This is a genomic window from Acidovorax sp. BL-A-41-H1, assembly GCF_051942715.1.
Genome location: NZ_JBPVJQ010000006.1, coordinates 1686618 through 1801107, shown reverse-complemented (window position 1 = coordinate 1801107; position 114490 = coordinate 1686618). Strand labels below are relative to the sequence as shown.

Here is a 114490-nt window from a genome sequence, read left to right as displayed (position 1 = left end):
ATCCTGGCGACCAAAGCTATCAGCCTGGCACGCGGCCACTCGGGCATCCGCCCCGAGATCGTGGATGCGCTGCTGGCCATGGCCAACGCCAGCGTGCTGCCCGTGATCCCGGCCAAGGGATCGGTGGGTGCATCGGGCGACCTGGCGCCGCTGGCGCACCTGGCCTGCGTGCTGATCGGGGAGGGCTACGCCAAGGTGAACGGCGCCGTGGTGTCGGGCGCAGAAGCCATGCGGTCCATCGGCCTGCAACCCTTCGTGCTGGGCCCCAAGGAAGGGCTGGCGCTGCTCAATGGCACGCAGGTGTCCACCTCGCTGGCGCTGGCGGGGCTGTTTGGGGCCGAAAACGTGTTCGCCGCCGCACTGGTGGCGGGCTGCCTGTCGCTCGAAGCGATCAAGGGCTCGGTCAAGCCGTTTGACGCGCGCATCCACGAGGCGCGTGGCCAAGCCGGGCAGATTGCTGTGGCGGCTGCCGTGCGCGCGCTGCTCGATGGCAGCGCCATCGACACCTCGCACCCGAACTGCGGCCGCGTGCAGGACCCGTATTCGATCCGCTGCGTGCCGCAAGTGATGGGCGCGTGCCTCGACAACCTGCACCACGCCGCGCGCGTGCTCACCATTGAGGCGAACGCTGCGTCGGACAACCCTTTGGTTTTTGACAATGGCGACGTGATCTCCGGCGGCAACTTCCACGCCGAGCCCGTGGCCTTTGTGGCTGACATCATTGCGCTGGCTGTCGCAGAGATCGGGGCGATCTCCGAGCGGCGTCTGTCGCTGCTGCTCGACCCCGGCCTCTCGGGCCTGCCGGCTTTCCTGATCCGCGACAGCGGCGTGAACTCGGGTTTCATGATTGCGCAGGTGACCGCCGCCGCGCTCGCGGCCGAGAACCAGTGTCTGGCCAATCCCAGCAGCGTGACCAGCCTGCCCACATCGGCCAACCAGGAAGACCATGTGTCGATGGCCACCTACGGCGCGCGCCGCCTTGGCGACATGGTGCGCAACGCGGCCGTGATGGTCGGCATCGAGGCCATGGCCGCCGCCCAGGGCATGGACTTCGACCGAAGGCCTGTCGCCCCCACGCTCGGCACTGGCGTGTCCTCGCTGCCCCCCGAGGGGGCGCAGCCAGCCTTGGGGCGGCCCGGCGGCTGGCTGGAATCGTCCCCCCTCATCGAAGAGCAGTTCGCTGCCATCCGCCAGCGCGTGGCCTACCTGGAGCAAGACCGCTACCTCGCCCCCGACATTGAAGCTATGCGCGAATGGGCGCAGCAGGCTGCCTGGCCTGCAGCACTCACGCAGTGCCTGCCCAGCTACGCCTGATCTTTTCCACGCACACCCACTGATTCACAGGAGCCCACCATGAACGCCAACGACGCCATCATTGCCGCCGCCACAGCTTCCGCACGCACCGACCCCCGCCACGACCCCACGCGCGTCATCCGCGCACCCCGCGGCAACCAGCTCACCTGCAAGAGCTGGCTCACCGAAGCGGCCTACCGCATGATCCAGAACAACCTCGACCCCGAGGTGGCCGAGCGTCCGCAGGACCTGGTGGTGTACGGTGGCATCGGCCGCGCCGCGCGCAACTGGGAATGCTTTGACCAGATCCTTGCATCGCTCAAGGACCTGAACGACGACGAAACCCTGCTCATCCAGTCGGGCAAGCCCGTGGGCGTGTTCAAGACCCACACCAACGCGCCGCGCGTGCTGCTGGCCAACAGCAACCTGGTGCCCAAGTGGGCCAACTGGGAACACTTCAGCGAGCTGGACCAAAAGGGCCTGTTCATGTACGGCCAGATGACAGCAGGAAGCTGGATCTACATCGGCACGCAAGGCATCGTGCAAGGCACCTACGAGACCTTTGCCGAGGCCGGTCGCAAGCACTTTGGCGGCTCGCTCGAAGGGCGCTGGATTTTGACTGCAGGCCTGGGCGGCATGGGCGGCGCGCAGCCACTCGCGGCCACGTTTGCCGGTGCGGTGTCGCTCAATATCGAATGCCAGCAAGCCAGCATCGACTTCCGCCTGCGCACGCGCTACGTGGACAAGCAGGCGCGCGACATCGACCACGCGTTTGAACTCATCCAGCAGCACACGGCAGCCAAAGAGGCCGTATCCATCGCGCTGCTGGGCAATGCTGCCGAAGTGCTGCCCGAGCTGGTGCGCCGTGCGAAAGCAGGGGGCCTGAAGCCCGACCTGGTCACCGACCAGACCTCGGCCCACGACTTGGTCAACGGCTACCTGCCCGCAGGCTGGACGGTGGCGCAGTGGCGCGCCGCGCAGCAGGATGTGACGCAGCACGAGGTGCTGAAAAAGGCCGCCGCCAGATCGTGCGCCGCGCATGTGCAGGCCATGCTCGACTTCCAGCACATGGGTATCCCGGTGGTGGACTACGGCAACAACATCCGCCAGGTGGCGTTTGACGAAGGCGTGAAGGACGCGTTTGACTTCCCGGGCTTTGTGCCCGCGTACATCCGCCCGCTGTTCTGCGAAGGCAAGGGCCCGTTCCGCTGGGTGGCCCTGTCGGGTGACCCCGAAGACATCCGCAAGACCGACGCCAAGATCAAGGAGCTGTTCCCCGAGAACAAGCACGTGCACCGCTGGCTCGACATGGCGGGCGAGCGCATTGCCTTCCAGGGCCTGCCCGCGCGCATCTGCTGGCTGGGCCTGGGCGAGCGGCACATTGCCGGCCTGGCCTTCAACGAGATGGTGAAAAACGGCGAACTCAAGGCCCCCATCGTCATCGGCCGCGACCACCTGGATACCGGCAGCGTGGCCAGCCCCAACCGCGAAACCGAAGCCATGAAGGACGGCACCGATGCCGTGAGCGACTGGCCGCTGCTCAATGCGCTGCTCAACACCGCCGGTGGCGCTACCTGGGTCAGCCTGCACCACGGCGGTGGCGTGGGCATGGGCTACTCGCAGCACTCGGGCATGGTGATCGTGGCCGATGGCACCGATGCCGCAGCGGCGCGGCTGGCGAACGTGCTGGTGAACGACTGCGGCAGCGGCGTGATGCGCCATGCCGACGCTGGCTACGAGCTTGCGCAGGAGACGGCCCGCAAGCAGGGCCTGAAACTGCCCATGCTGGCCGGCAAGTAGCAGGTCGCACGCACGCGCAGGCACCCATTGCACCCACCAGGCGACCTTGGTCATGGCAACAACCAACACGTTTCGCGGCGCGCCCGACCAGGCAAGGCAACGCCGTCAAGCCGCAGGCTGGCCTGCACTGCGCGGCACGCCCGCTCCCGACGATGACGTGCAGTGGTTTGACCTGCGCAACGTGCCTGCCATGCCGTGGAAGAACGGCGGCGGCAGTACGCGCGAGCTGGTCTGCTGGCCGCCTGGCGCAGACACCAGTGGGTTTGACTGGCGCGTGAGCGTGGCCAGCATCGCGGCAGCGGGGCCGTTTTCGGTGTTTGCGGGCGTGGACCGGCACATCATGCTGCTCGATGGCGACGGAGTGCACCTGGCCCAGCCGGTGGACGACAGCGACGCCCAGGTGCCTGGCGACATGCCAGGCAGCATTGCGCATTCGCTGCACCAGCGGTGGCAGCCGTTTGCGTTTGCAGGCGATGTACCCATCGACTGCACGATGCTGGGTGGCCCCTCGACCGACTTCAATCTGATGCTGCGGCGTGGACGCTGCGATGGCGGTGTGCAGGTGCTGCGCGAGGCCTGCGCGGCAGGCCCCGATGGCGCCGGGTTGTGCATGGTGCTGCAAGGCCAGTGGGCGGTGCTGGGTGGCGAGCGGTCGTATGTGCTGGGGGCAGGGCAGGGCCTGTGGTGGCCCGGCCCGGTGGCTGCGCGGTCGCTGGAACCGCTGGTGGCCATGGGTCATGCCCATCCGGCTGCCAGCCCCTTCACGCCCGATGCGCGCCCGGCGCTGGTCCGGGTGTCGGTCAGGGAGGCCGTTTTTGGCTAAAAATGGCCGGTAGTCCATGATTTGATTGCACCTGTTGCTATAAAAAACATAGTTGTTCCCATGACCCACACCCCCACGAATTCGCCGCATGGCCAGGCGGAAGCCGCCCACATGCCAACCCTCGTCCAGGCCAGCGCCGACGGGGTCTGGCAAGGCGTCGTGCCTGCAGCGGGCCTGTGCATGCCCGACGTCCCGTTGCCGGATGGCGCAAGCGCCAGCATCGTGGTGCAGCAGGGGCAGGTGCTGTGGGTCGGGCCGTGCGAAGCGGTGCCAGCCCGGTGGCAGGCGCTGCCGCGCTGGCAGGCGGCGGGCGCGCTGGCCACGCCCGGGCTGGTGGACTGCCACACGCATCTGGTCTACGGCGGGCAGCGCGCCAACGAGTTTGCGATGCGCCTGGCAGGTGCCACGTATGAAGAGGTGGCCAAGGCGGGTGGGGGCATCGTCTCATCGGTGCGCGCCACGCGCGACGCAACGGAAGAGGAACTTTTTGCGCTGGCTGCGCCGCGCCTCCAGGCGCTGCTGGACGAAGGTGTGTGTGCCATCGAGATCAAGTCCGGCTACGGCCTGGCGCTGGAGCACGAACGCAAGCAGCTGCGCGTGGCGCGCCGCCTGGGCGAGGCGTTTGGCGTGACGGTGCGCACCACATTTCTGGGCGCACACGCGCTGCCGCCCGAATATGCGGGCCGCAGCGGCGACTACACCGATCTGGTCTGCAATACCATGCTGCCCGCACTGGCCGCGGAGGGGCTGGTGGATGCGGTGGACGTGTTCTGCGAACGCATTGCTTTCACGCTGGCCGAAACCGAGCAGGTGTTCCAGGCGGCGCAACGCCTGGGCATCCCCGTCAAGCTGCATGCCGAGCAGCTGTCGGACATGGGCGGCGCCGCGCTGGCCGCACGCTATGGCGCGCTGTCGTGCGATCACATCGAGCACCTGTCGGCCGACGGCATCGCTGCCATGCAGGCCGCTGGCACCGTGGCCGTGTTGCTGCCCGGTGCCTACTACACGCTGCGCGACACACAGCTGCCGCCGATAGCCGCACTGCGCGCTGCGGGCGTGCCCATGGCCGTGTCTACCGATCACAACCCGGGCACGTCGCCCGCGCTCAGCCTGCTGCTCATGGCCAACATGGCCTGCACGCTCTTCCGCCTGACGGTACCCGAGGCGCTGGCGGGCATCACCATCCACGCTGCCCGCGCGCTGGGCCTGCAGGAATCGCACGGCTTGATCGCTGCGGGCCGGCCTGCCAACTTCGTGCTGTGGCCGATGGCTGAAGCGGCCGAGCTGGCGTACTGGCTGGGCCAAAAGCCTGCCTGCACCATCGTGCGGCAGGGGCGGTTGGTGGCGAACGGGCTGGGTGTAGCCGTTACCGGAGCAACCCATGGCGCATGACGCAATGACCGCTGCCGACAGCACCCGCGGCCTCTTCGCAGCCGATGCGCTGCTGCCCACCGGCTGGGCGCGCAATGTGCTGGTGCAGTGGGATGGGGCAGGGCGCATCACCCGCGTCGTGCCCGGTGCCGCGGCACCGGCTGGCGTGGCGCACGCCGCAGGGCCGTTGCTGCCGGGCATGCCCAACCTGCACTCGCATGCCTTCCAGCGCGCGTTTGCGGGCCTCACCGAATACCGGGGCGAGGCGCAGGACAGCTTCTGGAGCTGGCGCAACCTGATGTACCGATTTGCCCAGCGCATCACCCCCGAGGCGCTGGAGGCCATCGCGACCTGGCTCTACCTCGAGATGCTGGAGGCGGGCTACACCTCGGTGTGCGAGTTCCACTACGTGCACCACGACACCGATGGCCGCCCCTACGCAGACGACGCCACGCTGTCGCTGGCCTTGCTGCGTGCCGCGCACACGGCGGGCATCCACATCACGCTGCTGCCGGTGCTTTACCAGACCAGCGGCTTTGGTGCGAAGCCGCCGCGTGCCGATCAGGCCCGCTTCATCCGCAGCACGGACGGGATGCTATCGTTATTGGAGCGGCTTACGCCGGTCTGTCAAGCGCAGCAGGCCATTCTGGGCATGGCCCCGCACTCGCTGCGCGCCGTACCGCCCGACAGCTTGGCTGCTGCCCTGCAGGGCCTGTCTGCCCTGAACTCGCGGGCCCCCATCCACATCCATATTGCCGAGCAGACGCAGGAGGTTCAGGATTGCATCGCCTGGAGCGGCCACCGCCCCGTGCAATGGCTGCTGGAGCACGCGCCGGTAGATGCGCGCTGGTGCCTGGTGCACGCCACCCACATGACGCCTGCCGAATACACTGCCGCAGCCGCCACTGGCGCGGTGGCAGGCATCTGCCCCACCACCGAGGCCAACCTGGGCGACGGCATTTTCGACATGCCGCTGTGGCTGCAGCACGGCGGGCGCTGGGGCGTGGGCTCGGACAGCCATGCCTGCGTCAACGCGGCCGAAGAGCTGCTGATGCTGGAATACGGCCAGCGCCTGTCGCGCCGCCAGCGCAATGTGCTGGCCACGCACGCGCAGCCCGAAGTGGCCACCGCCATGACGCTGCAGGCCGCGCAGGGTGGGGCGCAAGCATCGGGGCGGCTCGAGGATGGCGGGGCGGCGGGCATTGCCGTGGGCCAGTCCGCTGACTGGGTAGTGCTGGATGCGCAGCACGTGGCCCTGCGCGGCCTGCCCGCGCCCGGCATGCTCTCGGCCCATGTGTTTGCCAGCCACCGCACGTCGGCCATCGGCAGCGTGTGGGTGGGCGGAATACGCCGTGTGGCCCAGGGCCGCCATGTGCTGCACGATGGTGCGGCGAATGCCTTTGTTGCGGCGCGCGCCGCCACCATTGCAGAAGATTGATTGCCCCCTCTCCGGATAGCACCCAGCAGATGACCCACACTCCGCCGCCTCCCTTTCTGTTCCACCAGGGCACCGAGCCCTTGCTCATCTCCATGCCCCACGCTGGCACCTACGTGCCCCCGGCACTGGCTGCGCGGTTCACGCCCGAGGCCCGCCAGGTGCCGGATACCGACTGGCACATGGAAAGGCTGTACGCCTTTGCCAGGGACATGGGCGCATCCATGCTGGTGGCCACGCATTCACGCTACGTGGTGGACCTGAACCGCCCGCCCGATGGCGCCAGCCTCTACCCCGGCCAGAGCGTCACCGGCCTGTGCCCCGTCGATACGTTTGACGACACCCCCATCTACACAGCAGGCGATGTGCCGGATGAAGCCGAGATCGCTACCCGGCGCGACGCCGTGTGGGCGCCGTACCACGCGCAACTGCGCGCTGAGCTCGACCGCATCCGCTCCAAACACGGTGTGGCCGTGCTGTGGGATGCGCACTCGATCCGCTCGGTGCTGCCGCGGTTCTTTGAAGGCAAGCTGCCCGACCTGAACCTCGGCACGGCCAACGGAGAGAGCTGCGATCCGGCCCTGGCGCAGGAGCTGCTGGCTATTGCCGGGTCTGCACGGGGGTATACGGCCGTGCTCAACGGCAGGTTCAAGGGCGGCCATATCACCCGCCACTACGGCCAGCCAGGGCAGGGCGTGCACGCCGTGCAGCTGGAGATGACGCAGTGCAGCTATATGCAGGAGGCCCTGCCTTTTGACTACCTGCCCGATGTTGCCAGCCGGGTGCAGCCGCATCTGCAGAAAATGCTGGCCGCGGCGCTGGCGTTCGCCCGGCTGCGCGGCGGCCAGTACTGGCAACAGACTGCACGGGACGTGTAAAAGGCATCGTCATACCGGTAATGCGCAACGTGCGGGTGCTAACATCCATCCTGTGGCCGCAATGGCCGGCGGTGAAGCACTCACCAGTGACAGTCAGCGGAAGGAGCCGCTCATCCCCATGGAAACAGCGGCCACCCACTACTACATGCCCCATTACAAGGCGGGAGCCTCAGTGCGCTGGGGTCAGCGCGATGAAACCATCAGTCATGTTGTGGTGCGGCGCTACGCGCTGACGGTCTATCTGGTAGGCCACGACGCACCGGTCATGCCTGAATCGCTGCAGCTCGCACCCACGGCCTTCCGGCTCACGCGCGCTCCCGAGGCGGGCTGAAAGCGGGTACAGCCGGGCCCTCCCGCCCGTGCGTTTTTTCTCTGACGGCGCTGTGCTGCGGCGCGTCACCAGTCCTCAACGCATGGCCATGGCTTCGCCCAGCCGGATCGGCCGGGCAGGTGCCCAATGCGGATTGAAGCGCAGCGGCCCTTGTGGGAACAGCATCACCACCGTGGAGCCCAGCAGAAAGCGCCCCATTTCATCACCCTGCTGCAGGCTGACCTGGCCGGGCGCGTAGTCCCATTGCCGCTGCCGGCCGGTGCGCGGCGGGTTTACCAGGCCGTGCCACACCGTGGCCATGCTACCCACGATGGTGGCGCCTACCAGCACCAGCACAAACGGGCCATGGGCGCTGTCAAACGCACACACCACGCGCTCGTTGCGGGCAAACAGCCCGGGCACGCCGCGCGCGGTAAGCGGATTCACGGAAAACAGGTCGCCCGGCACATGCACCATGCGCGTGAGCGTGCCGGCGCAGGGCATGTGAATGCGGTGGTAGTCGCGCGGGCTGAGGTAGAGCGTGGCAAAGTGCCCGTTCTCGAACTGCGCGGCCAGCGCGGCGTCGCCACCGACCAGCGCGGTGGTCGAGTAGGTATGTCCCTTGGCCTGGAAGATCTGGTCGTGCGCAATGGGGCCGAACTGGCTGATGGCGCCGTCCACCGGGCAGATCAGGTCGGCTGCTTCCAGCGGGCGTGCGCCGGGTTTCAGGGCGCGGGTGAAGAAATCGTTGAACGAGGTGTACGCGCCAATGTCGGGGTTGGCCGCTTCGTCCATGTTGACGTTGTAGCGCGCCACAAAACGGCGGATGGCGGCGGTGGTCAGGCCTCCCAGCCGGGCCGATGCCAGCTTGCCTGCCAGCACGGTCATCGCCTGCTTGGGCATCAGGTATTGCGGCAAAACTGCCAGACGATCAGACAAGGGCAACCTCTCGGGGACGAAAGCGGTGGATTCTATCGGTGGGTGGCGCAGGCGCGGTGCGGGTGCACCCCGCATTCCGCTGTCAGACGCCGAGGTGCTGTTCGAGCAGGCCCGGCTCGTCCTGCAGCGCCTGGGATGTGCCTTCAAACACCACCTGGCCCTTGACGAGGATGACGTTGCGGTCGGTGATCTGGGTGACGTGCTTCCAGTTCTTGTCCACGATCACGCTGCTGATACCGCTTTCCTTGATGAGGCTGCAGATGCGCCAGATCTCGCGGGCGATCAGCGGTGCCAGGCCTTCGGTGGCTTCGTCGAGGATGAGCACGTCGGGGTTGGTCATCAGCGCGCGGCCAATGGTCAGCATTTGCTGCTCGCCGCCGCTGAGCTGCTGGCCGCCATGCCCCAGGCGCTCTTTCAGCCGCGGAAAGGTCTCCATCACACGGTCAAAGGTCCAGTCTTCGCCGCGGGCTGTGGCGCCAGCGGCATCGCGCGCCCGGCGGGGCCGTGCGGCCATCACCAGGTTCTCGCGCACGCTCAGGTTGCCGAAGATGCCGCGGCCCTCGGGCACGTAGGCAATGCCCAGACGGGCCACCTCGTAGGGCGGGCGCCCTGTCATGTCGCGGCCGGCGACGCGCACCGTGCCGCTGGCCGGTTTCACCAGGCCCACCAGGGTTTTGAGCAGCGTGCTCTTGCCCATGCCGTTGCGGCCCATCAGGCCAATGGTTTCACCGTGGCCGATGCGGAAGTCCACCCCGTGCAGGATGTGGCTGGGGCCGTAGTAGGTGTGGAGCCCGCGGGCGTCGATCCACGGTTCACTCATCGCCATGCCTCGCTGCGGCCCGGGCCGGCCGGGACGCTGATGGTGTTGGTTTCGCCTTGGGCCATGTCAGTGGTCCTCGCCCAGGTAGGCCGCCTGGACGGCGGCGTTGGCACGCACGTCGGGCGGCGCACCGTGGGCAATGACTTCCCCGTTGACCATCACCGTGAGCTGGTCGGCCAAGGCAAATACGGCGTCCATGTCGTGTTCGACCAGCATGATGGCGTGGGCTGGCTTGATGCGCAGGAGCAGGTCGACCATGCGCTCGGCCTCCGCCACGCCCATGCCTGCCAGGGGTTCGTCCAGCAGCACCACAGAGGGCTCGGTGGCCAGCGTCATGGCAATCTCCAGCTGGCGCTGCTCGCCGTGGCTCATGGCCCCGGCAATCGATCTATAACGGTTTTTCAGGCCGGAAAGCTCGATAGCCCTCTCCAATCTTGCCCTTGTTGCTATGTTATGAATAGCATCCATGCGTGTGCTCGACAGCCATCGCAGCGGGTTCCAGGGCTGCTGTGGTTCCCGCGACTGGGCCGCCAGGCGCACGTTCTCGTGCACCGTCAGGGGCATGAAGATATTGGTCTTCTGGTAGCTGCGTCCCAGCCCCTGCCGGGAGATGCGCTCGGGCGTCCAGCCGGTCACGTCGGTCGTACCCAGCGTGATGTTGCCTGCCGTAGGGGGCAGGTCGCCAGACAGCAGATTGGTCAGCGTGGATTTGCCCGCGCCGTTGGGGCCGATGACCGCGTGAATCCTGCCGCGGTGCAGGTCCACAGAGACTCCATTGACGGCGGCCAGCCCGCCAAAGCGCTTGGTCAGGCCGCGTGCAGACAGAAGCAGGTCATGCATGGGGGTGATCCTCGCGCTCGGGCATGGGGCGCTTGCCGCCGCGCAGCTGCGCCACAATGCCCAGCAGCCCCCTCGGCGCGGCAAGTACCACCAGCACGATGAAGCCGCCCATCAGCAGCTGCCAGTGCTTGGTGATGTCCTTGAAGACGTGCAGCAGGTATTCGAATGCAAACGCGCCCACGATGGCTCCGGCAAAGTTGCCCATGCCGCCGAGGATGATCATCATGATGGCGTGGGCGCTCATGTGAAAACCCATCAGCTCGGGGTTGACGTAGCCGGTCTGCGCACCCCACAGATAGCCCGCCAGACCGGCCAGCGCGCCTGCCAGCGTGAAGGCCGTAAGCTTGTATCCCCGGGTGCCGAACCCCATGGCGCGCATGCGGTGCTCGTTGATGCGAATACCGGACAGCGCCCGGCCCAGCGGGCTCCAGAGCATGCGCCGCAGCAGCGCATACACCCCCAGCATGAGCACCAGGGTGAAGTAATAAAACGTCTTGCGGCCTTCCAGGTCGAACGGGAGCCAGCCGAACACGCTGGCATCGGGCCTGAAGTTGATGTAGATGCCGTCGGAGCCGCCCAGCGCCTTGTTGTCGAAGAACAGGTAGAACACCATCTGCGCGAACGCCAGTGTCACCATGATGAAGTAGATGCCATGCGTGCGCACCACGAAGAATCCGATGATGAAGGCCACCAGCCCCGATCCGAGCACGGCCAGAGGCAGCGTCCACCACAGGCTGACCGGTGCGTCGGCTGGCGTCATGAAGGCCAGCGCGTAGCCCGCCACGCCAAAGTAGGCGGCATGCCCCAGCGAGACCAGCCCGGTCACGCCCTGCAGCAGATCCAGGCTCATCGCGAAGATGCCCATGATCATCATCCGCGTGACCATCTGAACGTAAAAGTCGCTGCCGACCAGCGGAAACAGCACCAGCGCTGTAGCGCCCAGCGCCAGCACAAACTGCACGCTGCGGGGCAGCACTTCGAGGTGGGCGCGGGGCGTGCTCATTGCTTGAAAAGACCTTCAGGTTTCCAGAGCAGCACGGCTGCCATCAGCATGTACACCAGCATCCCGGAGACAGAAGGCAGCAGCACCTTGCCGAAGGTGTCGACCAGCCCGACGAGCAGTGCCGCGATCAGCGCGCCCCTCACCGAGCCGATGCCGCCGATCACCACCACCACGAAGCACATGATGAGCACCGAAGAGCCCATGTTGGGGTACACGCTGGACACGGGTGCGGCCACCATGCCCGCTACCGCGGCCAAGCCCACGCCCAGGGCAAACACCACGGCATGCAGCAGCTTGATGTTGACGCCCAGTGATTCGGCCATGCTCCGGTTGAACGCCCCGGCGCGGATCTTCATGCCCAGCCGCGTCTTGGAAATGAGCAGGTACAGCCCCACCGCCAGCGCGATGCAAACGCCGGAGATGAACAGGCGGTACACGGGGTAGGAGAGCGTGTCTGTCAGTGCAATGGACCAGTCCAGCGCCTGCGGGATCGGAACGCCATGCACATCGTCCCCCCACAGCATGGAGCGCAGCTCTTCAAAGATGTAGATCAGCCCGAAGGTCAGCAGCACCTGGTCCAGATGATCGCGGTGGTAGAAGTGGCGGAACAGCAGCCATTCAAGCGCCAGGCCGAACACCACGGCCAGCACTGTGCCCACAACGATCGCCGCCGCCAGGCTGCCCAGCTGGGCCGACAGCGAATACGCCAGGTAGGCGCCCAGCATGTAGAAGCTGCCATGGGCGAGGTTGACCACCCCCATGATGCCGAAGATCAGCGTGAGCCCGGCCGCCAGCATGAACAGCAGCAACCCGTACTGCACGCTGTTGAGCAGCTGGATGAGGAAGGTGGCAAAGTCCATGGGGGCAGGGTGTAGCGGGGCGCGGGCGCTGCTGCCGGCGTCAGGCCGCGCGGCGCGTGGCCAGCAGCAGAGAGCCCATCAAGGCGAAGAGCCCGCCCGATACGCGGTTGAACCAGCGCATGCGGTTGCCGTGGCGCAGTGCGGGTGCCAGGCGCGCCACGCCTGCGGCGCACAGACCGAGCACGGTGAATTCAAAGGTCACGAAGGTACTGGCCAGCACGGCAAATTGCGGCGCCCACGCAGCCGAAGGGTCGAGGAACTGCGGGAAGAAGGCGGTGAAAAAGAGAATGGCCTTGGGGTTGCTGCCACCTACCACCAGCCCCTGGGCAAAGAGCTTGCGTGCGCTGGTGGACACTGGCGCGTTGATGCCACCGGCGGGCAGCTGGTCGAACACCGAGCCCGTGCTGCGGAACGTCTTCACGCCCAGCCAGATCAGGTAGGCCGCTCCCGCTGCCTTCAGCACCCAGAAAGCCGTTTCAGACGCAGCCAGCAGTGCGCCCAGGCCCAGCGCAGACAGCAGCATGGTACCCAGCACCGCAGTGACGCTGCCAGCCGCTGCGGCGAGGGCCTTGCGCGGACCGTGCTGCAGCGAGCAGGTCATGCACATCAGCATGGTGGGCCCGGGGGAGAGCACCAGCAGCGCGACGGCGCCGAGGTAGAGCAGGTAGGTACTGAGTGTCATGAAGCACGAAAAATGAGACAAGGGCCGTCAAGCGGGAACGCAAACGGGCAGCAGGCGCATCCATCTGCAGGCCGCTGGTCAACACCAGCAATCCGTGGCAGATTGTGAATGCCCCGGCGGCCCTTCGGCCCAACCGTTGGGTGGTGAACGTTCCTCGGAGGCCCGTGTCAGGCCATGCGGCAACCGGCACCGCTGTCGGCCAGCGCCTTGGCGGCCACGCCGATCACCTTGTTTTCCTTGTTCTCGACCCTGCGCAGATAGATGTCCTGCACCGGGTTGTGGGCCTTGCTCATCGTCCACTTGCCGCGGGGGCTGTCGATGGTGGCGCCTTCCATAGCCTTGTACAGGGCCGCTTTCGACGAAAGATCGCCCTTGACGGCATTGGCGCCCTGTACGAGCAGCAGACCGGTATCGTAACCCTGCACGGCATACACGTCGGGCTGGCTGCGGAAGGTCTTGGCGTATTCCAGGCGGAACTGCTTGTTGCGGGGCGTGTCCAGCGAGTCGCTGTAGTGCATGGTGGTGATGATGCCGTCGGCAGCGGGGCCGGCGGCGTCCAGCACGCCCTCAGTCAAAAAGCCGGAGCCGTACAGCGGAATCTTGTCCTTGAGGCCCGCCGCAGCGTAGTCGCGGATGAACTTGGCAGCGCCGCCACCGGCAAAGAAGCAGGCCACGGCATCGGGCTTGATGGCGGCGATCTCGGTGAGCAGCGCCTGAAACTCCACGTTGGGAAACGGCAGACCCAGTTCCTTGACGATGGTGCCGCCCGCGGCCGTGTAGCTCTGCTTGAAGCCTTCAAAGGCCTCGTCGCCCGCCGCGTACTTCCACGTGATCCAGACGGCCTTTTTGTGGCCTTTCTCGACCATGGCCTTGCCCAGCGCGAGTGTGGGCTGGGAATTGCTGAACGACGTACGGAACACGTTGGGGGCGCACAGCGCGCGGGTGGCGGCGTGCACACCGGCGTTGGGGATCAGGTTCAGGACTCCGGTGTCCCGGGCGACCTTCTGGATGCCCATCTGAACGCCTGAATGTACGGTGCCGATCAGCACGTCCACCTTGTCGCGCTGCACGAGCTTGCTGGCGTTCTCGACGCCCTTGCTGGGTTCGGATTCATCGTCGACCTTGAACCACTCGATCTCGCGCCCGCCCAGCTTGCCGCCCTGCTGATCGATGGCCAGCCGTACGCCGTTTTCAATGGCAACGCCCAGTTGGGCAAACGTGCCGGTGTAAGGCAGCATGAAGCCCACGCGCACCTTGTTGCTCTGGGCCCGCACGATGGAGGGCAGCAGCAGCCCGGTGGATGCAGCGCCCACAAGGGCTGCGCTTCGGCTGATGACAAGGCGGCGTGAGGTCATGGAGAGGCTCCTTTGTTTAGGCTTAAAGTAATTTACTCCATGGTCCCTAGCCTGCAAACCTATGGCTTACCCGGATCGGCTGCTTGCAGGGGGCGTCTCGCACGCTGTTACGTACTGGCCGCGCCGTGTGCAGCATGGGGCGATGTTGCGCGCCACAATTGCGGTGAGCGTCTTTTTTTGCATGGCTGCAGCCCACCCGATGCGGGCGCGCCTGACGGCTCTGTGACTCCACACTGTGCAGCGGCCCGTTTGCTTGCTGGATCGCTCTCACATTGCGGCTGCTTTGCCAGGCCTGCTTCTCCCGTTTTTTGCCGATGTCGTCTCCGTCTGACCGTCCGCCATCTTCTGCACCGCCTGCGTCCCATCCGGGAGTGATGCCTGCTTCGCGCACCGCCGCACTGTTGCAGTGGCTGAAAAACTTTTGGCCATCTCCGCTCGGTATTGACCGGGCCGAGCGCGTGCGATTTGTGGCGGGTGCAGTCTTCGGGGTGCTGGTTACCGCGGGCCTGGGGCGCTGGTGGGCGGGGCATGGGGTGGGTGGGCCCTGGCTGGTGGCGTCACTCGGTGCCAGCGCGGTACTGGTGTTCGGCATGCCTTCGAGTCCCTTGGCTCAGCCGTGGCCTGTGCTTGGGGGAAGTGCGCTGTCGGCGCTGGTGGGTGCTGCCTGCGCTGCACTGATCCCCGACCCGGCGCTTGCTGGCGCTGTGGCTGTGGGGCTGGCCGTGGCGTTGATGGTGCCGTTAAGGTGCCTTCATCCCCCGGGCGGCGCCATGGCGCTGTACATGGTGTTGACGGCGTCGGACGGGTTGCACCTGCCGGGGCTATCGGTGCTTCTGAATCTGCTGGTGCTGCTGGCTGTGGCGGTGGTCTACAACGGGCTGACGGGGCGGCGCTACCCGCATCCGCAGCGCAGGGAAAAACGTGCAGGCGCGCAGGCCGGGGCCTTTGCCGCCTCGGATGTGGATGCTGCCCTCGCGCACTACAACCAGGTGCTCGACATCAGCCGCGCAGATCTGGAGGGACTGCTGCACCTGGCCGGACGTGCTGCATTCCAGCGCACACTGGGCGACATCCGCTGTGCACAGATCATGTCCACCCCGCCGCTGGCCGTGGCCGCTGACGCCTCGCTCAAGGACGCCTGGGCTTTGATGCGTGCGCAGCAGATCAAGGCGCTGCCGGTGGTGGATGCCAGCATGGTGGTGCTTGGCATCGTCACGGTTGCCGACTTCATGCGCCTTGCCAATCTGGATGTCCATGAGGGCCTGGGCCAACGGCTCAAGACACTGGTACTGGGGCGCAGTGGACAGCCCAGTACGGTCGGCGCCATCATGTCCAGTCCGGTGCAGGTGGCGCAGGTCGGCCAGCATGCCATGGACCTGGTGCCGCTTTTCTCACAGGGTGGGCACCACCATGTGCCTATCGTGGATGGCGATCACCGGTTACTGGGCGTGATCACCCAGAGCGACCTGATGCGCACTTTGGCCCGTGCCCTCCAGGTACCGGGCGAGGTCGGTTCACGGCCGGCTGCGGCGGGGACTGCCGCCCCGCCTGGGGCTCTGCCAGCCGCGGATAGGCAAAAAGGGTAGGGCGCGGTACAATCGACAGGCTTTGCACAGCGCTTGCCTGTCCATTGACGCCGGCTTTCCCGGCCACCTGCCTGATCTGCGCCACGGGTGCAGCGAACCCCACCGCCCGCAACGCCCCGTGTGTCGAGCAAGCATCGACCACGCGGAGACCTTCATGGCGGCGTTCCCCGGCGGTCAGCCGCAGATCACCGAATATTTGTATTGAAGAGATAAACATGGCCAAAGAAGAACTTATCGAAATGCAGGGCTCCGTCACGGAAGTGCTGCCCGACTCGCGCTTTCGCGTCACCCTGGACAACGGTCACCAGCTGATCGCCTACACGGGCGGCAAGATGCGCAAGCACCACATCCGCATCTTGGCGGGCGACAAGGTGTCTCTGGAAATGTCGCCTTACGATTTGAGCAAGGGCCGGATCACTTTCCGCCACCTCGCCGGTCGTGGCCCAGGCCCATCGTCCAATCGTTGATCCTTTTTTGCCGGCCCGATGTGGCCGGTTGACACGGCAGGTGGCTCGGCCTGCGGTGTCCCGTCAGCATGGTTGCCTGCCCGATCCGCTAAAAAATTCAAAAAAGCGTGCATCGAGCCAGAAACCACCGATTTGCCGGGTTAGAATACGAGCTGTCGGAGCGTAGCGCAGCCTGGTAGCGCATCTGCTTTGGGAGCAGAGGGTCGCGAGTTCGAATCCCGCCGCTCCGACCATTGTTTGAAAGCCCTGCAGCATCATGCTGCAGGGCTTTTTTCATGGCCGTTGTGGTGGTGAGGCTCGGCATCTGCTGTGCGCGCGGCGGCTCGGAGTGTTCGATACCATGGCGCCTGTCCAAGGTCTGTCCGTCAATCTCCCCAATCGCTGCCGATGGCCAACACTCCCGCGTTCCTGGCGCGCTCACCGCGCTTTGTCACGGCGCCTTCGTCAACCAACCAGCGTTACCCTGCTGTGGATGCGCTGCGGGGGCTGGCCATGGTGTGGATGACGGTCTTCCACTTCTGCTTTGACCTTAGCCACTTCGGGCTGTGGCCCCAGAATTTCCGGGTCGATCCGTTGTGGACAACGCAGCGCACGCTCATCGTGAGTCTGTTCCTTTTTTGTGCGGGGCTGGGTCAGGCGATTGCGCTTCACCAAGGCCAGGGCTGGTCGCGGTTTGGACGCCGGTGGCTCCAGATTGCAGGCTGCGCGTTGCTGGTCACGGCAGGCTCGCTCGTCATGTTCCCCGGCAGCTATATCTACTTCGGGGTGCTGCATGGGATGGCCATCATGCTTCTGGTGGCCCGCGTTACCGCAGGCTGGGGACGCTGGCTGTGGCTGGCCGGGCTCGTGGCGCTGTCGCTTCCTGTGCTGTTCCAGCAGGCGCTACCCATGGTTTGGCCTGAAGCGGCGAGTGCATTCAACAGCCGGGCACTGAACTGGCTGGGGCTGGTCACGCGCAAGCCGTTCACCGAGGATTACGTGCCTGTGTTCCCCTGGCTCGGCGTGCTGTGGTGGGGGCTGGCCTGCGGGCAGTGGTTGCTGTCCGCGCACCCGCATGTCCTCCAGTCCCGGTTACCGACCAGCCTGGCTCCGCTTGCCGCGCTGGGCCGTTGGAGCCTGACCTATTACATGCTTCACCAGCCCGTCATGATTGGCCTTCTGACGGCTGCGATGTGGGTGGGTAGTCGCTGAGGGGTGCTTGGTCGCGTTGATCCTTCGCGTCAGGGCACGAGAGCCCAGGAGCTTCGCGCGCCATCGGCTGCGTTCTCCTCAGCCCCCCCGTCAGCAGACTGCAGCGCTTGCGTGGGTACGCACCAAGCAAAACGCGGCCAAAAGGCCGCGTTGTTGCGAGAGGTTGCACGCGCCCTGTGGCACGTGCACCCACCCGTGATTACTCGACCTTGGCCTTGGCGCGCAGGTCTTCCTGGAACTTGGCCAGCTTTTGCTGCTGCAGCTGCTGTGCCACCTGAGGCTTGACTTCGTCAAGCTTAGGCAGCTCGGCCTGGCGCACGTCGTCCAGGCGGATCACGTGCCAGCCAAACTGGCTCTTCACGGGAGCGTCGGTCATCTTGCCCTTTTCGAGCTTGACGAGCGCCTCGGTGAATTCGGTCACGTAGCTCGATGGGCTGGCCCAGTCCAGGTCACCACCCTTGGCGCCAGAGCCTGGGTCCTTCGATTGCTTCTTGGCGATGTCTTCAAACTTGCCGCCCTTCTTGATCGACGCAATGATCGCCTTGGCGTCGGCTTCCTTCTCGACCAGGATGTGGCTGGCCTTGTATTCCTTGCCGCTGTTGGCCGCCACGAACTTGTCGTATTCAGCCTGGATTTCGGCGTCGGTCACGGGGTTCTTCTTCTGGAAGTCCATGAACAGTTCGCGGATCAGGATGGTCTGGCGGGCCAGGTCCATTTGCGTCTTGTAGTCAGGCGACGCTTCGAGGCCGCGCTTTTGCGCTTCCTGCATGAATACTTCGCGCGCGATGACTTCTTCCTTGATCTGGCCTTCGATATCGGGCGTGACCGGACGGCCCGAGCGCTCGACCTGCTGCTTGAGGGCTTCGACACGTTCCTTGGGCACGGCCTTGCCGTTCACGATGGCGACGTTCTGGGCGGACACGGGCAGGGCCAACGTGCCCAGCACGGCAGCGGCCACGAGGCCGGACAGGAGCTGTTTCTTCATGCGGAATCCAAAAAATGAGGAGTGTGTTTTGCCAGCTGAACGCCGGCAAGCGGGGAGATGCAGGCCGGGTCAGAGAACTTCAATGGCCAGGGCGTGTACGCCCCCGTCAATAAATTCTTGCAGGGCATCATACACAAGGCGATGCTGGGCTACCCGGCGCTGTCCTGTAAACAAAGGTGACGCTATGCGCACTCTGAAATGGGTGCCAAAGCCGGTGCCGTTGGCGCCGACATGGCCTGCGTGGTCTGCGCTTTCGTCGAGCACCTCCAGGGTGGAAGGCGTCAGGCGCTGGGCCAGCGCATCGTGCATCTGCTGCGCAAGGGATGGGGTGGTTGTCATGGCGTGTGGATGCTGTCAGGCCGCGGGCTCGTCGCCCTTGAGGTGGGGCGCAATATAAAAACCCTGGCCTACCAGGAAGACCAGCGGGAAAACATAGCCCCAGAGCTTGAAGTCCACCCAGGCTTCGGTAGAGAAGTTCATCACCACGTACGCGTTCACTGCCGACATGAACGCGCAGTAAAGAATCCAGGCAATGTTCAGCCGCAGCCACACGGCGTCTGGCAGCACCAGCTGGCTGCCCAGCAGCATCTTGAGGAAGTTCTTGCGAAACGCCCACAACGCAATTGCCAGGGCCAGCGACATCGCACCGTAGAGCACCGTGGGCTTCCACTTGATGAAGCGGTCGTCCTGCAGCACAAGGGTGAGCGTGCCAAACAGCAGAATGAGTACCAGCGTGGCCTTGTGCATGGTCTGCAGGCGGCGGTCGATCGCATAGATCAGCCCCATCTGCACCACGGTGGCGGCCATCAGCACGGCCGTGCCCACGTAAATGCCGTAGAACTTGTAGGCCCCGAAAAAGAGCAGGATGGGGAAGAAGTCGATCAGGATTTTCATGAAGTCGTCGAAAAGGCTCAGCGTGCGCCTGCGTCGAAGTCCAGCGACGCCGAGTTCATGCAGTACCGCAGGCCGGTTGGGGCGGGGCCGTCCTCAAAGACATGCCCCAGATGCGCCCCGCATTGTGCACACACTGTTTCGGTGCGGACCATGCCATGGCTGCGGTCCACGATCTCGGCGATAGCGCCGGGCACCGCCTGCGAGAAGCTCGGCCAGCCGCACCCCGCGTCAAACTTGGTGCCGGAATCAAAAAGCTTGGCGTTGCAGCAGATGCAGTGGTAGCTGCCGTCGGCCCAATGGGCTTCGTACTTGCCTGTGAATGGCCGTTCTGTGGCAGCGTGGCGCGTGACCTGCAGGGCGGCTGGCTCGGCGCCTTTTTCGCGCAGGATGGCTTGCCACTCGGACTCGGTTTTCTGGATCGGGAAGGTCATGATGAACAGCTGATTTCGATGGACGAAGCCCAGTCGGGCGGGAAGTCGGCGTAGGCCTCGTGGCCGGGGTGCTCGTCAAACGGGCGCTCCAGCAGGCGCTGCAAGGTATGGACTTCAGAGAAGTCGCCAAGTTTCGCAGCGCGGATGGCCTGTTCGCCCAAATGGTTGCGCAAAACGTACTTGGGATTGCTTTTTAGCATCAAATCGGCCGCTAGTGCTTGATTTGATTGCCCTGATTGCTCTGAATAAGATAGCAACCAGGCATCGAAGGCCACACGGTCGGCAAACAGGTCACGCACTGGCTCGAACTGGCCTGCCTGCACGGCGTGGGCCAGGCGCCGCCAGAAGATGGTGTAGTCCACGCCGTTGCGTGCCAGCAGCAGCAAGATGGCGTCGATCAGTTCCGAATCTCCGTCGTGCGGCTGGAGCAGGCCCAGCTTGTTGCGCATGCGGGCCACGAAAGCCTCGGGAAACACGGTTTTGAACGACTCCAGCGCCTCCTTGGCCAGTTCCTGGTCGCCGATGAGCGGCAGCAGCGCCTGCGCCAGGCAGAACATGTTCCAGTACGCCACGTTGGGCTGGCGGTTGAAGGCATAACGACCCTGCGAATCGCTGTGGTTGCACACGTGGCCGGGCACGAAGGCATCCAGGAACTGGAACGGGCCGTAGTCGATCGTGAGCCCCAGGATGCTCATGTTGTCGGTATTCATCACACCGTGGCAAAAACCCACGGACTGCCAGGCCGCCATGAGTGTGGCGGTGCGCTCGCTCACCGCGTGCAGCAACGCCGCGTATGGGTTACCGCCGAACGACTGCGAGGCCCGGCATTCCGGGTAATAGCGGTCGATCACGTAATCGGCGAGTTGCCGGAGCTGCACGTCATGTCCGTTGGCGGCAAAGTGCTCGAAGTGGCCAAAGCGCACAAAACTCGGGGCCACGCGCGTCACGACGGCGGCGGTCTCGGTCTCTTCACGCCGCACCGGAGCGGGCGATGCCGTGATGCACAGGGCGCGCGACGTGGGGATGCCCAGCCCGTGCATGGCCTCGCTGCACAGAAACTCGCGGATGCTCGAGCGCAGCACGGCCCGCCCGTCCCCCATGCGGGAGTAGGGCGTCATGCCCGCGCCCTTGAGCTGCACCTCCAGCCCGCTGGCAGTCTCGCCCAGCAAGATGGCACGGCCATCGCCCAGCTGCCCGGCCCACACGCCAAACTGGTGGCCGCTGTACACACTGGCCAGCGGGCGCGAGCCCGACAGGAGCGCGTTGCCGGTAAAGGCCTGCAAAGCTGCGTCGCCGTGCATCGCTGGCGCGCTCAAACCCAGCAGGCTCGCCACCTGGGAACTGGTGCTCACCCAGCGGGGGGAGGGCAGGGGCGTGGGCCGCAGCTCGGTGTAGAAGTCGGGGCCGAGGGCGGCGAAGCCGTGGTTCCACGCCAGGCCCAGGTCTGCGGTCGCCGTGTTGTCTGAGGGCAGAGTCATCTGCTGGATTGTCTCGCAGGGGTGATGTCCCGGCATACCGGGGGGCATGCTTCCAGGAGTAGCAAGCATGCCCGGGTGCAACGATTCATCCGGTTGACGAGGTGGCAGCCGCTACCAGTGCCGCCCCTTTACTGCGCGGCGGTGGCAGCCAGGTAGGCATCCAGTGCCACATCGTCCACGATGGCCACGCGGCCGAAGTCGAGCGAGACGATGCCCAGGCCCTCCAGCGCGCGCAGCACGCGGTTGACCGTCTGGCGCGACAGGCCAACCAGCTGGCCCAGCTCTTCCTGCGTCAGGTTCAGCCTGCGCGTGCTGCGCCAAAACAGGCGGCTCAGGTACAGCGCCACGCGGTGCTCGGGCGACTGCGTGCGACCCGCTTCGATGATGGTCATGGCCTGGCCCAAGCGCATGTTCATGTGCAGCACCAGGTACTGATTGAACGCCAGGCTGGTCTGGCGCAGTGTTTCAAACAGGGGCAACGGCAGGCACATCAGCGTGGTGGGCCGCAGCGCCACCACGCGGTAGCGCCGCGGCTCGGGCTTCATGGCCGAGCCCTCGCCAAACCATTCGCCGTCGGGCACCCCGATGAAAGCCGACGAACGCCCCTTGCCAGACGGGCTCTGCAGCATCACCAGCCCTGACAGCACCGCATGCCAGCCCTGCACGGCGCTGCCCGCGTCCATCATCACGTCGCCTTTGCCGGCCTGCGTGGAAGACACCTCGGCACGCAGGCGCTCCTGCAGCACAGCGGGCAGTCCTGCAAACCAGGGTTGCGCGGCAATGAAGCGTGGTGCGGTGAGGTGCGAGTCAAGCATCTGCGGATTGTCACCCGGCCGTGCCGTACGTTGCGGGTTATCCCTTGGCCTTTGTCAAGGCGACGACACATGTTGGCCTGCGTGCCACGCGCCTGCACACTGACGTCAACACGGCGACGGTACGGCGGGGGCAACACAGTCGCGTACAGGTCATCCCCCAGCCCTGTTGCCCGACCGCCGCGCTACGATGACCGTTCCCTTCATTACAACAACCAAGGAGCACACATGCTGGGCCTGATGCAGAGCCAACCGCTGCTGATTTCTTCGCTGATCGAATTCGCCGAGCGCCACCATGGCGACGCCGAAATCGTCTCGCGCAGGGTGGAGGGCGACATCCACCGCTACACCTACCGCGATCTGGCTGGGCGCTCCCGCCAGCTGGCCAATGCGCTGGATGCGATGCAGCTGCAATTCAGCGATCGCGTGGCCACGCTGGCCTGGAACGGCTACCGCCACATGGAGATGTACTTCGGCGTGAGCGGCTCGGGCCGTGTGCTGCACACCGTCAACCCCCGCCTGCACCCTGACCAGATCGCGTGGATCGTCAACCATGCCGAAGACCAGGTGCTGTGCTTTGACCTGACGTTCCTGCCGCTGGTGCAGGCCGTGCACGCGCGCTGCCCCACCGTGAAGAAATGGGTGGCCTTGTGCGATGCCGACCGGCTGCCCGCAGACTCGGGCGTGCCGGGCCTGGCCAGCTACGAAGAATGGATCGGCGCCTACCCGGCCGACTACGCCTGGCCCGAGTTTGATGAAAACTCCGCCTCGAGCATGTGCTACACGAGCGGCACCACGGGCAACCCCAAGGCAGCGCTGTACAGCCACCGATCGACCACGCTGCATGCCTACGCGGCTGCGCTGCCGGATGTGATGTGCCTGTCGGCGCGCGACTCGGTGCTGCCTGTTGTGCCCATGTTCCACGTCAATGCCTGGGGCATTCCGTATTCGGCGGCACTCACCGGCTGCAAGCTGGTGTTTCCCGGCCCGGCCATGGACGGCAAGTCGATCTACGAACTCATCGAATCCGAAAAGGTGAGCTACGCGGCAGGCGTACCTACCGTGTGGCAGATGATGCTGGGCCACATGAAGCCCGCAGGCCTCAAGTTCTCGACCCTGCGCCGCACCGTGATTGGTGGCTCTGCCTGCCCGCCCGCCATGATCCACGCCTTCAAGGAAGACTACGGTGTGGAGGTGCTGCACGCCTGGGGCATGACCGAGATGAGCCCGCTGGGTACGTTGTGCACGCTCAAGAACAAGCACCTTGCGCTGTCCAAAGATGACCAGATGAAGATCCTGCAAAAGCAGGGTCGCGCCATCTACGGCGTGGACATGAAGATTGTGGGTGGTGACGGGCAGGAGTTGCCCTGGGACGGCAAGACCTATGGCGACCTGCTCGTCAAGGGGCCGTGGATCGTGGGCAGCTACTTCAAGGGCGAGGGCGGCAATCCGCTGGTCAAGGACGCGCAGGGCCGCGGCTGGTTCCCCACCGGGGACGTGGCCACCATCGACGCCGACGGCTTCATGCAGATCACCGACCGCAGCAAGGACGTGATCAAGTCCGGCGGGGAGTGGATCAGCTCCATCGACATCGAGAACATCGCCATGGCGCATCCGTCAATTGCCATGGCCGCCTGTGTGGGCATGCCGCACCCCAAGTGGGATGAACGCCCCATCGTGGCGGTGGTCAAGAAACCCGGCACCGAGGTCACGCGCGAAGAGCTGCTGGCCTTCTACGAGGGCAAGACCGCCAAGTGGCAGATCCCGGATGACGTGGTGTTCGTCGATGCCATTCCGCTCGGCGCCACCGGCAAGATGCTCAAGACAAAGCTGCGCGAGCAGCTCAAGGATTACAGGCTTCCGGGCCTGTGAAATCGCTGTGGTGTTGCAGCCTCTGAAACTGGCGCAAACCGGGGCGGGCGCACCCGTGGAAGTGGCTTTGCCACGCTACCGGGTGCGTACCCTTGCGCGCAGCGAGAGAGGGGTGAAGGCGCGCAACGCCACAGGGGGTGACACGGTGCCCAGTCACGTGTGCGACGCCGCTAGGGGCAATCCCTGAGCATCGCTTTGTTGCAACGCGGTACGCTGCGTTCTACCGATTTACAAGGAGACAAAACCATGAAATTCGCTATTAAGGCTGTAGCAGCTTCGGTAATCCTGGCAAGCGCTGGCGGCGCGTTCGCTCAAAAGGGCGAAACCGTGAAGATCGCCTGGCTTGACCCCCTTTCCGGCCTGATGGCCGCAGTGGGTACGAACCAGCTCAAGAGCTTCCAGTTCATCGCCGAAGAGTTCAACAAGAAGAACGCCGCAGGCGTCAAATTCGAGATCATCGGTATCGACAACAAGCTGAGCCCCCAGGAAACCACCAGCGCCCTGCGCTCGGCCATGGACCAGGGCGCGCGCTACATCGTGCAGGGCAACGGCTCGGGCCCTGCGCTGGCCATCATGGATGCGCTGGAAAAGCACAACGCCCGCAATCCCGGCAAGGAAGTCGTGTTCCTGAACTACGCCGCGGTGGACCCTGACCTGACCAACAGCAAGTGCAGCTACTGGCACTTCCGCCTGGACGCCGACACCTCCATGAAGATGGAAGCGCTGACGACCTACATGAAGGACCTGCCTGAAGTCAAAAAGGTCTACCTGATCAACCAGAACTACTCGCACGGCCACCAGGTCTCGAAGTTCGCCAAGGAAATGATGCAGCGCAAGCGCCCGGACGTGCAGTTCGTCGGCGACGACCTGCACCCCCTGGCACAAGTGCGCGACTTCTCGCCCTACATCGCCAAGATCAAGCAGTCGGGTGCCGACAGCGTGATCACCGGCAACTGGGGTTCCGACCTGGCGCTGCTGATCAAAGCCGCCAACGATGCCGGTCTGAACAACGTCAACTTCTACACCTACTACGGCTCCGTCACGGGCAGCCCCACTGCCATGGGTGCCTCGGCCGCAGGCCGCGTGTACCAGGTGGCCTACGCGCACATGAACCTGCCCGGCCCGCTGAACCAGATCGTGGTGGACTACAAAAAGAAGTTCAACGACGACATGTACACCGGTGCCGTGTACCACGCCTTCACGCTGCTGAGCGAAGCCTTCGCCAAGGCCAAGACGACCGACCCCGTGAAGGTGGCGGCCACCATGTCCGGCATGAAGTTCAAGAGCTTCAACGGTGAAGTCGAGATGCGCAAAACCGACCACCAGCTGCAGCAGGGCCTGTTCATCTCCAAGTGGGAAAAGGCGGGTGGCAAGTTCCCGATCGACTCGGAGAGCACCGGCTACACGTTCGTACCCGTGAAGTACTACGAGCCCTTTGTGGCCAGCACGCCGACGTCGTGCCAGATGAAGCGTCCCTGAGCGCTGGTCTGAGTAGCTTCGAGGCCCGAGCCACTCGGGCCTTTTTTTTCCCCTGAAATGAAAAATTCCGATGAATCTTGAGTTTTTCGTGATCTCTTTGCTGAACGGCGTGAGCTACGGACTCCTGCTGTTCATGCTGAGTTCTGGCCTCACGCTGATCTTCAGCATGATGGGCGTGCTCAACTTTGCACACACCAGCTTCTACATGCTGGGTGCCTATTTCGCATTCACCATCTCGGGTGTCGTCGGCTTCTGGCCCGCGCTGGTGCTGGCCCCGCTGGCCGTGTTCGTGCTGGGTGCAGCATTCGAACGTTACTGCCTGCGCCGGGTCCACAAGTTCGGCCATGTGCCCGAGCTGCTGGTCACCTTCGGTCTGTCGTACCTGATCCTGGAAGTGGTGCAGCTGGTCTGGGGCCGCTCCACAGTGCCGTACGGCCTGCCCGAGCAGCTGCAGGGCCCCCTGTTCACGCTGTACGGCACCCAGTTCCCCAAGTCGCGGTCGTTCGTGATGCTGGTGGCGCTGCTGATGCTCGTATCGGTCTGGCTGCTGCTCACACGCACACGCATCGGCCTGGTGATCCAGGCGGCGCTCAAGTACCCCGAGATGGTCGAGGCGCTGGGCCACAACGTGCCCCGCGTGTTCATGATGGTGTTTGGCGGCGGCGCTGCGCTGGCCGGCCTGGCCGGTGTGATCGGCGGCAACACCTACGTCACCGAGCCCGCGATGGCGGCGTCGGTGGGTTCCATCATCTTCGTGGTGGTGGTGGTGGGGGGCATGGGTTCGCTGGCGGGTGCCTTTCTGGCATCGCTGCTCATCGGCCTGGTGCAGACCTTTGCCGTAGCGCTGGACTACTCGCTGATCCACGTCTTCAAGGCGGTGGGCGTGGCCGTCACAGACCAGACATTTGGCTACCCGCTGCTCAAGCTCACGATCTCGCAGGTCGCGCCGATCCTGCCGTACCTGTTCCTCGTGCTGATCCTGATCTTCCGCCCCAAGGGCCTGCTGGGCACCCGGGAGGACTGATGCCATGAATTCCAACTCGACCACAACATCTGCGAGCGCCAGCGCGGGCTCGCACTACCGGTTCAAGCCCTTCAACGTGGGGCGCTTCGTGATCTGGACGCTGTTCGCCGTGATGCTGATCGTGGCGCCCATGCTGTTTCGCAGCAGCCTGGCGCTCACCATGCTCTCGCAGATCGGCTACCTGATCATCATCTGCCTGTCCTACAACATCCTGCTGGGGCAGGGCGGCATGCTGAGCTTCGGCCATGCCGTGTACACCGGCCTGGGCTCGTTCATCGCCATCCATGCCATGAACATGGCGACCAAGGGCTCGGTCACGATCCCGCTGGTGCTGATCCCCATCATTGGCGGGCTGGCAGGGGCCTTCTTTGCCATCGTGCTGGGCTTTGTGACCACCAAGAAGTCGGGTACGACGTTTGCCATGATCACGCTGGGCATTGGCGAGCTGGTGGCCTCGATGGCGCTCATGTTCCCCGAGTTCTTCGGGGGTGAGGGCGGCATTACCACCGACCGGGTGTATGGCAAGCCGTTCTTCGGCATCACCTTCGGGCCAGCCATCCAGGTGTACTACCTGATTGCTGCGTATTGCTTCGTCTGTACGGCAGCGATGTTTGCCTTTACCGGCACGCCGCTGGGCCGCATCTTGAATGCGGTGCGCGACAACCCCGAGCGTGTGGAGTTCATCGGCTACAACACCCAGCGCGTGCGCTACTTTGCCTTCATCATCGCGGGCTTTTTCGCGGGGATCGGGGGCGGTCTGGCCACCATCAACTTCGAGATCATCACGGGGGCAGACAGCCTCAACGTGATCCGCTCGGGTGGCTACCTGCTGTTTACCTTCCTGGGCGGGGCCACGTTCTTCTTCGGCCCCATCATCGGCGCGGTGCTTCTGGTGCTGGCCTCGGTGTTGCTGTCCGAGCTGTCCAAGGCCTGGCTGCTGTACCTGGGACTGGTGTTCCTGTTCATGGTGATGTATGCACCGGGCGGCATTGCCAGCCTGATCATGATGAACCTGCGCGTGGCCAAGTACGGCAAGCTGCGCCAGCTGTGGGTGTCCTACCTGGCGCTGGCCGGCACGGCGCTGGTGGGCGTGATGGGCGCCGCCTGCATGATCGAGATGACGTATCACCTGCAGCTCAATGCGGCGCTCGGCTCCAAGCTGAGCTTCCTGGGCGCCACGCTGGATGCCAAGAGCTTCACCAGCTGGTTTGGCTCCATCTTCGTCATGGTGACGGGCTTCGGGCTTTTCGAGATGTGTCGCCGGCAGTTCATCCGCCAGTGGAGCACCATCCAGGAACAAATCGAACATGAGATCAAGCGTGGGGAGGCGCTGTAAAAATGGCGGCTGACAACGCAACCAATAACACCTACGCACTTGAGCTGCGTGACCTGCGCAAGAGCTTTGGCAAGACGGAGATCATCCGCGGCGCCAACCTGTGCGTGGCACCCGGTGAGCGCGTGGCCATCATCGGCCCCAACGGCGCCGGCAAATCGACGCTGTTCAACCTGATCAGCGGCCGTTTTGCGCCCACCAGCGGGGACGTGATCCTCAACGGCCAGCGCATCAACGGCATGGCGCCGTACGAGATCAACCGCCAGGGCCTGTCGCGCAGCTTCCAGATCACCAACATCTTTCCCAAGCTGTCGGTGTTCGAAAACCTGCGCTGCGGCGTGCTGTGGAGCATGGGCTACAAGTACACGTTCCTGCGGTTTTTGTCGAACCTGCACGACGCCAACCGGCGTGCCACCGAGCTGATGGAGATGATCAAGCTCGACAAGAAGCGCGACACGCTGGCCATGAACCTCACGTATGCCGAGCAGCGCGCACTGGAGATCGGCATCACCATCGCCGGCGGGGCCAACGTGATCCTGCTGGACGAACCTACGGCCGGCATGAGCAAGAGCGAGACCACACGTTTCATCGGCCTCATCAAGGAAGTGACCGAAGGCCGCACCCTGCTCACGGTGGAGCACGACATGGGTGTGGTGTTCGGCCTGGCCGACAAGATCGCGGTGGTGGTGTACGGCGAGGTCATCGCCTTTGACACCCCCGAAAAGGTGCGCGCCAACCCGCGCGTGCAGGAGGCCTACCTCGGATCGGCTGTGGCCGATCAGCAGGCAGGAGGACACTGAACATGTTAAAGATCGAAAACCTGCACGCCTACTACGGCAAGAGCCATGTTTTGCACGGCGTAAGCTTTGAGGTGCAACCCGGTGAAATCGTCGCCTTGCTGGGCCGCAACGGGTCGGGCCGCTCCACCACTGCCAAGGCCATCATGGGCCTGGTGGACTGGGAGGGTACCGTCAGCTGGAAGGGCCAGGCGCTCAACGGCAAGAAGGCCTATGAAATTGCCCACCTGGGCCTGGGTTATGTGCCCGAGAGCCGCGATGTGTTCCCCAACCTGACCGTGCACCAGAACCTGCTGCTGGGCCAGAAGGGCGCTGGCAAGAGCAGCCGCTGGTCGTTTGACGACATGTATGAGATGTTTCCGCGGCTCAAGGAGCGCCAGCACACCGAGGCAGGCGTGATGTCGGGCGGTGAGCAGCAGATGCTGACCCTGTGCCGCACGCTGATGGGCGATCCGGACCTGATCATCATCGACGAGCCCACCGAGGGCCTGGCGCCCAAGATCGTCGAGCTGGTGGGCCAGTACCTGCAGACGCTGAAGGCGCGTGGCGTTTCGGTGTTGCTGATCGAGCAGAAGCTGACCATTGCGATGAAGATCTCCGACCGCGCACTCGTCATGGGGCATGGCGCCATCGTGTTCCAGGGCACGCCAGACAGTTTGCGGGCAGACAACTACATCCGCAAGGAGTGGCTGGAGGTTTAGCAGAGCGATCCCCCTGAGGCGCTTCGCGCCTTCCCCCTTCTCTCGAGTCGCTGCGCGATTCGGGAAGGGGGACACCCCCAGCGCGGCGGGGCGGCCCTTGCGCGGGGGTACTGGCCTGGGCTGCGACAGTTTCGAGGCGTACGTGCCTAGGGTAGGCACTCAGCCCCACCGCCGGATTGGTTTGGGTTGGGTTACGAATTTGGCCCCTGAGCGTCCTTGCCAACCGCGCACCACGGTAAGTTGACCAAACCCCCTTGTCCCGCCCGGGACAAATTGAAACGCCAAACGGGTTTGAAGTCTCTACAATAAAAACGCACGACCGTTCTTTTTCCACTTTCCAAGGAAACAACAGCATGACCGCTGAATACAAAGTCCACGGCTCCGTTGCCGTGATCACCATGGCAAACCCTCCCGTCAACGGACTCGGTCTGGCAACGCGCCAGGGCATCGTCGAAGGCCTGGGCCGCGCCAATGCCGATGCAGCGGTCACGTCCGTCGTGATCACCGGCGCGGGCGGTGCGTTCTCTGGCGGCGCGGACATCAAGGAATTTGGCACCGACAAGTCGTTGCAAGAGCCGAACCTGCTGTCGGTGATTACCGCCATCGAAAACTCTCCCAAGCCGGTCGTGGCTGCCATGCACAGCGTGGCCATGGGCGGTGGTCTGGAACTGGCACTGGGCTGCCACTATCGCATTGCGGCGCCGGGCTGTTCGATTGCACTGCCTGAAGTCAAGCTGGGCCTGATTCCGGGCGCGGGCGGCACGCAGCGCCTGCCGCGCGTGATCGGTGTCGAGGCCGCACTCAACCTCATCGTGAGCGGCGAGCCCGTCAAGAGCGAAATGATCGGCGCCGTGCCCGGCCAGAAGCTGTTTGACAAGATGGCCGCATCGGCCGAATCGCTGGCCGCCGAGGCCCTGGCCTTTGCCCAGAGCGTGGCGGATGCCCGCCCGCTGCCGCTGGTGCGCAACTTCCCTTGCAAGCATCCTGAAGGCGACGCGTATTTCCAGTTCGCGCGCAACATGGTCAAGGGCATGGCCAAGAACTTCCCCGCGCCCGCCAAGTGCGTGGACGCCGTGGAGGCCGCCACCAAGAAGAAATTTGCCGACGGCATGGCCGTGGAACGCGAGATCTTCATCAACCTGATGTGGACGGCCGAATCGCGCGCCCTGCGCCACCTGTTCATGGCCGAGCGTGCGGCAAGCAAGATCCCTGATGTGGCGTCGGACACCCCCAAGCGCGATGTCAAGCTGGTCGGCGTTATTGGCGCCGGCACGATGGGCGGCGGCATCTCCATGAACTTCCTGAACGCAGGCATCCCCGTCAAGATCCTGGAAATGAAGCAGGAAGCGCTGGACCGTGGCGTGGCCACGATCAAGAAGAATTACGAAGCCCAGGTCAAGAAGGGCAAGCTCAAGCAGGACAAGTACGAGCAGCGCATGGCCCTGCTGACCACCACGCTCTCCTACGACGATTTCAAGGACTGCGACCTCATCATCGAAGCCGTGTTTGAGGAAATGGGCGTCAAGGAAGCCGTGTTCAAGCAACTCGACGCCGTGGCCAAGCCCGGCGCCATCCTGGCCTCCAACACCTCCACGCTGGATGTGGACAAGATCGCAGCGTTTACCAAGCGCCCGCAGGACGTGGTGGGCATGCACTTCTTCAGCCCTGCCAACGTGATGAAGCTGCTGGAAGTAGTGCGCGGCAAGGAAACTGCCAAGGACGTGCTGGCTACCGTGATGGCCATCGGCAAGAAGATCAAGAAGACCTCGGTGGTGTCGGGCGTGTGTGATGGCTTCATCGGCAACCGCATGATCGAGCAGTACAGCCGCCAGGCTGGCTTCCTGCTGGACGAAGGCTGCACACCCCAGCAGGTGGACAAGGCCGTCGAGAAGTTCGGCTTCGCCATGGGCCCGTTCCGCATGGGCGACCTGGCCGGCAACGACATCGGCTGGGCGATCCGCAAGCGCCGCGCTGTGGAGCGCGCCGACATGAAGTACAGCCGCACCGCCGACAAGCTGTGCGAACTGGGCCGCTTTGGCCAGAAGACTGGCGCAGGCTGGTACGACTACCAGGCCGGCAAGCGCGATGCCATCCCTTCGGACCTGGTCAACAAGATGATCGAGGACCACCGCAAGGAGCTCGGCATCACCCCGCGCAAGATTTCGGACGACGAAATCGTGCAGCGCCTGGTGTTCGCACTGGTCAACGAAGGCGCGCACATCCTGGAAGACGGCATTGCCAGCAAGTCCGGTGACATCGACATGGTGTACCTGACGGGCTATGGCTTCCCCATCCATCGCGGTGGCCCCATGCACTACGCCAGCGAAGTCGGCCTGTTCAACGTCGTGCAGGCGATGGACCGCTTTGCCAAGAACCCGCTGGACGATGCCGAGTTCTGGAAGCCCGCTCCGCTGCTGGCCAAGCTGGCCGCCGAAGGCAAGGCATTTGCCTGATTGCCCGGACCGACACCACCGATTGATGCAGTGAAGCCGCACCGAAGGCGCGCCCCATGGCGGCCTTCCGTGCGTTCCACCCCTGAAAGGATTTCCCCATGACCTCCGCAGTGATTGTTTCCACCGCCCGCACCCCGCTCGCCAAGAGCTGGAAGGGTTCCTTCAACATGACGCACGGCGCCACCCTGGGCGGCCATGCCGTGCAGCACGCCGTGCAGCGCGCCGGCATCGACGGTGCCGACGTGGACGACGTCATCATGGGTTGCGCCACGCCCGAAGGCGCCACGGGCAGCAACATCGCACGCCAGATCGCGCTCAAGGCCGGCCTGCCCATTACCGCCTCCGGTGTCACGGTCAACCGCTTTTGCTCGTCTGGCCTGCAGACCATTGCGATGGCTGCGCAGCGCGTCATCGCGGGTGAGGCCGATGTTTTCGTGGCCGGTGGTGTCGAGAGCATTTCGTGCGTGCAGCAGGAGATGAACCTGCACATGATCCAGGACCTGGCCCTGGCCAAGCAAAAGCCCGAAATCTACTGGAGCATGCTGCAGACCGCCGAGCAAGTGGCCAAGCGCTACAACATCGGCCGCGAAGCCATGGACGAGTACGGTGCGGGCAGCCAGCAAAAGGCCTGCGCGGCCCAGGCTGCCGGCCTGTTCGATGCCGAAATCGCCCCCATCACGGTGACGGCCGGTGTGGCCGACAAGACCCTCGGCCTGATCACCAAGCAGGTCACCGTGAGCAAAGACGAAGGCACGCGTGAAGGCACCACGGTAGAGGCTATCAGCGGCCTGCGCTCGGCACTGCCGGGCGGTCTGATCTCTGCAGGCAATGCCAGCCAGTTCAGCGATGGCGCCGGTGCCTGCGTGATTGCCAGCGAAGAGTACGCCAGCAAGAAGGGCCTCAAGCCCCTGGGCCGGTTCCTCGGCTTTGCAGTGGCCGGCTGCGAGCCTGACGAAATGGGCATTGGCCCAGTGTTCGCCGTGCCCAAGGTGCTCAAGAAGCTCGGCCTCACGGTGCAGGACATCGACCTGTGGGAGCTGAACGAGGCTTTTGCCGTGCAGGTGCTGTACTGCCGCGACAAGCTGGGCATCCCGGCTGACCGCCTGAACGTGAACGGCGGCGCCATCGCCCTGGGCCACCCCTACGGTGTGTCGGGCCAGCGCCTTACGGGCCATGCGCTGATCGAAGGCAAGCGCCGCGGCGCCAAGAAGGTGTGCGTGACGATGTGCATTGGCGGCGGCATGGGCGCAGCCGGCATCTTCGAAGTGTTCTGAGCCATGGCCGGAGAGCCTTTGAACCTGGCGCCCGGCAGCCCTTCGGCGGCCGATTCGCCCGAGGCTTTCCTGGCACGTGGCCGCGCGGTGCTGGCTAGCCAGTCGTTCAGCACCCTGATTGGTGCGCACCTGCACGCGCTGGCCCCCGGCCAGTGCGAGCTGCATGTGCCGATCACGCCCAGCCTGCTGCAGCAGCATGGTTTTGCGCACGGTGGCGTGGTCAGCTATGCGGCCGACAACGCGCTGACCTACGCTGGCGGGACGGCCATGCGGGTGCCGGTGATCACGTCCGAGTTCAAGATCAACTATGTGCGCCCCGCCGTGGGCGAGCTGCTGATTGCACGCGCCCACGCCGTGCACCACGGCCGCACGCAGGCGGTGTGCCGCTGCGATGTGTTTGCGGTGGATGGCGGCGTTGAAAAGCTGTGCGCCGTGGCGCAGGGCACCATCGTCGCGCTGCCGCCGCGTGAAGGCAGTAAGCCCCCTGGTACGGCCAGTGACGTCAGCGCCCAGGCGGCCGGCCGCCCTGACTGACTGCTGGCGTAAGCGACTTGAGCATGCCCCATGTTCCACCGGGATGCTTTCACTCCTTTTTTCATAGCTGAAGGTGCTTATTCCGTAAGCGCCTCAGCCCACTTTTGCCCTGAAATACCATGAGCCTTCGCCCCACCGTCGACTTTCTGCTGTACCAGTGGCTTCAGGCTGCGCAACTGCCCGAGCGTGAGCGTTTCAGCGACCACTCGCGCGACACTTTCGATGCCGTGCTTGACACCTGCGAGCGCATCGCCCGCGAGAAGTACGCGCCCTTCAACCGCACGGTCGATACGCAAGAGCCACACTTTGACGGCGAGAAGGTGACGCTGCCCCAGTGCACGCACGATGCGCAAAAGGCGTATGCCGCGTCCGGCATGCTCAGCGCGGCGCAGGATTACGACATTGGCGGCATGCAGCTGCCCTACACCGTGGAGGCGGCGGCCAACAGCTTTTTTGCAGCAGCTTCGGTCAGCATCGGATCGGGCCTGCTCACGGTGGGCAATGCCAACCTGCTGATGGTGCACGGCACCGAGCTGCAAAAGAAGGTGTTTGCGCTCAATGAATTTTCAGGCCGCTTCTCGGGCACCATGTGCCTGTCGGAGCCGCAGGCGGGCTCGTCGCTGAGCGACGTGGCCACGCGCGCCGTGCCTGATGGCGAGGGGTTCGAGGCGGACCCCCTGGGACCACGCTACCGCCTCAAGGGCAACAAGATGTGGATCTCGGCTGGTGAGCATGAGCTGACCGACAACATCATCCATCTGGTGCTGGCCAAGATTCCCGGGCCTGATGGCAAGCTGGTGCCCGGCACCAGGGGCATCTCGCTCTTCATCGTGCCCAAAAAGCTGGTGGATACCGAAGGCAACCTCACCGGCGTGCGCAACGATGTGGCGCTGGCGGGCCTGAACCACAAGCTGGGCTGGCGCGGCACCACCAACACGCTGCTCAACTTTGGCGAAGGTAAGTACCCGGTGGACGGGCAGGCCGGTGCTGTGGGCTACCTGGTGGGCGAGGCCGGCAAGGGCCTGCAATGCATGTTCCACATGATGAACGAGGCCCGCATCGGTGTCGGCATGGCCGCCACCATGCTCGGCCTGGCCGGCTACTACGCCAGCCTGGACTACGCACGCAACCGCCCGCAGGGCCGCCCGGTGCAGGGCCCCAAGGCGGCTGCCGGTGCCGCCCCGGCAGTGGTCAAGGATGCCGCGCAGCCACAGGTGCGCATCATCGAACACGCCGACGTCAAGCGCATGCTCTTGGCGCAAAAGGCCTACGGTGAAGGCGCGCTGGCGCTCAACCTGTACTGCGCGCGGCTGGTGGATGAAATGCACACCGGCGAGGCCGCGGTGGCCGACGACGCCCGCATGCTGCTGGAAGTGCTCACGCCCATCGCCAAGAGCTGGCCCAGCGAGTGGTGCCTGGAGGCCAACAGCCTGGCCATCCAGATCCACGGCGGCTACGGCTACACGCGCGACTTCCCGGTGGAACAGTACTGGCGCGACAACCGCCTGAACATGATCCACGAAGGCACCCACGGCATCCAGGCGATGGACCTGCTGGGCCGCAAGGTCCTGATGGAAGGCGGCCGTGGCCTGACGCTGCTGGCCGGTCGCATCAATACCACCATCGAGCGCGCCATCCAGGTGCCCGCGCTGGCCGCGCACGCGAATGCGCTGGGTGCAGCGCTGCAGCAGGTGGGCGCAGCCACCAAGGCGGCCTGGGCCACCGGCCAGCCGGCCGATGCGCTGGCCAATGCCGTGCCGTACATGCAGGCGTTTGGGCATACGGTGCTGGCCTGGATCTGGCTCGACGTCGCGTTGGCCGCACTGGCCGCCGATGCAGACCAGGCGCAGACCTCCACCGCCGGGCGCATCGGTGCCATGCGCTATTTCTTCCATTACGAGCTGCCCAAGATTGGCGCCTGGCTGCAGGTGGTGAGCACCCGCGACGACACCTGCGCAGCCTTCCCCGAAGATGCGTTCTGACATGGCTGCACCGCAAACCCTGCAGCGCCTGCAGACGCTCATCTGGGTGCTGATCTATGGCGGCCTGCTCACGCTGGTGCTGGGCATTGCTACGGCCCGATCCGATCGCGCACTGGGCTGGACGCTGGCCGTGGCCGGTGGCCTGGCAGCTGCGGTAGGCGTGGTGCTGATTGCAGTGCGCGCGCGCCTCAAGCCAGACGCGGGGGGCTGAGGCTGCCGCTGCGCCGCTCGGGTCCGCAGGTTGCAATATGTGCCTGAAGGCGGGGCAGGGCGGTAACGCTGCGGTGGAGCCGCCCAAGCGACACTGCACGCGGCACAGCCACCGCACAATGCCGCAAGCGTATGCAGCGCGCAATCGAGGGCTTACCGATGTAGGTCCAACCGCGCTGGCCCAGTAACCACCGACAACAAAACATTCAACGCAAGGAGACACCATGACCACACGCACCATCCAGCAACTGTTTGACCTGACCGGCAAGACGGCCCTCGTGACCGGCGGCTCGCGCGGCCTGGGCCTGCAACTGGCGCATGCGCTGGGTGAGGCCGGCGCGCGCATCATGCTCAGTTCGCGCAAGGCATCCGACCTGGAAGAGGCCGCCGCCGATCTGCAGGCCGCAGGCATCGACGCCCGCTGGATCGCGGCCGACTGCGCCAACGAGGCCGACATCCGCCGCCTGGCGGACGAGACGCTCGAGCGCATGGGCGGCGTGGACATCCTGGTCAACAACGCCGGTGCTGCCTGGGGCTCGCCCGCCGAGGACCACCCGGTGGCCGCGTGGGACAAGGTGATGAACCTCAACGTGCGCGGCTACTTCATCCTGAGTCAGCACATCGCCAAGCACAGCATGATCGCGCGCAAGAGCGGCAGCATCATCAACGTGGCGTCCATCGCCGGCCTGGGCGGCAACCCCAAGGGCATGAACACCATTGCTTACAACACCTCCAAGGGGGCGGTGATCAACTTCACCCGTGCACTCGCGGCCGAATGGGGCAAGTACAACATCCGCGTCAACGCCATCTGCCCGGGCTTTTTCCCCAGCAAGATGACGGTGGGCACGCTGAAGGCCATGGGCGAAGAGGCGCTGGCCGCCCACGCCCCGCTGGGCCGCCTGGGCGACGATGAGGATCTGAAGGGCCTGTGCGCGCTGTACGCGTCGGACGCGGGCAAGCACATTACCGGCCAGTGGCTGGCGGTGGATGGTGGGGTGAGTATCGTGACAGGTGGGTGAGCATCCCCCTGAGCGGCTGCGCCGCTTCCCCCTTCTCTCGGCTTCGCCGGGAAGGTGGACGCAGCCCTCGCTGCGGGGCGGCCCTTGCTCGGCTGCCCTCGCCAGGGCCGCGCCAGTTTTTGCGTTCCGTGTTTTGAGGAAAACGTCTTGATCAGTTTTGGTGTCGAAATCCCGTTTGTCAGCCACCTGGGCTTCACGCTGCATCGCATGGAGGGCGGCGAGTCCGAGCTGCGCTACGAGGCCAAGCCCGAGCATCTGAATTCGTTCGAGGTGACGCACGGCGGGGCGTCGATGACGCTGCTGGATGTGACCATGGCCACGGCGGCGCGCAGCGTGACGCCCGAGATGGGCGTGGTCACCATCGAGATGAAGACGAGCTTCATGCAGCCCGCCCGCGGCCCGCTGGTGGCCAAGGGGCGGCTCATTCACCGCACGGCGACCATGGCGTTCACCGAAGGCACGGTGTACGACGCCCAGGGCAAGGTATGCAGCCATGCCACCGGAACCTTCAAGTACGTGCGCCGCCTGCCGGTGGACAGCCGCAGCGCCAACGGGCTCAAGGTGATTTCGACCGATTGAGCCGGTTCTATGGTCAAAACAGCCGCTAGCGCATTATTCATATGGGTTGGCAGCTATCATTTTTATAGTATTCATTCCTGAAGGAGCTTTTTCATGCCACGCAACCAGCAAATCGTTCTCGACAACCGCCCGCAGGGCGAGGCCGTGGCCAGCAACTTCAAGCTGGTCGCCACCGACACGCCGGCGCTGAAGGATGGCGAGGTGCTGGTGCGCCACCACTACCTGAGCCTGGACCCGTACATGCGCGGCCGCATGAACGAGAGCAAGAGCTACGCCGCGTCGCAAGGCCTGGGCGAAGTGATGATTGGCGGTACCGTGGGCGAGGTGGCCGAGAGCAAGCACACCAAATACGCCGTTGGCGACAAGGTGGTGGGCATGGGCGGCTGGCAGGAATACAGCGTGGTCGACGGCAACGCCGTGGGTGCGCTGCGCAAGGTCGACACCACCCATGTGCCGCTGTCGCACTACCTGGGCGCAGTCGGCATGCCCGGTGTGACGGCCTGGTATGGCCTGGTCAAGATCATTGCGCCCAAGGCGGGCGAAACCGTGGTGGTGAGCGCCGCCACGGGCGCCGTGGGCAGCGCGTTTGCCGCCCTGGCCAAGGCCCGCGGCTGCCGCGTGGTGGGCATTGCGGGCGGCCCCGACAAGTGCAAGTACGCCACCGAGGAACTCGGCTTTGACGTGTGCATCGACCACCGCGAGCACGGCGATCTCAAGTCCATGTCCAAGGCCCTGAAGGAAGCGTGCCCGAACGGCATCGACGGCTATTTTGAAAACGTGGGCGGCTACATCCTGGATGCGGTCCTGTTGCGTTCCAACGCCTTCGCGCGCGTCGCGGTGTGCGGAATGATCGCCGGCTACGATGGCCAGCCACTGCCGATGCAGAACCCCGCGCTCATCCTCATCAACCGCATGAAGGTCGAGGGCTTCATCGTGAGCGAGCACATGGAAGTGTGGCCCGAGGCGCTGAAGGAACTGGGCATGCTGGTGGGCACCGGCAAGCTGCGCCCGCGCGAGACCGTGGCCGAGGGCATTGCCGCGGCACCCGAAGCCTTCCTGGGCTTGCTCAAGGGCAAGAACTTCGGCAAGCAGCTCGTCAAACTGATCTGAACATGGGCAGCGCGGCGCCGAATCTTCGCTGGGTCTGGGCCCGCTTTGATGACCTGGGCGTGCACGCCCTGCACGATGCGCTCGCGCTGCGCTGCAAGGTCTTCATTCTGGAGCAGGGCCCTTACCAGGACCCGGACGCGGCGGACAAGCAGTCGTACCACCTGCTGGGCTACAACGCGGCAGGCGCATTGCAAGCCTGTCTGCGTGTGGCGGACCCGGGGGTGAACTACCCCGAGCCTTCCATCGGCCGCGTGGTCACCGCCAGGGAGGCGCGGGGCAATGGCACGGGCCGGGCGCTGATGCAGGAGGGCATTGCGCGCTGCCACCAGACATGGCCGGGGCAGGGCATTCGCATCAGCGCGCAGGCCCACCTGCAGCTCTTCTACGGCAGCCTGGGCTTTGTGGCGGTGTCCGGCGAATACCTCGAAGACGACATTCCCCACGTCGAGATGCTGAAAAGCGCGTGAAGCCGCACGCCCCAAGGAGCCGCCATGACGCCAATGCCCGTTGCCTCCCTCGCCCGCACCCATGACGTGTTCAACCAGAGCACGACCTGGGCCGATGTGAACCTGTTCACCACCAACGCGCCGCTGCAATCTGCATTGCGCCTGCATGCTCCGGGCCTGCCTCTGGATGGCCTCACGGCGCTGGGGGCCGAGATGGGTTCGGCCGACATGCAGACGCATGCGCGCCTGGCCAACACGCACAAGCCGCAGCTGCGCACGCATGACCGCTTCGGTCACCGCACCGATGTGGTGGAGTTCCACCCCAGCTACCACGCGCTGATGGGCGCGGCCCTGCGCCACGGCCTGCACGCCACGCCCTGGACGCGGCAGAACACCGCCCATGCCCACCTGGAGCGCGCGGCGGGCTTCATGCTGTTTACGGAAGCAGAGCCTTCGGTGCTGTGCCCGGTGTCGATGAGCTATGCCGTGACGCCAGCGCTGCGTGGCAACGCCGCCGTGTGGGCCGACTGGAGCCAGGGGCTTACAGGCACCCAATACGACCCCCGTCTGGCCCTGTACTCGCAAAAATCTGCGCTCACCATGGGCATGGGCATGACCGAGAAGCAGGGCGGATCGGACGTGCGGGCCAACACCACGCAGGCCGTGCCCGATGGCGAGGACGCGTGGGGTGCGCGCTACCGGCTGACGGGGCACAAATGGTTTTTCTCGGCACCCATGTGCGACGCCTTTCTGGTGCTGGCGCAGGCGCCGGGCGGGCTCACCTGCTTTTTCCTGCCCCGCGTGCTGCCGGACGACACGGTGAACTCCGTCCGCATCCAGCGCCTCAAAGACAAGCTGGGCAATCACGCCAACGCCAGCTCCGAGGTCGAGTTCATCGACGCCATGGCCTGGCGCGTGGGCGAGGAGGGCCGGGGCGTGGCGCAGATCCTGGAGATGGGCACCATGACGCGGCTCGACTGCGCTCTTGGCACCAGCGGCCTCATGCGCCAGGCACTGAGCATTGCGCTGCACCACACGCGCCAGCGCTCGGCCTTTGGCAAGAAGCTCATCGAGCAGCCGCTGATGCGCAACGTGCTGGCCGACCTGGCGCTGGAAAGCGAAGCGGCTACCGCTCTTTCGATGAGGCTCGCCAGCGCGTTTGACAGAAAGGATCAGAGCGAGCACGAAGCCATCATGGCCCGCCTGCTCACGCCGGTGGCCAAGTTCTGGGTCTGCAAGCGCGGCAGCGTGTTTGCGCAAGAGGCCATGGAATGCCTGGGCGGCAACGGCTACGTGGAAGAGGGCGGCGAAGGCGTGATGGCCCGCATCTACCGCGAGATGCCGCTCAACTCCATCTGGGAAGGCGCAGGCAACATCATGGCGCTTGATCTGATGCGCGCCGTGCGCCGCGCCGACACCGCCGCCGCGCTGGCCGCAGAGCTGGCGCCAGCACGCGGCTCCCACCCAGCGCTGGATCGCCTGGCAGGCGCACTGCCGCTGCGCGTGGACGCCATGACCACCGAGGCCGAGGCCCGTCGCCTGGCGCAGGACGTGGCCCTGGCCATGCAGGCTGCGCTGCTGCTGCGCAGTGCGCCTGGTGCTGTGTTCCGCGCCTTCTGCGACTCGCGTTTGTCCGGCGACTGGGGCTACAGCTTTGGCACGCTGGGCGCGGGCGTCAATCTGGACGCCATCCTGTCGCGCGCACTCCCGGCCTGATCGGGCCTGACATTTTTTTTGGAGACCTCCATGTCCCACCTCATCCTGCACCACTACCCCTCGTCGCCGTTCTCCGAAAAGATCCGCCTGGCGCTGGGCTACAAGCAACTGGCCTGGAAGTCGGTCATCATCCCCAGCGTCATGCCCAAGCCCGACGTGGTGGCGCTCACGGGCGGCTACCGCAAGACGCCATTCCTGCAGATCGGTGCCGACATCTACTGCGACTCGGCCCTGATCTGCGATGTGCTGGAGCACGAGCAGCCAGAGCCGGTGTTGTACCCGCCTCACCTCAAGGGCGTGGTCCGTGTGTTTGCCCAGTGGGCCGACACCACGCTGTTCTGGGCTGCCATGGCCTACAACCTGCAGCCCAAAGGCGCCGCCGTGCTGTTTGCGCAGCTGCCCGCCGAAGCGGCCCAGGTGTTTGCTGCCGACCGCCGCGCCATGAGCGGCGGCATGCAGCGCCACCGGCCCGAAGACGCCACCGCCGCCTACCGCTCGTACCTGCGCCGCATCGCCCACATGGTCGAAGAGCACGATTTCCTGTTTGGCACCGAACCCTGCGTGGCCGACTTTGCCGCCTACCACCCGCTGTGGTTCACGCGCCAGTGCGTGCCGCTGATGTCGGAGATCTTTGCCGCCACCCCCGCCGTGCTGGAGTGGATGGACCGCATGGCCGCCGTGGGCCATGGCCGCATGGAGAAGTTCAGTGCGCAGGACGCGATCACCGTGGCGGCCGGCACCGAGCCCTTGCCGCTGGTGGGCGACGTGTTTCAGGACGAGCACGGCATCCCGCTGGGCAGTCAGGTCACGATTGCGGCCGAGAGCTTTGGCACCGAGCCGACCGAAGGCGAACTGATCGCCGCCACCCGCACCCGCTACACGCTGCGTCGCACCGACCCGCGCGCGGGCACGGTGCATGTGCACTTTCCGCGCATCGGTTATGCGCTGCGAGCTGTGGCGGCCTGAGGGACTTTTGCTCTTCAGTACTGCCCTGCAAAACCACACCACACAAGACCCACCGCGTTTACCCCACCGGTTCGGGCTGAACCTGTCGAAGCCAGGGCACAGCGTAAAGAGCCCTGCTACACGCTCAGGGCCAACGCTGCAAAAGGCCAGCGCCTCCACTGATTCACGGATCGACCCCAACCACATACCTCCAGGAGACAAAAACCATGATCGACAACTTTTCCGGCAAAACCGCCGTTCTTACCGGCGCTGGCTCGGGCTTTGGCCTGGAATGCGCGCGCATTGGCGCCAGGCTGGGTATGAACCTTGTCCTCATCGACGTGCAGCAGGACGCCCTGGACGCAGCCGCCGCCGAGGCGCAGGCCGCAGGCAGCCAGGTGCTGGCCCGCAAGGTCGATGTATCGAACGCCGCGCAGATGGAGCAGCTGGCCGCCGATGTGCAGCAGCGCTTTGGTGCGCCGCACCTGGTTTTCAACAACGCCGGCGTGGGCGCGGGCGGCCTGGTCTGGGAAAACTCGGTGAAGGACTGGGAATGGGTGCTGGGCGTGAACCTGATGGGCGTGGTGCACGGCGTGCGCCTGTTCACGCCCATGATGCTGGCTGCCGCCAAGGCCGACCCCGCCTGGCGTGGCCACATCGTCAACACGGCCAGCATGGCGGGGCTGCTCAATGCACCCAACATGGGCATCTATAACGTCAGCAAGCATGCCGTGGTCAGCCTGTCGGAAACGCTCTACCAGGACTTGTCGCTGGTCACCGACCAGATCAGCGCCAGCGTGCTGTGCCCCTATTTCGTGCCCACGGGTATCAGCCAGAGCCACCGCAACCGGCCGCAGGACCTGGCGGTCGAAAAGCCCACCAAGAGCCAGCTGATTGGCCAGGCGATGAGCGACAAGGCGGTGTCCAGCGGCAAGGTCACGGCGGCCGAGGTGGCGCAGAAGGTGTTTGACGCAGCGGCCCAGCGCCAGTTCTACATCTACAGCCACCCCAAGGCCCTGGCCTCGGTCCAGACACGGATGGAAGACGTCGTGATGATGCGTAACCCCACCGACCCGTTTGCAGGCAAGCCAGAGTTGGGTGCCCAGTTGCGCACTGCGCTGCGCGCCGACTGATGACACAGGCGTTGTGAAGCCAGCCAGCACGGCGCCGGGCCCTGCCGTAACCGCCGCCCTAGTGTGCGGCGGTTACGGCCATCGGTTGTTCGATACCGCTTTTGGCCGCTGCGGCATCGCCTGGGCGCCGGGCGGCATCCAGGCCGTGCAGCTGCCCGAGGCCAGCGATGACGACACGCTGACACGGCTTTTTCGCAACGCACCCGCGCAATGTGCTGACGGCGGTCAGCCAGCGCCCGCCGCAGTGCTGGCCGCGATCGACGGTGTGCAGGCACTGCTGGCCGGCGAGCCGCGTGATCTGCGCGACGTGGCGCTTGACCACTCGCGCCTGTCGCCGTTCCAGCAGCGCGTGTATGACATCACGCGCCGCATACCGCCTGGCACCACCGTGGAGTACGCCGATGTGGCCCGCGCGCTGGGCGAGCCCGGTGCTGCACGCGCTGTGGGGCGGGCCCTGGGCATGAACCCGTTCGCGCCCGTGGTGCCCTGCCACCGGGTGCTGGCCAGGGGCGGGCAGCCCGGCGGCTTTTCCGCCGAGGGCGGCGCGGCCACCAAGCTGCGCATGCTCGCCATCGAGGGCGCACTGGGCCACGCGGGGCTGCCGCTGTTTGGTGTCCCGGACCATTCGTGACGAGGCGCGCCGCAGCGCCCCACCATTGCACGGGCTGCTCCGGATGTGAGGACATGTAGCCTGGTGTTACATTGTTTCGCACACCTGCTGCCGCCCCATACCACCGTCTGCAAACATCCGCCCGCACATGCCCACTGAGCGCCACCGGCTCATCCGTATGCTCTTCGACGAATACATCGCGATGTACGCCCACCGTGACGCACGGCTGCTCTCGCGTTTCGGCGACGGCTTCAGCGGTTTTACCGGCAGTGGCGACGAGATCGTGAAAGAGCGCAGCCGTTGGGTGGATCTCACGCTGGAGGATTTCGCGGTGGTGCCCGGGCACATCCGCATCGAGATGCTGGATTTCCACCCGCAGGACCTGGCGCCTGATCTGGTGGCCGCCACCGGTTTTTTTCACATCCACCTGCCTGAGCCCGACGTGAGCTTTGCCAGCCAGACCGCGCGGCTGGTGCTGGTGTTCCGCCTTGAAGCGGCCGACGACTGGAAGATTGTGCACAGCAGCATCTCGATTCCGCACGGCACCGCGGCCCCGGGCAATGATGCGACGCTGGACGAGCTGTACTGGCGCAACCGCGACCTGCAGGTGCAGCTGGACGAGCGCACCAAAGCCCTGGCCGAAGTCAAGGCGCGAAGCGAGCAGGTGGCGCACACCGATGCGCTGACGGGGCTTCCCAACCGGCGCCACTTCGATGCGATGCTGGCAGCAGGTTGGGCCCACGCCCAACGCGCTGCGGCGCCCCTGGCGCTGGTGATGATGGATGCCGACGCCTTCAAGTCCTTCAACACGCACTACGGCCGCCTGGCGGGCGACAGCTGCCTGCAGGCGCTGGCCACCGCGCTGTCGCAAGCCGCGGCGCAAGACCCGCGTGGCGCGGTGGCCGCGCGGTGGGAAGGCGATGTTTTCATGGTGCTGATGCCGGGCTCCGATGGCCCTGCATCGCTGTCCTTTGCGCAGACGGTGCACGCTGCCATCGACGCACTGGCGCTGCCGCACGAGGGCAGCGCACAGGGGCGGGTCACCGCAAGCCTGGGCGTTGCCAGCATGGTCGCGCTGCGCGAGCAGCCACCGCAGGATCTGCTGCGTGCCGCGGACCGAGCGCTGCGGCAGGCCAAACAACGCGGCGGGCATTGCATTGAAGTGGCGCCGGGCAGCTCGCCCGCGGACTGACGACAGCGCGCTCAGGAACCTGCCCGGCAATTGACCCACGGTTGTGGCCCGGTGGGCCCGCTGCGACAGCCTAGGCCGCAGCAGTCCTGAACTTTCCCGCTGGCCTTGTTGAGGCCTCACCGAGGCATAGCAGGTGGCTTGCCGCGGGCCGTGCCGCGGGGCCCCAGCGCGTGGATGAGGGCAGGCACCTGGCCCGGGATCTCCCTTGCAAGGTACCCCAGGGTGCCGTGCGCCTCGGCCAGTGCAGCCCCGGCCCGGGCGTGCAGCAGCACACCCCAGGCGCAGGCATGCAGCGGCCCGGCCCCGCGGGCCGCCAGCCCGCCTATCAACCCAGCCAGCGTGTCGCCCGAGCCTGAGGTGGCCAGCCCGGGTGTGCCGCCGTCAAAACGCAGCGTGGCGCCATCCGGTTGTGCCACAAACGTGGTTGCGCCTTTGAGCGCCACGCAGGCGCCCCAGCGGGCCGCCCATGCACGGGCTGTGGCCAGCGCATCGGCCTGCACGGCCTCCTTGGTCAGTCCGGTCAGGTGGGCCATCTCGCCCGCGTGAGGCGTCATCACCACCGGCTGCTCAAAGGTCTGCAGGCCCGCGATGGACATCGCAAAAGCATCCAGTACGACCGTGCTCTGGCGGAAAAGGGGCAGCAGCGCGCCCACAAAGGCCACACTGTGGGCTTCGTCCTGCATGCCAGGGCCCAGCACCACCGCGCTCACGCGCTCGCCCAGCGGAGCCAGCCGGTCACAGTCGCGGGTAGAAAAACCGCCCGTTCGTGTGGTGGCCAGCCCAATCACGCGGGCTTCGGGGATCGCCAGAGCCAGCCCCTGCGCCACCTGCTCCGGTGCGGCGATGATGAGCTTGCCTGCACCCGCGCGCAATGCAGCCGTGGCGGCCAGCAGGGCGGCGCCAGGCATCTCCTGGCTGCCGGCCACTACCAGCACTTGGCCCCGGTCCTCCTTGTCTGCATCGCGTGCGGTTTCGGGCAGCGGCCAGCGGGCCAGCAGTTCTTCAGTCAGCGCGCGCGGGCGCCCTGGGCGGTGAGGCTTTTCGCCGTTGGCAGGCGAGGGCGGCTTCATGGCTTGGGTGCGCTGGGCGCATCTGGGGACCGGGTCACGGGGGTGGCCGCCTCACGCAGCGGTGCGAGGAAATTGGCCTGCACCAGCTGCATGCCGCCCGCGCCGGGGGCGTCGCCATCCTGCGCACGGTAGATGGTCACGGCGCAGTTGGGCACATCGCCCTGGCGGTCAATCTCCAGGATGCGCTGCTCGTCCATCTGCTCGATCAGGTAGCGCATGCAGTTGACGATGACCTGGTGTGCCACCACCAGCACGCGCTGGCCCCCGTATTCGCGGGTGATCATCTCCTGCAGGCTGCGCAGCCGCAGGATTACGTCACACCAACTCTCACCCCCAGGTGGCCGAAAGTAAAACTTGCCCACATGGGTCCGCTGCGCATGCAATTGCGCGTGTTGCTGCTGGATGCCAAAGCGGGTAAGCCGGTCAAGAATGCCGAATTCCTTCTCGCGCAACCGCTCGTCCAGCCGTAGCGTCACATGCTCCAGCCGGCTGTGCCGGGCAACGAGCTTGGCGGTTTCGAGCGCCCGCACATATGGCGAGCACAAAATGACTTCTGGCTGGGTGTGCGCTGGCTGGCGCCCGAACCATTCGCCCAGTGCCACTGACTGGTCGTGCCCCAGCTCTGACAGCGGCACGTCGATATCGCGCCAGGCAATGTCGATGGTCGCCAGCCCCGCCGCCTCAGCCGCATCGCGCGCCACGTTGCCCGCACTTTGCCCATGGCGCACCACCCACAACCAGTCGGGCCAGCGGACCTGCATGGGCACGGTCAGCCGTTCTGGGCCGAGCGGGTGGCAGTGGAATAGGGGCCTGTGGCCTGCGTCGGCGTGGCGTGGCCGGACACAGCAGCTGGAGCGCTTGCACCTGGGTTGCCGGCCCTTGAAGCGGTGCTGGCCTGAACGGACTGGGCGCGGTCATGGCCCTCGGTGCGATTTTTGTTCCACCGGTTGCCGCTCTGTGGCGCCAGCAACGAACCCAGCTTCCCGAGCACGCCGTCTTGGCCAGACGCGGCACGCGCTACCAGTGCTGCGCCGGCAGCGCGCCCCAGCGTGCGGCTGATCCAGCTGCGACTGCGGCCCGAGCGCTGCATCAGCAATACGCCTGCGCCAAACACCAGCCAGTGTTCCCCCGGAAAACCGGGCCGGGTCTTGTCCCGCTGCTGTGCGTCACGAAGAGGATTTTGGTTGGTCATATCGATGCTGCCTGCGTTGCATTAAGAGGCTTTCATCGTGTGACATGACCGGGGCAGCGGCTGTCAGTGTGCAGTTTCTGCGCAGGTGATCTGCGTCCTACAAGGCAAGAGGCCTTGCCCAGCGAGATGCCGCAACACCGCGCTTGGTGCTTCGCCGGGCATACCCGCCGCCTGTGCGCCAACGGCGCCCTACGCCGCTGTGGCGTCCGGTGTGCCCCGCTCCCCCAGGGCCAGCACCACCGCCTCTGCCAGCGCCCGCGCCGACAACGGCGCGCAGCCCTCGGCATGGTTGCTGATGGCGACATAGGCCGGCTGCCCCGCGCTGGTAGCGCCTGCAATGACGCGTGCCAAGGCGTCGCGCGTGGCCACATCGGGGTGCACCATGCGGTCGTAGGGCGCATAGGCCTGCTCTGCAGTTTCGTAGCCGTAAGGCCCGTGCACCGGATTCAGGTTCCACCGGCACACCAGCGGGCGTGGCCAAAGGGCACGCACTACCGGCAGCTGCTCGGCTAGGGGCGGCATCTTGGCGTGCAGGCCCAGGCAGTAGGTGGCGCCGGTGTCGCGCAGCACGGCGGCAAAGTCGGGTGTGAGCCACTCAGGGTCGCGCACTTCCACGGCCAGCACGCCCCCCGGTGCCCTCTCCGACACCCGTGGCTGGGCGGCCAGCATGGCGTGCAGACGCGCCAGCACCTCGTGCATGCGATCAAGCTGCGCCAGCGGCAGGGGGCTGAGCTGGAACACCAGCGCGCCGATCTTGTGGCCCAGGCCCTGCAGCGCGGGCTCCACAAATTCCGTGCGTGCCAAATGGGGGTCGAGGAACGCCGTGTTGGGCTGGCGCCCCCGGCCGTCCTCGCTGCGCACCAGCGCATCGGTGACCAGGCTGGGCGCCTTCACCACAAAGCGGAAGTTGTCGGGCACCTGTGATGCGTAGCGCTCGTATTCGCTCACCGTGAGCGGGCGGTAGAAGCCCCGGTCGATGCTGACGGTGCGAAAAAGCGGGTGCTGCGCGTACACCGCCAGGCCCTGGCGTGACAGCTGGGACTCGGACGGGCTGCCTTCCCACACCAGGCCCTGCCAGCCCGGATACGTCCAGGACGAAGTACCCAGGTGGGCGAGCGGTGGCAGGGCCGCGCCCAGCGTCAGCAGCGCGTCGTCAAACAGTGCTGGCGCCACGGCTGCGGCAGTGCGCTTGCGTGGAGCCGGCGCATCCTGCGGGCCTGCGAGGGCGTTGCGAGGCTGTTCCGCGGCTTTGGGAGGAGAGGGCGGTGGTGTCGGGAGAGCCCCGCCAAACAGGTCGTCTTGCATGCGGTCAGGTCAGCGGGAGCCAGCTGATTGCGTCGTTACGAGGGGCCATGCAGGGCATCCGTATCTGCCGGGGCGATGGGAGCAGGTCATCGGGTTTCGCCCGTTTCGGGGGCTGCAAACAGCCCGCCTTCGTCCAGCAGTTCGTAGGCAATGTCCGGGCATCGGTCCATGCTCTTGCGGATGGCCGCAGGGATGGACTGCCGCGTTTTGCGGCACAGGCCGGGTTGCTCCAGCACCAGCAGGGTGATACCGCGCACGGTACGAACCTCGCGCGGGCCCGGTGCGATGGCGATGCGGATGCCCAGCTGCTGCTCCATGCGCTGCTGCATGTGGCGCAGGTCGGCCAGGCTGGTCAGGTTCTCCAGCCGCTGCACCAGCACCTTCTCTTGCGCACTGGTGAGCTGCAGGATGCGCAGGTCTGCGCCGGGCGTCTGCAGCAGCTCGTCGCGCTGGCAGACGCAGGCGCCTGGCGGGCATTCGGTGCGGATGATGAAGGGAACTGTGTTCATGGCGAAGTGCAGGCGGCTGGCGCTGCGCTGCCATTCTAGAAGTGGCGCTGCGGGAGCGTAGGCAGCGTTTTCAGCAGGGCGGAGCCGCCCGCCGGGCCGGTGGATTGCCCATTTCGAAGGCGGTTGCCCGCCCCCGGGGAGCCCGCGGGCGCTGTGGCAAACTCCCGCGCTTCGTGTCTTGTTTGAGTCTCAGAGAGTTCGCCACACATGCAGCAGATCGTCCGGCAGCTGGCCGCAGAAATCAAAGTCAGTGAACAACAGGTGCGGGCAGCCGTGGAGCTGCTCGATGGCGGTGCCACAGTGCCCTTCATCGCGCGCTACCGCAAGGAAGTGACAGGAGGCCTTGACGACATCCAGCTGCGCGAGCTCGAAGCCCGCCTGTCGTACCTGCGCGAACTGGATGACCGCCGTGCCACGGTGCTCAAGAGCATTGACGAGCAGGGCAAGCTGACCGACGCCCTGCGCGCCGCGATTGCTGCCGCGCCTACCAAGCAGGAGCTGGAAGACATCTACCTGCCCTTTAAGCAAAAGCGCCGCACCAAAGGCCAGATTGCGCGCGAGTTCGGTATCGAGCCGCTGGCCGACAAGCTGTTTGCCGACCCCACGCTGGACCCCGCCGCAGAGGCTGCAGCCTTCACCCGTCCGCCCGAAGTGCTGGATGACGGCAAGCCGGGCGCAGACTTCTCCACCGTGCCCGCCGTGCTCGACGGCGTGCGCGACATCCTCTCCGAGCGCTGGGCCGAAGACCCGGCGCTGGTGCAGAGCCTGCGCGAATGGCTGTGGGCCGAAGGCCTGCTGCGCAGCAAGAAGGTGGATGACAAGAACGAGAACGACCCGGAAGTTTCCAAGTTCCGCGACTACTTTGAATACGACGAACCCATTGGCCGTGTGCCATCGCACCGCGCGCTGGCCGTGTTCCGCGGCCGGGGCCTGGAGATCCTGGAAGCCAAGCTGGTGCTGCCGGTGGAGCCTGAGCCCGGAAAGCCCAGCCTGGCCGAAGGCAAGATTGCCCTGCACCTGGGATGGAGCCACGCGGGCCGCAAGGCCGACGACCTGATCCGCAAGTGCGTGGCCTGGACCTGGCGCGTCAAGCTCAGCCTCTCGACCGAGCGCGACCTGTTTGCCCGCCTGCGCGACGACGCCGAGAAGGTGGCGATCAAGGTGTTTGCCGACAACCTGCGCGACCTGCTGCTGGCGGCGCCTGCCGGCCCGCGCGTGGTGATGGGGCTGGACCCCGGCATCCGCACCGGCGTGAAGGTGGCCGTGGTGGATGCCACCGGCAAGCTGGTGGAAACCGCCACCGTATACCCCCACGAGCCCCGCCGCGACTGGGAAGGCTCGCTGCACACGCTGGCCAAGCTTGCCGAGAAGCACGGCGTGAATCTGATTGCGATTGGCAACGGCACCGCCAGCCGCGAGACCGACAAGCTGGCCGCCGACCTGATCAAGCTGGCCGCCAAGGCGGACCGTGCGATTGAAAAAGTGGTGGTGAGCGAGGCCGGTGCGTCGGTCTACAGCGCCAGCGAATACGCCTCGCAGGAGATGCCCGATGTGGACGTGAGCCTGCGCGGGGCCGCTTCCATTGCCCGCCGTCTGCAGGACCCGCTGGCCGAACTGGTCAAGATCGACCCCAAGAGCATCGGCGTGGGCCAGTACCAGCACGACGTGAATCAGAGCGAGCTGGCGCGCACGCTGGGCACCGTGGTCGAAGACTGCGTGAACTCGGTGGGCGTGGACCTGAACACGGCCAGTGTGCCCTTGCTCAGCCGCGTGTCCGGCCTGTCGGGCAGCGTGGCCAAGGCGGTGGTGCGCTGGCGCGAGGCCAATGGCGCTTTCAAGAGCCGCAAGCAGCTGATGGACGTGGCGGGTCTGGGTGCCAAGACGTTTGAGCAGAGCGCGGGCTTCTTGCGCATCCGCGGGGGCGACAACCCGCTGGACATGACCGGCGTGCACCCGGAGACCTACCCTGTGGTCGAGCAGATCATGGAAAAGACGGGCAAGCCGGTGGCCGAGATCATGGGCCGCACCGACATGCTCAAGACCTTGAAGCCCGAGCTGTTTGCCAACGAGAAGTTTGGCGTGATCACCGTCAAGGACATCCTGGCCGAACTGGAAAAGCCCGGCCGCGACCCGCGCCCGGACTTCAAGGTGGCGCGCTTCAACGACGGCGTCGAAGACATCAAGGACTTGAAGGAAGGAATGATCCTGGAGGGCACCGTGAGCAACGTGGCCCAGTTCGGCGCCTTCATCGACCTGGGCGTACACCAGGACGGCCTGGTGCATGTGAGCCAGCTGGCCCACAAGTTTGTGAACGACGCGCGCGAAGTGGTCAAGACCGGCGACATCGTCAAGGTCAAGGTCATGGAAGTGGATGTGGAGCGCAAGCGCATCGGCCTGTCGATGAAGCTGGGCGATGCACCGCCGCGCCAGGGCGGCGACCGCGGTGCGCCGCGGGACAACCGATTTGAAGGCGCAGGCCGCGGCTACGCGCAGCCACAGCGCCGCGCCCCCGAGCCCTCGCAGCAGTCGGCCATGGCTTCTGCCTTTGCCAAGCTGCAACAGACAAAGGGCAGGTGAGCGTGCCACCGGGCCTTTGCACGCATGAAAAGCCAGACGTGCGCTGCAGAGCGCCCGTGGCCGCTAATGTGGGCGCAACGCTGATTCGTGCAGTACTCCATAGGGCCAACCCTTGCGATGCAGGCGCGCGCAGAGGGCCATAATCGGCCGCAAGGGGTTCAAGGCAGCCCGACTCCTGTGTTGCTTGGGGGTGGCCCCGGGTGGCAGGCACCCGTCGGCATCGGTCCGCGACAAGCCGCTGTGTGCGGCGCGGAGCTGGGTTTATCACAACGCAACCATCCCCTTATCACGACGCCCGAAACGATGGAGTTGAAAGCACTGCTGGCATACCCCGTGGCCCTGCCCAGCTTGCCGCGGGCCGTGGCGTTGCTGATGAGCGAGCTTGCACAACCCGAGCCCAGCCTGCGGCGACTCAACCAGTTCTTTGGTACCGATCCGGCGCTGGCTGCGCGTCTGCTGGAACTGGCAAATTCGCCCGCGTTCCAGGTGCCGCGCCAGATCGCGGGCATACCCGAGGCGCTGGCCCTGCTGGGCACGCCACAGCTGCGCGCCCTCGTGTCCACCGCCACGCTGGGCACAACGTCGCGTTCCGTCCCGGGTGTGAACATGCAGCAGTTCTGGCGCTACAGCCTCAACACGGCCAAGCTGGCACGTTCGCTGGCGGGCCTTGTGCGCCAGAACCAGATCGCCGCGTATTCAGCCGGGCTGCTGCACGCGGTGGGCGAGCTGGCCCTGCACCTGGCCGATCCCGATCGCACGCAGTCTGTGAACACGCTGGTGGCGCCATTGGACTTGCGGCGCGCCAAGATCGAGCAGCGGCTGCTGGGCTACTGCTATGCCGACGTCACGGCTGGCCTGGCCCGGCGCTGGCAGCTGCCGGAGGTGGTGGTCGATGCACTGCAGCACCAGAACGCACCGTTTGAAAGCAACGCCTACGAGCCGCTGGGCGGCGTGATCCACCTGGCCGCCTGGCGCGCCCGCGCCCGCGAGGCCGAGCTGGGTGAAAAGGAACTGGCGGTGTCGTTTCCGGGCGAGGTGGGCCTGACGCTGGGGCTCGACATCGACATGGTGCTGCAGCAGGACCCCATCGACTGGACCGCGCGGCCCGACGGCGACGACTACGTCGTCTGAGAGTGTTGGCGGCGACTGTGGCGACGCGTTGGCAGCGGGGCAGATTCATCGCCATGCGACACGGGTTGCTTTGCGACAATGGCCCCCATGAAAGCACTGCGCATCCATGCGGGCCCGCGCGCCCGCCAGCACATCGCCGAAAACGGGCTGCAGCCCTCTGACGTGGGCGTGATCCCGGCGGCAGCCGGGGGCCCCAAGGGGCTCATCCTGGGCCCTCTGGACCGGTTCATCTTTGGCCAGTGGCTGCCGCAATCGGCCCAGCACGTACATCTGGTGGGTGCTTCCATCGGAGCCTGGCGCATGGCAACGGCGTGCCTGGATACCGCGGTGGCCGCGTTCGAGCGGCTGGAGCACGACTACATCCACCAAGAATACGACATCCCGCCGGGCCAGAAGCGGCCTTCTGCGGCGCATGTGAGCGAGCGGTTTGGCCACAACCTGCAGGCTTTCTACGGAGGCCGCGTGGGGGAGGTGCTGTCCCACCCGCGCTTTCGGCTGCACATCGTCACATCGCGCGGGCGGCACATGCTGCGGCGCGAGCACGGGCTGGCCACGCCACTGGGTTACCTGGGTGCGTTTGTGGCCAACACCGTGCACCGCAAAGCCATGGGGGCCTGGCTGGAGCGCGTGGTGTTCTCATCGCCCAGCTTGCCTGGCGAGGCCGCTGGCTGCGCACCCCTGCCGTTTGCCACCACCGACTACCGCACCCGGCAGGTGGGCCTGGATGCCGAAAACTTCATGCCGGCCCTGCAGGCCAGCTGTTCCATTCCGTTTGTGTTGCAGGCGGTGCACGATATTCCCGGTGCACCGCGCGGCGCGTACTGGGATGGGGGCATTACCGACTACCACATGCACCTCGCATACCGCACTGCCAGCGACATGCAAAATGCTATTGAAATAATAGCTAAGGGGGCAATAAATACGAAGGCTATAGGCCGATTTGACCTGAAAACAGGCGCTCAGACGCCCTTGCCGGCCCCGGGCGGACTGGTGCTGTACCCGCACTTCCAGCACCGCGTGGTGCCGGGCTGGCTCGACAAGGGCCTGAAGTGGCGCCACAAGGCCACGCCTGCACTCGACAGCATGGTGGTGCTGTCGCCCAACCCCGAGTGGGTGCGCAGCCTGCCCAATGCCAAGCTGCCCGACCGCAACGACTTCACGCACTACGGCACCGACAGCGCGGCGCGTGCCAGGGCGTGGCTGACAGCGACCCGCGCGAGCCAGCAGTTGGTGGATGAGTGGGCGCAGTGGCTGGAACAGCCCGACCCAAACGCAGTGCACGTGCTCTAGCGGGGCCATGCGGGGCGGGGTGGGGCAGGGCGCAGGTAGCCTGCGCCCGCCATGCAGGCGCAGCGAACAGGTCAGGCTGCCGAGGTGGGGCGGCGCGGGGCGCCGGAAGGCACAAGGGCCGCGGAAGGCACGGGGGCGGCGCTGGCAGCCAGGCCTGCAGCGTGCGCATGGGCCCAGCCCAGCACGTCCGAGGCGGGCATGGGCCGGGCAATGCCGAAGCCCTGGGCGCGCTCGCACCCCAGCTCCAGCAACCGCGCGGCCTGCTCGGGTGTTTCCACGCCCTCGGCCAGCACGTGGCGCCTGAACGCCGTGGCCAAGCCCACGATGGCGCTGATCAGCGTCGCGTCGTCTCCGCCTTGCAGCAGGCCGCGTACGAATGACTGGTCGATCTTGATGGTCTCGGCAGGCAGGCGCTTGAGGTAAGACAGCGACGAGAAGCCGGTGCCAAAGTCATCGAGCGCAAAGCGTACGCCCAGTTCCTGGCAGTCGTGCATCACGCCGCGCATTTCCTCGATGTCGTCGAGCGCAGCCGACTCGAGGATTTCAAGCTCCAGCCGCCGCGGATCGATCTCGGGGCAGGCGAGCAGCAGTTCTTTCAGACGCTCCACAAACCGCGGTCTGTGGAAATGGGCGGCAGCCACGTTGACGCTGACCTCCCACTGCGCACCCGCCCGCGTCCACGCACGCATCTGCATCAGCGCTTCGCGCAGCACCCACTCGCCCAGCTCGGCTTCCAGGTCGGTGTTTTCAATCAGCGGCAGCACATGCTGGGGGCCCAGCAGGCCCTGCTCGGGGTGTTGCCACCGCAGCAGGGCTTCGACCCCGATCATCGCGCCGGTGCGAAGGTTGATCTTGGGCTGGTAGTGCAACACAAGCTCCTCACGCAGCAGGGCCTGGGCAATGCGCGTCTGCCGCGTGTGGTGCGTCTGCACCGCATGGTCGCGCTGCACATCGAAAAAGTGCACCTGGTTTCGCCCCAGGCTCTTGGCCTGGCACATCGCCTGATCGGCATGGCGCAGCAGGGTGTCGGGGTTGGCGTCGTCGTGCGGGAACACGGCTGCGCCGATGCTCACGGTGGTGCGCAGGGTGCGGTCATCAATGGCATAGGGCGTAGCTAGTTGTGCCAGCAGGGCTGCAAGGCGCGCCTCGATGGAGGCCAGATCAGGCTGGTCGCCCAGCAGCAGCACGAATTCGTCGCCGCCCATGCGGGCCACCGTTTCCGACGGCCCCGCTGCAAACGCCGAGAGACGCTTGGCGGTTTCCTTGAGCAGGCGGTCACCCAGGCGGTTGCCGTGCGCGTCGTTGACGGACTGGAAATGGTCCAGGTCCAGCATGCAGACTGCCAGAAGCGACTGGCGATTGCGGGCCACAAAAATGGCGTGCGTGAGGCGCTCGGCCATGGCCGACCGGTTGTACACCCCGGTCAGCGGATCGTGCCGCGCATGCCAGGAGATCTGGTGGCGCAGGTTGCGTGTTTCCGTCACGTCGCGGAACACCAGCACGCAGCCTGCCGCGCTGCCGTCGGCCTCGCGGATGGCCGAGGCCGTGTATTCGATGGCATAGCGCTCGCCCGAGCGGTGCAGCAGCACGTCGGGCGCCGGCAGCTGCAGCGCGCCGCTGATGGTGTCGCGTTCACCGCCCGGGCCCACATTGCGGCTCACGGGCTCGTCGCTCAGGCGGAAGACGTCGTCAATGTGCTGGCCCAGCGCCTGCTCGCTGGTGAAGCCGGTCATCAGCTGCGCGGTTTCGTTGATCGAATCAACATGGCCCGAGGCATCGGTGGTGATGACGCCGTCGCCGATCGAAGCGAGCGTGATCTCTGCGCGGTCCTTTTCGGCGCGCAGGGCGTGCTGGGCATGGTTGCGTTCGGTCACGTCCACCAGGGTGCCGATGGTGCCTGCCACGACGCCGCTGGTGCTCGTAAACGATGCCTGGTAGTACGCCATGTCCTTGTCGGTGCCATCGGCCATGTGCACGCGGATCTCGTTGGCCTGCGCGCCCGCCAGTTGCGCCGACAGCGGCAGCGTGCGCAGCGTTCCGGGGCGCCGGGCTCCCGCCTGCAGGCCCGTGCTGCCGGGTGATGCGGCATCGGCAGACGCTGACGATTCCACCAGGCGCTGCCACTCGCGGTTGACCTCCACCGGGTTGCCGCTGGCATCACGCACCAGCACCGGCAGCGGTAGCGCATCGATCAGCTGGCGCTTGAAATGCAGTTGCTCGCTTTGCTGGCGCTGCGTGTCGTGCAGCGACAGCACCAGTGACTGCACCTTGCCGGCCATGTCATTGAACGCCTCGGCCATGGCCCGCGATTCCAGGGTGCCCGTGACCTCCATGCGCGTACCCAGGTGCCCGTTGCGGAACGCCCCGGTCGCGTCTGCCAGGCGCCGCAGCGTACGCATGTTGGCGCGCAACAGCAGCGTGAGCAGGAACAGGATGGTGAAGATGTTCAGCGCAGAGATGCGCATCTGCACTTCCACGGCCTTCCAGACCTTGCCCACCAGCGGTTCGGATTGCAGGGTGATGGTCAGCCGCCCGGTGCGCCCGTTACCCAGGGCCCGGCCAAACTGCTTGACCGGCGGCGTGATGGTGATCCAGCCCAGAAACCACGCGGGCGCGGACACCACTGCGGGTGGCTGTTTCAGCTCAACCGATGGGGCGGCGCCGACCTGCCAGCGCAGGCTTGTCCAGGCCTCGCCCAGGCCGGCAGCCCCATGTTCCAGCACCTCGGCAGCTGCGTTGACATCGCCTTCGGGCACGGCGGCCAGCAGGGGCAGCAGCGTGTCGCCCACCCGTCGCATTTCAGCCTCGGCCAGCCGCGTGATCTCTGCGGTTTCAGAGCCGATGAGGAAGTGGTAGCGCACCCCGCTGGCGAGCAGAATCATCAGCAGCACGGGTACGTACAGCCGCGGGTAGGTACCTTGCAAAAGCCATTTGCCGAGATTACCGCTGCGCATGTGTTTTGCTCCCAGCACCAAGTAATGAACTGTAATTAATGCGATGAGTCTACCGCGCACGACTGCGCGCGGGGCGCTCGCAACGGAGGTCGATCTTGCCGCGCAAGGCCGTCACCGTCCGGCGGCTTTACGGGCCAACCAGGAGCGTTACCTATGGCCGATAGCGACGAAAGCGTACTGCAGGCCAGAAACCGCGGGGACTTTCAAGGGCGATGCGGTGCCCGTTTCGGGACAGGCGGGCTTACGGGCTGTTGAAAAGGCCGCTTTGCTGCGCCGCGCGCACCGGTGGTGTCGCCGCCGCGGGGTGCGGTGCTGGCGAAGCACATGTGGACGCCCGGCGCAGCTGGCCCTGGAGCCTCCTGCCACGCGGACAGGCAGGTTCAGCCAGCGCGGAGCAGGGGAAGGTCAGGCAAGCGATGCTTGCACGCACGCAGCCACCCGCCCCATCCTTTCACAGCGACTGCGCCAGCATCTCGCGGTACTCGTCGGCCGTGGCTACGCGCGGGTTGGTCTTGTGGCAATGGTCGGCCATGGCGCCCTTGATGATGTCGTCGAACATGTCGGCCGTGACACCCATGGCGGCCAGGCCCGAGGGCAGGCCCAGGCGGGCGCTCATGTCGCGGATGGCATCGGGAATGTCGGTGGCAGACGCCAGGCCCATGGCGTGCGCCATGCGTTCCAGGCGCTTGTCCTTTTGCACCGACTCCGCCGTGGCGTTGAAGCGCACCACGGCCGGCAGGAACATGGCGTTGAGCGTGCCGTGGTGCAGGCGTGGGTTGACGCCACCTAGGCTGTGGCTGAGCGAATGCACCGCACCCAGGCCCTTCTGGAACGCCATGGCACCCTGCATGCTGGCACTCATCATGTGCAGGCGGGCGTCGCGGTCGCTGCCGTCGCGCGTGGCGCGTTCGATGTGCGCCCAGCCGCGGGTCAGGCCGTCCAGCGCAATGCCGTCGGCCGGCGGGTTGAACGCGGCAGACATGAAGGTTTCCATGCAGTGCGCAATCGCGTCCATGCCCGTGGCGGCCGTCAGCATGGGCGGCAGACCCAGGGTGAGTTCCGGGTCGCAAATCGCGGCCTTGGGCACCAGGTGCCACGAGTGAAAGCCCAGCTTGCGGTGGTCGTCCACGATGATGATGGCGCCGCGCGCCACTTCGCTGCCGGTGCCGCTGGTGGTGGGCACGGCAATCAGCGGCGCCGCGCGCTCGGTGATGCGGGGCGAGCCGCCTTCGATGGTGGCGTAGTGCGTAAGCGGCCCCTCGTGCGTGGCTGCAATCGCAATGCCCTTGGCGCAGTCGATGGCCGAGCCGCCACCCACCGCAATCAGCCCGTCGCAGCCCTGGGCCTTGTACACGGCCACCGCAGCGCGCACGGCAGCCTCCGTGGGGTTCGACGGTGTTTCGTCGAATACGGCCACGGGCAGCCCCGCCAGCGCATCCAGCGCCTTTTGCAGCACGCCAGCCGCGCGCACCCCGGCGTCGGTCACGACCAGAGGCCGGGTGATGCCGACGCGTTCGCACTCCTGCTTCAGCAGCGCAACAGCGCCAAATTCAAACTGGATCTGGGTGACGTAGTAGATGAAGGCCATGGTGTTGCGAAAGGTTCTTATGATTCCTGCCGCGAACTCTACCCCCCGCGCACGCGCATGACCACCCTGCCAACCCGGCCACCGCGCCCATAGCGCGCTGCGCCGTCACGTCTGCGACAGCGCAGGACGTGGGGCCGCCACGCGATGCCGGAAGATCATGTGCACGCGCTGCACGGCCAAGCCGCGCCCATGGAACAGCCCTCCGACCCATGAACCCTTTGAATCTGCACCGTTCCCGGCTCACGCCGCAAATGCACAGCGTGCTCGACCGCATGGCGCGCGCCGGGCACCCGCCGCTGCACACCCGCTCGCCGGCCGATGCCCGCGTGGCCTACGAGGCAGGCTCGGGCGTGCTGGAGGTGCCCAAGGCAGCGCTCGCCCGCGCGGAAGACTTCACCATCCCCGCCCGCGACGGCTACGCATTGCCCGCGCGGCTGTATGCGCCATCGGCCGATGCAGGCCTGCCTGTGCTGCTGTACCTGCATGGTGGTGGCTTCACCATCGGCTCCATCGCCACACACGACATCCTGTGTCGCGAGCTTTCAAGGCTGGCGGGGTGCATGGTGGTTTCGCTTGATTACCGGCTGGCGCCCGAGCACCGGTTTCCCACCGCCAGCGACGATGCCTGGGATGCGCTGGCCTGGCTGGCTGCGAATGCTGAACAGATCGGCGCAGACCCCGCGCGCCTGGCCGTGGGTGGCGACAGCGCAGGCGGCACGCTGGCCGCCGTCAACGCCATCCTGGCGCGCGATGCAGGCCTGCCGCTGGCGTTGCAGCTGCTGATCTACCCCGGCTGCGCGGCGCACCAGGACACGCCTTCGCACGCGCTCTACGCGCAGGGCCTGGTGCTGGAGGAGCCCGCCATCAGCTGGTTCTTTGGCCACTATGTGCAGACCCGTGCCGAGCGCGAGGACTGGCGCTTTGCGCCCCTGCTGGCCCCCGATGTGGACGGCGTGGCGCCTGCATGGATTGGCCTGGCCGAGTGCGACCCGCTGGTGGACGAAGGCGTGGACTACGCCGACAAGCTGAGGCTGGCGGGCGTGGCCGTCGACCTGGAGATCTACCGCGGCGTGACGCACGAATTCATCAAGATGGGCCGGGCCATCCCCGAAGCGCGCCAGGCCCATGCCGACGCGGCCCGCGCGCTGCGCAATGCTTTCCAACTGGAGTGACCTCGACATGCAACGTTCCGACTTCCGCTGCTTTCACCGCCTGCGCGTGCGCTGGGCCGAGGTGGACATGCAAAAGATCGTGTTCAACGGCCACTACCTGATGTACATCGACACCGCCATGTCGGACTACTGGCGCGCACTGGCGCTGCCGTACGAAGCCAGCATGCACGCGCTGGGCGGCGAGATGTACGTGAAGAAGACCACGGTGGAGTACCACGCCTCGGCCCGGCTCGATGACACGCTGGACGTGGGCCTGCGCTGCGCCCGTGTGGGGAACTCGTCGTGCCTGTTTGAGGCGGGCATCTTCACGGGTGACCGCTTGCTGGTGACGGGCGAGCTGGTCTACGTGTTTGCCGACCCGGCCACGCAGACTTCACGCCCCGTGCCACCTGCGCTGCGCGCCATTTTTGACAGCTTTGAGGCTGGCGCCGAGATGGCCGAGGTGCGCACCGGCGACTGGAATGCGCTGGGGCGCGATGCCGGCAGGCTGCGCACCGCCGTGTTCGTGCAGGAGCAGGGCATCCCTGCCGAGATCGAGGCCGATGCGCTGGACGCTACAGCGCGCCATGCCGTGGTCTACAACCGCCTGGGCATGCCCGTGGCCACGGGTCGCCTGCTGCAGGCCGCCCCCGGCGTGGGGCGCATCGGGCGCATGGCGGTGGACCGGTCTGTGCGCGGCTCGCAATGGGGCCGCCGGCTGCTCGATGCACTGGTGGACGCCGCCCGTGTCCGGGGCGACCGCGAGGTGCAGCTGCACGCCCAGCGCAGCGCCGAGGGCTTCTACCGCCGGGCCGGGTTTGTCGTGACGGGTGAGCCGTGGAAGGAGGCGGGTATCGACCACATCGCGATGCACCGGCCGCTACAGGGCTGAAAGTTGCCGTGACGGGCTGTGCGGCCGTGCACCCAGGCCTGTATGCCGCCCTGAGTGCCTCTTTCGAGGTGTTTTGAAGCGCTTTAGGCTTAGGGCCCTTTATTTGATTGCCCTGGTTGCTACTATAAATGTAGCAAATGCTTGCCGGGCGGACACGGTGGCCTGGTCTGGCGACCTGCAGAGCGCGCGCACGGGCCGCGTCAGATGTCGTCGAGCAGCGGGTAGGGCAGGGGCAGCAGCGTCAGGGGCACACCGTCGGGTGCACCTACCTGCAACGGCCCTTCAGCGGCGCTGATCTGCATCGATACGATCAGGTCTGCGCCGCCGTCGGGCGCGACGGCCACCTGTACCACGGTGCCACAAGGCTGTTCGAGGTCACTGGCAGAAAACACCTCGGCCGCCACACTGACCCCTTGCACGGACGCATGGGCAACGTACGCCCGGCGCTTGAGCGTGCCGCGGAACTGGCTGCGCGCCACGACCTCCTGGCCAGGGTAGCAACCCTTCTTGAAGTTCACGCCACCCACCGATTCGTAGTTCAGCATCTGCGGCACAAACGCTTCAAACATCGGGGTGGTCAGCGTGGCGATGCCGCTGCGCACCTCGCTCCACAGCCACACGGCTGGGTCGAGCGCGGGGCCTGCCGGAGCGGTGGAGCCCGCGGGCCCTACCCACAGCGCCCGGGGCTGGCCGTCGGCCGGGTACAGGCGGACCACGCTGGCAGTGCCTTCGTCGGCCTTGGACCATGGAGCGGTGGAGAGATCAGGAATGCCAGCGGCATCGCCCGCCAGGCCATACAGCGCGCACTCGGCCGTAGCATCGGTCAGCCTGACCTTGGAGCGCAGCACAAACATCGACAGCCGCTTGAGCGTGGCGGGCAGCACGTCGGCGCTGCAGACCAGCAGCACCTCGGTGGCGCTGCGCTTGAAGCCGATGAAGGTCGCCTGCATCCGCCCCTTGGCCGACAGAAACGCGGCCAGGCGGGCTTCGTTCATGCCCAGCAGGGCGAAGTCGTGCGTGAGCTGGCCATGGAGAAACTTGGCGGCGTCTTCGCCTTCAGCGCGAATGACACCAAGGTGGGACAAAGGGGCAACGCCATTCAGGGAGTAAGTCATCGCTGAATTATGATGCCCGCTCCCTTTCAAGGGCCTGCCTTGCGGGCCCACACACATACAGGCAGCAGGGTTGTGCGACGTTTACTGGCTTTGATGGCTTTGGTCCTGATCGGGACGGGCGGCGCTGCGTTCTGGTGGCTGCACCAGCCCATTGTGGGCGGCGACACCCCGCTGGAGCTGGCCATCGAGCCCGGCACCACGCCCCGCGGTGTGGCCCGCGATGCGGTGGCCGCCGGAGCCCGTGCCGATGCACGTCTGCTTTATGCCTGGTTCCGCTTTTCGGGCCAGGACCGCGCCATCAAGGCCGGCAATTACGAGCTACCCCCCGGCACCACGCCGCGAGACCTGCTGCAAAAGTTGGTGCGCGGCGAAGAATCCCTGCGCGCCCTGACCCTGGTGGAGGGCTGGAACTGGCGCCAGGTGCGCCAGGCCTTGGCCAAGGAGGACCAGCTCAAGCCCGACTCTGCCGGCCTGACCGACGAGGCACTGATGGCCCAGCTGGGCCGCCCGGGCGTTCGTCCCGAAGGGCGGTTTTTCCCGGACACCTACACCTACGCCAAGGGCTCCAGCGACATTGCCGTGCTGCGGCGGGCCTTGCACGCCATGGACCGCAAGCTGGAGGCGGTGTGGGCCCAGCGCGCGGCCGACACGCCGCTCAAGTCGGCCGACGAGGCGCTCATCCTGGCGAGCATTGTCGAAAAGGAAACGGGCCGCGCCAGCGACCGCGCCACCATTGCCGGGGTGTTCACCAACCGGCTGCGCATCGGCATGATGCTGCAGACCGACCCCACCGTGATCTATGGCCTGGGCGAACGGTTTGACGGCAATCTGCGCCGCCGCGACCTGCTGGCCGACACCCCCTGGAACACCTACACGCGCAACGGCCTGCCGCCCACGCCGATTGCCATGCCGGGCAAGGCATCGCTGCTGGCGGCGGTGCAACCGGCGCAGACGCGGGCCCTGTACTTTGTGGCCAAGGGCGACGGTGCCAGCCATTTCAGCGAATCGCTGGAGGAGCACAACCGCGCGGTCAACCGCTACCAGCGCGGCCAGCAGTAAGCTTGGCGGAGGCGCGCCGGGCATTGCCCGCGTCCCGCCCCGAGCATCACGCAACACCTGAGGTTTCCATGTCCCGACCCGGTCTTTTCATCACGTTCGAGGGTATCGACGGCGCCGGCAAGTCCTCGCACATCGAAGGGCTGGCCGAGGCGTTTCGCACGCAGAGCAGGGCAGTTACCGTGAGCCGCGAGCCCGGCGGCACGCCGCTGGCCGAAAAGCTGCGTGAGCTGGTGCTGAACGACGCCATGGATGCGCTGACCGAGTCGCTGCTGATATTCGCGGCGCGGCGCGACCACCTGCGCAACGTGATCGAACCTGCCCTGGCGCGCGGCGACGTGGTGCTGTGCGATCGCTTCACCGATGCCACCTTTGCCTACCAGGGGGCAGGCCGCGGCTTTGATCTGGAAGTGCTATCAAATCTGGAGCGCATGGCGCAGACCGGGCTTGCGCCAGATGCCAGTCTGATGCGTGAACCCGACCTGACGGTATGGTTTGACCTGGCCCCCGATGTGGCGGCGCAGCGGCTGTCCGCGGCCCGCGTGCCCGACCGGTTCGAGTCGCAGCCCGCAGAGTTCTTTGCCCGGGTGGCGCGCGGCTATGCCGACCGCGCCGCGGCTGCACCCCAGCGGTTCGCCCGCATCGACGCCGCGCAAGAGCGCCACAAGGTGTGGCAGCAGCTGACCAGCGTGTTCGTGCGCCGCGGCTGGCTGGCCATCATGGTGGCCACGCAAGGAGGCCCGCGATGAGCAGCGGCGCGGCAGCGGCACAGCTTGCGCCCTGGATTGCGGCACAGCGCACCCGCCTGCTGGCGCAGCGCGGCCATGCGTGGCTGCTGCAGGGCCCATCCGGCCTGGGCCAGTACGCCCTCGGGCTCGAAATGGTGCGCGCATGGCTGTGTGATGCGCCTACCGCTGATGGCGCCTGCGGGCGGTGCGCTAGCTGCCACGCCATTGAGGTGCGCACGCATGCCGACCTGTGCGTGCTGATGCCCGAGGTACAGATGATGGCGCTGGGCTGGCCCTTGTCAGAAAAGGCCCAGGCCGACATTGACGACAAGAAACGCAAGCCCAGCCGCGAGATCCGTGTGGAGGCCATGCGCGATGCGGTGGAGTTTTCGCAGCGAACGTCGGCCCGTGGCCGCGGCAAGGCGGTGCTGGTGTACCCGGCCGAGCAGATGAACCACATCACCGCCAATGCGCTGCTCAAAACGCTGGAGGAACCGCCGGGCGATGTGCGCTTCGTGCTGGCCAGCGAAGCCGCGCACCAGTTGTTGCCGACCATCCGCAGCCGCTGCCTGGGCCACACCATGGTCTGGCCGGCGCCAGACGAGATGCTGGCCTGGATGCAGTCGCAAGGCGTTGCGGCCGATGCAGCCGCGGCTTTCCTGCGCGCTGCCGGTGGCCGGCCCGACGATGCCCTGGCGCTGGCACGCTCAGGCCGCAGCCCGGCCGCCTGGGCCGCGCTGCCGCAGGCCGTGGCCAAGGGCGATGTGACCGCCTTCGGAGACTGGGCGCCCCACCAGGCCATCGACGCCTTGCAAAAGCTCTGCCACGACCTGATGGCGGCCAGTGTGGGGGCGCCGGTGCGCTACTTTGCCCCGGCCGACCTGCCCAAGGCGTTACCCTCCATCGGTGCGCTGTCACGCTGGTCGCGCGCGCTGTCGCGTGAGGCCCGCACGGCCGAGCATCCCTTCAACGCCGGCCTCATGCTGGAGGCGCTTGTCGCCCAGGCGCGAAACACCCTACACTCGCGCAACTGAGCCGCAACCCACTGATCCATGAGCAGTCCATCCACCGCACCCCGTCCCAGCGTCATGCAGCTGGCGATCAAGGAGAAGGCGGCCCTCTACGCGGCCTACATCCCCTTTTTCGCCGAAGGCGGGATCTTTGTGCCCACCCAGCGCGACTACAAGCTGGGTGATGACGTCTATGTACTGCTGACCCTGCCCGACGATACCCAGCGCTACCCCGTGGCCGGCCGCGTGGCGTGGGTCACCCCGGCGCGTGCCGCGGGCAACCGCACACAGGGCGTGGGCATCCAGTTCCCCAAAGACGACAAGTCGCGCCAGCTCAAGGCCAAGATCGAAGAGCTGCTGGGTACGGCGCTCGGTTCCGACCGGCCAACGCAAACCATCTGAACCGGGCCCGTCCCGCAGGCCGACCCGCGTTGCGAGTCGGCTTTTTTGTTGGGCCACCGATGGCGTTGCGGTTGGGAACGATCAGTGCCGCCACGCGTCCTAAGCTGCGCTAACGGCTGACAAGCACCGTGGCGCACCGCCCGCGCTGCCATGCGCTGGCTCCGTTATATTGAAACGACATGTTCACCGACTCCCACTGCCATCTGAACTTTTCCGAGCTCTCGAGCAACCTGCCTGCCATCCGCGAAGCGATGGCGCAGGCGCAGGTGGAGCGTGCGCTGTGCATCTGCACCACCATGGAAGAGTTTGGCGACGTGCACCGCCTTTCCACCACGCACGATAACTTCTGGAGCACCGTGGGCGTACACCCTGACAACGAAGGCGTGACCGAGCCCAGCGTGCAGGATCTGCTGGAGCGCGCCGCCTTGCCCCGCGTGGTCGCCATTGGGGAGACGGGGCTCGACTACTACGGCATGGAAGACCGCAAGGGCGGGCGGTCGATTGCCGATCTGGAGTGGCAGCGGGACCGGTTTCGCACGCACATTCGTGCGGCACGCGCTTGCGGCAAGCCTCTGGTCATTCACACACGCAGTGCGTCTGACGACACCCTGGCTATCCTGCGCGAGGAGGGCGAGGACGGCCCGGGCAATCTGGCGGGTGGCGTGTTCCACTGTTTCACCGAGTCCATGGACGTGGCACGCGCTGCGCTGGATCTGGGCTACTTCATTTCGTTCTCGGGGATCATCACCTTCAAGAGCGCCAAGGAACTGCGCGATGTGGTGGCCTTCGTGCCGCTGGACCGCATGCTGATCGAGACCGACAGCCCCTACCTGGCGCCCGTGCCTTACCGCGGCAAGGTCAACAATCCTTCGTATGTGCCCTACGTGGCGCAGCAGATATCCGAAACCAGAGGCATTCCGGTCGCCACGGTGGCAGAGGCAACGAGTCGCAACTTCGAGATTCTTTTCAAGGATGTCACGCAATGACGAACCTCATCAGCCGCCGCGGCCTGTGCATGGTTGCCGTGCTGGGTGCCGTGGCACCTGCCGCATGGGCGGGCGCGTACGAAGACTTTTTCAGCGCGGTGCAACGGGACGACGCCGGCGTGATTGCCGACCTCCTTCGCCGTGGTTTTGACCCCAACACCCTCGACCCGAAGGGACAGCCTGCCCTCATTCTCGCGTTGCAAAACGGCTCTGAAAAGGCGTTCAACGCCTTGTTGGCATCAAAGCAGACCAAGGCCGAACTGCGTAATTCAAAGGACGAAAGTCCGCTGATGCTGGCCGCCATCAAAGGCAACGTGCAGGCGGTCAAGACACTGATCGCGCGCGATGCGGATGTGAACAAGCCTGGATGGGCACCGCTGCATTACGCGGCGTCGGCGGGCAGCCCCCGGCACACAGAAATCATTGCGCTACTGCTGGAGCACCATGCGTTCATCGACGCCACTTCACCCAACGGCACCACGCCGCTCATGATGGCGTCGCACTACGGCTCGGCAGATGCCGTGCAGCTTTTGCTGAACGAAGGAGCGGACCCGACCATGCGCAACCAGCTGGGCCTCACGGCGGCAGACTTCGCGCTGCGTGCAGGACGCACGGAGTCTGCCGAGAAAATCGCTGCTGCCATTCGCAAGCGCCAGCCCAACCGCGGCAAGTGGTGATGGCGCGCGCCGGGTGCGGCCTGCCGCCTTGGCGCGGTTCCCCATACCAGTCAAGCGGTGTAAGCCCTGCGCACTGGCTTGGCGTAGCTGTCAGCCCTGTGCCGCCCCAGTGACCGGGCGCGTCTGGAGCCGCGCATACAACCCACCCTGGGCCATCAGTTGCGCGTGCGTCCCCTGCTCAGCAATGCGCCCGCGCTCCATCACCACCACGCGGTCCGCATGCTCGATGGTGGACAGCCGGTGCGCGATGACCAGCGTGGTGCGGCCCTGCATCAGACGCTGCAGGGCGTCCTGCACAAGCCGCTCCGACTCGGTGTCCAGCGCCGAGGTCGCCTCGTCCAGGATGAGAATGGGCGCGTCCTTGTACAGCGCGCGGGCGATGGCGAGGCGTTGCCGCTGACCGCCCGAAAGCTGGGTTGCGTTATGGCCGACCACGGTGTGGATACCCTGGGGCAGGGCACCGACATGCTCGGCGAGGTTGGCAGCAGCCAGGCACTGGCGCACGCGCTCTTCATCCACCTCGCCGCCCAGGGCCACATTCGCAGCAATGGTGTCATTGAACATCACCACGTCCTGGCTGACCATGGCGAATTGAGCGCGCAACGCACCCAGGTCCCATTGCGCCAATTCGTGTCCGTCCACGGTGGCCGTGCCCGATGCGGGCAGCACAAACCGCGGCAGCAGATTGACCAGCGTGGTCTTGCCGGCACCCGATGGGCCGACCAGCGCAACGATTTCGCCAGGCGCCACCCGCAGGCTGACCCGATCAAGTGCCGGCGCGTGGTCGGCGCCAAACGAGACAGTCACATCGTGCAGTTCCAGTGCGCCGCGCACCCGCTCGGCCTTGTGGTTGCCGCTTGATTCCGCACCTGTTGTCCCCATCAGTGCGAGGCCTCGTTCCAGCGCCGCCACCCCGCGGGTGACGGGGCTCGCCACATCTGCCAGGCGCCGTATGGGTGCGATGAGCATCAGCATCGCGGTGATGAACGATACAAAGCCGCCCACCGTGACATCTTTGCTGTCGACCGCGCCGCGGCTTTGCCACAGGGCAATGCAGATGACCACCGACAACGCTGCCGCAGCAAGTAGCTGCGTCAGCGGCGTCATCGCCGCCGAGGCGATCGTCGACTTGATCGCCAGGCCCCGCAGGCTCTGGCTCAGGTGCGCAAAGCGGCGGGCCTGCGCCTGCTGGGCTCCGTGCAGCCGCACCATGCGGTGTGCCAGCACGTTTTCTTCCACCACGTAGGCCAGTTCGTCGGTGGCCTGCTGGCTGCTCTTGGTCAGGTGGTACAGCCGCCGCGACAGCGTCTTCATGATCCAGGCCACACCCGGGACCACCACGGCCACGATCAGCGTCAGTTGCCAGTTGAGGTACAGCAGGTAGATCAGCAGCGCAACCAGCGTGAATCCATCGCGCGAAAGGCCCAGCAGCGCCTGTACCAGCAGCGTGGCGCCCGTCTGCACCTCATATACCACCGTGTTGGAGAGCGCACTTGCCGATTGCCGTGAAAAAAGACCCATGTCTGCCGCCAGAACGCGGTCGAACAGAGACTTGCGCAGGGTAAGCATGCCTTCGTTGGCGATGCGGGCCAGCGCATATTGCCCCACGAATTGCGCGATGCCGCGAACGAAGAAAACGCCCAGGATGGCCAGTGGCACCATCCATAGTTCCAGGGTGCCTTGTGTGAACCCCTTGTCGAGCAAGGGCTGCAGCAGGGCGGGGATGAGCGGCTCGGTCACCGCGCCGATCAGTGTGGCGGCGATGGCCACGGACCAGGCGGTACGCTGGTTGCCAAAGTACACCGCCAGCCGGCGCAGTCTCTGCAAAAGGGTGTCGGTCGGGGACGGGGCGTTTGGCGGGGGGGCGCCCGGTGGGGTGTCTTGCATTTGGCCGCGATTTTAAGTGGCGGCCGACCAAGCCGGGCGCAGGCGGCAATCGCGTCCCGTATCGGCTCAAACGCACCCGCAGTTTGGCCCTACTCCTACACAGATTGTCACAGGGCGCACTTGCCAGTGTGTAACATTCGCGTTTGCCCTAGCGCCCATCTAGCAGGAACGCCGGACGTCAATGACTACAGACCGTACTCCCTACATTCCCTTTGCCGCGGTAACGCCGCACATCTCCCGCCGCCTTCTCATGGCCGCCCTCGGTTCAGCCTCTGCGCTGCCTGCCCTTGCACAATTCAAGGTGGAGGTCACAGGCGTCGGGCTTACACAGCTCCCCATTGCCATTGCACCATTTCGCGGCGAGGCCCAGGCGCCGCAAAAGATCAGCGCCATTGTCCAGGCCGACCTGGAGCGCAGCGGGCAGTTCCGCGCGATTGACGCTGCAGGCACATCGCTGGATGAAACCACACGCCCGGATGTGGGTCTCTGGCGCCAAAAAGGCGCTGATTCGCTGGCCGTAGGCAGCGTCACCCGGCTGGCCGATGGCCGCTTTGATGTGCGCTTTCGCCTCTGGGATGCGGTCAAGGGCCAGGACCTGGGCGGACAAAGTTTTGTGGTCACACAAGCCGACCTGCGCCTGGTGGCCCACCGCATTGCCGACTTCATTTTTGAGAAGCTGACCGGCGAACGCGGAGTGTTTTCCACGCGCATCGCCTACGTCACGAAATCCGGTACGCGCTACAGCCTGTGGGTGGCCGATGCCGATGGCGAAAACGCGCAGTCGGCGCTGTCGAGTCCCGAGCCCATCATTTCTCCAGCCTGGTCGCCCAACGGCGGTCAGCTGGCGTACGTGTCGTTCGAATCGCGCAAGCCTGTGGTGTACGTGCACGATGTCGCGTCCGGACGCAGGCGTCTGATTGCCAATTTCCGAGGGTCCAACAGCGCACCGGCCTGGTCGCCGGACGGCCGCACATTGGCAGTGACGCTGAGCCGCGACGGTGGCTCCCAGCTCTACACCATTGACGCCAACGGTGGCGAGCCCCGCCGTCTCATGCAGTCGGCAGGTATCGATACGGAGCCCGTGTTCTCGAGCGACGGTCGCAGCATCTTCTTCGTGAGCGACCGTGGCGGTGCGCCGCAGATCTACCGCGCGTCCACCTCCGGCGGAAATGCCGAACGGGTGACCTTCTCCGGGTCCTACAACATTTCGCCCACACTGAGCCCTGACGGCAAGTGGCTGGCCTACATTTCGCGCGTATCCGGCGCCTTCAAGCTCCACGTCATGGACCTGTCGACCGGCACCGTGAACGCCATTACCGACAGCTCGGCCGACGAAAACCCCAGTTTTGCACCCAATGGTCGCCTGATCGTCTACGCCACGCAGCAGCAAGGGCGTGATGCGCTGATGACCACCACGCTCGACGGCAAGATCAAGGCACGCCTGGCAGGGCAGGGCGGCGACATTCGTGAACCCGACTGGGGTCCGTTCCAGAAGCAGTGAATGAACTTTCCCGTCTTTTCAGTTTCAGTTATCAAGTCTCAGGAGATTTTTGGATGAACAAGCTCAAATTCAAGCGCATTACTCTTGCGCTCACGGTGGTCGCCCTCGTCGCGGGCTGCAGTTCTGGCGTCAAGCTCGACGATGTGCCGGTGGAAGACAAGAACGCCACCTCCACCATGGGCGCTGGCGCCAATGGTGCCAACTCCGGCTCTACCGGCCAGAGTGGTGTGGCGCCTGTGGATCTGGGCCAGTCGGGCCGAGACGGTGCCGGCCCGGTGGGCGTGGCGCGCATTGTGTACTTCGACTACGACAGCTACGTCATCAAGCCTGAATTCCAGTCGCTACTCGAAGCGCACTCGCGTTTCATCAAGGCAGCGTCCAACCGCAAGGTCATGATCGAAGGCCATACCGACGAGCGCGGCGGACGTGAATACAACCTGGCGCTGGGCCAAAAGCGCGCTGAGGCCGTGCGCCGTTCGCTGGGATTGCTGGGTGTGCCTGACAGCCAGGTCGAGGCCGTGAGCTTTGGCAAGGAAAAGCCAGCAGCGCAGGGCGGCACCGAGTCGGTACACGCCCAAAACCGCCGCGCTGAACTGTCCTACCGCTGATGCGCAGCGCGAAACCCATTGGTTTCCGCATGAAAGCGGTGGCGGCGTTTGCGTTCGCTACCGTCTTCATGCTGCCCGCTGGCGCGGCCATCTTCGAGGACGGAGAAGCGCGCCGCGCCATCCTGGAGATGCGACAGCGCGTCGATGCCCTGCAGGTGTCGGGCCAGCGCGCTGCCGATGAAGCCCGGCGGCTGGCTGATGAAAACGCCCAACTCCGCCGCAGCCTCCTTGACCTGCAAACGCAGATCGAGGCCCTGCGAGTGGAGGACTCGAAGATGCGCGGGCAAAACGAGCAGTTGCTGCGGGATGTGAGCGAATTGCAGCGGCGCCAGAAGGACATGGCTCAGGGCGTTGAAGAGCGCCTCAAGCAGTTCGAGCCGGTCAAGGTCAACCTGGACGGGCTTGAATTCCAGGCGGACCCGGCCGAAAAACGCGACTACGAGGCTGCTCTTGCCGTGTTTCGCTCGGGCAAGTTCGCAGAGGCAACTTCTGCCTTTGGCGGGTTTGTGCGGCAGTACCCGCGCAGCGGCTTTGTGCCGTCGGCGCGGTTCTGGCTCGGCAATTCGCAGTACGCCACGCGCGAGTACAAGGAAGCCATCGGGAACTTCCAGCGCATGCTGTCGGATGCACCCACGCATGCTCGCGCTCCTGAGGCAGCCCTGTCCATCGCCAACTGCCAGATCGAACTCAAGGACTCGCGCTCTGCCCGCAAGACGTTGGAAGACCTGGTCCGTTCGTATCCCCAGTCCGAAGCTGCGCTGGCGGCCAAGGAGCGGCTGTCGCGACTCAAGTGACATCCGGGGAACTGCCCGAAGGGCTTCATCAACAGCCCGACGCAGACGGGATCGCCTTGCCCGACGACATGGACGAAGGTCGCCGCTTCGGCGGGCTTGACCGGCTCTACGGTCGCGCGGGGGCAGCCCGTATCAAGGCAGCTCATGTGGTTGTGATAGGTATCGGCGGGGTGGGCTCATGGGCCGCCGAAGCGCTTGCGCGCAGCGGCGTCGGCTCACTCACGCTGATCGATCTGGACCACGTCGCAGAGTCGAACATCAACCGCCAGATTCATGCGTTGACGGAAACAGTGGGGCAGGCCAAGGTGCTGGCCATGCGCGACCGCATTCGCCAGATCAACCCGTCGTGCCAGGTGAACTGCATTGAAGAGTTCGTCGAGCCGGACAACTGGCCCGCGTTGATTGAAGGCACATCACCCGATGCCGTCATCGACGCTTGCGACCAGATCAAGGCCAAACTCACGGTGGCGCTGTGGGCCCAGCGCGCCAAGGTGCTGCACATCGCGGTCGGCGCCGCAGGCGGCAAGCGCCTGGCCCACAAGGTCGATGTGGATGATCTTGCCCACACCACCCACGACCCGCTGCTGTCGCAGTTGCGGTACCGGCTTCGCAAGCACCATGGTGCCCCGCGCGATGGCAAGAAGATGGGCGTGAACTGCGTGTTCAGCCGCGAAGCGGTCGCGGGGCCTGACCCTTCATGCGAGCTGGAGGGCGATGGTTCTCTGAACTGCCATGGTTACGGATCGGTCGTGGCAGTGACTGCCACGTTCGGCCAGTGCGCCGCGGGATGGGTTCTCGACAAACTGGCCAGTGGGCCTAAGGCGTCCGGGGCACAAAAGTAACGCTATAATTCAAGGCTTTGCAGTTGACGGCATCCGCCAGCTGCGATTGTTGGGACGTTAGCTCAGTTGGTAGAGCAGCGGACTTTTAATCCGTTGGTCACAAGTTCGAATCTTGTACGTCCTACCAAACACAAGAAGGCCCTGTAGCGATACAGGGCCTTTTCTGTTTTGGGGCGCTCAATCCGGTTGAGCTCCGGTGGGAAGACGCCAGATGTCAGCGTCCGCGGTGTGCCCGGTCGGTGACAAACAGGTCCCAGCTGGCGATGAAAAGCGCTGCGATCACCGGGCCGATCACAAATCCGGTCAGCCCGAATAGGGCCATGCCGCCCAGCGTGGAGATCAGCACCACGTAGTCGGGCATTTTCGTATCCTTGCCGACTAGGATGGGTCTGAGCACGTTGTCGACCAGGCCGATGACCAGGATGCCATACGCCGTGAGGGCAACGCCCTGCACAACGGCCCCAGTGGCCAGGAAGTAAATCGCCACCGGCACCCAGATGATGCCCGCACCGACGGCGGGTAGAAGCGACAGGAAGGCCATCAGAACGCCCCACAGTACGGGCCCCTGGATGTCGAGGATCCAGAAGATCAGCCCGCCCAGCGCGCCCTGCGCTGCGGCAACCACGATGTTTCCCTTCACCGTGGCCCGGATCACCGTGGTGAACTTGCTGACCAGCTGGCGCTTGTGTCCTTCTTCCAGCGGCGTGGCTTCGCCGATGCGCTTGCCCAGGGCGGCTCCGTCGCGCAGCAGAAAGAAAAGCAGGTACAGCATGATGCCGAAGCTCACGATGAACTCGAGCGTGTTCTGACCGATGTTCAGTGCCTGCGTGGCAACAAACTGACTGGCCTGCACGGCCACCGATGAGAACCTCGCCTGTATGTCGCTGAAGGAAGTGAGTTCAAAGCGGTCGAGCAGGCTGATGGCCCATGCGGGCAAGGCGCCGATGACCTGTTGCAGATACAGCCCGAAGTTGAGCTGCCCGGTTTTCACGCGTTCGTAGATGGTGGAAGCCTCTTGCACCAGCGATATTGAAATAGCCGTCATTGGCAGGATCACGATGACCAGGCACAGACACAGGGTGGCCAGTGCTGCCAGGTTCTGGCGTTTCGGCATGCGTGCCAGCAGCCGGCGGTGCAGTGGCGCAAACAGGATCGCGAGGATCACGCCCCAGAAGACTGCGCCGTGAAACTGCCACAGGATCGCTCCGAACGCGATGGTGACCAGCGAGAGGAGCAGCAGGAAAAACTTGTTTTCAATCTTGTGAGGTGTCATGGGTATGCGGGTGGCAGATCAATCCCGGAATGTACGCGAGCGCCCGGTGGCAAGGGGTGTCGTGCGGGTCGCTCGTTACCTTTAAGGATCATTTTTGCCGGGTCAGTGCGGTTCGGTGGCACAATTGCGCCCGCAACCCCAGGCCCTTCCCCAGCCACAGTCGCATCCGCCAATCGGTCCAGCCGTGTCGCGGAAGGTTTCTCAACCAGCTAATGCTTTCCCAAGGAAAGCGGAGGTCAGCGGAATATGAGCGATACGACATCCGTCTATCAAGCCTACCAAGGCAACACCTACCTCTTCGGCGGCAACGCGCCCTATGTCGAAGAGATGTACGAGAACTATCTCGCCAACCCCGGCAGCGTGCCTGACACCTGGCGCGAGTACTTCGACGCTCTGCAGCACGTGCCTGCCGTCGATGGCTCGAACGCCAAGGACGTTCCCCACCTCCCCGTCATCAATGCCTTTGCCGAGCGTGCGAAGCAGGGTGGCACGAAGGTGGTGGTTGCAACCGGTGCAGATTCGGAGCTGGGCCGCAAGCGCACCGCCGTACAGCAGCTGATCGCTGCGTACCGCAACGTGGGTCAACGCTGGGCGGACCTGGACCCTCTCAAGCGCACCGAGCGCCCCGCCATTCCTGAGCTGGAACCATCGTTCTATGGCTTCAGCGATGCCGACCAGGAGACCGTGTTCAACACCAGCAACACGTTCTTCGGCAAGGAGTCGATGACGCTGCGCGAGCTGATCAACGCGTTGCGCGAAACATACTGCGGCTCCATCGGTGCCGAATACATGTACGCCACCGACCAGAACCAGAAGCGCTGGTGGCAGCAAAAGCTTGAAGCCATCCGCAGCAAGCCCAGCTTTGGCGCTGAAAAGAAAAAGCACATCCTCGACCGTCTGACGGCTGCAGAAGGCCTTGAGCGCTTCCTGCACACCAAGTATGTTGGCCAGAAGCGCTTCTCGCTCGAAGGTGGCGAAAGCTTCATCGCCGCGATGGACGAGTTGATCCAGTCTGCCGGTGCCACGGGCGTGCAGGAAATCGTGATCGGCATGGCCCACCGCGGCCGCCTGAACGTGCTGGTGAATTCGCTGGGCAAGATGCCCAAGGATCTGTTCGCCGAGTTCGACCACACCGCGCCTGAAGACCTGCCTGCCGGTGACGTGAAGTACCACCAGGGTTTCAGCTCGGACGTGACCACCCCCGGCGGTCCGGTGCACCTCTCGCTGGCGTTCAACCCTTCCCACCTTGAAATCGTGAACCCGGTGGTGGAAGGCTCGGTGCGCGCCCGCATGGATCGCCGCGCCGACCCGCTGGGCAAGCAAGTGCTGCCCGTGCTGGTGCACGGTGACGCGGCCTTTGCCGGCCAGGGCGTGAACCAGGAAACCCTGGCGCTGGCCCAGACCCGCGGCTACTACACCGGCGGTACGGTCCACATCATCATCAATAACCAGATCGGTTTCACGACCTCGGACCCGCGCGACACCCGCTCGACGCTGTATTGCACCGACATCGTGAAGATGATCGAGTCGCCCGTGCTGCACGTGAATGGTGACGACCCGGAAGCCGTTGTTCTGGCCACGCAGCTGGCGCTGGAATTCCGCATGGAGTTCCGCAAGGACGTAGTGGTAGACATCATCTGCTTCCGCAAGCTGGGTCACAACGAGCAGGACACGCCTTCGCTCACGCAGCCGCTGATGTACAAGAAGATCGGCCAGCACCCCGGCACACGCAAGCTGTATGCCGACAAGCTGGCTGCGCAGGGTCTGGGCGAGTCGCTCGGCGATGACATGGTCAAGGCCTACCGCGCCGCCATGGACGCCGGCAAGCACACGGTCGATCCGGTGCTGACCAACTTCAAGAGCAAGTACGCGGTGGACTGGAGCCCGTTCCTGGGCAAGAAGTGGACGGACGCTGGCGATACGGCGATTCCGCTGGCCGAGTGGAAACGTCTGGCTGAAAAGATCACGACCATCCCTGAAAGCGTCACGCCGCACCAGCTCGTCAAGAAGGTGTACGACGACCGCGCGGCGATGGGCCGTGGCGACATCCCTGTGGACTGGGGCATGGGCGAACACATGGCCTTTGCATCGCTGGTGGCCAGTGGCTACCCGGTGCGCCTGTCGGGCGAAGACTGCGGTCGCGGCACGTTCACGCACCGTCACGCCGTCATTCATGACCAAAAGCGCGAGAAGTGGGACATCGGTACCTACGTGCCGCTGCAGAACGTAGGCGAAAACCAGGCCCCGTTTGTCGTCATCGACTCCATCCTGTCCGAAGAAGCCGTGCTGGGCTTCGAGTACGGCTATGCCTCGAACGACCCCAATACCCTCGTCATCTGGGAAGCCCAGTTCGGCGACTTCGCCAATGGTGCACAGGTCGTGATCGACCAGTTCATCGCCTCTGGTGAAGTGAAGTGGGGCCGTGTCAACGGCATCACGCTGATGCTGCCACACGGCTACGAAGGACAGGGGCCGGAGCACAGCTCGGCGCGCCTGGAGCGTTTCATGCAGCTGGCTGCCGATGCCAACATGCAGATCGTGCAGCCGACCACGGCCAGCCAGATCTTCCACGTGCTGCGTCGCCAGATGGTGCGTGACCTGCGCAAGCCGCTGGTCATCATGACGCCCAAGTCGCTGCTGCGTAACAAGGACGCGACCTCGCCGCTGTCCGAGTTCACCCGCGGCAGCTTCCAGACGGTGATCCCCGAGCAGGACGAAGCCGTCATCAAGAAGGCTGCTAAAGTCAAGCGCGTGATCGCATGCTCTGGCAAGGTGTACTACGACCTCGTCAAGAAGCGCACCGAGAAGGAAGCGGACGACGTGGTCATCCTGCGTGTGGAGCAGCTGTATCCGTTCCCGCACAAGGCATTTGCTGCGGAATTGAAAAAGTACCCCAACGCCACCGACGTGGTGTGGTGCCAGGACGAGCCGCAAAACCAGGGCGCCTGGTTCTTCGTGCAGCACTACATCCACGAAAACATGCTCGACGGCCAGAAGCTGGGTTATTCCGGCCGCGCCGCCTCGGCGTCCCCTGCCGTGGGTTACTCGCACCTGCACCAGGAACAGCAAAAGGCGCTGGTGGACGGCGCGTTTGCCAAGCTCAAGGGGTTTGTTCTGACCAAGTAAGGCCAGCTGCTACCCGCTACCGAACGAACAAAACAGAACACACCCCATTCAGAAAGAATTGATATGGCTATCGTAGAAGTCAAAGTCCCCCAGCTGTCCGAATCCGTGGCGGAAGCCACCATGCTGACGTGGAAGAAGAAGGCCGGTGAGGCCGTGGCCGTGGATGAGATCCTGATCGAGATCGAGACCGACAAGGTCGTGCTGGAAGTGCCTGCGCCTGCCGCTGGTGTACTGGCCGAGATCGTGCAGGGTGACGGCGCCACCGTGGTGGCCGAACAGTTGATCGCCAAGATCGATACCGAAGGCAAGGCTGGCGCTGCGGCGCCTGCCGCAGCGCCAGCACCGGTGGCTGCACCAGCAGCTGCTGCCGCTCCTGGGGCTGCCGCTGGTGGCTCCAAGGGTGACGTTGCCATGCCAGCAGCCGCCAAGCTGCTGGCCGACAACAACCTGGCGGTTTCGGCCGTGGCTGGCACCGGCAAGGACGGCCGCGTGACCAAGGGCGACGTGCTGAGCGCAGTGGCTGGCGGTGCGGCCAAGGCTGCTGTGGCGCCCAGCGCGATTCCTACCGGTGTGCCCACCAAGGCACTGCCGCAGGTATCTGCCCCCGCATCCAAGGAAGACTTGGGCGACCGCCCGGAACAGCGCGTGCCGATGAGTCGCCTGCGCGCCCGAGTGGCCGAGCGCCTGCTGCAGTCGCAGTCGACCAACGCCATCCTGACCACGTTCAACGAAGTGAACATGGCTCCCGTGATGGAAATGCGCAAGAAGTTCCAGGACTCCTTCACCAAGGAGCACGGCGTGAAGATCGGATTCATGAGCTTCTTCGTGAAGGCTGCCGTGCACGCCCTGAAGAAGTTCCCGGTGCTGAACGCGTCGGTCGATGGCAACGACATCGTCTACCACGGCTATTTCGACATCGGTATCGCCGTGGGCTCGCCCCGTGGTCTGGTGGTGCCCATTTTGCGCAACGCAGACCAGATGAGCTTTGCCGACATCGAAAAGAAGATCGCCGAGTTCGGCAAGAAGGCTGCCGAAGGCAAGCTGGGCATTGAGGAAATGACCGGTGGCACGTTCTCGATCTCCAACGGCGGCACCTTCGGCTCGATGATGTCCACCCCCATCATCAACCCGCCCCAGTCGGCCATCCTGGGCGTGCATGCCACCAAGGACCGTGCCGTGGTCGAAAACGGCCAGATCGTGGTTCGCCCGATGAACTACCTGGCCATGTCGTACGACCACCGCATCATCGACGGCCGCGAAGCCGTGCTGGGCCTGGTCGCGATGAAGGACGCGCTGGAAGACCCCTCGCGTCTGCTGTTCGACATCTGATCTTCTGACTGAATCGACCCACCCGCGTGGCCCGGCCTCTGGCCCCGCCCGCCGGTGGGTCTTTCTCCAACTGACTGAACGAGATTTCCCATGAGCAAACAATTTGATGTGATCGTCATCGGCGGTGGCCCTGGTGGCTACATCGCCGCCATTCGCGCAGCCCAGCTGGGCTTCAGCGTGGCCTGTATCGACGAGTGGAAGAACGAAAAGGGCGGCCCCGCCCCCGGCGGCACCTGCACCAATGTGGGCTGCATTCCATCGAAGGCGCTGCTGCAGTCGTCCGAGCACTTCGAGCACGCCAACAAGCACTTTGCAGACCACGGCATCACGGCCTCCGACGTGAAGATCGACATCGCGAAGATGATCGGCCGCAAGGACACCGTTGTGAAGCAGAACAACGACGGCATCCTGTACCTGTTCAAGAAGAACAAGGTCAGCTTCTTTCATGGCCGCGGTTCCTTCGTCAAGGCTGCCGAGGGTGGTTACGAGATCAAGGTCGCCGGCGCTGCTGAAGAGTCGCTCACGGGCAAGCAGATCATCATTGCCACGGGCTCCAACGCCCGCGCACTGCCCGGCACGCCATTTGATGAACAGCTCGTGCTGTCCAACGATGGCGCGCTGCGCATCGGCGCGGTGCCCAAGAAGCTGTGCCTCATTGGCTCCGGCGTCATCGGTCTGGAGATGGGCTCGGTGTGGCGCCGCCTGGGTGCCGAGGTCACGATCCTCGAAGGTCTGCCAACCTTCCTGGGCGCGGTGGATGAGCAGATCGCCAAGGAAGCCAAGAAGGCTTTCGACAAGCAGGGCCTGAAGATCGAGCTGGGCGTGAAGGTCGGCGAGATCAAGACCGGCAAGAAGGGTGTGAGCGTTGCCTACACCAACGCCAAGGGCGAGGCCCAGGCGCTGGACGTGGACAAGCTCATTGTGTCCATTGGCCGCGTGCCCAACACCATCGGTCTGAATACCGAAGCCGTGGGCCTGCAGCTCGATGAGCGCGGCGCCATCGTGGTCGATGCCGACTGCAAGACCAATCTGCCTGGCGTGTGGGCCGTGGGTGACGTGGTGCGCGGCCCCATGCTGGCGCACAAGGCCGAGGAAGAAGGCGTGGCAGTGGCGGAGCGCATTGCCGGCCAGCACGGGCATGTCAACTTCAACACCATCCCGTGGGTCATCTATACCAGCCCCGAGATCGCGTGGGTGGGTCGCACCGAGCAGCAGCTCAAGGCCGATGGCGTGAAGTACAAGGCGGGCAGCTTCCCGTTCCTGGCCAATGGCCGCGCACGTGCGCTGGGTGACACCACCGGTATGGTCAAGATGCTGGCCGATGCCGAGACGGACGAAATCCTGGGCGTGCATATCGTGGGCCCGCAGGCCAGCGAACTGATCGCAGAAGCCGTGGTGGCGATGGAGTTCAAGGCCAGCAGCGAAGACATCGCACGCATCTGTCACGCCCATCCATCGCTGAGCGAAGCCACCAAGGAAGCAGCCCTGGCAGTGGACAAAAGGACGCTCAATTTCTGATTTTTGGGTCAAATCGGGCTCCAGTGCATGATTTACATGCACTGGACGCTATTTAATTCATAGCATCGGGGCATTCCACCGTGACCGTTAAAGAGGCCTATCTGGCCGAGCTGGCCGCCAAAGGCTACCAAAGCGATCCGGCCCAGCTGCGCGCGGTGGAGGCGCTGCAACGCTGCGCTGACGACTGGGCTACGTACAAGGCCCAGCGTTCCAATGCGCTCAAGAAGCTGATCAACCGCCCCGAGATCCCACGGGGGGTTTACATGTATGGCGGCGTGGGCCGTGGAAAGAGCTTCCTGATGGACTGCTTTTTCAACGCCGTGCCGCTCAAGCGCAAGGTGCGCCTGCACTTTCACGAGTTCATGCGCGAGGTGCACCGCGAACTGGCTGGCCTGCAGGGCACGGTCAACCCGCTGGATGTGCTGGGCGCGCGCATTGCGAAGCGCTACAAGCTCATCTGCTTTGATGAATTTCACGTGGCGGACATTACCGACGCGATGATCTTGCACCGCCTGCTGGATGCACTGTTTGCCAACGGGGTGGGGTTCGTCACCACGTCGAATTTCATGCCTGACGAGTTGTACCCCGACGGTCTGCACCGCGACCGCATTCTTCCGGCCATTGCACTGCTCAACCAGAAACTGGAAGTGGTGAACGTGGACAACGGCACCGACTACCGGCGGCGTACGCTGGAGCAGGTCAAGCTCTATCACACGCCGCTGGGGCCGCAGGCTGATGCGGAAATGCGCGAAACTTTCGACCGGCTGGCCGAGGTGCATGACGAAGACCCGGCCCTGCACATTGAGGCTCGCGAGATCCGCGCGCGGCGCAAGGCAGGCGGGGTGGTGTGGTTCGACTTTCGCACCCTGTGCGGCGGACCGCGATCGCAGAACGACTATCTGGAAATCGCAACGCAGTTTCACACGGTGCTGCTGTCCGACGTTCCCCACATGCCGGTCAGCATGGCATCGCCCGCGCGCCGCTTTACCTGGCTGATCGACGTGCTGTATGACCGCCGGGTCAAGCTGATCATGTCGGCAGCGGTGCCGCCCGAGCAGCTGTATACCGAAGGACCACTGGCCCACGAGTTTCCGCGCACAGTGTCGCGGCTCAACGAAATGCAGTCCAAGGAATTCCTGGCGCTGGAGCGGCGTTCGGTGGACACGGGGCTGACATGAGGGCCAAGGCTGCGATGGGCCGCCTCCCAGCCCCGGCGTTTCTGGTGATTCTGGCCGCTGCCGGGTTGTGGTCCGGCTCCAATGCCTGGGCGCAGGCACAGTCGGCAACTGCCCCGACGGCTGACGCTGTTGCCGCGCTGGCCGGCAGTAGTGCAGCCCAGCGCGATTCGGCGCTGCAGCAAATCCGCCAGGAGCGGAGTGCGCTCCTTGCCGATCGCAAGGCGCAGGAAGCCGAGTGCTACCGCAAGTTTGCCGTCGAGGATTGTCTGCGCAGCGTACGCGCCTCGACGCGCGGGGCCGAGGCTTTGTTGCGCGCCCGGGAGATCGATATCAAGGACGCAGAGCGCAAGGAAAAAGCTGCCGAGCGCCAGCGTGCCATTGCTGAAAAGCTGGGTACTGTCGATGCCGCTGCGGGCCCGGGGAGTGCAGCGGTTGCCGGCGGCGCCATGCCGCGCAAGGCACCTGTGGACAAGGCCCCCACGCTCACCCTGCGCGACGCCGATGCAGCCCGCCGGGCGCAGGAGCAGCGCAGCAAGGTGCAGGAACGCAGCCAGGCAGAAAGCACCAGCGCCGCCAGTACAGCGGCGCGCGAAGCAAAGGCACGCGCTGAATATGCAGAGAAGGTGCAGGCCGCCGAGGAGCGCCGCAAGCGCGTGGCTCGCTCGCAGGCCGAGGAGCAGGCAGCGGGCAAAAAGCCAGCTGCGCCGCTGCCGCAGAGCCCGGCTTCGCGATAGCCGTAGTAGACGGGTCGGAGGGTAGCTGGGCGCCGTCGGCTGGCGGCATCCCGCGGGCCATCACTGTCGTTACCGGCGTCAGGCGCTGGATGCAATCAACGCCTCAGACGCGCCCGGCTTCCAGGGGCGTGAGGGGGATGAGCGGAGCAACCTTCTTTTCCTCGACAAGCGCCTCGATCTTCACGATCACCAGCGACAGGTTGTCGCCGCCTCCCCGAGCGCGGGTGCGCGCTTTTTCAACGAGAAATTCTGTGGCTTCACGAGGCGACAGTGAGTCCACCACGGATCCGAGTTCAGTGGGCGAAAAGTAATGCCACACGCCGTCACTGCAGGCCAGCAGCACATCGCCCGGTTGCAGTTGCGGAATGATGTGTGTGGTGATGGGCGGATCGCTTTCGGTGCCCAGGCAGCCAACCAGAATATTGGAATGCGGGTGGTTGTTGGCCTCGACCTCGGTCAGCTCGCCGCGGTCCACCAATGCTTGCACATAGGAGTGGTCGCTGGTGCGCGACACCATCCGGGCACCCTGGAAGTGATAGATCCGCGAGTCACCGGCGTGCACCCAGTGGCAGTCGCCCCGGGGGTTGATGAGGAACGCGGCGATGGTGCTGTGGGGCTCCTGCTCGGCCGAGATGGCCGTCAGCCGGATGACGATGTGGGCTTCCTCGACCATGCTGCGCAGCATGGTCACCGGATCGTCGGTGTCGGGCGAGTAGCGCTCGAACAGCTGCCGCGCCGTCATCATGACCTGGTCAGACGCCTTGCGCCCGCCGCTGCGTCCGCCCATGCCGTCTGCCACCACGCCCAGCACGCAGCCGTTGTGGCGCGGATGGGAGATCAGGGTGACCTGGTCTTGCTGGTATTCCCGGTCACCCTTGTGGATGCCGGTGGAAGCGATGAGGCGAAACGCTTTGGTCATGCTGGTGATTGTGTGTGCGCAGATGCGCGCGGCAGTCGCCGGAGGTCGAACCGACGCGTATTATCTGCCCGCCTGTGGCATTTCCGCCATGCGCTCTTTGCATCTGCCTTGATCTCCCGTACCCCATCGCCCATTGCATTGCGCTTTGCAGCCCGCAGGGTTAGCACGCGTCTGAGTCGCGTTCTCGTACGGACACGCCGTCCAGATACCCCGGGCGTGCCCAGGTGCGCCACACAATGACGCTGGCGCAACTGGTTCAGGAGGCGTTCGTTGACGGAGGTGTGCTGTCGCGTGCCGATCCGCACTTCCAGCCCCGCGAAGGCCAGACGGAGATGGCAGTTGCCGTGGCACAGACCATTGCAGAGGGCGGGGCGCTGGTGGTCGAGGCTGGCACGGGCGTGGGCAAGACCTTTGCCTACCTTGTACCTGCGCTGCTCAGCGGTGACCGCGTGCTGGTTTCCACGGCCACCAAGGCCTTGCAAGACCAGCTGTTTGCGCGCGACCTGCCGCTTCTGGTGCAGACCCTGGGGCTGCCCGTGCGCATGGCGCTGCTCAAGGGCCGCGCGAGCTATCTTTGCCTGCACCGCATGGAGCAGGCTCGGCAGGATGTGGCTGCGCAGGATCGCGGCGTGGCCCGGGTTCTGGCCAAGGTGGAAGACTGGTCCCGCGCCACCCGTTCTGGCGATCTGGCGGAACTCACGGGGCTGGACGACCGTTCACCCGTGATTCCGCTGGTCACGTCCACCCGCGAGAACTGTCTGGGGTCGCAGTGCCCGCGTTTCCGTGAATGCCACCTCCACGCGGCGCGGCGCACTGCCCTGGCGGCCGATGTGGTGGTGATTAACCACCACCTGTTCTTTGCCGACCTGGCTGTGCGCGAATCCGGGATGGCAGAACTCCTGCCTTCGGTGCGCGTTGTCATTTTTGATGAGGCGCACCAGATCAACGAGACCGGTGTCCAGTTTCTGGGCTTGCAGTTGTCCACCGGGCAGATGGGCGACCTGGCGCGCGACGTGCTCGCCTGCGGCATGCAGCATGCGCGCGGCCTGGCAGACTGGCTGGCCGTTTCAGCACGGCTGGAGTCGGCAGCACGCCAGCTGCGGCTGGCCGTAGGGCCGGACCGTGCAGGCGCGCGCCTGCGCTGGTCCGATGCAGCCCCGGACGGCATTGACGGTACGGCATGGGAAGCCGCTCTGCACGCCGTCTGCGCCAGCTGCGCTGAGGTGCAGGAATCGCTGGACTCGGTAAGTGAGATCGCACCGGATTTCCTGCGTCTTTACGAGCGCTGCACCGAGTTGCTGGCGCGTGCAGCGCGTTTTTCTGGCGCCGCAAGCCCTGCACAGGTGCGCTGGGTGGACGCGGGAGGCCCGCAGGTGCGGATGGTGGAGTCCCCGCTGGACATTGCCGAGTCGATGCGCTCACGGGTGCTTTCGGCGCCGGTGCCTGCACAGCAGGATGAGGATGAAGGCGGATGGCCCGCACCCGCATCAGGGCCCGGCCGGGCCTGGGTGTTCACATCGGCCACGTTAGGGACCGACGAAGCCTTGAGCTGGTTCACCGGACGCGCGGGCCTGGAAGCGGCGCGGGTGCTGCGTGTATCGAGCCCGTTCGACTATGCCGGCCAGGCCGCGCTGTATGTGCCGCGCCATCTTCCCGCGCCCGCCGACCCTGCACACAGCGGTGCGCTCGCAAGCTGGATTGCACCGGCCGCACAGAAACTGCGTGGGCGGACGCTGGTGCTGACGACGACGCTGAAAGCACTGCGCGCCATTGGCGATGCACTGAAAGCGCTTTTTGAAGGATCGCACGCACTGGAGATACTGGTGCAGGGTGACTGGCCCAAGCGCCGCCTGATGGAGCGCTTTCGGGAGGGCTCAGACCATGGCCAGCCGGGGTGCGTGCTGGTGGCGTCCGCAACCTTCTGGGAGGGTTTCGACGTGCCCGGGGATGCGCTTCAGCTGGTGGTCATCGACAAGCTGCCGTTTCCGCCACCGGGCGACCCTCTGGTAGAGGCGCGCTGCGCCCAGCTGGAACGCGCGGGTAAAAAGCCGTTCACGGCCTACGCGCTGCCCGAGGCAGCCGTGGCACTCAAGCAGGGGGCTGGCCGCCTGATCCGGCGCGAAACCGACCGCGGTATTCTGGTGGTGGGCGACACGCGCCTTGTGACGATGGGCTACGGCAAGCGGCTGATGGCCGCGCTGCCACCGCTGGCGCGGCTCGAATCCGAACAGGCGTTCGAGCAAGCGCTGCTGGCGCTTACCAGACCTTCCACCACGGATCAGACTTGCGCTTGAAACCAGCGCGCACATACTCGCTCTGCGGGTAGGACGTGTCCATCACGCGGCGGGCATCGTCGCGCAGCTGGGTCATGCCCAGGGCATCGTACGAGCGGATCAGGATGTACAGAGCCTCTTCCAGTGCCGGCACGCCCTGGTAGTCGGCCAGTGCCACCTGGGCACGGCCGATGGCTGCCACGTATGCGCCGCGCTGGTAGTAGTAGCGCGCCACATGCACTTCGTACTGGGCCAGCGAATTGACGATGTAGGTCATGCGCTGGCGCGAGTCCTGGGCGTAGCGCGAATCAGGAAAGCGCGTGACCAGTTCGCTGAACGCTTCAAACGAATCCTTGGCAGCCTTCTGATCGCGTTCAGAAAGGTCCTGGCGCGAAATGAACGAGAACAGCCCCAGGTTGTCGTTGAAGTTGACCAGGCCCTTGAGGTACAGCGCGTAGTCCAGCGCCGGGCTGGCCGGGTGCAGCTTCATGAAGCGGTCCAGCGTGGCGACCGCCTGGGCCTTTTCGCCCGCCTTGTACTGGGCGTATGCCTTGTCAATCTGCGCCTGCTGGGCCAGCGGGGTGCCTGCGGCGCGGCCTTCCAGCTTTTCAAATAGCGGCACTGCCTTGTCATAGGCGCCGCTGTCCATCTCGTCGCGGGCCTCGGCGTGAATGCGGTTGGGGCTCCACCCGGCCGTCTTGTCCTCAACGGTGCTGGAGCAGGCTGCCAGAAGACCGGCAACGAGCAGGGCGGAAACGAGGGGCAGTGGGGCACGCAACATCGCAAGCAGCTTTCAGCAAAGGAAATACAGGACGCCCCGGGAGCGCGGTCTGCGGCTCCTGTGGCCAGCCATGGGACACGATCGCGGATTGTACGGCGGGCTTGCAGCCACAAGCCCCTCGGGGGCCAGCGCTGCCCGACGGTCGTCGCCCCGGCTTTCTACAATGCCGGGATGTTTGTTCACTTGCGCCTGCACACCGAGTTTTCCGTCGTTGACGGCACCAACCGTATCTATGAGGTGGCAAAGGCCGCCGCCCGGGATGGTCAGCCCGCCCTGGCTATCACCGATCTCAACAACCTTTTCGGCGCCATCAAGTTCTACAAGGAGACACGCGGCAAGGGCGTTAAGCCCATCCTGGGGGCTGAGATCTTTGTGGAGGGCGAGGCTGGCGCTGCACCGGCCCGCATGATCCTGCTGGTGCAAAGCCGCCAGGGCTACCTGAACCTTTCCGAATTGCTGGCACGCGCCTGGACGCGCAACATCGTCAAGAACCTGGCGGTATGCACCTGGGCGTGGATTGAGGAACTCGGCGAAGGCCTGATTGCCCTGGCCGGCGCACAGGCAGGGCCGGTAGGGCAGGCCCTGCTCAGGGGAGACGACCAGGGCGCCGCTGACGTGGCACTGCGTCTGGCGGGCATTTTTCCTCACCGCTTTTACATCGAGCTGCAGCGGGCCGGGCGTGTGGATGACGAAAGCCACGTCATCGCGGCGGCCCAGCTGGCGGCGCGCCTGAGCCTGCCCGTAGTGGCCACGCACCCCGTGCAGTTTGCGACGGCTGACGACTACGAGGCCCATGAGGCCCGCGTCTGCATTGCCGAGGGCGAGATCCTGGCCAACCCGCGCCGGGTGCGCAAGTTCACGCGCGACCAGTATTTCAAGTCGGTCGCCGAAATGGAGGCGCTCTTTGCCGATGTACCGTCTGCCATTGCCAATACCGCCGAGATTGCCCAGCGCTGCAACCTGACGCTGGTACTGGGTAAGCCGCAGCTGCCGGACTTTCCGACGCCCAACGGCATGCCCATCGACGAGTATTTCCGGGTGGCGTCGTTCGAGGGGCTGGAAGAGCGCCTGGCTACGCTGTTTCCGAAAGCTGCCGAGCGCGATGCCCAGCGGCCCCGCTATGTGGAGCGCCTGGAATTCGAGATCGGGACCATCCTCAAGATGGGGTTCCCGGGCTACTTCCTCATCGTGGGCGACTTCATACAGTGGGCCAAGAACAACGGCTGCCCTGTGGGGCCAGGGCGTGGTTCCGGCGCAGGTTCGCTGGTGGCCTACGCGCTCAAGATCACCGACCTGGACCCGTTGCAGTACAACCTGCTGTTCGAGCGTTTCCTCAACCCCGAGCGCGTGTCGATGCCCGACTTCGACATCGATTTCTGCCAGTCCAACCGCGACCGGGTGATCGACTACGTGAAAGACAAGTACGGCAAGAATGCCGTGAGCCAGATTGCCACGTTCGGCACCATGGCTGCCAAGGCGGCCATCCGTGACGTGGGCCGGGTGATGGACATGAGCTATACGTTTTGCGACGGCATCTCCAAACTGGTGCCCGGCAAGCCCGGCATGTCGTACACGCTGGCATACCCGCCAGCCGTCAAGAAGGACGGCGACAAGAACAACTACGCGCTGGAGCTGGAGCCCCTGCTGGCCGAGCGCGTGCAGAAGGAAGAAGACGTCAAGACCATCATCGAGATGGCGCAAAAGCTCGAGGGCATGACCCGCAACATCGGCATGCACGCCGGCGGGGTGCTGATTGCCCCCGGCAAGCTCACCGATTTTTGCCCGCTGTACCAGCAGCCGGGCAGCGAGTCGGCCGTCAGCCAGTACGACAAGGATGACGTGGAGGCCATCGGCCTCGTCAAGTTCGACTTTCTGGGCCTGGCCACGTTGACCATCCTGGAGATCGCGCGCGAATTCATCATGAAACGCCACAAGGGGCAGGAGAACTTCACGTTCGAGGCGATTCCGCTGGACGATGGCCCCACCTACCGCCTGTTTTCCGAAGGCAAGACCGAGGCGGTGTTCCAGTTTGAAAGCCGCGGCATGCAAGGCATGCTCAAGGAAGCGCGGCCCAGTCGGCTGGAAGACCTGATTGCGCTGAACGCCCTGTACCGGCCAGGCCCGATGGACCTGATCCCCAGCTTTGTGAACCGCAAGCACGGCAAGGAGGTGGTGGAGTACCCGCACCCGCTGGTCGAGAAGGTGCTGTCGGAAACCTACGGGATCATGGTCTACCAGGAGCAGGTGATGCAGACCGCCCAGGTGCTGGGCGGCTACAGCCTGGGCGGCGCCGACATGCTGCGCCGGGCCATGGGCAAGAAAAAGGCCGAGGAGATGGCCGAGCACCGCGAGATCTTCCGCGCCGGTGCCGCCAAGCAGGGCATCAGCCAGGCCAAGGCCGACGAGGTCTTTGACCTGATGGAGAAGTTCGCAGGCTACGGCTTCAACAAGTCGCACGCGGCGGCTTATTCGCTGCTGGCGTACCACACCGGTTGGCTGAAGGTCCATTACACGGCCGAGTTCTTCTGCGCCAACATGACGGTGGAAATGGACGACACCGACAAGCTCAAGGTGCTGTTTGAGGACGCGCACAAGATGGGCCTGTCGTTCGAGCCGCCGGACGTGAACCGCGGTTTTTACCGGTTCGAGCCCGTCACCGACAAGATCATCCGCTACGGCCTGGGGGCCGTGAAGGGCACGGGCCAGCAGGCCATTGAAGCCATCGTGGCCGCCCGTGAGGGGCGGGGTGATGGCCCCCAGGGTTCCACCAAGGGGCCGTTCAAGAGCCTGTTCGACTTCTGCGTGCGCGTGGACCGGGCACGCCTGAACAAGCGCACGGTCGAGGCGCTCATCAAGGCCGGCGCGTTTGATTCGCTGAACATGAACCGTGCCTCAATGGTGGCATCCATCGACCGTGCTTTTGACTTTGCGGCCGCCACGCTGGCCAACGTGAACCAGGGCGGGCTGTTCGACATGATGGGTGACGATGCCCACGGTTCCAGCACGCAGGAGCCGGATCTGGTCGAGGCCGTTCCGTGGGGCATCAAGGAGCGGCTCACGCAGGAAAAGACCGCGGTGGGCTTCTACCTGTCGGGCCACCTGTTTGACGAGGTTGCTACGGAAGTGCGGCGGTTCGTGCGCACTTCCATTGATGAGCTGCTCGACAGCCGCGAGCCCCAGATCCTTGCCGGCATCGTCAGCGACTTTCGCGTCATCAACGGGCAGCGCGGCAAGCTGGCGCTGTTCAAGCTGGACGACAAGTCGGGTGTGATCGAGGCCTCGGCCGACGAGGCACTGCTCAATACCTACCGCAACCAGCTCAAGGAAGACGAGTTCGTGGTCATGCTGGGCCGGTTGCAGCTCGACCATTTCAGCGGCGGGCTCAGGGTGAAGGTGCAGCAGGTGTGGGACCTGGCGGGCGCCCGCTGCCGTTTCGGCAAATACCTACATGTGGTGGTGGGTGACCGTGGCCCTGATCTGCAGCGTCTGGTACGTGACTTTCCGCCCCGGCGTGAGGAAATCGCCGAAGGCGAGCTGCTGCACGGCCTGAAGGTGCGGATGGGCGTGCGCTGCAAGGCGGATGACGCCGCCGCCACGGCCGAGCTGCAGCTGGGCGAAAGCGCAAAGTTCTACCCCACCGATGCCGCGTTGGCCGCCTGGACAGCCCAGGCCGGCACGGGCTCTGCCACGGTGGTCTACGAGTAATCGGAAAACATGTAAATATCCACAGATGCCCGCCTTGAAAAATAGACGGGGAACATCAAGTTTCTCCCACGGCCACCGGGCTGCGGATCGCTAGAATGAATTTCATGGCAACTAAACCTCCTTCAGCCCCCAAGGTGCCGCCGGTGACCCGGCCTTCGCAGGATGACGGCGGTTCGGTCGTGCTGGAGCGCCGCACCCAGAAGACCCAGCCCCCGCAGATGTACCAGGTCGTCATGCTCAATGACGACTACACCCCGATGGAATTTGTCATCGTGGTCCTGCAGGAGTTTTTCAGCAAGGACCGCGAACAGGCCACCCAGATCATGTTGAAGATCCACCTGGACGGCAAAGGCGTCTGCGGCGTTTATTCGCGCGACGTGGCTGCCACCAAGGTGGAACAAGTGCTTGACGCCGCCGCCAAGGCGGGCCACCCACTGCAATGTGTGAGTGAACCTGTTGCATAACAGGTTTTTCATCCCCACTTAGAGTTATCTTTTCCACGCAAGCACAAAGGAGTTCACATGATTGCCCAGGAACTGGAAGTCAGCTTGCACATGGCCTTTGTTGAGGCCCGTCAGCAGCGCCACGAGTTCATCACCGTGGAGCATCTGTTGCTTGCACTGCTTGATAACCCCAGCGCAGCGGAAGTGCTGCGCGCGTGTTCGGCCAACATTGATGACCTGCGCTCATCGCTGGCCAACTTCATCAAGGACAACACCCCCCAGGTGGCCGGCACCGACGAGGTGGACACACAGCCCACGCTGGGTTTCCAGCGCGTGATCCAGCGCGCCATCATGCATGTGCAGTCCACCGGCAACGGCAAGAAAGAGGTGACGGGCGCCAACGTGCTCGTGGCCATCTTTGGCGAGAAAGACTCGCACGCCGTGTACTACCTGCACCAGCAGGGCGTCACGCGCCTCGACGTGGTCAATTTCATTGCCCACGGCATCAAGAAGGGTGAGCCGCCAGAACCCGCCAAGCCTGAAAGCCAGGCCGAAGGCGAGGAGGGCGGCGGCGCCGAGCGCAACGAGAAGGCCTCGCCACTGGAGCAGTTCACCCAGAACCTGAACCAGGCGGCCAAGGACGGCAAGATCGATCCGCTGATCGGCCGCCATTACGAGGTCGAGCGCACCATCCAGATCCTGTGCCGCCGCCGCAAGAACAATCCGCTGCTGGTGGGTGAAGCCGGCGTGGGCAAGACTGCGATTGCCGAGGGCCTGGCCTGGCGCATCACGCAAAACGATGTGCCCGAGATCCTGGCTGAGGCCGTGGTGTACTCGCTCGACATGGGCGCGCTGCTGGCGGGCACCAAGTACCGGGGCGATTTCGAGCAGCGCCTGAAGGGCGTGCTCAAGTCGCTCAAGGACAAGCCCAATGCCATCCTGTTCATCGACGAGATCCACACCCTGATCGGTGCGGGTGCGGCCTCGGGCGGCACGCTGGATGCGTCCAACCTGCTCAAGCCTGCGCTCTCCAGCGGCCAGCTCAAGTGCATTGGCGCCACCACGTTCACCGAGTACCGCGGCATCTTCGAAAAAGACGCCGCCCTGTCGCGCCGCTTCCAGAAGGTGGATGTGGTCGAGCCGACCGTGGCCGAGACCATCGACATCCTCAAGGGCCTGAAGTCACGGTTTGAAGAGCACCACAGCGTGAAATACGCCGCTGCCGCCCTGCAGGCCGCTGCCGAGCTGAGCGCCAAGTACATCAACGACCGCCACCTGCCCGACAAGGCGATTGACGTGATCGATGAGGCCGGTGCTGCCCAGCGCATCATGGTGCCCAGCAAGCGCAAGAAGACCATTGGCAAGACCGAGATCGAAGAGATCGTCGCCAAGATTGCGCGCATTCCGCCCGCCAACGTCTCCAACGACGACCGCGGCAAGCTGCAGACGCTGGAGCGTGACCTCAAGAGCGTGGTGTTCGGGCAGGACAAGGCCCTGGAAGTGCTGGCCAGCTCGGTCAAGATGGCGCGCTCAGGCTTGGGCAAGGGCGACAAGCCGATCGGTTCGTTCCTGTTCAGCGGCCCCACCGGCGTTGGCAAGACCGAGGCCGCCAAGCAGCTGGCCTACATCATGGGCATCGAGCTGCTGCGCTTTGACATGTCGGAGTACATGGAACGCCACGCCGTGAGCCGCCTGATTGGTGCGCCCCCGGGCTACGTGGGGTTCGACCAGGGTGGCCTGCTGACCGAAGCGATCACGAAGAAGCCGCACGCGGTGCTGCTGCTCGACGAAATCGAGAAGGCGCACCCGGACATCTTCAACGTGCTGCTGCAGGTGATGGACCACGGCACGCTGACCGACAACAACGGGCGCAAGGCCGACTTCCGCAACGTGCTCATCATCATGACCACGAACGCGGGCGCCGAGACCATGAACAAGGCGACCATCGGCTTTACCAACCCGCGGCAGGCGGGCGACGAAATGGGCGACATCAAGCGCCTGTTCACGCCCGAGTTCCGCAACCGGCTGGATGCCATTGTCAACTTCAAGGCGCTCGACGAGCAGATCATCCTGCGCGTGGTCGACAAGTTCCTGCTGCAGCTGGAAACCCAGCTGGCCGAGAAAAAGGTCGAGGTCACCTTCACTGATCAGCTGCGCAAGCACCTGGCCAAGAAGGGCTTTGATCCGCTGATGGGCGCGCGGCCGATGCAGCGCCTGATCCAGGACACCATCCGCCGTGCGCTGGCCGACGAGCTGCTGTTTGGCCGACTGACCGAAGGTGGTCGCCTTACGGTGGACATCGAGGTCAAGACGGACGACAAGGGTGTGGAAACGCCCGAGGTGCTGCTCGACATCCAGCCGCTGCCCAAGAAGGAGCGTGCTGCGAAGTCGGAGCCGACGGAGCCTGAAGAGGCTACGGCAGACTGATCGGCGCCGCGCCTGGCGCGGTTTCACGGCGGCAGCGATGCCGCCGGTTGCCCCAGCAAGGAGGCCCGTGGTTTAAACGCCGCGGGTTTTTTCTTTGGGTGCGTGGATTGCTCGGCGATGACAGTGCACGTGCGGCCGCTGCCTATCGATGCCCGCCGCGCAGGCCTTGGTTAGGACGCCGGGCTCGCCTGCAGCCGCTGCAGCAACTCCAGCGTCGGATACCCGTCTGGCGGCAGCCCGATGCTGCGCTGAAAGCCGCGAAGCCCTGCCCGTGTGGCCGGGCCCATCACTCCGTCGGACGTACCGGCAGCAAATCCCTTGCGGTTGAGCGCCCCCTGCATCGCCTGCAGCTGCGCGCGCGACAGCGGCGCCAGATCGCGTGGCCAGGGTGCGGCCACCCCCGGCCCGCCGTCAATCTGGCGGGCCAGCAGCCCGACGGCCAGGGCGTAGCTCACCGAGTTGTTGTACCGCAGGATCGCCCGGAAGTTGTTGCCCACCAGGAACGCCGGGCCGCGTGCGCCAGCGGGGGTGATGATGTACGCGTCCGCCAGCGGTGGCAGGGCATGCCCGTCGGCCGCGCGAAGGCCCTCGGCTTCCCACTGTGCGGCAGACTGGCGCACGGTGGGGTCGGCACGGCCGTGGTCGAAGCCGGTGGGCAGAACCACTTCGCTGCCCCAGGTGGGTGCCGCTTGCCAGCCCGAACGCGCCAGAAAATTCGCCGTCGAAGCCGCCACATCCGGGATGCTGCCCCAGATGTCGCGGTGCCCGTCGCCGTCGGCGTCCACCGCATGGGCCAGGAACACCGAGGGCAGGAACTGGGTATGGCCCATGGCGCCGGCCCAGGATCCCACCATGCGGTCGGGGGCAATGTCGCCCTGGTCCAGTATGCGCAGCGCAGCCAGCAACTCGGATTCGGCCCAGGCCCTGCGCCGTCCCTCGTGGGCCAGCGTCGCCAGCGCATCCACCGCGCGGAAGCTGCCGAAGTTGGTGCCGTAGTTACTCTCCATGCCCCAGATGGCCGTGATGACGGCGGCGGGCACGCCGTAGCGCTGGGCCGCGGCCTCCAGCGTGGCGCGGTGCATCTCGAGTTGCGCACGGCCCTGGGCAATGCGCTGTGCTGATACGGCGCTGTCCAGGTAGGCCCAGGGTGTGCGGGTGAACTCCGGCTGCGACCGGTCCAGCTCGACCACGCGGGGCTGCCACTCGGCCTTGCTCAAGGCAGTGCGCACGGTCTCAGGGCGGATGCCCGCTGCCAGCGCGCGTGCTGCAAAGGCGCTGCGCCACTGGATGAATCCCGCTTGCGGATCAGCGGCATTGGGGCCGGCTGCGCCGGGTGCCGCCGTCGGAACCGTCGCGGCCGGGGTGATGCCCGCGCTCGGTACGGCTGCTGAGAAGCCAGCAGGCGCCGCGCGGGGGGGCGCCGCCGTCGCGGCCTGGGCGGGTGCGCTGCCGGGCGTGGCCGTGCAGCCCACCAGGCTCAGGGCTGCCAGCAAGGGCAGCAGCGCGACGGGGTGCCGTCTCGGCTGCGCGGGTTGTGATGGAGGGTTGCGGGTTTGCACGGTGTCAGGCGCCGCTGCATGGGCTGCGCTGACCGCTGTTGGGAAGATTGTTGCCGTACGTGGATGCATGCGGCATTGTCCTGCGTGCGGCGCGCAGCCCCTGCGTTGAGATGTATCACGCCGCGTCGGGGCATCAGCGGGCCTGCCTTGCCAGCCGCCGGGTTGACCAGGCCTCAGGGAAGTCACTACTATTTTGATAGCTGTCAGCGCTTATGAAACAAGCGCTACAGGCCAAAAACACCCTAAATCGGGTTACAGTTCGGGCTCCGCGCCCGGCGCAGCGCACGTCACCCCTCACACCCCATGGCTCCCCACACCTTTCTCTGGCACGACTACGAAACCTTCGGTGCCAACACCCGCCGCGACCGGCCCGCGCAGTTTGCCGCCATTCGCACCGATGCCGAGCTCAACGAAATCGGCGCGCCGCTGATGATCTACTGCCAGCCCGCCAGCGACTACCTGCCCGACCCGGTGTCGTGCCTCATCACCGGCATCACGCCCCAGCTCTGCCTGGAGCGGGGCGTGCCCGAGCACCAGTTTGCTGCCCGCATCGAGGCCGAGTTCGTGCAGCCTGGCACCATCGGGGTGGGCTACAACACGATCCGGTTTGACGACGAGATCACGCGCTTCATGTTCTGGCGCAACCTGATCGACCCCTATGCCCGCGAGTGGCAAAACCAGTGCGGCCGCTGGGATCTGCTGGATGTGGTGCGGATGACCTACGCCTTGCGCCCCGAGGGCATCCAGTGGCCCCAAAAGGAAGACGGCTCGCCCAGCTTCAAGCTGGAGCACCTCTCCAAGGCCAACGGCCTGCTGCATGAGGCGGCCCACGATGCGCTGTCAGACGTGCGCGCCACCATTGCGCTGGCGCGGCTCATTCGCCAGCACAACCCCAAGCTGTTTGACTTTGCGCTGGGCCTGCACAAGAAGGACCGCGTGGCGGCCGAGCTGCGGCTGCCCGCTACGCCAGCGTCGGCCCGCCCGTTCCTGCATGTGTCGGGCATGTTCCCGGCCGAGCGTGGTTGCCTGGCGGTGATGTGGCCCCTGGCCAGCCACCCCACCAACCGCAACGAGCTGATCGCCTGGGACCTGGCCCACGACCCGGCCCCGCTGGCCACCATGGGCGCCGACGAGATCCGGCTGCGCATGTTCTCCAAAGCGGATGCGCTGCCCGAGGGCGTGACGCGGCTGCCGGTCAAGACCATCCACCTCAACAAGTCGCCGATGGTGGTGGGCAACGTCAACACCCTCACGCCCGCGCTGGCGCAGCGCTGGAAGATCGACCTCGCCGCTGCCGCGCAGCATGCCGAGACTGCCCGTGCCCTGCCCGACATGAGCGGCATCTGGCCCGCCGTGTTCAGCCGCCCGGCCGAGGCCACGCCGGATGTGGACCAGGACCTGTATGGCGGCTTTGTGGGCGACCGCGACCGGCGCCTGCTGAACGACCTGCGCACCCTGCCGGGCGACAAGCTGGCCGCGGCGCGTGCCGCCTTTGACGACCCGCGCCTGACCGAGCTGCTGTGGCGCTACCGGGCCCGCAACTTCCCACACACGCTGAACGAAGAGGAAGCCGAGCGCTGGGAGGCACACCGCGCCGCCTGCCTGTTTGATGGCGCGGGCGGTGCCCGTACCGTCGAGCAGCTGTTCACCGAGGTCGACGAGCTGTCGGAAACCGCCGACGACCGCGCACAGGATCTGCTGGGCGCCCTGTACGATTACGCCGAGCAGATCGCGCCGGAGCGGTAGCCCGCCCCCGGCCGCCAAGCCGCACCGCGGCGCGCGGGCCGGACCCGTTTCGGGTTGCTTAGGCCTCAGGAAGCGCAGGGGCTGCCCGCCGGGCGACGCATGCAGATGAACAGACATTGCCGCAGATTTTTATGACGACACCGCAATCGCAAAGCTTCACCACCCAGATCGTCCACGCCGACCGGCTGGGCTGTGCAGAGCAGGGTGCCATCCACAAGCCCATCCACACCTCGGTGCAGTACGGGTACGACAAGGTCGAAGACCTGATCGCTGTCTTTCAGGGCACTGCCAAGGGCGGCTTCAACTACGCCCGCCAGGGCACACCCACCACGGCCGCGCTCGAATCGAAAATCACCCAGATGGAGCAGGGCCTGGGCACCATCGTGTTTTCCACCGGCATGGCGGGCATCTGCGCCATCTTCATGACGCTGCTGAAGGCGGGCGACCACCTGGTGGCCAGCCAGTACGTGTTTGGCAACACCAACAGCGTGTTCGGCACGCTGGCCGACCTGGGCATCGAGATCACCACGGTGGACGTGACCGATGCCGCCCAGGTGGCCGCTGCGGTGCGGCCCAACACCCGCATGGTGTTTGTCGAGACCATCGCCAACCCCGGCACGCAGATTCCGGACCTGGCAGGCATCGGCGCGCTGTGCCAGCAGCACGGGCTGCTGTACGTGGTGGACAACACGGTGGCATCGCCCTACATCTTCCGGGCGGCCACTGTGGGCGCTGGCCTGGTGGTCAATTCGCTCACCAAGAGCATCGGCGGCCATGGCGATGCGCTGGGCGGTGCCGTGACCGACACGGGCCTATTTGACTGGAACGCTTACCCGAACATCTTCGCGGCCTACCGCAAGGGCGACGCCAAGGGCTGGGGCCTGCAACAGCTGCGCAAGAAGGGCCTGCGCGACCTGGGCGGCACGCTGTCGTCCCACGCCGCGCACCAGCTGGCCGTGGGCGCCGAAACCCTGGCCCTGCGCATGGACCGCACCAGCGCCACCGCCCTGGCACTCGCCCGCTGGCTGGAGCAGCAGCCCGCCGTCGCGCGCGTGCTGTATCCCATGCTTGAATCGCACCCCCAGCATGCCCAGGCCAGGCAGCATTTCCGGGCAGGCTCGTGGCTGCTGTCGTTCGAGCTGCGCGATGCCGACCAATGCCTGGCGGTGTGCAACCGGCTGCAGCTTCCCATCAAGGCCACGGGCCTGGCCGATACGCGCACGCTGATCATCCCGGTGGCCCACACCATCTTCTGGGAGGCCGGCCCCGCGGTGCGCGCCACCATGGGCATCGCCGACGGCATGATCCGCCTGTCCATCGGGCTGGAAGAAGCCGACGACCTGTTGGCCGATTTTGTGCAGGCGCTGTCGGGGCTCTGAGCCGAAGTGCCCGGAGGCGCTTCGTTGCCCTTGCGGAGGCCCCCATGCGGGCCTTCACTCAGGATGCCTATTGCTACCATATCGATAGCTTTCAAGGCAGTAAAATCCTGGGCTCCAGGCCAATTTGGCTTTGAAATCCGTGGTTGCGCGGGGGGGAGCCCTCAGCCAAAGAACCAGTAGCACACGCCGATCGCAGCCACCACGCCCGCGAGCTCTGCCAGCAGGGCGCAGCCCACCGCGTGGCGCGCCCGCTGTACGCCTACCATGCCAAAGTACACCGCCAGCACGTAAAACGTGGTTTCGGTGCTGCCCTGGATGGTGGCAGCCGCCAGCGCGGCAAAGCTGTCCACGCCCTGGGTCTGCATGGTCTCGATCAGCATGGCGCGGGCGGCGCTGCCTGAAAACGGCTTGACCAGCGCGGTGGGCAGCGCGTCGACAAAGCGCGTGTCCATGCCCAGCCCTTCCACGCACCAGCGGATGCCCTCCAGCACATAGCCCAGCGCGCCCGATGCGCGAAACACACCCACGGCGCAGAGCATGGCCACCAGGTAGGGCAGCAGGCCACGCGCTACGTCAAAACCCTCGCGTGCACCTTCCACAAACGCCTCGTACACCGGCACCTTGCGCCACGCGCCCACAGCCACAAAGAACACGATGAGCGCGAACAGCGTGAGGTTGCCCAGCAGCGACGACAGCTGCGCTAGCGCCGCTGCACTGAGGGTGGCCAGCAGCGCCATGAAGGCGGCGAGCCCCAGCCCCAGCGGCAGCAGGTACGCCAGCACTACCGGGCTGAACAGCGGCAGGCGCTGCACCAGTGCCACGGCCAGCAGGCCCACCAGGGTGGACGCCGATGTGGCCAGCAGGATCGGCAGGAACACCAGCGTCGGGTCGGCCGCGCCTTGCTGCAACCGGTACATGAAGATCGTGACCGGCAGCAGGGTGAGCGACGAGGCGTTGAGCACCAGAAACAGAATCTGCGCGTTGGTGGCGGTGTCGGGCTCGGGGTTCAACTCCTGCAGCGCCTTCATGGCCTTGAGGCCCATGGGCGTGGCTGCGTTGTCCAGGCCCAGGGCGTTGGCCGCAAAGTTCAACGTCATGAGGCCGAGGGCCGGGTGGCCGCGCGGCACGCCAGGCATCAGCTTGGCAAACAGCGGCGACAGCCACCGCGCCAGCGTCTCGACAATGCCCGCCTTCTCGGCAATGCGCAGAAAGCCGAGCCAGAGCGTGAGCGTGCCAAACAGCAGCACCATAACCTCGACCGACAGTTTGGCCATGGCAAACAGCGACTCGACCATGGCGGCAAAGATCTGGGCGTTGCCACCCACCAGCCACTGCGCGAGGGCCGACACCGCCGCCACGATGAAAAAACCCAGCCAGAGCGTGTTCAGCATGGGCGGTACGGGGGCAGGGGAGTGGCGTGGGCGTGCATGCCGCCGAGGTTACCCGGCTGCGCCAAGGGAATGCCACGCACTGTTGCAGCGAGCCCACGCGGCCACCAGTGGTACCCTACAGGGTTTGGCCGGGCGGCCCGCGCATGTTTTTGCACGGGGCTGCACGGTACGCCGCAACACCAACGAAAAGAGAATCCAACATGGGCGCGCAGTGGAAAGCAAAGGGCAAGGCACAGGTCGCTGATGCCAGGGGCAAGCTGTTTGGCAAGCTGGTCAAGGAAATCACCGTGGCCGCACGCGGCGGGGCAGACCCGGCCAGCAATGCCCGGCTGCGCCTGGTGGTCGAGCAGGCCCGCAAGGCATCGATGCCCAAGGACACACTGGAGCGCGCCATCAAGAAGGGCTCGGGCACCGGTGCCGACGCCGTCAGCTACGAGCGCGTGATCTACGAAGGCTTCGCGCCGCACCAGGTCGCTGTCATGGTCGAGTGCCTCACCGACAACGTCAACCGCACCGCGCCTGAAATGCGGGTGCTGTTTCGCAAGGGGCAGCTGGGCACATCTGGCTCGGTGTCGTGGGACTTCAACCACGTCGGCATGATCGAGGCCGAGCCCGCCACGCCCGACGCCGATCCGGAACTGGCCGCCATCGAAGCCGGTGCGCAGGACTTTGAAGCCGGCGACGAAGAGGGAACCACCACCTTCTGGACGGATCCTACAGACCTCGACCTGGTCAGCCGCGCGCTGCCAGCCCACGGTTTCAACGTGCTGTCGGTCAAGCTGGGCTACAAGCCCAAGAACCCGGTGAACCCCGCCAACCTCACGCCCGAACAGCTGGAGGAAGTCGAGGCTTTCCTGGCGGCCATTGATGGCAACGACGATGTGCAAAACGTGTTTGTGAGCCTGGCCGGTTGATGGCAGGACACTTTGGGCAGGCGGCACAGGTGGGGTCGGCATGCGGCTGCTCGACTGCCGGGTGCGAGAGTTTGCTGTCCCAGATTTCTGATCGGGCCACTGACCGATGAGCGCAGATCACTACGCAGCCCTGGGGGTTGCCGCCAACGCCACTCTGGCCGACATCAAAAAGGCTTTTCGCCAGAAGGCATCGTTCTATCACCCCGACCGTAACGACGCGCCGGATGCGGCGCAACGGTTTCAGGCGGTGCAAAAGGCCTACGAGGTGCTGTCTGACGACGATGCGCGCCAGGCCTATGACGACAATCGCCGCCGCAATTTGCTGGACGACCCGTTGCAGACCGCGACGGAAATCTGGCAGTCCTATTCATCGCGCATCTTCTCTGCTACGGGTTCAACTTGAAAATTTCTCCTTACTTCCATGACTTGCGTTCGGCCTACCAGGCCGAGCTGGATGACCTTGTTTCCGACTCCGAAGGCAAGGATGTGCTGCGCAAGCGCCTGGCTGAGAAACGCAACGAAATCGCCTTTCTGGTGCAGATGATGGAGCTGGCCCCCGAGATGGTGGCCGTGGTCTTCCACCAGGGGTTTCGCTTTACCAAGCCTGCGGCGGTGGAGCAGCTCATCAGCCTGCCAGTGGATGAGCTTCCCGCATGGGGCACGTTGGCTGGCGCTGTGCAACTGGAGCCGTGGGCCGAAAGCCTGGCCCAGACCGTGTTGCGTGAGCCCGCCGGCGGGCGTTTTCTGGCCATTGCCGCCGGGCTGGAGTACCTGCACGCCCAGGCCCGCATGGCGTCGATGGCCACCAGCGCCGCGCGCTCTGACGGCGACAGCGATGCCAATGACGAAGCGGGCGAAGATGCCGAGCACGACGACGAGTACAACGCACTGAGCGCCGACGACGCGATGGAGCCGCAAAACAGCCGCACCCGCGAAGAGGCCGCCTCGAACTGGCTGTCCGACGTGGGCTTTGAGCGCAAGGACTGAGGAAGCGGCCATGCTGGGCTGAAGGGGGGCAGGGCGCAGGCGCCGCGCCCGCCCTGCACCCGCACGGTGCCAGCGTTAACGTCCCACAGCGAACCATCGATACGGAACACCCCATGACCAACCACCTCGCACTGATCACCAAGACCACCAGCCTGATTGCAGCCGGCGACATCGTCGGCGCGGAATCCGCGCTGGCCGAACTGGCCGACACCGATGGCGACAACGCGCTGATGGTGGTGCTCGACCAGCTCGCGCCCAAGGACATCCTGGCCGTGATGCGCGAGTACGACGAGTCCAAGGCGTCGGTGGTGAACATGCTGGTCACGCCCGAGCAGTTTGCGCGCGCCATGGTGCTGGAAAAACAGTACAAGGACCTCACGCACACCCACCTGCGCAGCATGGTCAACGCCGTCATCTTCCGCGACGGCGCAGACCCCGTGGAGTTTTTGACCGCCATCGGCGACCTGGAGGGTGGCAGTGAGGCCCTGGCCAACTACTTTGCCGAAAAGTGGAGTCGGGTGGAGGCGTTTGCCCGCACCGGCACCTTTGACGCCACCGAAGATTACGGCCCCACGCTGAGCGACGACGAACTGCTGGCCTCGGGCTACGTACAGCCGCGGGTGGACCTGGACGAAGTGGCCGACCGTGACTGGATGCAGATGGCTTGGCTGCTGCGCTATGAATGCCGCGACCTGTTCATCGAAACCCTGCTGGTGCTGCGCGCCAAGGCGCGTGCCTTTGACCTGGGGCTGGACGACGGCGATGAGCCAGCCGAGGAAGACGACGGCAAGTTCGAGACCAGCGAAACCGACCGCGGCAAGGCCACGCCCGCAGCCCGCGCTTCGGACGAAGAGTCTGCGATATAGATGGCTTCCCGCTGAGTCGCCTGCGGCGCCTTCCTCCCCCGGGGGACGACGCCCTCGCTGCGTGGCGGCCCTTGCCCGGCGTCTCCCTCAGGGGGCCGCGCCCTTTTCAAGCACCCGATGGTGTTTGGCACTGATGCCAACCGAACGATGACATGACGGAAACCACATCCTCCGCACTGCAGCTCCACGACGCCCGTCCGTTTTTCGAGAAGGCGCTGGTGTATGGCGTGCAGCACGGCATCATCGATGCTGAGCGGCTGGCGGCCCTGCATGCCGATGCGCCCAAGGGCATGGTGCAGATCGCCCGTTATTTTGGCAGCGAATTTTTGCGGCCCGAGCTGGAGAAGGCGCGCGATCGCATCGTCAACCTCATCAGCCTGCACCTGCTGGAGGCCACGAACGCAGACCTGGCCCAGGCCGCCGTGCTGCTGCGCGACCATTCGCTGCTGTCGCGCTCCAAGGCGGGCTCGGACATGCTGCGCCGGCTGATCGCCATGCCCGAGAGCAGCAACTTTGGCATGGCTGGCCTGGCCGATGCCGGTGTGCCGTTACTGGGGCTTTGGTCATTGCGCACCCATGCGGAATATCGGTCTGAACTGGAGCGCCGCAGCCGCATCGCCGCAGCCATCGATGCCGCGCTGTGGATGGCCGAGCAGTACGACCTGGATCCGGACACCCTGCAGGAGTCGGGCGCCGATGCCGAGGCCGTGATCCGCACGGGCCTGCTCCTGCAGGTGCTGGCGCCTCGTGCCGCCGACTGGCCCCACCCTGTGGCCTTTGAGAAGGCGGTGAATGCCCAGCGCAAGAAGCCGCTTTCGGCCGATGGCGCGGCACTGCGTCTTCCGGTCGGGCTGCCAGCGGGGCTGCGCGAAGCGGTGCAGGCCGAGTACGGCACCGTGCAGGCCGACCTGCGCAAGCTGCTGGACCCTGCCACCGTGCTGCGCCCGCTGATGCGTCCCACCAGCGCCTTTCGCTCACGCTACTTCCTGCTCGAAGATCCGCTGGCCGAAGTGGATGACTACCACCGCAGCCTGGACGAGCTCGATGCCGGCGAAGAGCTGCTGCAGCCCGCCAGCAAGACCTGGACGAAAACGGTGCTGGGCAATGACGACGAGCACAGCCTGCTCACGCTTTTCCTGTGCGTGGCCGCCGGTGCGCCCAAAAAGACACTGCTGACCGAAAAAACGGCTGCCAGCCTGGTGCGCAAGCTGCGCAAATCAGGCCTGGACGCAGCGCTGGCCACCGGCTTCATTCGCGAGCATGCGCCCGGCGCGCGCCATGCCGACTACATCGCGCTGTGGCACGGCTTTGTGCAGGATGCCGAAAAGACCCTGCTCAGCGACATGGACTACCAGTTGCACGATGCGATGGCCCTGTTGCGGCGCGAGTGCAACGTGGCCGCCTGAATACTGGCTGCAGGCGTGCAGGCGTGCAGGCGTGCAGGCGTGCAGGCGTGCAGGCGTGCAGATGCGAATGCACCTCTGCGATCGCAGGTCAGACGTTGCTGCCGTGGCGGCCACTGGACGGTATTGCTGTGACGTGATTCAGTGCAGATGCTACCGCTGTGCGGGCGGCGTGAAGCTTGACGGCGCCACCGTCTGCATCGGCCGCAGACGGCAGCGCCTATGCGCTCGCCCCCACCGAAACTCCGGTTACGATACATAACGATTTTCAGAAATGCCTCCCTTCGTGCTGGCATCCCGCAACGACACAGCGCCTTCTTACATGCACAGCCCCACCCTCATCCTCATGGCCGCACTGTTTTGCGGGCTGGTGAGCGGGGTTCTTTACGCGGTGTGGGCATTCAACAGGAACGTGCCCGGCCTCAAGCTGTGGATGCTTTCATTTCTTGCGGCCACCACGTTCGCCATCAACCTGCTGTTACGTGATGTACTGCCCGAAGTGGTCTCCGTGGTGCTGGCCCAGGCTGCGGTGGCCACCGCGGCATGTCTATGCTGGCTTGGCGGGCGCGCCTACATGGGCCGCAGGGCATTGCGCGCTCGTCAGCGTGTGGGCCTGGCGATAGCGTTTTTCGTGTTGTTGCTGCTGTCCGTCCATTTCACGGCCGTGGACCCCCGTCCCGGCATGCGCTTTGTGCTCATCAGCGTGTTTTCTGGCGTGTTCTATCTCCTCACGGCGCGTACGGTGGCGCGGGGTCGGCTCCAGCAAGTGCCAGCGCGCTACTTGTTCGCTGCCCTACTGGGTGCGCACGGCCTGTTCGTGCTGGTGCGACCGCTGGCATTCGGCCTGGCGCAGCCTGCAGACGCCTCGCTTGGCGATCCGGGGCTGCTGTCGCTGCTGTCGCAGTTTGTGGTGCTTGAAGCCACGATTGCCATCGTGATGATCGGTTTTGGAACGCTGATGCTGACCAACGAGTTCGTCACCACCGAGCTGCGCCGCCTGGCCGAGATGGACACGCTCACCCAGGTGTTCAACCGCCGGGCATTGCTGACCCTGCTTGAAAAAGCCGCCAGCAGCGCGCAGCGCACAGGCCTGCCGCTGTCCGTGATGGTGCTGGACCTGGACCATTTCAAGTCTGTCAACGACACGCGCGGCCACCGCGCGGGCGATGACGTGCTGCAGCACTTTGTGCAGGTGGCCGCCAGTTGCCTGCGCAAGGAGGATGTCATGGGCCGGCTGGGGGGAGAGGAGTTTGGTGTGTTCCTGCCCAACTCGGATCTGGACGGCGCACTGGTCGTGGCAGAGCGCTTGCGGGCGCTGCTGGCATCGAGCCCGGCCTACGCCAACACTTCTGCGCCGCTGTACCTGACCGTGAGCATTGGCGTGGCGCTCTCGTCCCGTGGCGAAGCCGCCGACGCGCTACTCCAGCGGGCCGATGAGGCCATGTACCTTGCCAAGCAGCGCGGGCGCAACCGGGTGGAAGCGGTTTCCGTGGCGGCAGCTTCCCTGGCTTAAGGACTGCCTCATCAACACCCACCGCCACGGGCGATGGCGACCCGGCATCCCTGTGGATGCACGCGCTTCAGTGGCCATCTGCTGGCCATGGCAGCGGGCGAGCTGTTGCAGCAGGCGAGTGTGCTCAAGGTGGCCCCTGGTGTGGGCGTTGCTGCTGTGTCCTTGGTGCTGGGCGTTACGACGTTCGCGCTGGTGCTTGCGAGGTTTCGCTAGTGCACCGTGCGCCTGGCGTGGCAAAGGTAATCGCTATGAAATTTGTAGCGATACGGGCAAATACAACATGGGCTTGCGGCCAATTTCACAGAAAATCGACAACAGCGGGCCGCTCGGGCAGATGGAGTTGTGCCGTGGGCGCAGGCTGGCTTGCCACCAGAGTGCCACGCCGCCACACGCGCAGCCGTGCCGCGCGCAGGCGGATCGCGTCTGCCGGGTTGCGCGCATGCAGCAGCACCAGGTCGGCATGGCAGCCGGGCGCCAGTCCGTAGCCTTTGAGGCCGAGCAGGCGGGCAGGGTTCACGGTCACGGCATCAAAGCACTGGCGCATGGCCGCTTGGCTGGTCATCTGCGCCACATGCAGGCCCATGTGGGCGGCTTCCAGCATGTCGGCACTGCCGCCGCTGTACCAGGGGTCCAGCACGCAGTCGTGGCCAAAGGCCACCGTCAGGCCCGCGGCCATCAGCTCGGGCACGCGGGTCATGCCGCGGCGCTTGGGGTAGGTGTCGTGGCGGCCCTGCAAGGTGATGTTGATGAGCGGGTTGGCCACCACGCCCAGCTCGGCCTCGGCCATCAGCGGGATGAGCTTGCTCACGTAGTAGTTGTCCATGCTGTGCATGGAGGTCAGGTGCGAGCCTGTGACCCGGCCATGCAGGCCCAGGCGCTGGGTCTCAAAGGCCAGAGTCTCCACATGGCGCGAATGCGGGTCGTCGGATTCGTCGCAATGCATGTCCACGCGCTTGCCGCGCTCGGCCGCCAGTTCACAAAGGATCTTCACGCTCTCGGCGCCCTGGGCCATGGTTCGCTCGAAATGCGGGATGCCACCGACCACATCCACCCCCAGGTCCAGCGCGCGTTTCAGGTTGTCCAGCCCGCCCGGCGCGCGCAGCACGCCATCCTGCGGGAACGCCACCAGCTGCAAGTCCAGATAAGGCGCCACGCGCTGCTTCACATCCAGCAGCGCATGCACGGGCAGCAGGCTGGCGTGGCTGGTGTCCACATGGCTGCGAATGGCCAGCAGCCCCCGCGCCACGGCCATGTCGCAGTACCGCAGCGCGCGCTGCACGATCGCGTCGTGCGTCAGCGTGGGCTTGAGCTCGCCCCACAGCGCAATGCCTTCCAGCAGCGTACCGCTCTCGTTCACGCGCGGCTGGCCGTAGCTCAGGGTGGAATCCATGTGGAAATGCGCGTCCACAAACGGCGGGCTCACCAGCAGGCCGCCCGCGTCTACCGTCTCGTGCGCCGGTGCCTGCAGCCCTTTGGTCACCTCGGTGATGCGGCCACTTTGCACGGCAATCGACATGTCCTGGCGGCCATCGGGCAGCGTGGCGTGGGTGATGAGAAGGTCGAGCATGGCGGTGGTCCGGGCAGTGGCTGCGATGGAAAAAAGCCACCTTGCGGTGGCCTGGCGTTCGGGAGTCGTCCAAGGGCATTGCCCCCAGGCTAGGCGCCGGTTACTTGGTCCCGAAAATCCGGTCGCCCGCGTCCCCCAGCCCTGGCAGGATGTAGCCGTGGTCGCTCAGCTCGCGGTCGATGGCGGCGGTGAAGATCGGTACGTCGGGGTGGGCCTTCTGCATGGTGGCGATGCCTTCGGGGGCGGCCAGCAGGCAGACGAACTTGATGGAGCGGGGGTTGAGCTTTTTCAGGCGGTCCACGCACGCCGCAGCCGAGTTACCGGTCGCCAGCATCGGGTCGACCACGATGATGTCACGCTCGTCCATTTCGGCGGGCATCTTGAAGTAGTACTCCACCGGCTGCAGCGTGGCGGGGTCGCGGTACAGGCCGATGTGACCCACACGGGCGCCGGGCACCACGTTGAGCATGCCGTCCAGAAAGCCGTTGCCGGCGCGCAGGATGGACACCAGCACCAGTTTCTTGCCGTCGATCACCTTGCCGGTCATGGTCTCCAGCGGGGTTTCAATCTCCACGTCCTGCAGCGGCATGTCGCGCGTGACTTCATACGCCATCAGGGTCGAGAGCTCGCCCAGCAGGCGTCGAAAGCTGTTGGTGCTGGCGTCTTTCTTGCGCATCAGCGTGAGCTTGTGCTGGACGAGGGGGTGGTTGATGACGGTGACGTTGCTCATCTCGAAAGCCTTGTGGTCTTGGGTGGTCTGAAATTTAAGGGTGCCTTGTGGGCAGTGTGCAGGCCAGCGCGGCGCGGTCGGCACGGCGAGAAGGCATTGCGCACCGGTCTGCTGCCGTTGGCCCGGCGTCGCCCCAGGTCCGCAGCGCATGCGGTGCAGTGCGCGGGGGGCTGACGCTTGTCGCGGGCTGCGCCCCGCTGCCTGCGGGGCCGTCAGTCTGCCAGAAAGCGCGCGTAGCGCCCAAGGTCCACATTGCCGCCGCTGATGATGATGCCCACGCGCTCGCCATGCAGTTGCTTGCCGCTGCCTTCGGCGCCTGCAAAGACCTGCGCGCCCGCAAAGCCCAGGGCGCCCGTGGGTTCCACCACGATCTTCATGCGCTCGGCAAAGAAGCGCAGCGCCTGCACCAGCTGGTCGTCGCGCACACTGATGAGGCTTTCGGCATGGTCGCGGATGATGGGGAAGGTAAGGTCGCCCAGTGCCTGCGTTTGCGCGCCGTCGGCAATGGTGTGGGGCGTGGGGATGCGCACGATGTGCCCGGCGCGCAAGGACTGCGCACCGTCGTCCCCGGCCTCGGGCTCGACGCCGATCACCTTGCAATGCGGTGCCTTGGCCTTGGCCGCCAGCAGGCTGCCCGCCAGCAGGCCGCCACCGCCCACGCAGACGAACAGGTAGTCGAGGTCAGGCACGTCTTCCAGCAGCTCCAGCGCGGCGGTGCCCTGGCCGGCAATCACGTGCGGGTGGTCAAACGGCGGCACCAGCGTCATGCCGCGCTCCAGCGCCAGCTGGCGGCTGATGGCCTCACGGTCTTCGGTGTAGCGGTTGTAGGTGACCACCTGGGCGCCATATTCGCGCGTGGCGGCCATCTTGGAGGCCGGGGCATCCTCGGGCATCACGATGACGGCGGGCATGTCGAGCAGGCGGGCCGACAGCGCAATGGCCTGGGCATGGTTACCGGCCGAGAACGCCAGCACGCCGCGCTCGCGCTGGTCGTCGGTGAACTGCGCCAGCGCGTTGAAAGCCCCGCGGAACTTGAAGGCTCCCGTGCGCTGCAGGTTTTCGGCCTTGAAGAAAAACTGGGCACCCAGCATTTCGTCGGCGCTGGTAGAGCGCAGCACCGGCGTGCGGTGCGCCATGCCCTTGAGCCGGTGCGCAGCCGCTGCGACATCGTCGAAGGTGGGTGGGGTGAGGCTGGACAGGCTCATGGCGGCATCCTTGGGTCTGGTACCGCGCCATGATAGCGTTTGCACGCTGTTTTGCAGCCAAACCGGCTGCAGGCGCTTGATTTACATGCACCTGCTGCTATGCAAATTGATGCACGGCGCTGCCCCAGGAAGGTGTTTGAAGGCTTGGGGCACACCCTTTCCGCTGCTGATTGCGCAGCAGCGGAGCCGGTCAGTCGTGCTGGCTGAAGGTGCGCAGCGGCGTCAGCGCCGGGAAGTCGCCCGCACGCTTTTGCTTCATGGCCGTGACGGCTTCGCGCACATGCTGGTTGCTCCAGATGGCGCCCTGCAGCCAGCCCATCTGGCGCAGGCTGTCTTCCACCGAATGGTCGCGCGCGTAGTTCACGGCCTGCTTGGTGCCCCAGATGGCCACGGGCGGCTTGGAGGCGATCTCTTGCGCGCATTGCAGGGCGGCGGCCACCATGGCTTCCGCGGTGTCAAACACCTCGTTGACCAGGCCGTAGCCCAGCGCCTTCTGTGCGGGCAGCCGGCGGCCGGTGTAGGCCAGTTCCTTGACCACGCCCAGCGGGATCAGCTTGGGCAGGCGCTGCAGCGTGCCCACGTCGGCCACCATGCCGATGTTGATTTCCTGGATGCAGAAGAACGCATCGGCCGTGGCATAGCGCACGCAGGCGGCCGTGACCATGTCCACGGCGCCACCGATGCAGCCGCCCTGGATGGCCGCGATGACGGGGATGCGCAGGTTGTCGATGCGGGTGAAGGTGGCCTGCATATCGGTGAGCAGGTCGAAGATGGCAGCCCGGCCCTCGGGGCTCTGGTCGTCCATCGTGATGGCGCCACTGAAGGTTTCGAGTGCCATCCCGGCGCTGAAATGCTTGCCGGTGCTGCTGATGACCAGCGCACGCGCCTCGCCTGCCTGGTGCAGCTGCGCCAGCACCGCATCCAGCTCGCGCCAGAAGGTGGGGTGCATGGTGTTCATGGCCTCGGGGCGGTTGAGCACCAGATGGGCCACATGGTCGGTGACGCTGAGGGTGAAGCAGGTGAGTGGGTTCATGGGGCAACACTGTAGTGCGGCAGGTTGCGCGCGAGTCGTCGCGTGGGCGACTTTGGCAGAGTTTGGGTGTTTTTGGCCGCTAGCGCTTGTTCCATATGCCCTGGAAGCTATGAGATAGATAGCGTTCGCTGTGGGTGGATCTGCCCCCGCGAGCGGCCACCCTCAACCCCTCAATCACCACCCCCGCCGCAGCCGCCTCCGCCGTCGCCGTCCGATCCCCCATCGCCGCTGCTGTCGGCCCCGCCAAAATCGTCCGAGCTGCCGCTGTAGCTGCCGTCTGAAAAACTGGTGCCGCAGTACGTGCCGCCCCCGTCGCCGCCCGCGTCACTCTTGCGGGCGATGTCAGTGCAGTCGGGCACGTAGCTGAAGCCGCCGGCAATCGCGAACTTGGCGTCCAGCGCAAACAGCAGCGGCAGTCGGCTGGGCGCCTTGGGATCGATGGATTCTTCCTTGCACGCCCAGAACCAGGCGCGGCGCAGGCCATCGTTGTGGCGCGCCCTGGAGCCCAGGGCTTCGGCAGGCGTGTGGTGCAAGAAGAAACCCAGGGCGTTGTCGCACCAGCCCTTGTAGGCCTGCGTATGCAAGATGAATGCATGCCACAGCGCATCCACCGCGCGCGATGGCATGGCCACAAACTGCTTCTTGCTGCGCAGGCAGGCCATGAAGAACTGCCGCAGGCCGCGTTCGACCAGCTCGCAATCCCGGGTGCTGAGGTGCGGGTAGGCCTCGCGCAGTTTGCGCTGCAAGAAGCGGGGCAGGGGGGCTTCGCGGATGTAGTGTTCGCGCACCGACCGCACCCACTGGCCCATGATGGCCAGCAGCACCACGGTGATGAAAAGGTAGAGCAGCCACACACCCCGCAGCCGCCATGCGCCAGCGGGTACGCCTGCTACTGCCACCACCCAGCCTGCCACTGCCAGCATGGGTAGCTTGCTGCCCCAGCGCAGCACCATCCGTTCTGTGGTCGTTGTGGTCATGGGTCCCTCCTTTTTTTGGTTGTTGTTATTTCTTGCTTGTCCCTGTCCTTCTTTCAGGGTGATTTCATGGCGGAAATGTGACGGTTGCGTGTCAGTGCTGTGAAGCGGGTGCGGGAAGTGTGGTGTCGCGCGCACAGTGGTGCCCGGTCTCCGCGCTCCAGGCTGAGCGAGGGGCAGGGCGAGGCAGGGCTGGCCGCGTGCCGGGCGATCTCAACGCAGCATGCGGCACGGTTTGCCACCGCATGCTGCCGCCTTCGAGCAGGCGGTAGGCGTGATGAGCGTGGTGGCTCAGCGGCGTCGCCCGCCGCCCCCAAAAATGCCGCCCAGCACCCCGCGCAGGATTTCCTTGCCCAGTGTGGTGCCCATGGTGCGCACGGCCGACTTGGCCATGGTCTGCGCCAGCCCGTCGCGCTTGCCGCCGCGCGGGCCGGTGCTGCCAAACAGCACATCGTTGAGTCCGCCCAGCAGGCCGCCGCCGTCCTGCTCCGCGGTGCCTGCTGCGCCAGGCTTGCCGCCAGCCGTATTGGCCTGTGCAGACAGGTCGGCTGCGCGGCCCTTGAGCTTTTCGTAGGCCGATTCGCGGTCCACCACCTTCTCGTACACGCCGGCTACCAGCGAGCCGGCCATCAACGCCTGGCGCTGCTGCGGCGTGATGGGGCCCAGCTGGCTGCCCGGCGGCAGCACAAACACGCGCTCGGTCACGCTGGGGCGGCCCTTGGCGTCCAGAAAGCTCACCAGCGCCTCGCCCACGGCCAGCTCGGTGATGGCGGTTTCGATGTCGAGGCCCGGCTTTTGCCGCATGGTGGTAGCGGTGGCCTTCACGGCCTTCTGGTCGCGCGGGGTGAAGGCGCGCAGGGCGTGCTGCACGCGGTTGCCCAGCTGGGCCAGCACGGTGTCGGGGATGTCCAGCGGGTTCTGTGTGACAAAGTACACCCCGACGCCCTTGGAGCGCACGAGGCGAACCACCAGCTCGATGCGCTCGACGAGCACCTTCGGGGCTTCGTTGAACAGCAGGTGCGCTTCGTCAAAGAAGAAGACGAGCTTGGGCTTTTCGGGGTCGCCGATCTCCGGCAGGGTCTCGAACAGCTCCGACAGCATCCACAGCAGGAAGGTGGCGTACAGCCGGGGCGAATTCATGAGCTTGTCGGCCGCCAGGATGTTGACCACGCCGTGGCCGTCCACCGTCTGCATGAAGTCCTGGATGTCGAGCATGGGCTCGCCAAAGAACTGCGTGCCACCCTGTTGCTCGATCTGCAGCAGCCCGCGCTGGATGGCGCCCACGCTGGCGGCGCTCACGTTGCCGTACTCGGTGGTGAACTCCTTGGCGTTGTCGCCCACGTACTGCAGCATGGCGCGCAGGTCCTTCAGGTCCAGCAGCAGCATGCCGCTGTCGTCGGCAATCTTGAACACCAGGTTGAGCACGCCGAGCTGCGTCTCGTTGAGGTTGAGCATGCGGCCCAGCAGCAGGGGGCCCATGTCGGACACCGTGGCGCGCACCGGGTGACCCTGCTCGCCGAACACGTCCCACAGCGTGGTGGGGCAGGCCAGTGGGGGTGGGATGTCCAGGCCCCGCTCCTTGAGCACCGCCGCCAGCTTCTCGCCGATCTTGCCGGGCTGGCTGGCGCCGGTCAGGTCGCCCTTCACGTCGGCCATGAAGACCGGCACCCCGATGCGCGAGAAGTTCTCGGCCAGGGTCTGCAGCGTCACCGTCTTGCCGGTGCCAGTAGCGCCGGTGATGAGCCCGTGGCGGTTGGCCAGGCCCGGCAGCAGGTGGCATTCGGTGGTGTTGTGCTTGGCAATCAGCAGGGGTTCGGCCATTTCGGGTTTCCTCGGGGGATGAAGGAGCCTCTGCACGCGTCGCGCGGCGGGTGCATCTGCGGTCTCGGGCGGTCTGCTGCGTTGCAAATGCTCGCAATAGCTGCGGCTATTGCTGCGCTTTGCGCCTGGCAGGCCATCCCGATCCGCAGCGCACCCTGGGCGCGCGACGCGTGCCGAGGCTCCGGGTTCGGCAAAAAGTAAAATCCGCCGGTAGATTAAATCAAGACACCCGTATCCATACACCCGCACTAAAGGACTTCTCGTGGCAGGACACAGTAAATGGGCGAATATCCAGCACCGCAAGGGGCGGCAGGATGAAAAGCGCGGCAAGATCTGGACCCGCATCATTCGCGAAATCACTGTGGCAGCCCGCGCCGGTGGCGGCGACCTATCGGCCAACCCCCGCCTGCGGCTGGCGGTCGACAAGGCCAAGGCGGCCAACATGCCGGCCGACCGCATCAAATACAACATCGACAAGGCCACCGGCAATGCCGAGGGCCTGACCTACGAAGAAATCCGCTACGAGGGCTACGGCATTGGCGGTGCGGCCATCATGATCGACACCATGACGGACAACCGCGTGCGCACGGTGGCCGAAGTGCGGCATGCGTTCAGCAAGCACGGTGGCAACATGGGCACCGAGGGTTCGGTGGTGTTCCAGTTCAAGCATTGCGGCCAGCTCATCTTTGCGCCCGGCACCAGCGAAGACAAGGTGATGGAAGTGGCGCTGGAGGCGGGCGCTGAAGATGTTCTGACGGATGACGACGGCGCGGTGGAGGTACTGACCGCCCCTGCAGACTTCGAGGCCGTGAAGAATGCGCTGGAGGCTGCCGGCCTGAAAGCCGAGGTGGCCGGGGTGACGATGCGGCCCGAGAACACCATCGAGCTGACCGGCGATGACGCTGCCCGCATGCAGAAACTGCTGGACGTGCTGGAAGACCTGGACGATACGCAAGAGGTTTATCACAACGCTGCACTGTGAGACTCCCCCTGGGCGGCTGCGCCGCTTCCCCCTCTCTCGCTGCGCGGGAGGGGGACGACGCCCTCGCTGCGGGGCGGCCCTTGCTCGGCGTCCCTTGCATTGGCTGCGACAGTTTTGACGGTTGTGCACAGCGTTTGGCGCGGCGGTCCATTTGATTGAGTTTTTTTCCGAACCCCTGGTAGCTGGTGCAGTGCCAGCAGGGGTTCACCAAAGGTTCCTATGAAAGTACTTGTGATTGGTGGCGGCGGCCGTGAACACGCGATGGCGTGGAAACTGGCCGAGTCTCCCAAGGTGACCAAGGTGTATGTGGCGCCGGGCAACGGCGGCACGGCGCTGGGCGCCAAGCTCGAGAACGTGGCCATCACCGATGTGCGCGAGCTGCGCGCCTGGGCGCAGGCCGAGAAAATTGCGCTGACGGTGGTGGGCCCTGAGGCACCCTTGGCCGCAGGCGTGGTCGACGAGTTTCGCGCCCACAACATGCGCATCTTTGGCCCCACCAAGGCCGCCGCGCAGCTGGAAAGCTCCAAGGCGTTTTCCAAGGCCTTCATGCGCCGCCACGGCATCCCCACGGCCGACTACGACACCTTTACCGACCCGGTGGCTGCCCATGCGTTTGTGGACCGTCTGGGCGCACCCATCGTCATCAAGGCCGACGGCCTGGCCGCAGGCAAGGGCGTGGTGGTCGCCATGACGCTGCAGGAGGCCCACGACGCGGTGGACTTCATGCTGGTGGACAACAAGTACGGCGTGACGCACAACGAGGGTGGCGCACGCGTGGTGATCGAGGAGTTCCTCGAAGGGGAAGAAGCCTCCTTCATCGTGCTGTGCGACGGCAAGAACGTGGTGGCCCTGGCCACCAGCCAGGATCACAAGCGCCTGAAAGACAATGACGAAGGCCCCAACACCGGCGGCATGGGCGCGTATTCGCCTGCGCCCGTGGTCACGGCCGACGTGCACGCCCGCGCCATGCGCGAGATCATCCTGCCCACCATCCGCGGCATGGAAAAGGACGGTATTCCCTACACCGGCTTCCTGTACGCCGGGCTGATGATCGACGCCAAAGGCCAGCCCAAGACGCTCGAATTCAACTGCCGCATGGGCGATCCGGAAACCCAGCCCATTCTGATGCGCCTGAAAAGCGATTTCTGCGACGTGATGGGCGCCGCCGCCGACGGCAAGCTCGACACCGTGGAGCTGCAGTGGGACCGCCGCACCGCGCTGGGCGTGGTCATGGCCGCCCACGGCTACCCCGAGGCACCGCGCAAGGGCGACGCCATCACCGGCCTGCCCGCCGAGGTGGAAGACGCCATGGTGTTCCACGCCGGTACGCAGCTGGCAGATGGCGTGGTCAGCGTCATGGGCGGCCGGGTGCTGTGCGTCACGGTGCTGGCCGACAGCGTCAAGCAGGCGCAAATCCGCGCGTATGACGTGGCGCGCGGCATCCACTTCGATGGTGCCCAGTACCGCCGGGATATCGGCTTCCGGGCGGTCAAATAGCTCCCCCCTGAGTCGCCTGCGGCGCCTTCCCCCCGGAGGGGGACGACGCCCTCGCGGCGGGGCGGCCCTTGCTTGGCGTCCCTGGCATGGGCCGCGCCAGTTTTAACGGCCGCGCAGCGTGGCGATGGCAATGGATCACTGAAATGCAACAACCTGGTTTGAATCCTGCCGCGAGCGTGGCCACCGTGCGCGGTTATCTGCAGGGCCTGCAGGCCCGCATCACCGATGCGCTGGAAGCCGTGGAGGCTGCAGAAGCCGCCAAAGCGGGTGCAGGCGAGGGCGGTGTACGCTTTTTGGCTGACACCTGGAGCAAGCCCCCGGGCGAGATGCTGCAGGGCGATGGCATCACCAAGATCATGGAGAACGGCCTCGTGTTCGAGCGCGCGGGCTGTGGCTTCAGCCATGTACGCGGCCCGCAGTTGCCGCCCTCGGCCACGCAGCACCGGCCCGAGCTGGCGGGCGCGCCGTTCGAGGCCATGGGCGTGTCGCTGGTGTTTCACCCGCGCAACCCATACGTGCCCACGGTGCACATGAACGTGCGCATGATCGCCGCAGGCCACCCCGGCCAGACACCGACCTGCTGGTTTGGCGGCGGCATGGACCTCACGCCGTACTACGGTTTCGAAGAAGACGCGGTGCACTTTCACCGCACCTGCCGCGATGCGCTGGCGCCGTTTGGCGATGACAAGTACCCCCGCTTCAAGCAGTGGTGCGACGAATACTTCTACCTCAAGCACCGCAGCGAGCAGCGCGGCGTGGGCGGCGTGTTCTACGACGATTTCTCGGAACTGGGCTTCGAGCAGAGCCTCGCCATGACGCAGTCGGTGGGCGATGCCTTCCTGTCGGCGTATTTACCCATCGTGGAAAAGCGCAAGGAAACGCCCTACGGCGAGCGGGAGCGTGAGTTCCAGCTCTACCGCCGCAGCCGTTATGTCGAGTTCAACCTGGTGTGGGACCGTGGCACGCACTTTGGCCTGCAGTCGGGCGGGCGTACCGAGTCCATCCTGTTGTCGATGCCGCCGCTGGTGTCGTGGTCGTACCAGCGCTCGGACGCTGCCGATTCGGCCGAGGCAGCGCTCACGCTGCGCTTTCTGGTGCGGCGCGACTGGCTGGCTGAAGCCCCCGGCACGGCAGGTTGAATGGCCCGAAAAGCGCAAAAGCTATAATTTCAATAGCTGCCAGCGCTTTTCGCACTTGCGCCAGAGGCCAAAGACACCTCAAAACCACGCAGCGCGCCTGCGCAACACCCGAGGCGCTGCCCTACTGGCTGCCCGCTGCGTTGCACGCTAT

At 65.5% G+C, this 114490-nt stretch carries 98 protein-coding genes and 2 tRNA genes (1 of these 100 running past the window's edge); 67 read left to right on the top strand and 33 right to left on the bottom strand.

Going from position 1 to position 114490, the window contains the following annotated elements:
• From hutH to ACTPOI_RS21480, 7 genes are all read left to right on the top strand, one after another.
• Nucleotides 1–1314, top strand: partial view of a histidine ammonia-lyase gene (gene hutH, locus ACTPOI_RS21510; protein ID WP_440112548.1) — the 3' portion only. 312 nt of this gene lie to the left of the window's left edge; only the last 1314 of its 1626 coding nucleotides appear in the window; the start codon falls outside the window, past its left edge; its stop codon occupies nucleotides 1312–1314.
• A gap of 39 nt (nucleotides 1315–1353) precedes the next feature.
• Complete coding sequence (gene hutU / locus ACTPOI_RS21505; protein ID WP_440112546.1) at nucleotides 1354–3093, top strand: urocanate hydratase; 1740 nt, start codon at nucleotides 1354–1356, stop codon at nucleotides 3091–3093.
• 157 nt (nucleotides 3094–3250) lie between these two features.
• Nucleotides 3251–3916 carry a HutD/Ves family protein gene (locus ACTPOI_RS21500; protein WP_440112729.1) on the top strand — a complete coding sequence of 222 codons (666 nt, stop codon included), beginning with the start codon at nucleotides 3251–3253 and terminating at the stop codon, nucleotides 3914–3916.
• Nucleotides 3917–4027: 111 nt separating this feature from the next.
• On the top strand, nucleotides 4028–5308 hold the full coding sequence (gene hutI / locus ACTPOI_RS21495; protein WP_440112727.1) for an imidazolonepropionase: 1281 nt from the start codon (nucleotides 4028–4030) through the stop codon (nucleotides 5306–5308).
• 4 nt (nucleotides 5309–5312) lie between these two features.
• Nucleotides 5313–6725, top strand: coding sequence for a formimidoylglutamate deiminase (locus ACTPOI_RS21490; RefSeq protein WP_440112725.1), 1413 nt, complete (start codon nucleotides 5313–5315; stop codon nucleotides 6723–6725).
• A 29-nt stretch (nucleotides 6726–6754) separates the two neighbouring features.
• A complete protein-coding gene (gene hutG, locus ACTPOI_RS21485) occupies nucleotides 6755–7600 on the top strand; it encodes an N-formylglutamate deformylase (protein ID WP_440112544.1) in 846 nt (281 codons plus the stop codon).
• A 118-nt stretch (nucleotides 7601–7718) separates the two neighbouring features.
• Entirely contained in the window at nucleotides 7719–7931 is a 213-nt protein-coding gene (locus ACTPOI_RS21480) for a hypothetical protein (RefSeq protein WP_440112542.1), read from the top strand.
• A gap of 75 nt (nucleotides 7932–8006) precedes the next feature.
• Here the strand turns inward: ACTPOI_RS21480 and asd are convergent, their stop codons facing one another.
• The 7 genes from asd to ACTPOI_RS21445 all read right to left on the bottom strand — a co-directional run bounded on the left by asd (nucleotide 8007) and on the right by ACTPOI_RS21445 (nucleotide 14409).
• On the bottom strand, nucleotides 8007–8849 hold the full coding sequence (asd, locus tag ACTPOI_RS21475; RefSeq protein ID WP_440112540.1) for an archaetidylserine decarboxylase: 843 nt from the start codon (nucleotides 8847–8849) through the stop codon (nucleotides 8007–8009).
• 82 nt (nucleotides 8850–8931) lie between these two features.
• Nucleotides 8932–9669: an ABC transporter ATP-binding protein gene (locus ACTPOI_RS21470; RefSeq protein WP_440112538.1), complete on the bottom strand. Its 738-nt coding sequence runs from the start codon at nucleotides 9667–9669 to the stop codon at nucleotides 8932–8934.
• A 66-nt stretch (nucleotides 9670–9735) separates the two neighbouring features.
• Nucleotides 9736–10509: an ABC transporter ATP-binding protein gene (locus tag ACTPOI_RS21465; RefSeq protein WP_440112536.1), complete on the bottom strand. Its 774-nt coding sequence runs from the start codon at nucleotides 10507–10509 to the stop codon at nucleotides 9736–9738.
• A complete protein-coding gene (locus tag ACTPOI_RS21460) occupies nucleotides 10502–11512 on the bottom strand; it encodes a branched-chain amino acid ABC transporter permease (RefSeq protein WP_440112534.1) in 1011 nt (336 codons plus the stop codon). Before ACTPOI_RS21460 ends, ACTPOI_RS21465 begins: the two co-directional genes overlap by 8 nt.
• Nucleotides 11509–12372: a branched-chain amino acid ABC transporter permease gene (locus tag ACTPOI_RS21455; protein ID WP_440112532.1), complete on the bottom strand. Its 864-nt coding sequence runs from the start codon at nucleotides 12370–12372 to the stop codon at nucleotides 11509–11511. The genes ACTPOI_RS21460 and ACTPOI_RS21455 overlap by 4 nt, the downstream gene beginning before the upstream one ends.
• A 40-nt stretch (nucleotides 12373–12412) precedes the next feature.
• Nucleotides 12413–13054 (bottom strand): LysE family translocator, encoded by a 642-nt coding sequence (locus ACTPOI_RS21450; RefSeq protein WP_440112530.1) that lies wholly within the window; start codon nucleotides 13052–13054, stop codon nucleotides 12413–12415.
• Between the two features lie 167 nt (nucleotides 13055–13221).
• Nucleotides 13222–14409, bottom strand: coding sequence for an ABC transporter substrate-binding protein (locus ACTPOI_RS21445; RefSeq protein ID WP_440112528.1), 1188 nt, complete (start codon nucleotides 14407–14409; stop codon nucleotides 13222–13224).
• A gap of 374 nt (nucleotides 14410–14783) precedes the next feature.
• On the opposite strand from ACTPOI_RS21445, the gene ACTPOI_RS21440 reads away from it, so the two are divergent.
• From ACTPOI_RS21440 to ACTPOI_RS21425, 4 genes are all read left to right on the top strand, one after another.
• On the top strand, nucleotides 14784–15995 hold the full coding sequence (locus ACTPOI_RS21440; RefSeq protein ID WP_440112526.1) for an HPP family protein: 1212 nt from the start codon (nucleotides 14784–14786) through the stop codon (nucleotides 15993–15995).
• A gap of 215 nt (nucleotides 15996–16210) precedes the next feature.
• Nucleotides 16211–16462, top strand: coding sequence for a translation initiation factor IF-1 (gene infA, locus ACTPOI_RS21435; RefSeq protein WP_440112524.1), 252 nt, complete (start codon nucleotides 16211–16213; stop codon nucleotides 16460–16462).
• Nucleotides 16463–16618: 156 nt separating this feature from the next.
• A tRNA-Pro gene (locus tag ACTPOI_RS21430) sits at nucleotides 16619–16695 on the top strand.
• A 175-nt stretch (nucleotides 16696–16870) separates the two neighbouring features.
• Entirely contained in the window at nucleotides 16871–17653 is a 783-nt protein-coding gene (locus ACTPOI_RS21425) for a DUF1624 domain-containing protein (RefSeq protein ID WP_440112723.1), read from the top strand.
• Nucleotides 17654–17852: 199 nt separating this feature from the next.
• Here ACTPOI_RS21425 and ACTPOI_RS21420 read toward each other — a convergent pair whose 3' ends face one another.
• The 6 genes from ACTPOI_RS21420 to ACTPOI_RS21395 all read right to left on the bottom strand — a co-directional run bounded on the left by ACTPOI_RS21420 (nucleotide 17853) and on the right by ACTPOI_RS21395 (nucleotide 22256).
• Nucleotides 17853–18638, bottom strand: coding sequence for a foldase protein PrsA (locus ACTPOI_RS21420; protein ID WP_440112522.1), 786 nt, complete (start codon nucleotides 18636–18638; stop codon nucleotides 17853–17855).
• A gap of 69 nt (nucleotides 18639–18707) precedes the next feature.
• Nucleotides 18708–18977 (bottom strand): BolA family protein, encoded by a 270-nt coding sequence (locus ACTPOI_RS21415; protein WP_440112520.1) that lies wholly within the window; start codon nucleotides 18975–18977, stop codon nucleotides 18708–18710.
• Between the two features lie 15 nt (nucleotides 18978–18992).
• Nucleotides 18993–19532 carry a septation protein A gene (locus ACTPOI_RS21410; protein ID WP_440112518.1) on the bottom strand — a complete coding sequence of 180 codons (540 nt, stop codon included), beginning with the start codon at nucleotides 19530–19532 and terminating at the stop codon, nucleotides 18993–18995.
• Nucleotides 19533–19549: 17 nt separating this feature from the next.
• Nucleotides 19550–19963: a peptide-methionine (R)-S-oxide reductase MsrB gene (msrB, locus tag ACTPOI_RS21405; protein ID WP_440112516.1), complete on the bottom strand. Its 414-nt coding sequence runs from the start codon at nucleotides 19961–19963 to the stop codon at nucleotides 19550–19552.
• A complete protein-coding gene (locus ACTPOI_RS21400; protein ID WP_440112514.1) occupies nucleotides 19960–21441 on the bottom strand; it encodes a protein adenylyltransferase SelO in 1482 nt (493 codons plus the stop codon). Before ACTPOI_RS21400 ends, msrB begins: the two co-directional genes overlap by 4 nt.
• Nucleotides 21442–21569: 128 nt before the next feature.
• On the bottom strand, nucleotides 21570–22256 hold the full coding sequence (locus tag ACTPOI_RS21395) for a Crp/Fnr family transcriptional regulator (RefSeq protein WP_440112512.1): 687 nt from the start codon (nucleotides 22254–22256) through the stop codon (nucleotides 21570–21572).
• 225 nt (nucleotides 22257–22481) lie between these two features.
• Between ACTPOI_RS21395 and ACTPOI_RS21390 the strand changes: the two genes are divergently transcribed.
• The 20 genes from ACTPOI_RS21390 to ACTPOI_RS21295 all read left to right on the top strand — a co-directional run bounded on the left by ACTPOI_RS21390 (nucleotide 22482) and on the right by ACTPOI_RS21295 (nucleotide 44662).
• Nucleotides 22482–24125: a 3-(methylthio)propionyl-CoA ligase gene (locus tag ACTPOI_RS21390; RefSeq protein WP_440112510.1), complete on the top strand. Its 1644-nt coding sequence runs from the start codon at nucleotides 22482–22484 to the stop codon at nucleotides 24123–24125.
• A 246-nt stretch (nucleotides 24126–24371) separates the two neighbouring features.
• The gene (locus ACTPOI_RS21385; RefSeq protein WP_440112508.1) at nucleotides 24372–25604 is read left to right on the top strand and encodes a branched-chain amino acid ABC transporter substrate-binding protein; all 1233 of its coding nucleotides are present in this window, start codon (nucleotides 24372–24374) and stop codon (nucleotides 25602–25604) included.
• A 70-nt stretch (nucleotides 25605–25674) separates the two neighbouring features.
• A complete protein-coding gene (locus ACTPOI_RS21380; RefSeq protein ID WP_069105620.1) occupies nucleotides 25675–26628 on the top strand; it encodes a branched-chain amino acid ABC transporter permease in 954 nt (317 codons plus the stop codon).
• 4 nt (nucleotides 26629–26632) lie between these two features.
• Nucleotides 26633–27964, top strand: a complete 1332-nt coding sequence (locus ACTPOI_RS21375; RefSeq protein WP_440112506.1) for a branched-chain amino acid ABC transporter permease — start codon at nucleotides 26633–26635, stop codon at nucleotides 27962–27964.
• A 2-nt stretch (nucleotides 27965–27966) separates the two neighbouring features.
• The gene (locus ACTPOI_RS21370; RefSeq protein WP_440112504.1) at nucleotides 27967–28761 is read left to right on the top strand and encodes an ABC transporter ATP-binding protein; all 795 of its coding nucleotides are present in this window, start codon (nucleotides 27967–27969) and stop codon (nucleotides 28759–28761) included.
• Nucleotides 28762–28763: 2 nt separating this feature from the next.
• Nucleotides 28764–29459, top strand: coding sequence for an ABC transporter ATP-binding protein (locus tag ACTPOI_RS21365; RefSeq protein WP_291517271.1), 696 nt, complete (start codon nucleotides 28764–28766; stop codon nucleotides 29457–29459).
• 353 nt (nucleotides 29460–29812) lie between these two features.
• Nucleotides 29813–31912, top strand: a complete 2100-nt coding sequence (locus ACTPOI_RS21360; protein ID WP_440112502.1) for a 3-hydroxyacyl-CoA dehydrogenase NAD-binding domain-containing protein — start codon at nucleotides 29813–29815, stop codon at nucleotides 31910–31912.
• 98 nt (nucleotides 31913–32010) lie between these two features.
• Complete coding sequence (locus tag ACTPOI_RS21355) at nucleotides 32011–33186, top strand: acetyl-CoA C-acyltransferase (protein WP_440112500.1); 1176 nt, start codon at nucleotides 32011–32013, stop codon at nucleotides 33184–33186.
• 3 nt (nucleotides 33187–33189) lie between these two features.
• Nucleotides 33190–33720: a PaaI family thioesterase gene (locus tag ACTPOI_RS21350; protein ID WP_440112498.1), complete on the top strand. Its 531-nt coding sequence runs from the start codon at nucleotides 33190–33192 to the stop codon at nucleotides 33718–33720.
• Nucleotides 33721–33839: 119 nt separating this feature from the next.
• A complete protein-coding gene (locus ACTPOI_RS21345; RefSeq protein ID WP_440112496.1) occupies nucleotides 33840–35702 on the top strand; it encodes an acyl-CoA dehydrogenase in 1863 nt (620 codons plus the stop codon).
• Between the two features lies 1 nt (nucleotide 35703).
• Nucleotides 35704–35913 (top strand): hypothetical protein, encoded by a 210-nt coding sequence (locus tag ACTPOI_RS21340; RefSeq protein WP_440112494.1) that lies wholly within the window; start codon nucleotides 35704–35706, stop codon nucleotides 35911–35913.
• 223 nt (nucleotides 35914–36136) lie between these two features.
• Nucleotides 36137–36931, top strand: coding sequence for an SDR family oxidoreductase (locus ACTPOI_RS21335; protein ID WP_440112492.1), 795 nt, complete (start codon nucleotides 36137–36139; stop codon nucleotides 36929–36931).
• A gap of 147 nt (nucleotides 36932–37078) precedes the next feature.
• The gene (locus ACTPOI_RS21330) at nucleotides 37079–37510 is read left to right on the top strand and encodes a PaaI family thioesterase (protein ID WP_300454685.1); all 432 of its coding nucleotides are present in this window, start codon (nucleotides 37079–37081) and stop codon (nucleotides 37508–37510) included.
• Nucleotides 37511–37603: 93 nt separating this feature from the next.
• Entirely contained in the window at nucleotides 37604–38620 is a 1017-nt protein-coding gene (locus ACTPOI_RS21325; RefSeq protein WP_440112489.1) for an NADP-dependent oxidoreductase, read from the top strand.
• A gap of 2 nt (nucleotides 38621–38622) precedes the next feature.
• Nucleotides 38623–39087 carry a GNAT family N-acetyltransferase gene (locus tag ACTPOI_RS21320; protein ID WP_440112487.1) on the top strand — a complete coding sequence of 155 codons (465 nt, stop codon included), beginning with the start codon at nucleotides 38623–38625 and terminating at the stop codon, nucleotides 39085–39087.
• 24 nt (nucleotides 39088–39111) lie between these two features.
• The gene (locus ACTPOI_RS21315) at nucleotides 39112–40782 is read left to right on the top strand and encodes an isovaleryl-CoA dehydrogenase (RefSeq protein ID WP_440112485.1); all 1671 of its coding nucleotides are present in this window, start codon (nucleotides 39112–39114) and stop codon (nucleotides 40780–40782) included.
• Between the two features lie 30 nt (nucleotides 40783–40812).
• Entirely contained in the window at nucleotides 40813–41748 is a 936-nt protein-coding gene (locus tag ACTPOI_RS21310) for a glutathione S-transferase family protein (RefSeq protein ID WP_440112483.1), read from the top strand.
• Nucleotides 41749–41954: 206 nt separating this feature from the next.
• Entirely contained in the window at nucleotides 41955–42860 is a 906-nt protein-coding gene (locus tag ACTPOI_RS21305; protein ID WP_440112481.1) for an SDR family oxidoreductase, read from the top strand.
• 85 nt (nucleotides 42861–42945) lie between these two features.
• Complete coding sequence (locus tag ACTPOI_RS21300) at nucleotides 42946–43491, top strand: methylated-DNA--[protein]-cysteine S-methyltransferase (RefSeq protein WP_440112479.1); 546 nt, start codon at nucleotides 42946–42948, stop codon at nucleotides 43489–43491.
• Between the two features lie 127 nt (nucleotides 43492–43618).
• On the top strand, nucleotides 43619–44662 hold the full coding sequence (locus ACTPOI_RS21295) for a diguanylate cyclase domain-containing protein (RefSeq protein WP_440112477.1): 1044 nt from the start codon (nucleotides 43619–43621) through the stop codon (nucleotides 44660–44662).
• A 116-nt stretch (nucleotides 44663–44778) separates the two neighbouring features.
• On the opposite strand, the gene ACTPOI_RS21290 is transcribed toward ACTPOI_RS21295, so the two are convergent.
• The 5 genes from ACTPOI_RS21290 to ACTPOI_RS21270 all read right to left on the bottom strand — a co-directional run bounded on the left by ACTPOI_RS21290 (nucleotide 44779) and on the right by ACTPOI_RS21270 (nucleotide 48738).
• Nucleotides 44779–45732, bottom strand: coding sequence for an NAD(P)H-hydrate dehydratase (locus ACTPOI_RS21290; protein WP_440112475.1), 954 nt, complete (start codon nucleotides 45730–45732; stop codon nucleotides 44779–44781).
• Entirely contained in the window at nucleotides 45729–46493 is a 765-nt protein-coding gene (locus ACTPOI_RS21285; RefSeq protein ID WP_440112473.1) for a histidine phosphatase family protein, read from the bottom strand. The genes ACTPOI_RS21290 and ACTPOI_RS21285 overlap by 4 nt, the downstream gene beginning before the upstream one ends.
• Nucleotides 46494–46501: 8 nt before the next feature.
• Nucleotides 46502–46924 carry a hypothetical protein gene (locus tag ACTPOI_RS21280; RefSeq protein WP_440112471.1) on the bottom strand — a complete coding sequence of 141 codons (423 nt, stop codon included), beginning with the start codon at nucleotides 46922–46924 and terminating at the stop codon, nucleotides 46502–46504.
• A gap of 189 nt (nucleotides 46925–47113) precedes the next feature.
• A complete protein-coding gene (locus ACTPOI_RS21275; protein ID WP_440112470.1) occupies nucleotides 47114–48229 on the bottom strand; it encodes a DUF72 domain-containing protein in 1116 nt (371 codons plus the stop codon).
• 86 nt (nucleotides 48230–48315) lie between these two features.
• Nucleotides 48316–48738: a hypothetical protein gene (locus ACTPOI_RS21270; RefSeq protein ID WP_440112468.1), complete on the bottom strand. Its 423-nt coding sequence runs from the start codon at nucleotides 48736–48738 to the stop codon at nucleotides 48316–48318.
• 207 nt (nucleotides 48739–48945) lie between these two features.
• On the opposite strand from ACTPOI_RS21270, the gene ACTPOI_RS21265 reads away from it, so the two are divergent.
• The 3 genes from ACTPOI_RS21265 (at nucleotide 48946) to ACTPOI_RS21255 (ending at nucleotide 53736) form a co-directional block, all read left to right on the top strand.
• On the top strand, nucleotides 48946–51315 hold the full coding sequence (locus ACTPOI_RS21265) for a Tex family protein (protein WP_440112466.1): 2370 nt from the start codon (nucleotides 48946–48948) through the stop codon (nucleotides 51313–51315).
• 303 nt (nucleotides 51316–51618) lie between these two features.
• On the top strand, nucleotides 51619–52446 hold the full coding sequence (locus tag ACTPOI_RS21260; RefSeq protein WP_440112464.1) for an HDOD domain-containing protein: 828 nt from the start codon (nucleotides 51619–51621) through the stop codon (nucleotides 52444–52446).
• 87 nt (nucleotides 52447–52533) lie between these two features.
• Nucleotides 52534–53736, top strand: a complete 1203-nt coding sequence (locus ACTPOI_RS21255) for a phospholipase (RefSeq protein ID WP_440112462.1) — start codon at nucleotides 52534–52536, stop codon at nucleotides 53734–53736.
• A 71-nt stretch (nucleotides 53737–53807) separates the two neighbouring features.
• On the opposite strand, the gene ACTPOI_RS21250 is transcribed toward ACTPOI_RS21255, so the two are convergent.
• Both ACTPOI_RS21250 and ACTPOI_RS21245 read right to left on the bottom strand, forming a co-directional pair.
• A complete protein-coding gene (locus ACTPOI_RS21250) occupies nucleotides 53808–56690 on the bottom strand; it encodes a bifunctional diguanylate cyclase/phosphodiesterase (protein ID WP_440112460.1) in 2883 nt (960 codons plus the stop codon).
• A 451-nt stretch (nucleotides 56691–57141) separates the two neighbouring features.
• Nucleotides 57142–58278, bottom strand: a complete 1137-nt coding sequence (locus ACTPOI_RS21245; protein ID WP_440112458.1) for an iron-containing alcohol dehydrogenase — start codon at nucleotides 58276–58278, stop codon at nucleotides 57142–57144.
• A gap of 209 nt (nucleotides 58279–58487) precedes the next feature.
• On the opposite strand from ACTPOI_RS21245, the gene ACTPOI_RS21240 reads away from it, so the two are divergent.
• Complete coding sequence (locus ACTPOI_RS21240; RefSeq protein ID WP_440112456.1) at nucleotides 58488–59450, top strand: alpha/beta hydrolase; 963 nt, start codon at nucleotides 58488–58490, stop codon at nucleotides 59448–59450.
• A 7-nt stretch (nucleotides 59451–59457) separates the two neighbouring features.
• Nucleotides 59458–60321: a YbgC/FadM family acyl-CoA thioesterase gene (locus ACTPOI_RS21235; protein ID WP_440112454.1), complete on the top strand. Its 864-nt coding sequence runs from the start codon at nucleotides 59458–59460 to the stop codon at nucleotides 60319–60321.
• Between the two features lie 200 nt (nucleotides 60322–60521).
• Here ACTPOI_RS21235 and ygfZ read toward each other — a convergent pair whose 3' ends face one another.
• On the bottom strand, nucleotides 60522–61436 hold the full coding sequence (ygfZ, locus tag ACTPOI_RS21230; RefSeq protein WP_440112452.1) for a CAF17-like 4Fe-4S cluster assembly/insertion protein YgfZ: 915 nt from the start codon (nucleotides 61434–61436) through the stop codon (nucleotides 60522–60524).
• A 93-nt stretch (nucleotides 61437–61529) separates the two neighbouring features.
• On the opposite strand from ygfZ, the gene mltG reads away from it, so the two are divergent.
• From mltG to ACTPOI_RS21200, 6 genes are all read left to right on the top strand, one after another.
• On the top strand, nucleotides 61530–62495 hold the full coding sequence (mltG, locus tag ACTPOI_RS21225) for an endolytic transglycosylase MltG (RefSeq protein ID WP_440112450.1): 966 nt from the start codon (nucleotides 61530–61532) through the stop codon (nucleotides 62493–62495).
• 68 nt (nucleotides 62496–62563) lie between these two features.
• On the top strand, nucleotides 62564–63241 hold the full coding sequence (tmk, locus tag ACTPOI_RS21220; RefSeq protein WP_440112448.1) for a dTMP kinase: 678 nt from the start codon (nucleotides 62564–62566) through the stop codon (nucleotides 63239–63241).
• Nucleotides 63238–64254, top strand: a complete 1017-nt coding sequence (locus ACTPOI_RS21215; protein ID WP_440112447.1) for a DNA polymerase III subunit delta' — start codon at nucleotides 63238–63240, stop codon at nucleotides 64252–64254. The genes tmk and ACTPOI_RS21215 overlap by 4 nt, the downstream gene beginning before the upstream one ends.
• A gap of 18 nt (nucleotides 64255–64272) precedes the next feature.
• On the top strand, nucleotides 64273–64632 hold the full coding sequence (locus tag ACTPOI_RS21210) for a PilZ domain-containing protein (RefSeq protein ID WP_069105651.1): 360 nt from the start codon (nucleotides 64273–64275) through the stop codon (nucleotides 64630–64632).
• A 179-nt stretch (nucleotides 64633–64811) separates the two neighbouring features.
• Entirely contained in the window at nucleotides 64812–65618 is an 807-nt protein-coding gene (locus ACTPOI_RS21205) for a TatD family hydrolase (protein WP_440112444.1), read from the top strand.
• Nucleotides 65615–66295, top strand: coding sequence for an ankyrin repeat domain-containing protein (locus ACTPOI_RS21200; RefSeq protein WP_440112442.1), 681 nt, complete (start codon nucleotides 65615–65617; stop codon nucleotides 66293–66295). The genes ACTPOI_RS21205 and ACTPOI_RS21200 overlap by 4 nt, the downstream gene beginning before the upstream one ends.
• A gap of 90 nt (nucleotides 66296–66385) precedes the next feature.
• On the opposite strand, the gene msbA is transcribed toward ACTPOI_RS21200, so the two are convergent.
• Complete coding sequence (gene msbA / locus ACTPOI_RS21195; RefSeq protein ID WP_440112440.1) at nucleotides 66386–68182, bottom strand: lipid A export permease/ATP-binding protein MsbA; 1797 nt, start codon at nucleotides 68180–68182, stop codon at nucleotides 66386–66388.
• Nucleotides 68183–68363: 181 nt separating this feature from the next.
• Between msbA and tolB the strand changes: the two genes are divergently transcribed.
• The 5 genes from tolB to ACTPOI_RS21170 all read left to right on the top strand — a co-directional run bounded on the left by tolB (nucleotide 68364) and on the right by ACTPOI_RS21170 (nucleotide 72054).
• A complete protein-coding gene (gene tolB / locus ACTPOI_RS21190) occupies nucleotides 68364–69683 on the top strand; it encodes a Tol-Pal system beta propeller repeat protein TolB (protein WP_440112438.1) in 1320 nt (439 codons plus the stop codon).
• A gap of 53 nt (nucleotides 69684–69736) precedes the next feature.
• The gene (gene pal, locus ACTPOI_RS21185; protein WP_440112436.1) at nucleotides 69737–70291 is read left to right on the top strand and encodes a peptidoglycan-associated lipoprotein Pal; all 555 of its coding nucleotides are present in this window, start codon (nucleotides 69737–69739) and stop codon (nucleotides 70289–70291) included.
• A 29-nt stretch (nucleotides 70292–70320) separates the two neighbouring features.
• A complete protein-coding gene (gene ybgF / locus ACTPOI_RS21180) occupies nucleotides 70321–71085 on the top strand; it encodes a tol-pal system protein YbgF (RefSeq protein WP_440112434.1) in 765 nt (254 codons plus the stop codon).
• A 68-nt stretch (nucleotides 71086–71153) separates the two neighbouring features.
• Nucleotides 71154–71927 (top strand): tRNA threonylcarbamoyladenosine dehydratase, encoded by a 774-nt coding sequence (locus ACTPOI_RS21175; RefSeq protein WP_440112721.1) that lies wholly within the window; start codon nucleotides 71154–71156, stop codon nucleotides 71925–71927.
• Between the two features lie 51 nt (nucleotides 71928–71978).
• A tRNA-Lys gene (locus ACTPOI_RS21170) sits at nucleotides 71979–72054 on the top strand.
• Nucleotides 72055–72141: 87 nt separating this feature from the next.
• Here ACTPOI_RS21170 and ACTPOI_RS21165 read toward each other — a convergent pair.
• Complete coding sequence (locus ACTPOI_RS21165) at nucleotides 72142–73200, bottom strand: AI-2E family transporter (protein WP_440112432.1); 1059 nt, start codon at nucleotides 73198–73200, stop codon at nucleotides 72142–72144.
• 246 nt (nucleotides 73201–73446) lie between these two features.
• Here ACTPOI_RS21165 and ACTPOI_RS21160 point away from each other — a divergent pair, with 246 nt between their 5' ends.
• From ACTPOI_RS21160 to ACTPOI_RS21140, 5 genes are all read left to right on the top strand, one after another.
• Nucleotides 73447–76326 (top strand): 2-oxoglutarate dehydrogenase E1 component, encoded by a 2880-nt coding sequence (locus tag ACTPOI_RS21160; RefSeq protein WP_440112430.1) that lies wholly within the window; start codon nucleotides 73447–73449, stop codon nucleotides 76324–76326.
• 63 nt (nucleotides 76327–76389) lie between these two features.
• Nucleotides 76390–77655, top strand: coding sequence for a 2-oxoglutarate dehydrogenase complex dihydrolipoyllysine-residue succinyltransferase (gene odhB / locus ACTPOI_RS21155; protein ID WP_440112428.1), 1266 nt, complete (start codon nucleotides 76390–76392; stop codon nucleotides 77653–77655).
• A gap of 90 nt (nucleotides 77656–77745) precedes the next feature.
• On the top strand, nucleotides 77746–79173 hold the full coding sequence (gene lpdA / locus ACTPOI_RS21150; RefSeq protein ID WP_440112426.1) for a dihydrolipoyl dehydrogenase: 1428 nt from the start codon (nucleotides 77746–77748) through the stop codon (nucleotides 79171–79173).
• Between the two features lie 80 nt (nucleotides 79174–79253).
• Entirely contained in the window at nucleotides 79254–80351 is a 1098-nt protein-coding gene (zapE, locus tag ACTPOI_RS21145) for a cell division protein ZapE (protein ID WP_440112424.1), read from the top strand.
• A 14-nt stretch (nucleotides 80352–80365) separates the two neighbouring features.
• Complete coding sequence (locus ACTPOI_RS21140; RefSeq protein WP_440112422.1) at nucleotides 80366–81085, top strand: hypothetical protein; 720 nt, start codon at nucleotides 80366–80368, stop codon at nucleotides 81083–81085.
• Between the two features lie 103 nt (nucleotides 81086–81188).
• Here ACTPOI_RS21140 and ACTPOI_RS21135 read toward each other — a convergent pair whose 3' ends face one another.
• Nucleotides 81189–82004 carry a PP2C family protein-serine/threonine phosphatase gene (locus ACTPOI_RS21135; RefSeq protein ID WP_440112420.1) on the bottom strand — a complete coding sequence of 272 codons (816 nt, stop codon included), beginning with the start codon at nucleotides 82002–82004 and terminating at the stop codon, nucleotides 81189–81191.
• Nucleotides 82005–82240: 236 nt separating this feature from the next.
• Between ACTPOI_RS21135 and ACTPOI_RS21130 the strand changes: the two genes are divergently transcribed.
• Complete coding sequence (locus tag ACTPOI_RS21130; RefSeq protein ID WP_440112418.1) at nucleotides 82241–84298, top strand: ATP-dependent DNA helicase; 2058 nt, start codon at nucleotides 82241–82243, stop codon at nucleotides 84296–84298.
• Here the strand turns inward: ACTPOI_RS21130 and ACTPOI_RS21125 are convergent.
• Nucleotides 84261–85058: an outer membrane protein assembly factor BamD gene (locus ACTPOI_RS21125; RefSeq protein WP_440112416.1), complete on the bottom strand. Its 798-nt coding sequence runs from the start codon at nucleotides 85056–85058 to the stop codon at nucleotides 84261–84263. The genes ACTPOI_RS21130 and ACTPOI_RS21125 overlap by 38 nt on opposite strands.
• Before the next feature lie 171 nt (nucleotides 85059–85229).
• Between ACTPOI_RS21125 and dnaE the strand changes: the two genes are divergently transcribed.
• The 3 genes from dnaE to clpA all read left to right on the top strand — a co-directional run bounded on the left by dnaE (nucleotide 85230) and on the right by clpA (nucleotide 91633).
• The gene (dnaE, locus tag ACTPOI_RS21120) at nucleotides 85230–88763 is read left to right on the top strand and encodes a DNA polymerase III subunit alpha (protein ID WP_440112414.1); all 3534 of its coding nucleotides are present in this window, start codon (nucleotides 85230–85232) and stop codon (nucleotides 88761–88763) included.
• A 95-nt stretch (nucleotides 88764–88858) separates the two neighbouring features.
• Nucleotides 88859–89227, top strand: a complete 369-nt coding sequence (gene clpS, locus ACTPOI_RS21115) for an ATP-dependent Clp protease adapter ClpS (protein WP_069105711.1) — start codon at nucleotides 88859–88861, stop codon at nucleotides 89225–89227.
• 57 nt (nucleotides 89228–89284) lie between these two features.
• Complete coding sequence (gene clpA, locus ACTPOI_RS21110; RefSeq protein ID WP_440112412.1) at nucleotides 89285–91633, top strand: ATP-dependent Clp protease ATP-binding subunit ClpA; 2349 nt, start codon at nucleotides 89285–89287, stop codon at nucleotides 91631–91633.
• Nucleotides 91634–91803: 170 nt separating this feature from the next.
• Here clpA and ACTPOI_RS21105 read toward each other — a convergent pair whose 3' ends face one another.
• Nucleotides 91804–93261: a lytic murein transglycosylase gene (locus ACTPOI_RS21105; RefSeq protein WP_440112411.1), complete on the bottom strand. Its 1458-nt coding sequence runs from the start codon at nucleotides 93259–93261 to the stop codon at nucleotides 91804–91806.
• Nucleotides 93262–93495: 234 nt separating this feature from the next.
• Here ACTPOI_RS21105 and sbcB point away from each other — a divergent pair, with 234 nt between their 5' ends.
• Nucleotides 93496–94938, top strand: coding sequence for an exodeoxyribonuclease I (gene sbcB / locus ACTPOI_RS21100; protein WP_440112409.1), 1443 nt, complete (start codon nucleotides 93496–93498; stop codon nucleotides 94936–94938).
• Nucleotides 94939–95069: 131 nt separating this feature from the next.
• Nucleotides 95070–96317, top strand: coding sequence for a cystathionine gamma-synthase family protein (locus tag ACTPOI_RS21095; RefSeq protein ID WP_440112407.1), 1248 nt, complete (start codon nucleotides 95070–95072; stop codon nucleotides 96315–96317).
• Nucleotides 96318–96478: 161 nt separating this feature from the next.
• Here ACTPOI_RS21095 and ACTPOI_RS21090 read toward each other — a convergent pair whose 3' ends face one another.
• Nucleotides 96479–97708 carry a nucleoside recognition domain-containing protein gene (locus ACTPOI_RS21090; RefSeq protein WP_440112406.1) on the bottom strand — a complete coding sequence of 410 codons (1230 nt, stop codon included), beginning with the start codon at nucleotides 97706–97708 and terminating at the stop codon, nucleotides 96479–96481.
• Nucleotides 97709–97908: 200 nt separating this feature from the next.
• Here ACTPOI_RS21090 and ACTPOI_RS21085 point away from each other — a divergent pair, with 200 nt between their 5' ends.
• From ACTPOI_RS21085 to ACTPOI_RS21060, 6 genes are all read left to right on the top strand, one after another.
• Nucleotides 97909–98622, top strand: coding sequence for a YebC/PmpR family DNA-binding transcriptional regulator (locus ACTPOI_RS21085; protein WP_069105717.1), 714 nt, complete (start codon nucleotides 97909–97911; stop codon nucleotides 98620–98622).
• A 106-nt stretch (nucleotides 98623–98728) separates the two neighbouring features.
• The gene (locus ACTPOI_RS21080) at nucleotides 98729–99025 is read left to right on the top strand and encodes a DnaJ domain-containing protein (RefSeq protein WP_440112403.1); all 297 of its coding nucleotides are present in this window, start codon (nucleotides 98729–98731) and stop codon (nucleotides 99023–99025) included.
• Nucleotides 99022–99609, top strand: coding sequence for a hypothetical protein (locus ACTPOI_RS21075; RefSeq protein WP_440112401.1), 588 nt, complete (start codon nucleotides 99022–99024; stop codon nucleotides 99607–99609). The genes ACTPOI_RS21080 and ACTPOI_RS21075 overlap by 4 nt, the downstream gene beginning before the upstream one ends.
• 113 nt (nucleotides 99610–99722) lie before the next feature.
• A complete protein-coding gene (locus ACTPOI_RS21070; RefSeq protein WP_440112399.1) occupies nucleotides 99723–100475 on the top strand; it encodes a hypothetical protein in 753 nt (250 codons plus the stop codon).
• Between the two features lie 152 nt (nucleotides 100476–100627).
• Entirely contained in the window at nucleotides 100628–101881 is a 1254-nt protein-coding gene (locus tag ACTPOI_RS21065) for a hypothetical protein (protein WP_440112397.1), read from the top strand.
• Nucleotides 101882–102152: 271 nt separating this feature from the next.
• Nucleotides 102153–103391 (top strand): GGDEF domain-containing protein, encoded by a 1239-nt coding sequence (locus ACTPOI_RS21060; protein WP_440112395.1) that lies wholly within the window; start codon nucleotides 102153–102155, stop codon nucleotides 103389–103391.
• A gap of 298 nt (nucleotides 103392–103689) precedes the next feature.
• On the opposite strand, the gene ACTPOI_RS21055 is transcribed toward ACTPOI_RS21060, so the two are convergent.
• From ACTPOI_RS21055 to ACTPOI_RS21030, 6 genes are all read right to left on the bottom strand, one after another.
• The gene (locus ACTPOI_RS21055) at nucleotides 103690–104958 is read right to left on the bottom strand and encodes an amidohydrolase family protein (protein ID WP_440112393.1); all 1269 of its coding nucleotides are present in this window, start codon (nucleotides 104956–104958) and stop codon (nucleotides 103690–103692) included.
• Between the two features lie 100 nt (nucleotides 104959–105058).
• Nucleotides 105059–105688: a uracil phosphoribosyltransferase gene (gene upp / locus ACTPOI_RS21050; RefSeq protein WP_069105724.1), complete on the bottom strand. Its 630-nt coding sequence runs from the start codon at nucleotides 105686–105688 to the stop codon at nucleotides 105059–105061.
• Between the two features lie 212 nt (nucleotides 105689–105900).
• Complete coding sequence (locus ACTPOI_RS21045) at nucleotides 105901–106893, bottom strand: threo-3-hydroxy-L-aspartate ammonia-lyase (RefSeq protein ID WP_440112391.1); 993 nt, start codon at nucleotides 106891–106893, stop codon at nucleotides 105901–105903.
• Between the two features lie 190 nt (nucleotides 106894–107083).
• Complete coding sequence (locus tag ACTPOI_RS21040; protein ID WP_440112389.1) at nucleotides 107084–107926, bottom strand: enoyl-CoA hydratase-related protein; 843 nt, start codon at nucleotides 107924–107926, stop codon at nucleotides 107084–107086.
• 170 nt (nucleotides 107927–108096) lie between these two features.
• Entirely contained in the window at nucleotides 108097–108903 is an 807-nt protein-coding gene (locus ACTPOI_RS21035; RefSeq protein WP_440112387.1) for a glycine-rich domain-containing protein, read from the bottom strand.
• Between the two features lie 288 nt (nucleotides 108904–109191).
• Complete coding sequence (locus ACTPOI_RS21030) at nucleotides 109192–110721, bottom strand: helicase HerA-like C-terminal domain-containing protein (protein WP_440112385.1); 1530 nt, start codon at nucleotides 110719–110721, stop codon at nucleotides 109192–109194.
• Nucleotides 110722–110983: 262 nt separating this feature from the next.
• Between ACTPOI_RS21030 and ACTPOI_RS21025 the strand changes: the two genes are divergently transcribed.
• From ACTPOI_RS21025 to hemF, 3 genes are all read left to right on the top strand, one after another.
• On the top strand, nucleotides 110984–111703 hold the full coding sequence (locus tag ACTPOI_RS21025) for a YebC/PmpR family DNA-binding transcriptional regulator (RefSeq protein ID WP_440112383.1): 720 nt from the start codon (nucleotides 110984–110986) through the stop codon (nucleotides 111701–111703).
• A gap of 219 nt (nucleotides 111704–111922) precedes the next feature.
• A complete protein-coding gene (gene purD, locus ACTPOI_RS21020) occupies nucleotides 111923–113200 on the top strand; it encodes a phosphoribosylamine--glycine ligase (protein WP_440112381.1) in 1278 nt (425 codons plus the stop codon).
• Nucleotides 113201–113343: 143 nt separating this feature from the next.
• Nucleotides 113344–114339 carry an oxygen-dependent coproporphyrinogen oxidase gene (gene hemF, locus ACTPOI_RS21015; RefSeq protein ID WP_440112379.1) on the top strand — a complete coding sequence of 332 codons (996 nt, stop codon included), beginning with the start codon at nucleotides 113344–113346 and terminating at the stop codon, nucleotides 114337–114339.
• Nucleotides 114340–114490: the final 151 nt, after the last annotated feature.

Excerpts from the sequence above, each read along its gene's own strand:
- hutU (WP_440112546.1), top strand. The coding sequence starts at position 1,354 with ATGAACGCCAACGACGCCATCATTGCCGCCGCCACAGCTTCCGCACGC.
- hutI (WP_440112727.1), top strand. The coding sequence starts at position 4,028 with ATGCCAACCCTCGTCCAGGCCAGCGCCGACGGGGTCTGGCAAGGCGTC.
- ACTPOI_RS21490 (WP_440112725.1), top strand. The coding sequence starts at position 5,313 with ATGACCGCTGCCGACAGCACCCGCGGCCTCTTCGCAGCCGATGCGCTG.
- hutG (WP_440112544.1), top strand. The coding sequence starts at position 6,755 with ATGACCCACACTCCGCCGCCTCCCTTTCTGTTCCACCAGGGCACCGAG.
- ACTPOI_RS21480 (WP_440112542.1), top strand. The coding sequence starts at position 7,719 with ATGGAAACAGCGGCCACCCACTACTACATGCCCCATTACAAGGCGGGA.
- ACTPOI_RS21470 (WP_440112538.1), bottom strand. The coding sequence starts at position 9,669 with ATGAGTGAACCGTGGATCGACGCCCGCGGGCTCCACACCTACTACGGC.
- ACTPOI_RS21465 (WP_440112536.1), bottom strand. The coding sequence starts at position 10,509 with ATGCATGACCTGCTTCTGTCTGCACGCGGCCTGACCAAGCGCTTTGGC.
- ACTPOI_RS21460 (WP_440112534.1), bottom strand. The coding sequence starts at position 11,512 with ATGAGCACGCCCCGCGCCCACCTCGAAGTGCTGCCCCGCAGCGTGCAG.
- ACTPOI_RS21455 (WP_440112532.1), bottom strand. The coding sequence starts at position 12,372 with ATGGACTTTGCCACCTTCCTCATCCAGCTGCTCAACAGCGTGCAGTAC.
- ACTPOI_RS21450 (WP_440112530.1), bottom strand. The coding sequence starts at position 13,054 with ATGACACTCAGTACCTACCTGCTCTACCTCGGCGCCGTCGCGCTGCTG.
- ACTPOI_RS21445 (WP_440112528.1), bottom strand. The coding sequence starts at position 14,409 with ATGACCTCACGCCGCCTTGTCATCAGCCGAAGCGCAGCCCTTGTGGGC.
- ACTPOI_RS21440 (WP_440112526.1), top strand. The coding sequence starts at position 14,784 with ATGCCTGCTTCGCGCACCGCCGCACTGTTGCAGTGGCTGAAAAACTTT.
- infA (WP_440112524.1), top strand. The coding sequence starts at position 16,211 with ATGGCCAAAGAAGAACTTATCGAAATGCAGGGCTCCGTCACGGAAGTG.
- ACTPOI_RS21420 (WP_440112522.1), bottom strand. The coding sequence starts at position 18,638 with ATGAAGAAACAGCTCCTGTCCGGCCTCGTGGCCGCTGCCGTGCTGGGC.
- ACTPOI_RS21415 (WP_440112520.1), bottom strand. The coding sequence starts at position 18,977 with ATGACAACCACCCCATCCCTTGCGCAGCAGATGCACGATGCGCTGGCC.
- ACTPOI_RS21410 (WP_440112518.1), bottom strand. The coding sequence starts at position 19,532 with ATGAAAATCCTGATCGACTTCTTCCCCATCCTGCTCTTTTTCGGGGCC.
- msrB (WP_440112516.1), bottom strand. The coding sequence starts at position 19,963 with ATGACCTTCCCGATCCAGAAAACCGAGTCCGAGTGGCAAGCCATCCTG.
- ACTPOI_RS21400 (WP_440112514.1), bottom strand. The coding sequence starts at position 21,441 with ATGACTCTGCCCTCAGACAACACGGCGACCGCAGACCTGGGCCTGGCG.
- ACTPOI_RS21395 (WP_440112512.1), bottom strand. The coding sequence starts at position 22,256 with ATGCTTGACTCGCACCTCACCGCACCACGCTTCATTGCCGCGCAACCC.
- ACTPOI_RS21390 (WP_440112510.1), top strand. The coding sequence starts at position 22,482 with ATGCTGGGCCTGATGCAGAGCCAACCGCTGCTGATTTCTTCGCTGATC.
- ACTPOI_RS21385 (WP_440112508.1), top strand. The coding sequence starts at position 24,372 with ATGAAATTCGCTATTAAGGCTGTAGCAGCTTCGGTAATCCTGGCAAGC.
- ACTPOI_RS21380 (WP_069105620.1), top strand. The coding sequence starts at position 25,675 with ATGAATCTTGAGTTTTTCGTGATCTCTTTGCTGAACGGCGTGAGCTAC.
- ACTPOI_RS21375 (WP_440112506.1), top strand. The coding sequence starts at position 26,633 with ATGAATTCCAACTCGACCACAACATCTGCGAGCGCCAGCGCGGGCTCG.
- ACTPOI_RS21370 (WP_440112504.1), top strand. The coding sequence starts at position 27,967 with ATGGCGGCTGACAACGCAACCAATAACACCTACGCACTTGAGCTGCGT.
- ACTPOI_RS21365 (WP_291517271.1), top strand. The coding sequence starts at position 28,764 with ATGTTAAAGATCGAAAACCTGCACGCCTACTACGGCAAGAGCCATGTT.
- ACTPOI_RS21360 (WP_440112502.1), top strand. The coding sequence starts at position 29,813 with ATGACCGCTGAATACAAAGTCCACGGCTCCGTTGCCGTGATCACCATG.
- ACTPOI_RS21355 (WP_440112500.1), top strand. The coding sequence starts at position 32,011 with ATGACCTCCGCAGTGATTGTTTCCACCGCCCGCACCCCGCTCGCCAAG.
- ACTPOI_RS21350 (WP_440112498.1), top strand. The coding sequence starts at position 33,190 with ATGGCCGGAGAGCCTTTGAACCTGGCGCCCGGCAGCCCTTCGGCGGCC.
- ACTPOI_RS21345 (WP_440112496.1), top strand. The coding sequence starts at position 33,840 with ATGAGCCTTCGCCCCACCGTCGACTTTCTGCTGTACCAGTGGCTTCAG.
- ACTPOI_RS21340 (WP_440112494.1), top strand. The coding sequence starts at position 35,704 with ATGGCTGCACCGCAAACCCTGCAGCGCCTGCAGACGCTCATCTGGGTG.
- ACTPOI_RS21335 (WP_440112492.1), top strand. The coding sequence starts at position 36,137 with ATGACCACACGCACCATCCAGCAACTGTTTGACCTGACCGGCAAGACG.
- ACTPOI_RS21325 (WP_440112489.1), top strand. The coding sequence starts at position 37,604 with ATGCCACGCAACCAGCAAATCGTTCTCGACAACCGCCCGCAGGGCGAG.
- ACTPOI_RS21320 (WP_440112487.1), top strand. The coding sequence starts at position 38,623 with ATGGGCAGCGCGGCGCCGAATCTTCGCTGGGTCTGGGCCCGCTTTGAT.
- ACTPOI_RS21315 (WP_440112485.1), top strand. The coding sequence starts at position 39,112 with ATGACGCCAATGCCCGTTGCCTCCCTCGCCCGCACCCATGACGTGTTC.
- ACTPOI_RS21310 (WP_440112483.1), top strand. The coding sequence starts at position 40,813 with ATGTCCCACCTCATCCTGCACCACTACCCCTCGTCGCCGTTCTCCGAA.
- ACTPOI_RS21305 (WP_440112481.1), top strand. The coding sequence starts at position 41,955 with ATGATCGACAACTTTTCCGGCAAAACCGCCGTTCTTACCGGCGCTGGC.
- ACTPOI_RS21295 (WP_440112477.1), top strand. The coding sequence starts at position 43,619 with ATGCCCACTGAGCGCCACCGGCTCATCCGTATGCTCTTCGACGAATAC.
- ACTPOI_RS21290 (WP_440112475.1), bottom strand. The coding sequence starts at position 45,732 with ATGAAGCCGCCCTCGCCTGCCAACGGCGAAAAGCCTCACCGCCCAGGG.
- ACTPOI_RS21285 (WP_440112473.1), bottom strand. The coding sequence starts at position 46,493 with ATGCAGGTCCGCTGGCCCGACTGGTTGTGGGTGGTGCGCCATGGGCAA.
- ACTPOI_RS21280 (WP_440112471.1), bottom strand. The coding sequence starts at position 46,924 with ATGACCAACCAAAATCCTCTTCGTGACGCACAGCAGCGGGACAAGACC.
- ACTPOI_RS21275 (WP_440112470.1), bottom strand. The coding sequence starts at position 48,229 with ATGCAAGACGACCTGTTTGGCGGGGCTCTCCCGACACCACCGCCCTCT.
- ACTPOI_RS21270 (WP_440112468.1), bottom strand. The coding sequence starts at position 48,738 with ATGAACACAGTTCCCTTCATCATCCGCACCGAATGCCCGCCAGGCGCC.
- ACTPOI_RS21265 (WP_440112466.1), top strand. The coding sequence starts at position 48,946 with ATGCAGCAGATCGTCCGGCAGCTGGCCGCAGAAATCAAAGTCAGTGAA.
- ACTPOI_RS21260 (WP_440112464.1), top strand. The coding sequence starts at position 51,619 with ATGGAGTTGAAAGCACTGCTGGCATACCCCGTGGCCCTGCCCAGCTTG.
- ACTPOI_RS21255 (WP_440112462.1), top strand. The coding sequence starts at position 52,534 with ATGAAAGCACTGCGCATCCATGCGGGCCCGCGCGCCCGCCAGCACATC.
- ACTPOI_RS21250 (WP_440112460.1), bottom strand. The coding sequence starts at position 56,690 with ATGCGCAGCGGTAATCTCGGCAAATGGCTTTTGCAAGGTACCTACCCG.
- ACTPOI_RS21245 (WP_440112458.1), bottom strand. The coding sequence starts at position 58,278 with ATGGCCTTCATCTACTACGTCACCCAGATCCAGTTTGAATTTGGCGCT.
- ACTPOI_RS21240 (WP_440112456.1), top strand. The coding sequence starts at position 58,488 with ATGAACCCTTTGAATCTGCACCGTTCCCGGCTCACGCCGCAAATGCAC.
- ACTPOI_RS21235 (WP_440112454.1), top strand. The coding sequence starts at position 59,458 with ATGCAACGTTCCGACTTCCGCTGCTTTCACCGCCTGCGCGTGCGCTGG.
- ygfZ (WP_440112452.1), bottom strand. The coding sequence starts at position 61,436 with ATGACTTACTCCCTGAATGGCGTTGCCCCTTTGTCCCACCTTGGTGTC.
- mltG (WP_440112450.1), top strand. The coding sequence starts at position 61,530 with ATGGCTTTGGTCCTGATCGGGACGGGCGGCGCTGCGTTCTGGTGGCTG.
- tmk (WP_440112448.1), top strand. The coding sequence starts at position 62,564 with ATGTCCCGACCCGGTCTTTTCATCACGTTCGAGGGTATCGACGGCGCC.
- ACTPOI_RS21215 (WP_440112447.1), top strand. The coding sequence starts at position 63,238 with ATGAGCAGCGGCGCGGCAGCGGCACAGCTTGCGCCCTGGATTGCGGCA.
- ACTPOI_RS21210 (WP_069105651.1), top strand. The coding sequence starts at position 64,273 with ATGAGCAGTCCATCCACCGCACCCCGTCCCAGCGTCATGCAGCTGGCG.
- ACTPOI_RS21205 (WP_440112444.1), top strand. The coding sequence starts at position 64,812 with ATGTTCACCGACTCCCACTGCCATCTGAACTTTTCCGAGCTCTCGAGC.
- ACTPOI_RS21200 (WP_440112442.1), top strand. The coding sequence starts at position 65,615 with ATGACGAACCTCATCAGCCGCCGCGGCCTGTGCATGGTTGCCGTGCTG.
- msbA (WP_440112440.1), bottom strand. The coding sequence starts at position 68,182 with ATGCAAGACACCCCACCGGGCGCCCCCCCGCCAAACGCCCCGTCCCCG.
- tolB (WP_440112438.1), top strand. The coding sequence starts at position 68,364 with ATGACTACAGACCGTACTCCCTACATTCCCTTTGCCGCGGTAACGCCG.
- pal (WP_440112436.1), top strand. The coding sequence starts at position 69,737 with ATGAACAAGCTCAAATTCAAGCGCATTACTCTTGCGCTCACGGTGGTC.
- ybgF (WP_440112434.1), top strand. The coding sequence starts at position 70,321 with ATGAAAGCGGTGGCGGCGTTTGCGTTCGCTACCGTCTTCATGCTGCCC.
- ACTPOI_RS21175 (WP_440112721.1), top strand. The coding sequence starts at position 71,154 with ATGGACGAAGGTCGCCGCTTCGGCGGGCTTGACCGGCTCTACGGTCGC.
- ACTPOI_RS21165 (WP_440112432.1), bottom strand. The coding sequence starts at position 73,200 with ATGACACCTCACAAGATTGAAAACAAGTTTTTCCTGCTGCTCCTCTCG.
- ACTPOI_RS21160 (WP_440112430.1), top strand. The coding sequence starts at position 73,447 with ATGAGCGATACGACATCCGTCTATCAAGCCTACCAAGGCAACACCTAC.
- odhB (WP_440112428.1), top strand. The coding sequence starts at position 76,390 with ATGGCTATCGTAGAAGTCAAAGTCCCCCAGCTGTCCGAATCCGTGGCG.
- lpdA (WP_440112426.1), top strand. The coding sequence starts at position 77,746 with ATGAGCAAACAATTTGATGTGATCGTCATCGGCGGTGGCCCTGGTGGC.
- ACTPOI_RS21140 (WP_440112422.1), top strand. The coding sequence starts at position 80,366 with ATGGGCCGCCTCCCAGCCCCGGCGTTTCTGGTGATTCTGGCCGCTGCC.
- ACTPOI_RS21135 (WP_440112420.1), bottom strand. The coding sequence starts at position 82,004 with ATGACCAAAGCGTTTCGCCTCATCGCTTCCACCGGCATCCACAAGGGT.
- ACTPOI_RS21130 (WP_440112418.1), top strand. The coding sequence starts at position 82,241 with ATGACGCTGGCGCAACTGGTTCAGGAGGCGTTCGTTGACGGAGGTGTG.
- ACTPOI_RS21125 (WP_440112416.1), bottom strand. The coding sequence starts at position 85,058 with ATGTTGCGTGCCCCACTGCCCCTCGTTTCCGCCCTGCTCGTTGCCGGT.
- dnaE (WP_440112414.1), top strand. The coding sequence starts at position 85,230 with ATGTTTGTTCACTTGCGCCTGCACACCGAGTTTTCCGTCGTTGACGGC.
- clpS (WP_069105711.1), top strand. The coding sequence starts at position 88,859 with ATGAATTTCATGGCAACTAAACCTCCTTCAGCCCCCAAGGTGCCGCCG.
- clpA (WP_440112412.1), top strand. The coding sequence starts at position 89,285 with ATGATTGCCCAGGAACTGGAAGTCAGCTTGCACATGGCCTTTGTTGAG.
- ACTPOI_RS21105 (WP_440112411.1), bottom strand. The coding sequence starts at position 93,261 with ATGCATCCACGTACGGCAACAATCTTCCCAACAGCGGTCAGCGCAGCC.
- sbcB (WP_440112409.1), top strand. The coding sequence starts at position 93,496 with ATGGCTCCCCACACCTTTCTCTGGCACGACTACGAAACCTTCGGTGCC.
- ACTPOI_RS21095 (WP_440112407.1), top strand. The coding sequence starts at position 95,070 with ATGACGACACCGCAATCGCAAAGCTTCACCACCCAGATCGTCCACGCC.
- ACTPOI_RS21090 (WP_440112406.1), bottom strand. The coding sequence starts at position 97,708 with ATGCTGAACACGCTCTGGCTGGGTTTTTTCATCGTGGCGGCGGTGTCG.
- ACTPOI_RS21085 (WP_069105717.1), top strand. The coding sequence starts at position 97,909 with ATGGGCGCGCAGTGGAAAGCAAAGGGCAAGGCACAGGTCGCTGATGCC.
- ACTPOI_RS21080 (WP_440112403.1), top strand. The coding sequence starts at position 98,729 with ATGAGCGCAGATCACTACGCAGCCCTGGGGGTTGCCGCCAACGCCACT.
- ACTPOI_RS21070 (WP_440112399.1), top strand. The coding sequence starts at position 99,723 with ATGACCAACCACCTCGCACTGATCACCAAGACCACCAGCCTGATTGCA.
- ACTPOI_RS21065 (WP_440112397.1), top strand. The coding sequence starts at position 100,628 with ATGACGGAAACCACATCCTCCGCACTGCAGCTCCACGACGCCCGTCCG.
- ACTPOI_RS21060 (WP_440112395.1), top strand. The coding sequence starts at position 102,153 with ATGCCTCCCTTCGTGCTGGCATCCCGCAACGACACAGCGCCTTCTTAC.
- ACTPOI_RS21055 (WP_440112393.1), bottom strand. The coding sequence starts at position 104,958 with ATGCTCGACCTTCTCATCACCCACGCCACGCTGCCCGATGGCCGCCAG.
- upp (WP_069105724.1), bottom strand. The coding sequence starts at position 105,688 with ATGAGCAACGTCACCGTCATCAACCACCCCCTCGTCCAGCACAAGCTC.
- ACTPOI_RS21045 (WP_440112391.1), bottom strand. The coding sequence starts at position 106,893 with ATGAGCCTGTCCAGCCTCACCCCACCCACCTTCGACGATGTCGCAGCG.
- ACTPOI_RS21040 (WP_440112389.1), bottom strand. The coding sequence starts at position 107,926 with ATGAACCCACTCACCTGCTTCACCCTCAGCGTCACCGACCATGTGGCC.
- ACTPOI_RS21035 (WP_440112387.1), bottom strand. The coding sequence starts at position 108,903 with ATGACCACAACGACCACAGAACGGATGGTGCTGCGCTGGGGCAGCAAG.
- ACTPOI_RS21030 (WP_440112385.1), bottom strand. The coding sequence starts at position 110,721 with ATGGCCGAACCCCTGCTGATTGCCAAGCACAACACCACCGAATGCCAC.
- purD (WP_440112381.1), top strand. The coding sequence starts at position 111,923 with ATGAAAGTACTTGTGATTGGTGGCGGCGGCCGTGAACACGCGATGGCG.
- hemF (WP_440112379.1), top strand. The coding sequence starts at position 113,344 with ATGCAACAACCTGGTTTGAATCCTGCCGCGAGCGTGGCCACCGTGCGC.